111 protein-coding genes, 3 tRNA genes, 2 rRNA genes and 1 pseudogene (2 of these 117 cut by a window edge) are annotated in these 110,157 nt (G+C 69.1%); 53 read left to right on the top strand and 64 right to left on the bottom strand.

Annotated elements, in window-relative coordinates; genetic code table 11:
* Nucleotides 1-107, bottom strand: partial view of a Fic family protein gene (locus tag ACW14X_RS15600; RefSeq protein WP_160026298.1) — the beginning only. Its footprint begins 625 nt before the window's first position; the window shows 107 of its 732 coding nt (coding positions 1-107); the start codon lies at nt 105-107; the stop codon falls past the left edge of the window.
* A 34-nt stretch (nt 108-141) separates the two neighbouring features.
* On the opposite strand from ACW14X_RS15600, the gene ACW14X_RS15595 reads away from it, so the two are divergent.
* Complete coding sequence (locus ACW14X_RS15595) at nt 142-1,047, top strand: class I SAM-dependent methyltransferase (protein ID WP_457162584.1); 906 nt, start codon at nt 142-144, stop codon at nt 1,045-1,047.
* On the opposite strand, the gene ACW14X_RS15590 is transcribed toward ACW14X_RS15595, so the two are convergent.
* Entirely contained in the window at nt 1,031-1,873 is an 843-nt protein-coding gene (locus ACW14X_RS15590; protein ID WP_457162583.1) for a hypothetical protein, read from the bottom strand. The genes ACW14X_RS15595 and ACW14X_RS15590 overlap by 17 nt on opposite strands.
* A 348-nt stretch (nt 1,874-2,221) precedes the next feature.
* On the opposite strand from ACW14X_RS15590, the gene ACW14X_RS15585 reads away from it, so the two are divergent.
* Nucleotides 2,222-3,421: a glycosyltransferase gene (locus ACW14X_RS15585; RefSeq protein WP_457162582.1), complete on the top strand. Its 1,200-nt coding sequence runs from the start codon at nt 2,222-2,224 to the stop codon at nt 3,419-3,421.
* A 47-nt stretch (nt 3,422-3,468) separates the two neighbouring features.
* Here the strand turns inward: ACW14X_RS15585 and ACW14X_RS15580 are convergent, their stop codons facing one another.
* From ACW14X_RS15580 to ACW14X_RS15570, 3 genes are all read right to left on the bottom strand, one after another.
* A complete protein-coding gene (locus ACW14X_RS15580; RefSeq protein ID WP_457162581.1) occupies nt 3,469-4,329 on the bottom strand; it encodes a S1 family peptidase in 861 nt (286 codons plus the stop codon).
* Between the two features lie 209 nt (nt 4,330-4,538).
* On the bottom strand, nt 4,539-5,411 hold the full coding sequence (locus ACW14X_RS15575) for a S1 family peptidase (RefSeq protein ID WP_350838993.1): 873 nt from the start codon (nt 5,409-5,411) through the stop codon (nt 4,539-4,541).
* 214 nt (nt 5,412-5,625) lie between these two features.
* Nucleotides 5,626-6,498: a S1 family peptidase gene (locus tag ACW14X_RS15570; protein WP_160026293.1), complete on the bottom strand. Its 873-nt coding sequence runs from the start codon at nt 6,496-6,498 to the stop codon at nt 5,626-5,628.
* Between the two features lie 384 nt (nt 6,499-6,882).
* On the opposite strand from ACW14X_RS15570, the gene ACW14X_RS15565 reads away from it, so the two are divergent.
* Nucleotides 6,883-7,785 (top strand): hypothetical protein, encoded by a 903-nt coding sequence (locus tag ACW14X_RS15565; RefSeq protein WP_160026292.1) that lies wholly within the window; start codon nt 6,883-6,885, stop codon nt 7,783-7,785.
* Between the two features lie 7 nt (nt 7,786-7,792).
* Here the strand turns inward: ACW14X_RS15565 and ACW14X_RS15560 are convergent, their stop codons facing one another.
* Together ACW14X_RS15560 and ACW14X_RS15555 are read right to left on the bottom strand one after the other, a co-directional pair.
* Nucleotides 7,793-8,611 carry a hypothetical protein gene (locus tag ACW14X_RS15560; RefSeq protein ID WP_457162580.1) on the bottom strand — a complete coding sequence of 273 codons (819 nt, stop codon included), beginning with the start codon at nt 8,609-8,611 and terminating at the stop codon, nt 7,793-7,795.
* A 52-nt stretch (nt 8,612-8,663) separates the two neighbouring features.
* On the bottom strand, nt 8,664-9,437 hold the full coding sequence (locus tag ACW14X_RS15555) for an IclR family transcriptional regulator (RefSeq protein WP_160026290.1): 774 nt from the start codon (nt 9,435-9,437) through the stop codon (nt 8,664-8,666).
* A gap of 148 nt (nt 9,438-9,585) precedes the next feature.
* Between ACW14X_RS15555 and ACW14X_RS15550 the strand changes: the two genes are divergently transcribed.
* Nucleotides 9,586-10,245: a maleylpyruvate isomerase family mycothiol-dependent enzyme gene (locus ACW14X_RS15550; protein ID WP_457162579.1), complete on the top strand. Its 660-nt coding sequence runs from the start codon at nt 9,586-9,588 to the stop codon at nt 10,243-10,245.
* Nucleotides 10,246-10,257: 12 nt separating this feature from the next.
* On the opposite strand, the gene sigJ is transcribed toward ACW14X_RS15550, so the two are convergent.
* The gene (gene sigJ, locus ACW14X_RS15545; RefSeq protein WP_160026288.1) at nt 10,258-11,139 is read right to left on the bottom strand and encodes an RNA polymerase sigma factor SigJ; all 882 of its coding nucleotides are present in this window, start codon (nt 11,137-11,139) and stop codon (nt 10,258-10,260) included.
* Between the two features lie 139 nt (nt 11,140-11,278).
* Between sigJ and ACW14X_RS15540 the strand changes: the two genes are divergently transcribed.
* Complete coding sequence (locus ACW14X_RS15540; RefSeq protein WP_457162578.1) at nt 11,279-11,731, top strand: carboxymuconolactone decarboxylase family protein; 453 nt, start codon at nt 11,279-11,281, stop codon at nt 11,729-11,731.
* 79 nt (nt 11,732-11,810) lie between these two features.
* Here ACW14X_RS15540 and ACW14X_RS15535 read toward each other — a convergent pair whose 3' ends face one another.
* Entirely contained in the window at nt 11,811-11,993 is a 183-nt protein-coding gene (locus ACW14X_RS15535; protein ID WP_160026286.1) for a hypothetical protein, read from the bottom strand.
* 199 nt (nt 11,994-12,192) lie between these two features.
* Here ACW14X_RS15535 and ACW14X_RS15530 point away from each other — a divergent pair, with 199 nt between their 5' ends.
* The 3 genes from ACW14X_RS15530 (at nt 12,193) to ACW14X_RS15520 (ending at nt 15,029) form a co-directional block, all read left to right on the top strand.
* Nucleotides 12,193-12,951, top strand: a complete 759-nt coding sequence (locus ACW14X_RS15530) for a hypothetical protein (protein WP_457162577.1) — start codon at nt 12,193-12,195, stop codon at nt 12,949-12,951.
* A gap of 16 nt (nt 12,952-12,967) precedes the next feature.
* Nucleotides 12,968-14,053, top strand: a complete 1,086-nt coding sequence (locus ACW14X_RS15525) for a serine hydrolase domain-containing protein (RefSeq protein WP_457162576.1) — start codon at nt 12,968-12,970, stop codon at nt 14,051-14,053.
* A gap of 85 nt (nt 14,054-14,138) precedes the next feature.
* Nucleotides 14,139-15,029 carry an endonuclease/exonuclease/phosphatase family protein gene (locus ACW14X_RS15520; RefSeq protein ID WP_457162575.1) on the top strand — a complete coding sequence of 297 codons (891 nt, stop codon included), beginning with the start codon at nt 14,139-14,141 and terminating at the stop codon, nt 15,027-15,029.
* Nucleotides 15,030-15,033: 4 nt separating this feature from the next.
* Here the strand turns inward: ACW14X_RS15520 and ACW14X_RS15515 are convergent, their stop codons facing one another.
* Nucleotides 15,034-16,257 carry an alanine racemase gene (locus ACW14X_RS15515; protein ID WP_457162574.1) on the bottom strand — a complete coding sequence of 408 codons (1,224 nt, stop codon included), beginning with the start codon at nt 16,255-16,257 and terminating at the stop codon, nt 15,034-15,036.
* Between the two features lie 98 nt (nt 16,258-16,355).
* On the opposite strand from ACW14X_RS15515, the gene ACW14X_RS15510 reads away from it, so the two are divergent.
* Nucleotides 16,356-16,961: a TetR/AcrR family transcriptional regulator gene (locus ACW14X_RS15510; RefSeq protein WP_457162573.1), complete on the top strand. Its 606-nt coding sequence runs from the start codon at nt 16,356-16,358 to the stop codon at nt 16,959-16,961.
* 9 nt (nt 16,962-16,970) lie between these two features.
* Here the strand turns inward: ACW14X_RS15510 and ACW14X_RS15505 are convergent, their stop codons facing one another.
* Entirely contained in the window at nt 16,971-18,179 is a 1,209-nt protein-coding gene (locus ACW14X_RS15505; RefSeq protein ID WP_160026280.1) for an amino acid deaminase/aldolase, read from the bottom strand.
* Nucleotides 18,180-18,306: 127 nt separating this feature from the next.
* Here ACW14X_RS15505 and ACW14X_RS15500 point away from each other — a divergent pair, with 127 nt between their 5' ends.
* Together ACW14X_RS15500 and ACW14X_RS15495 are read left to right on the top strand one after the other, a co-directional pair.
* Entirely contained in the window at nt 18,307-19,614 is a 1,308-nt protein-coding gene (locus tag ACW14X_RS15500; RefSeq protein ID WP_457162572.1) for a D-arabinono-1,4-lactone oxidase, read from the top strand.
* A 45-nt stretch (nt 19,615-19,659) separates the two neighbouring features.
* A complete protein-coding gene (locus tag ACW14X_RS15495; RefSeq protein WP_457162571.1) occupies nt 19,660-21,705 on the top strand; it encodes an acyltransferase family protein in 2,046 nt (681 codons plus the stop codon).
* Between the two features lie 10 nt (nt 21,706-21,715).
* Here ACW14X_RS15495 and ACW14X_RS15490 read toward each other — a convergent pair whose 3' ends face one another.
* From ACW14X_RS15490 to ACW14X_RS15480, 3 genes are all read right to left on the bottom strand, one after another.
* Nucleotides 21,716-23,014 carry an MFS transporter gene (locus tag ACW14X_RS15490; protein WP_457162570.1) on the bottom strand — a complete coding sequence of 433 codons (1,299 nt, stop codon included), beginning with the start codon at nt 23,012-23,014 and terminating at the stop codon, nt 21,716-21,718.
* 181 nt (nt 23,015-23,195) lie between these two features.
* Nucleotides 23,196-24,119: a serine hydrolase gene (locus tag ACW14X_RS15485; protein WP_457162569.1), complete on the bottom strand. Its 924-nt coding sequence runs from the start codon at nt 24,117-24,119 to the stop codon at nt 23,196-23,198.
* Complete coding sequence (locus ACW14X_RS15480) at nt 24,116-24,985, bottom strand: LysR family transcriptional regulator (RefSeq protein ID WP_457162568.1); 870 nt, start codon at nt 24,983-24,985, stop codon at nt 24,116-24,118. Before ACW14X_RS15480 ends, ACW14X_RS15485 begins: the two co-directional genes overlap by 4 nt.
* Before the next feature lie 108 nt (nt 24,986-25,093).
* Between ACW14X_RS15480 and bla the strand changes: the two genes are divergently transcribed.
* Entirely contained in the window at nt 25,094-25,972 is an 879-nt protein-coding gene (gene bla, locus ACW14X_RS15475; RefSeq protein ID WP_457162567.1) for a class A beta-lactamase, read from the top strand.
* A 5-nt stretch (nt 25,973-25,977) separates the two neighbouring features.
* On the opposite strand, the gene ACW14X_RS15470 is transcribed toward bla, so the two are convergent.
* Nucleotides 25,978-26,400, bottom strand: a complete 423-nt coding sequence (locus tag ACW14X_RS15470; RefSeq protein ID WP_457162566.1) for a winged helix-turn-helix transcriptional regulator — start codon at nt 26,398-26,400, stop codon at nt 25,978-25,980.
* 88 nt (nt 26,401-26,488) lie between these two features.
* Between ACW14X_RS15470 and ACW14X_RS15465 the strand changes: the two genes are divergently transcribed.
* Nucleotides 26,489-26,878, top strand: a complete 390-nt coding sequence (locus ACW14X_RS15465) for a nuclear transport factor 2 family protein (RefSeq protein WP_457162565.1) — start codon at nt 26,489-26,491, stop codon at nt 26,876-26,878.
* Nucleotides 26,879-27,038: 160 nt separating this feature from the next.
* Here the strand turns inward: ACW14X_RS15465 and ACW14X_RS15460 are convergent, their stop codons facing one another.
* A complete protein-coding gene (locus tag ACW14X_RS15460) occupies nt 27,039-27,920 on the bottom strand; it encodes an SDR family oxidoreductase (RefSeq protein WP_457162564.1) in 882 nt (293 codons plus the stop codon).
* Between the two features lie 97 nt (nt 27,921-28,017).
* Between ACW14X_RS15460 and ACW14X_RS15455 the strand changes: the two genes are divergently transcribed.
* The 5 genes from ACW14X_RS15455 (at nt 28,018) to yidC (ending at nt 31,776) form a co-directional block, all read left to right on the top strand.
* On the top strand, nt 28,018-28,761 hold the full coding sequence (locus ACW14X_RS15455) for an enoyl-CoA hydratase family protein (protein WP_457162563.1): 744 nt from the start codon (nt 28,018-28,020) through the stop codon (nt 28,759-28,761).
* 144 nt (nt 28,762-28,905) lie between these two features.
* Nucleotides 28,906-29,976, top strand: coding sequence for an NAD(P)H-dependent flavin oxidoreductase (locus tag ACW14X_RS15450; protein ID WP_457162562.1), 1,071 nt, complete (start codon nt 28,906-28,908; stop codon nt 29,974-29,976).
* Nucleotides 29,977-29,992: 16 nt separating this feature from the next.
* Nucleotides 29,993-30,562 (top strand): GNAT family N-acetyltransferase, encoded by a 570-nt coding sequence (locus tag ACW14X_RS15445; RefSeq protein WP_457162561.1) that lies wholly within the window; start codon nt 29,993-29,995, stop codon nt 30,560-30,562.
* Nucleotides 30,563-30,597: 35 nt separating this feature from the next.
* On the top strand, nt 30,598-30,885 hold the full coding sequence (locus tag ACW14X_RS15440) for a hypothetical protein (protein WP_457162560.1): 288 nt from the start codon (nt 30,598-30,600) through the stop codon (nt 30,883-30,885).
* Nucleotides 30,886-30,942: 57 nt separating this feature from the next.
* Nucleotides 30,943-31,776, top strand: coding sequence for a membrane protein insertase YidC (yidC, locus tag ACW14X_RS15435; protein WP_457162559.1), 834 nt, complete (start codon nt 30,943-30,945; stop codon nt 31,774-31,776).
* Here yidC and ACW14X_RS15430 read toward each other — a convergent pair.
* From ACW14X_RS15430 to ACW14X_RS15420, 3 genes are all read right to left on the bottom strand, one after another.
* Complete coding sequence (locus ACW14X_RS15430) at nt 31,760-32,908, bottom strand: acetyl-CoA C-acetyltransferase (RefSeq protein WP_457162558.1); 1,149 nt, start codon at nt 32,906-32,908, stop codon at nt 31,760-31,762. The two genes, yidC and ACW14X_RS15430, sit on opposite strands and share 17 nt — an antisense overlap.
* 116 nt (nt 32,909-33,024) lie before the next feature.
* Nucleotides 33,025-33,819, bottom strand: a complete 795-nt coding sequence (locus ACW14X_RS15425; protein WP_457162557.1) for an SDR family oxidoreductase — start codon at nt 33,817-33,819, stop codon at nt 33,025-33,027.
* Nucleotides 33,816-34,994, bottom strand: a complete 1,179-nt coding sequence (locus tag ACW14X_RS15420; RefSeq protein ID WP_457162556.1) for an acyl-CoA dehydrogenase family protein — start codon at nt 34,992-34,994, stop codon at nt 33,816-33,818. The genes ACW14X_RS15425 and ACW14X_RS15420 overlap by 4 nt, the downstream gene beginning before the upstream one ends.
* A 47-nt stretch (nt 34,995-35,041) precedes the next feature.
* Between ACW14X_RS15420 and ACW14X_RS15415 the strand changes: the two genes are divergently transcribed.
* The 6 genes from ACW14X_RS15415 to ACW14X_RS15390 are packed head-to-tail and all read left to right on the top strand — an operon-like array spanning nt 35,042 to nt 40,550.
* Nucleotides 35,042-35,887 carry an enoyl-CoA hydratase gene (locus ACW14X_RS15415; protein ID WP_160026262.1) on the top strand — a complete coding sequence of 282 codons (846 nt, stop codon included), beginning with the start codon at nt 35,042-35,044 and terminating at the stop codon, nt 35,885-35,887.
* Nucleotides 35,884-37,014, top strand: coding sequence for an acyl-CoA dehydrogenase family protein (locus tag ACW14X_RS15410; protein ID WP_457162555.1), 1,131 nt, complete (start codon nt 35,884-35,886; stop codon nt 37,012-37,014). The genes ACW14X_RS15415 and ACW14X_RS15410 overlap by 4 nt, the downstream gene beginning before the upstream one ends.
* A complete protein-coding gene (locus ACW14X_RS15405) occupies nt 37,011-38,030 on the top strand; it encodes an acyl-CoA dehydrogenase family protein (RefSeq protein WP_457162554.1) in 1,020 nt (339 codons plus the stop codon). Before ACW14X_RS15410 ends, ACW14X_RS15405 begins: the two co-directional genes overlap by 4 nt.
* Nucleotides 38,027-38,983, top strand: a complete 957-nt coding sequence (locus ACW14X_RS15400) for an acyl-CoA dehydrogenase family protein (RefSeq protein WP_457162553.1) — start codon at nt 38,027-38,029, stop codon at nt 38,981-38,983. The genes ACW14X_RS15405 and ACW14X_RS15400 overlap by 4 nt, the downstream gene beginning before the upstream one ends.
* Nucleotides 38,980-39,804 (top strand): CoA transferase subunit A, encoded by an 825-nt coding sequence (locus tag ACW14X_RS15395; protein ID WP_457162552.1) that lies wholly within the window; start codon nt 38,980-38,982, stop codon nt 39,802-39,804. The genes ACW14X_RS15400 and ACW14X_RS15395 overlap by 4 nt, the downstream gene beginning before the upstream one ends.
* A complete protein-coding gene (locus ACW14X_RS15390; protein WP_457162551.1) occupies nt 39,801-40,550 on the top strand; it encodes a CoA-transferase subunit beta in 750 nt (249 codons plus the stop codon). Before ACW14X_RS15395 ends, ACW14X_RS15390 begins: the two co-directional genes overlap by 4 nt.
* Before the next feature lie 147 nt (nt 40,551-40,697).
* Here the strand turns inward: ACW14X_RS15390 and ACW14X_RS15385 are convergent, their stop codons facing one another.
* Nucleotides 40,698-41,315, bottom strand: a complete 618-nt coding sequence (locus ACW14X_RS15385) for a TetR/AcrR family transcriptional regulator (RefSeq protein WP_160026256.1) — start codon at nt 41,313-41,315, stop codon at nt 40,698-40,700.
* Between the two features lie 46 nt (nt 41,316-41,361).
* Between ACW14X_RS15385 and ACW14X_RS15380 the strand changes: the two genes are divergently transcribed.
* Nucleotides 41,362-42,897, top strand: coding sequence for a FadD3 family acyl-CoA ligase (locus ACW14X_RS15380; protein ID WP_457162550.1), 1,536 nt, complete (start codon nt 41,362-41,364; stop codon nt 42,895-42,897).
* Between the two features lie 70 nt (nt 42,898-42,967).
* Nucleotides 42,968-45,790 (top strand): FG-GAP-like repeat-containing protein, encoded by a 2,823-nt coding sequence (locus tag ACW14X_RS15375; protein ID WP_457162549.1) that lies wholly within the window; start codon nt 42,968-42,970, stop codon nt 45,788-45,790.
* A gap of 50 nt (nt 45,791-45,840) precedes the next feature.
* Here the strand turns inward: ACW14X_RS15375 and ACW14X_RS15370 are convergent, their stop codons facing one another.
* Nucleotides 45,841-47,433 (bottom strand): cation:proton antiporter domain-containing protein, encoded by a 1,593-nt coding sequence (locus ACW14X_RS15370; protein ID WP_457162548.1) that lies wholly within the window; start codon nt 47,431-47,433, stop codon nt 45,841-45,843.
* Between the two features lie 82 nt (nt 47,434-47,515).
* On the opposite strand from ACW14X_RS15370, the gene ACW14X_RS15365 reads away from it, so the two are divergent.
* Nucleotides 47,516-47,776, top strand: coding sequence for a ribbon-helix-helix protein, CopG family (locus ACW14X_RS15365; RefSeq protein ID WP_457162547.1), 261 nt, complete (start codon nt 47,516-47,518; stop codon nt 47,774-47,776).
* On the top strand, nt 47,773-48,024 hold the full coding sequence (locus tag ACW14X_RS15360; RefSeq protein ID WP_457162546.1) for a type II toxin-antitoxin system RelE family toxin: 252 nt from the start codon (nt 47,773-47,775) through the stop codon (nt 48,022-48,024). The genes ACW14X_RS15365 and ACW14X_RS15360 overlap by 4 nt, the downstream gene beginning before the upstream one ends.
* A gap of 90 nt (nt 48,025-48,114) precedes the next feature.
* Here the strand turns inward: ACW14X_RS15360 and ACW14X_RS15355 are convergent, their stop codons facing one another.
* The 3 genes from ACW14X_RS15355 to ACW14X_RS15345 form a co-directional block, all read right to left on the bottom strand.
* Entirely contained in the window at nt 48,115-49,332 is a 1,218-nt protein-coding gene (locus ACW14X_RS15355; RefSeq protein ID WP_457162545.1) for an acetyl-CoA C-acetyltransferase, read from the bottom strand.
* Between the two features lie 9 nt (nt 49,333-49,341).
* Nucleotides 49,342-50,109: an SDR family oxidoreductase gene (locus tag ACW14X_RS15350; protein WP_457162544.1), complete on the bottom strand. Its 768-nt coding sequence runs from the start codon at nt 50,107-50,109 to the stop codon at nt 49,342-49,344.
* A gap of 81 nt (nt 50,110-50,190) precedes the next feature.
* Complete coding sequence (locus ACW14X_RS15345; protein WP_457162543.1) at nt 50,191-51,078, bottom strand: hypothetical protein; 888 nt, start codon at nt 51,076-51,078, stop codon at nt 50,191-50,193.
* 213 nt (nt 51,079-51,291) lie between these two features.
* On the opposite strand from ACW14X_RS15345, the gene ACW14X_RS15340 reads away from it, so the two are divergent.
* Complete coding sequence (locus ACW14X_RS15340; RefSeq protein WP_457162542.1) at nt 51,292-51,984, top strand: nitroreductase; 693 nt, start codon at nt 51,292-51,294, stop codon at nt 51,982-51,984.
* Nucleotides 51,985-52,086: 102 nt separating this feature from the next.
* On the opposite strand, the gene ACW14X_RS15335 is transcribed toward ACW14X_RS15340, so the two are convergent.
* Together ACW14X_RS15335 and ACW14X_RS15330 are read right to left on the bottom strand one after the other, a co-directional pair.
* Complete coding sequence (locus ACW14X_RS15335; RefSeq protein WP_457162541.1) at nt 52,087-54,174, bottom strand: YhgE/Pip family protein; 2,088 nt, start codon at nt 54,172-54,174, stop codon at nt 52,087-52,089.
* Nucleotides 54,171-56,870 carry an MMPL family transporter gene (locus ACW14X_RS15330; protein ID WP_457162540.1) on the bottom strand — a complete coding sequence of 900 codons (2,700 nt, stop codon included), beginning with the start codon at nt 56,868-56,870 and terminating at the stop codon, nt 54,171-54,173. Before ACW14X_RS15330 ends, ACW14X_RS15335 begins: the two co-directional genes overlap by 4 nt.
* Nucleotides 56,871-56,931: 61 nt before the next feature.
* Here ACW14X_RS15330 and ACW14X_RS15325 point away from each other — a divergent pair, with 61 nt between their 5' ends.
* Both ACW14X_RS15325 and ACW14X_RS15320 read left to right on the top strand, forming a co-directional pair.
* The gene (locus tag ACW14X_RS15325) at nt 56,932-57,552 is read left to right on the top strand and encodes a TetR/AcrR family transcriptional regulator (RefSeq protein ID WP_160026244.1); all 621 of its coding nucleotides are present in this window, start codon (nt 56,932-56,934) and stop codon (nt 57,550-57,552) included.
* A 49-nt stretch (nt 57,553-57,601) separates the two neighbouring features.
* Entirely contained in the window at nt 57,602-58,828 is a 1,227-nt protein-coding gene (locus ACW14X_RS15320; RefSeq protein WP_160026243.1) for a TerC family protein, read from the top strand.
* 15 nt (nt 58,829-58,843) lie between these two features.
* On the opposite strand, the gene ACW14X_RS15315 is transcribed toward ACW14X_RS15320, so the two are convergent.
* From ACW14X_RS15315 to ACW14X_RS15290, 6 genes are all read right to left on the bottom strand, one after another.
* Nucleotides 58,844-60,172 carry a protein kinase domain-containing protein gene (locus ACW14X_RS15315; RefSeq protein WP_457162539.1) on the bottom strand — a complete coding sequence of 443 codons (1,329 nt, stop codon included), beginning with the start codon at nt 60,170-60,172 and terminating at the stop codon, nt 58,844-58,846.
* 20 nt (nt 60,173-60,192) lie between these two features.
* Complete coding sequence (locus ACW14X_RS15310; protein WP_457162538.1) at nt 60,193-60,747, bottom strand: NADPH-dependent F420 reductase; 555 nt, start codon at nt 60,745-60,747, stop codon at nt 60,193-60,195.
* Entirely contained in the window at nt 60,744-60,986 is a 243-nt protein-coding gene (locus ACW14X_RS15305) for a (4Fe-4S)-binding protein (protein WP_457162537.1), read from the bottom strand. Before ACW14X_RS15305 ends, ACW14X_RS15310 begins: the two co-directional genes overlap by 4 nt.
* Nucleotides 60,987-60,988: 2 nt before the next feature.
* On the bottom strand, nt 60,989-61,306 hold the full coding sequence (locus tag ACW14X_RS15300; RefSeq protein ID WP_160026239.1) for a GNAT family N-acetyltransferase: 318 nt from the start codon (nt 61,304-61,306) through the stop codon (nt 60,989-60,991).
* Between the two features lie 88 nt (nt 61,307-61,394).
* A complete protein-coding gene (locus tag ACW14X_RS15295) occupies nt 61,395-61,895 on the bottom strand; it encodes a MarR family winged helix-turn-helix transcriptional regulator (protein ID WP_160026238.1) in 501 nt (166 codons plus the stop codon).
* Nucleotides 61,896-61,961: 66 nt separating this feature from the next.
* Complete coding sequence (locus tag ACW14X_RS15290) at nt 61,962-62,873, bottom strand: AraC family transcriptional regulator (RefSeq protein WP_457162536.1); 912 nt, start codon at nt 62,871-62,873, stop codon at nt 61,962-61,964.
* 73 nt (nt 62,874-62,946) lie between these two features.
* Between ACW14X_RS15290 and ACW14X_RS15285 the strand changes: the two genes are divergently transcribed.
* Nucleotides 62,947-63,735: an NAD(P)H-binding protein gene (locus ACW14X_RS15285; protein ID WP_457162535.1), complete on the top strand. Its 789-nt coding sequence runs from the start codon at nt 62,947-62,949 to the stop codon at nt 63,733-63,735.
* On the top strand, nt 63,732-64,160 hold the full coding sequence (locus ACW14X_RS15280; RefSeq protein WP_160026235.1) for an anthrone oxygenase family protein: 429 nt from the start codon (nt 63,732-63,734) through the stop codon (nt 64,158-64,160). The genes ACW14X_RS15285 and ACW14X_RS15280 overlap by 4 nt, the downstream gene beginning before the upstream one ends.
* A gap of 12 nt (nt 64,161-64,172) precedes the next feature.
* Here ACW14X_RS15280 and ACW14X_RS15275 read toward each other — a convergent pair whose 3' ends face one another.
* A complete protein-coding gene (locus ACW14X_RS15275; RefSeq protein ID WP_457162534.1) occupies nt 64,173-64,964 on the bottom strand; it encodes an SDR family NAD(P)-dependent oxidoreductase in 792 nt (263 codons plus the stop codon).
* Nucleotides 64,965-65,092: 128 nt separating this feature from the next.
* Between ACW14X_RS15275 and ACW14X_RS15270 the strand changes: the two genes are divergently transcribed.
* Nucleotides 65,093-65,602 (top strand): MarR family winged helix-turn-helix transcriptional regulator, encoded by a 510-nt coding sequence (locus tag ACW14X_RS15270; RefSeq protein WP_350713807.1) that lies wholly within the window; start codon nt 65,093-65,095, stop codon nt 65,600-65,602.
* 135 nt (nt 65,603-65,737) lie between these two features.
* Here ACW14X_RS15270 and ACW14X_RS15265 read toward each other — a convergent pair whose 3' ends face one another.
* On the bottom strand, nt 65,738-65,881 hold the full coding sequence (locus tag ACW14X_RS15265) for a hypothetical protein (RefSeq protein ID WP_457162533.1): 144 nt from the start codon (nt 65,879-65,881) through the stop codon (nt 65,738-65,740).
* A 708-nt stretch (nt 65,882-66,589) separates the two neighbouring features.
* Complete coding sequence (locus ACW14X_RS15260) at nt 66,590-67,135, bottom strand: DUF6882 domain-containing protein (RefSeq protein ID WP_457162532.1); 546 nt, start codon at nt 67,133-67,135, stop codon at nt 66,590-66,592.
* A gap of 409 nt (nt 67,136-67,544) precedes the next feature.
* On the opposite strand from ACW14X_RS15260, the gene ACW14X_RS15255 reads away from it, so the two are divergent.
* A complete protein-coding gene (locus ACW14X_RS15255; RefSeq protein WP_457162531.1) occupies nt 67,545-67,847 on the top strand; it encodes a hypothetical protein in 303 nt (100 codons plus the stop codon).
* 6 nt (nt 67,848-67,853) lie between these two features.
* Nucleotides 67,854-68,090: a hypothetical protein gene (locus ACW14X_RS15250; protein ID WP_457166067.1), complete on the top strand. Its 237-nt coding sequence runs from the start codon at nt 67,854-67,856 to the stop codon at nt 68,088-68,090.
* Here the strand turns inward: ACW14X_RS15250 and ACW14X_RS15245 are convergent.
* The 3 genes from ACW14X_RS15245 to ACW14X_RS15235 form a co-directional block, all read right to left on the bottom strand.
* Nucleotides 68,087-68,518: a DUF4145 domain-containing protein gene (locus tag ACW14X_RS15245; RefSeq protein WP_457162530.1), complete on the bottom strand. Its 432-nt coding sequence runs from the start codon at nt 68,516-68,518 to the stop codon at nt 68,087-68,089. The genes ACW14X_RS15250 and ACW14X_RS15245 overlap by 4 nt on opposite strands.
* Nucleotides 68,519-68,810: 292 nt before the next feature.
* A complete protein-coding gene (locus ACW14X_RS15240; RefSeq protein ID WP_457162529.1) occupies nt 68,811-69,599 on the bottom strand; it encodes a hypothetical protein in 789 nt (262 codons plus the stop codon).
* A 6-nt stretch (nt 69,600-69,605) separates the two neighbouring features.
* Nucleotides 69,606-69,956 carry a hypothetical protein gene (locus ACW14X_RS15235; RefSeq protein WP_457162528.1) on the bottom strand — a complete coding sequence of 117 codons (351 nt, stop codon included), beginning with the start codon at nt 69,954-69,956 and terminating at the stop codon, nt 69,606-69,608.
* Nucleotides 69,957-70,026: 70 nt separating this feature from the next.
* On the opposite strand from ACW14X_RS15235, the pseudogene ACW14X_RS15230 reads away from it, so the two are divergent.
* From ACW14X_RS15230 to ACW14X_RS15220, 3 genes and pseudogenes are all read left to right on the top strand, one after another.
* Nucleotides 70,027-70,095, top strand: a pseudogene (locus tag ACW14X_RS15230) (hypothetical protein); the annotation flags it as partial.
* 29 nt (nt 70,096-70,124) lie between these two features.
* Nucleotides 70,125-71,024, top strand: coding sequence for a tyrosine-type recombinase/integrase (locus ACW14X_RS15225; RefSeq protein ID WP_457162527.1), 900 nt, complete (start codon nt 70,125-70,127; stop codon nt 71,022-71,024).
* Between the two features lie 21 nt (nt 71,025-71,045).
* Nucleotides 71,046-71,210 carry a hypothetical protein gene (locus tag ACW14X_RS15220; protein WP_457162526.1) on the top strand — a complete coding sequence of 55 codons (165 nt, stop codon included), beginning with the start codon at nt 71,046-71,048 and terminating at the stop codon, nt 71,208-71,210.
* 128 nt (nt 71,211-71,338) lie between these two features.
* Here the strand turns inward: ACW14X_RS15220 and ACW14X_RS15215 are convergent.
* A tRNA-Arg gene (locus ACW14X_RS15215) sits at nt 71,339-71,411 on the bottom strand.
* A 149-nt stretch (nt 71,412-71,560) separates the two neighbouring features.
* Here ACW14X_RS15215 and ACW14X_RS15210 point away from each other — a divergent pair.
* A complete protein-coding gene (locus ACW14X_RS15210; protein ID WP_160029323.1) occupies nt 71,561-72,565 on the top strand; it encodes a LuxR family transcriptional regulator in 1,005 nt (334 codons plus the stop codon).
* Nucleotides 72,566-72,580: 15 nt separating this feature from the next.
* Here ACW14X_RS15210 and ACW14X_RS15205 read toward each other — a convergent pair whose 3' ends face one another.
* From ACW14X_RS15205 to ACW14X_RS15195, 3 genes are all read right to left on the bottom strand, one after another.
* A complete protein-coding gene (locus tag ACW14X_RS15205; protein WP_160026229.1) occupies nt 72,581-72,790 on the bottom strand; it encodes a hypothetical protein in 210 nt (69 codons plus the stop codon).
* 180 nt (nt 72,791-72,970) lie between these two features.
* Nucleotides 72,971-73,064: transfer RNA gene (locus tag ACW14X_RS15200), tRNA-Ser, on the bottom strand.
* A gap of 43 nt (nt 73,065-73,107) precedes the next feature.
* Complete coding sequence (locus tag ACW14X_RS15195) at nt 73,108-73,602, bottom strand: hypothetical protein (protein WP_350713842.1); 495 nt, start codon at nt 73,600-73,602, stop codon at nt 73,108-73,110.
* A gap of 69 nt (nt 73,603-73,671) precedes the next feature.
* Between ACW14X_RS15195 and ACW14X_RS15190 the strand changes: the two genes are divergently transcribed.
* Nucleotides 73,672-73,998 carry a hypothetical protein gene (locus tag ACW14X_RS15190; RefSeq protein ID WP_350660380.1) on the top strand — a complete coding sequence of 109 codons (327 nt, stop codon included), beginning with the start codon at nt 73,672-73,674 and terminating at the stop codon, nt 73,996-73,998.
* A 19-nt stretch (nt 73,999-74,017) separates the two neighbouring features.
* On the opposite strand, the gene ACW14X_RS15185 is transcribed toward ACW14X_RS15190, so the two are convergent.
* The 4 genes from ACW14X_RS15185 to ACW14X_RS15170 form a co-directional block, all read right to left on the bottom strand.
* Nucleotides 74,018-74,105 (bottom strand) — tRNA-Ser (locus ACW14X_RS15185).
* Between the two features lie 42 nt (nt 74,106-74,147).
* The gene (locus tag ACW14X_RS15180; RefSeq protein WP_160026226.1) at nt 74,148-74,378 is read right to left on the bottom strand and encodes a biotin/lipoyl-binding carrier protein; all 231 of its coding nucleotides are present in this window, start codon (nt 74,376-74,378) and stop codon (nt 74,148-74,150) included.
* Between the two features lie 49 nt (nt 74,379-74,427).
* Nucleotides 74,428-76,137, bottom strand: a complete 1,710-nt coding sequence (locus tag ACW14X_RS15175) for a hypothetical protein (protein ID WP_457162525.1) — start codon at nt 76,135-76,137, stop codon at nt 74,428-74,430.
* Between the two features lie 85 nt (nt 76,138-76,222).
* The gene (locus ACW14X_RS15170) at nt 76,223-76,999 is read right to left on the bottom strand and encodes a carbon-nitrogen hydrolase family protein (protein ID WP_457162524.1); all 777 of its coding nucleotides are present in this window, start codon (nt 76,997-76,999) and stop codon (nt 76,223-76,225) included.
* A gap of 68 nt (nt 77,000-77,067) precedes the next feature.
* On the opposite strand from ACW14X_RS15170, the gene mobA reads away from it, so the two are divergent.
* Genes mobA through ACW14X_RS15155 form a run of 3 tightly spaced genes read left to right on the top strand, consistent with a single transcriptional unit; the run spans nt 77,068 to nt 79,231 of the window.
* Nucleotides 77,068-77,637, top strand: coding sequence for a molybdenum cofactor guanylyltransferase (mobA, locus tag ACW14X_RS15165; RefSeq protein ID WP_457162523.1), 570 nt, complete (start codon nt 77,068-77,070; stop codon nt 77,635-77,637).
* Between the two features lie 17 nt (nt 77,638-77,654).
* The gene (locus ACW14X_RS15160) at nt 77,655-78,629 is read left to right on the top strand and encodes an NAD(P)H-quinone oxidoreductase (protein WP_457162522.1); all 975 of its coding nucleotides are present in this window, start codon (nt 77,655-77,657) and stop codon (nt 78,627-78,629) included.
* A 14-nt stretch (nt 78,630-78,643) separates the two neighbouring features.
* The gene (locus tag ACW14X_RS15155; protein ID WP_160026222.1) at nt 78,644-79,231 is read left to right on the top strand and encodes a bacterial proteasome activator family protein; all 588 of its coding nucleotides are present in this window, start codon (nt 78,644-78,646) and stop codon (nt 79,229-79,231) included.
* Between the two features lie 102 nt (nt 79,232-79,333).
* Here ACW14X_RS15155 and chrA read toward each other — a convergent pair whose 3' ends face one another.
* Complete coding sequence (gene chrA / locus ACW14X_RS15150; RefSeq protein ID WP_457162521.1) at nt 79,334-80,467, bottom strand: chromate efflux transporter; 1,134 nt, start codon at nt 80,465-80,467, stop codon at nt 79,334-79,336.
* A 164-nt stretch (nt 80,468-80,631) separates the two neighbouring features.
* Between chrA and ACW14X_RS15145 the strand changes: the two genes are divergently transcribed.
* Nucleotides 80,632-80,847: a hypothetical protein gene (locus ACW14X_RS15145; protein WP_160026220.1), complete on the top strand. Its 216-nt coding sequence runs from the start codon at nt 80,632-80,634 to the stop codon at nt 80,845-80,847.
* A 267-nt stretch (nt 80,848-81,114) separates the two neighbouring features.
* Here ACW14X_RS15145 and ACW14X_RS15140 read toward each other — a convergent pair whose 3' ends face one another.
* The 3 genes from ACW14X_RS15140 to ACW14X_RS15130 are packed head-to-tail and all read right to left on the bottom strand — an operon-like array spanning nt 81,115 to nt 82,656.
* Complete coding sequence (locus ACW14X_RS15140; RefSeq protein ID WP_457162520.1) at nt 81,115-81,684, bottom strand: NUDIX hydrolase; 570 nt, start codon at nt 81,682-81,684, stop codon at nt 81,115-81,117.
* A gap of 10 nt (nt 81,685-81,694) precedes the next feature.
* Nucleotides 81,695-82,024: a YnfA family protein gene (locus ACW14X_RS15135; RefSeq protein ID WP_457162519.1), complete on the bottom strand. Its 330-nt coding sequence runs from the start codon at nt 82,022-82,024 to the stop codon at nt 81,695-81,697.
* Nucleotides 82,021-82,656 carry a histidine phosphatase family protein gene (locus ACW14X_RS15130; RefSeq protein ID WP_160026217.1) on the bottom strand — a complete coding sequence of 212 codons (636 nt, stop codon included), beginning with the start codon at nt 82,654-82,656 and terminating at the stop codon, nt 82,021-82,023. The genes ACW14X_RS15135 and ACW14X_RS15130 overlap by 4 nt, the downstream gene beginning before the upstream one ends.
* Before the next feature lie 84 nt (nt 82,657-82,740).
* Between ACW14X_RS15130 and ACW14X_RS15125 the strand changes: the two genes are divergently transcribed.
* Nucleotides 82,741-83,691, top strand: a complete 951-nt coding sequence (locus ACW14X_RS15125; protein WP_400467589.1) for a helix-turn-helix transcriptional regulator — start codon at nt 82,741-82,743, stop codon at nt 83,689-83,691.
* 94 nt (nt 83,692-83,785) lie between these two features.
* On the opposite strand, the gene ACW14X_RS15120 is transcribed toward ACW14X_RS15125, so the two are convergent.
* From ACW14X_RS15120 to ACW14X_RS15085, 8 genes are all read right to left on the bottom strand, one after another.
* Entirely contained in the window at nt 83,786-85,177 is a 1,392-nt protein-coding gene (locus tag ACW14X_RS15120) for a cytochrome P450 (RefSeq protein ID WP_457162518.1), read from the bottom strand.
* A 96-nt stretch (nt 85,178-85,273) separates the two neighbouring features.
* Nucleotides 85,274-86,554: a hypothetical protein gene (locus ACW14X_RS15115; RefSeq protein WP_457162517.1), complete on the bottom strand. Its 1,281-nt coding sequence runs from the start codon at nt 86,552-86,554 to the stop codon at nt 85,274-85,276.
* A 151-nt stretch (nt 86,555-86,705) separates the two neighbouring features.
* A complete protein-coding gene (locus ACW14X_RS15110) occupies nt 86,706-87,392 on the bottom strand; it encodes a TetR/AcrR family transcriptional regulator (RefSeq protein WP_350839115.1) in 687 nt (228 codons plus the stop codon).
* Between the two features lie 310 nt (nt 87,393-87,702).
* Nucleotides 87,703-89,400 carry an allophanate hydrolase gene (gene atzF, locus ACW14X_RS15105; RefSeq protein ID WP_457162516.1) on the bottom strand — a complete coding sequence of 566 codons (1,698 nt, stop codon included), beginning with the start codon at nt 89,398-89,400 and terminating at the stop codon, nt 87,703-87,705.
* Nucleotides 89,397-93,083, bottom strand: a complete 3,687-nt coding sequence (gene uca, locus ACW14X_RS15100) for an urea carboxylase (RefSeq protein ID WP_457162515.1) — start codon at nt 93,081-93,083, stop codon at nt 89,397-89,399. The genes atzF and uca overlap by 4 nt, the downstream gene beginning before the upstream one ends.
* Nucleotides 93,080-93,871: an urea amidolyase associated protein UAAP2 gene (locus ACW14X_RS15095; RefSeq protein ID WP_350713829.1), complete on the bottom strand. Its 792-nt coding sequence runs from the start codon at nt 93,869-93,871 to the stop codon at nt 93,080-93,082. The genes uca and ACW14X_RS15095 overlap by 4 nt, the downstream gene beginning before the upstream one ends.
* On the bottom strand, nt 93,868-94,722 hold the full coding sequence (locus ACW14X_RS15090) for an urea amidolyase associated protein UAAP1 (protein ID WP_350839121.1): 855 nt from the start codon (nt 94,720-94,722) through the stop codon (nt 93,868-93,870). The genes ACW14X_RS15095 and ACW14X_RS15090 overlap by 4 nt, the downstream gene beginning before the upstream one ends.
* A gap of 469 nt (nt 94,723-95,191) precedes the next feature.
* Nucleotides 95,192-95,977 (bottom strand): HAD family hydrolase, encoded by a 786-nt coding sequence (locus ACW14X_RS15085; protein ID WP_457162514.1) that lies wholly within the window; start codon nt 95,975-95,977, stop codon nt 95,192-95,194.
* A 246-nt stretch (nt 95,978-96,223) separates the two neighbouring features.
* Between ACW14X_RS15085 and ACW14X_RS15080 the strand changes: the two genes are divergently transcribed.
* Nucleotides 96,224-96,838 (top strand): TMEM165/GDT1 family protein, encoded by a 615-nt coding sequence (locus tag ACW14X_RS15080; RefSeq protein ID WP_457162513.1) that lies wholly within the window; start codon nt 96,224-96,226, stop codon nt 96,836-96,838.
* A gap of 18 nt (nt 96,839-96,856) precedes the next feature.
* On the opposite strand, the gene ACW14X_RS15075 is transcribed toward ACW14X_RS15080, so the two are convergent.
* Nucleotides 96,857-98,089, bottom strand: a complete 1,233-nt coding sequence (locus ACW14X_RS15075) for an RNA polymerase sigma factor (protein ID WP_457162512.1) — start codon at nt 98,087-98,089, stop codon at nt 96,857-96,859.
* A gap of 1 nt (nt 98,090) precedes the next feature.
* Entirely contained in the window at nt 98,091-98,468 is a 378-nt protein-coding gene (locus ACW14X_RS15070; protein WP_160026209.1) for a YciI family protein, read from the bottom strand.
* Nucleotides 98,469-98,664: 196 nt separating this feature from the next.
* On the opposite strand from ACW14X_RS15070, the gene ACW14X_RS15065 reads away from it, so the two are divergent.
* The gene (locus ACW14X_RS15065; RefSeq protein WP_457162511.1) at nt 98,665-99,489 is read left to right on the top strand and encodes a nicotianamine synthase family protein; all 825 of its coding nucleotides are present in this window, start codon (nt 98,665-98,667) and stop codon (nt 99,487-99,489) included.
* On the opposite strand, the gene ACW14X_RS15060 is transcribed toward ACW14X_RS15065, so the two are convergent.
* On the bottom strand, nt 99,486-100,370 hold the full coding sequence (locus ACW14X_RS15060) for an LLM class flavin-dependent oxidoreductase (protein WP_457162510.1): 885 nt from the start codon (nt 100,368-100,370) through the stop codon (nt 99,486-99,488). The two genes, ACW14X_RS15065 and ACW14X_RS15060, sit on opposite strands and share 4 nt — an antisense overlap.
* A gap of 134 nt (nt 100,371-100,504) precedes the next feature.
* Between ACW14X_RS15060 and ACW14X_RS15055 the strand changes: the two genes are divergently transcribed.
* Genes ACW14X_RS15055 through ACW14X_RS15045 form a run of 3 tightly spaced genes read left to right on the top strand, consistent with a single transcriptional unit; the run spans nt 100,505 to nt 103,477 of the window.
* A complete protein-coding gene (locus ACW14X_RS15055) occupies nt 100,505-100,933 on the top strand; it encodes a YciI family protein (protein ID WP_160026206.1) in 429 nt (142 codons plus the stop codon).
* A 27-nt stretch (nt 100,934-100,960) separates the two neighbouring features.
* On the top strand, nt 100,961-102,190 hold the full coding sequence (locus ACW14X_RS15050) for an RNA polymerase sigma factor (RefSeq protein WP_457162509.1): 1,230 nt from the start codon (nt 100,961-100,963) through the stop codon (nt 102,188-102,190).
* Between the two features lie 21 nt (nt 102,191-102,211).
* Nucleotides 102,212-103,477 carry an Nramp family divalent metal transporter gene (locus ACW14X_RS15045; RefSeq protein ID WP_457162508.1) on the top strand — a complete coding sequence of 422 codons (1,266 nt, stop codon included), beginning with the start codon at nt 102,212-102,214 and terminating at the stop codon, nt 103,475-103,477.
* A 39-nt stretch (nt 103,478-103,516) separates the two neighbouring features.
* Here the strand turns inward: ACW14X_RS15045 and ACW14X_RS15040 are convergent, their stop codons facing one another.
* The gene (locus ACW14X_RS15040; protein ID WP_160026203.1) at nt 103,517-104,317 is read right to left on the bottom strand and encodes a siderophore-interacting protein; all 801 of its coding nucleotides are present in this window, start codon (nt 104,315-104,317) and stop codon (nt 103,517-103,519) included.
* A 75-nt stretch (nt 104,318-104,392) separates the two neighbouring features.
* On the opposite strand from ACW14X_RS15040, the gene ACW14X_RS15035 reads away from it, so the two are divergent.
* Complete coding sequence (locus ACW14X_RS15035) at nt 104,393-105,415, top strand: DUF2332 domain-containing protein (protein ID WP_160026202.1); 1,023 nt, start codon at nt 104,393-104,395, stop codon at nt 105,413-105,415.
* A 56-nt stretch (nt 105,416-105,471) separates the two neighbouring features.
* Nucleotides 105,472-106,767 carry an MFS transporter gene (locus ACW14X_RS15030; protein WP_160026201.1) on the top strand — a complete coding sequence of 432 codons (1,296 nt, stop codon included), beginning with the start codon at nt 105,472-105,474 and terminating at the stop codon, nt 106,765-106,767.
* Nucleotides 106,768-107,064: 297 nt separating this feature from the next.
* On the opposite strand, the gene rrf is transcribed toward ACW14X_RS15030, so the two are convergent.
* Nucleotides 107,065-107,181: ribosomal RNA gene (gene rrf / locus ACW14X_RS15025) — 5S ribosomal RNA — on the bottom strand.
* A 115-nt stretch (nt 107,182-107,296) separates the two neighbouring features.
* A 23S ribosomal RNA gene (locus tag ACW14X_RS15020) occupies nt 107,297-110,157 on the bottom strand; it runs 232 nt beyond the window's last position.

Raw genomic sequence — 110,157 nt, 5'->3', positions numbered from 1 at the left:
CGCAGTCCCCGGTCACGCAGCATCACGTCGATGCCGTCACGAGCTGCGGCGAAGCCCGAGGCCACGCCTTCGAGCGACACCAACCGGGCAAGCGGATCGTCCTTCACGCGTCAACCTTAAGCGCGCGTTACCCTGACCGAGATGACGGACCCAGCCAACCCCGACCCGGCACGCTCCTTCGGAGGCGTGGCGGACAGCTATGACCGCGGGCGCCCGTCCTACCCGGTGGATGCGGTGAAGTGGCTGGTCGGCGAGGAGCCGTGCTCGGTCCTCGAGCTCGGCGCCGGCACCGGCAAGCTCACCGAGGTGCTCGTCGGCCTGGGCCACGACGTCTTCGCGACCGACCCGGACGACGCGATGCTCGACATCCTCTCCGGGAAGCTCCCGGACGTACGCGCCACCAGCGGCACCGCCGAGCAGATCCCGACCGGCGACAGCCTCTACGACGTGGTCGTCGTCGGCCAGGCGTTCCACTGGTTCGACCACGCCAAGGCGCTGGCCGAGATCGGGCGGGTGCTTCGTACGGACGGACGACTCGCCGTGGTCCAGAACGAGCGCGACGAGCGGATCCCCTGGGTGCGCAAGCTGGGCAAGCTGATCGGCAAGCAGGACGGTGGCTTCGACCCGACCTCGATCCTCGACGACTCCGGGGCCTTCTCCGCCGTCGAGGCGCAGACGTTCAGGCACTGGCAGGTCGTCGACCGGCACTCGATCCAGGACCTGGTCCAGTCGCGCTCCAACATCGCCACCCTCGAGCCGGAGGCTCAGGAGCAGAAGCGGCGCGAGGTGCTGGCCTTCTACGACGACTACGGCCGCGGTATGGACGGCATGCAGCTGCCCTACAACTGCCGCGCCTGGCGGACGCAGGTGCTCCCGCACGCCCAGATGGTCTCGACAGGCTCGACCACCGGCGCGCACATGGTGGTCGAGACGGACGAGGAGCCGAAGGTGCCGCTGGCCAAGCGCACCGACACCGCCGTACGCCTCCCCCGCGTCATCACCGACCCCGAGAACGGCGACGACGACCTGCTCATCGACTTCCGGTGAGGGGGTCGCGCGGACGCGTCGTGAGCGCGTCGCGCTCCGGGTCCATCAGGTCGAAGCTCTGGATGATCCAGAAGATCGCGAAGCAGACCAGCAGCGAGACCTCGGTCGCCAACAGCCAGTATTTCCAGCCGGTCAGGCCCAGCACGATGCCGCCCACCAGCAGCACCACCATGGCCACGACCAGCGCCCAGTAGGTCTTGTCCAGCCGCGTACGCGCCTTGTCGGCCTCCTGCGCGATCTTCCGCACGCCCCAGTCGGTGTTGAGCACGACCGCCAGCGCGAACGGCGTGAAGGTGAAGATCGCCGCGAGCCCGTGCGCCTTGGCCGCGAAGCTCTCCTGGTCGATCAGCAGCCAGCCCACGCCGACGACCCACGCCCCGGCGACCGAGACCAGACCGATCAGCCCCCAGCGTGAGGGCCAGGCACCGGCGGCGGCGCGCTTGCGGAGCCCGAAGATCAGCACGACCACCCAGCCGATCGCCATCACCGCCAGATAGCTCCAGGCGTTGTTGACGATGGCGGCCTTGTCGATCTGCTGCCCGATCTCCGGGGTCGGCACGAAACCGACCATCGGCGCCGAGAGCCCGGCGAGGTTGAGCGCGGTGTCCTCGGCGTCGGTATAGCCCCGCAGCACCACCAGACACACGCCCAGCGCACACAGCACCGCGGTGAAGACCGGACCCGCCGGGGTGTAGTAGTAGGACGAGATGGACGTCTGCCACTCCCCGCTCGTGATCGTCTCGGCAGCCACCGAGATCGCGAGCCCCGCGAGCAGACAGCACAGAGCGAACCGGACATAGCGGTACGTCGTCACCTCGGTCGTCATAGGCCTGAACGTAGCGGGATCCGGCCACCGTCGGGGGCCTATCCGGCAGCGCGTCCGAGACCCGCGCCAATCGTTCACCGAGCAATGTCGAGGAACGCATAGCGTGACGAAGGCCACATCAGATACCGTAAATCGAGCCCGGATCCCCGCCGGTTTCGAGAAATCCTCCGTCGCTCCTACGATGCGCGCGTGAAGATGACGATCAAGTGAAATCCTTCGCCCCGAGCCGATGATGTCTTGGGATGCGCCCACGGACGCGTTAGCGTCCGGACGAAGCCGCATATCTCTGCCGTAGCCCCACCACCATCACCGCTCGGGCGATGCCTCCTGCGGAAAAGTGAGGTCGACATGTCCACCGTGACATACCTCGAGGACGGCCCTTCCGTCCTCTCCCTGTACGAAGGTTTCTTCGCCGGTGGCGCCCGGATCCTGCACACCGCAGTCGTCCGCGCGCTCGACGCCACCACGCCTCAGCGGCACAGCGTGCTGAGCCTCAGCGACCGCGTGCAGCGCGAGTTCACCGCGCAGCGGATCTCTTCCGACAACTCCTACCGACGCTTGACCTCGGCCGGCGTCCCGGTGCGGGCATTGAGACGTACGCCGACGGGCCCCATCACCACCAGCCAGCTCAAGCGCGTGGCGCAGTCGGTGGCCAAGGCCGACGTGGTGCTCTCCCTCAAGGAACAGCCGCTCACGGTGCTGGGCAGGGTCGGTACGTCCGGGACTCCGCTGATCACCTGCCTGCACCGCTCCGACCCGGAGCACCAGGGGGCGGGGGTGCAGGAGCTCATCGACCTCGACCGGGCCGGGCTGCTGACCGCTGCCGTGTGCTGTGCGGAGTCGACCCAGCGGGCCTACCACGAGGCGACCGGGATCCCGCTGGAGCGGCTGCCGGTCCTCCCCAACGGGGTCGACCTCTACAAGTTCCGCACCGATGCCGAGCTGCGGGCCGGCAAGCGGGCCGAGCTCGGCGTGGACGGCGACGCACCCGTGGTGATGATCGCGGCGCGCTTCGACGAGATGAAGAACATCCCGCTCTTCGTCCGGGCTGCGCGCCGGTTCGTCCAGGAGCACCCCGACGCCCACCTCGTCATGTGCGGCGCCGGGATGACCGCGGACAACCCGGCCTTCGCGCAGCTCATCAACGAGGAGCTCGGCGCGTGGGCGGCACTGGAGACCAACCTGCACGCCCTCGGGATCCAGAGCCAGATGGCGCCGCTCTACAACGCCGCCGACCTGATCACGCTCACCTCGGCATTCGGCGAGGCCGCCCCGCTGTGTCTGCTCGAGGGGATGGCCTGCGGTGCGGTCCCGGTGACCACGCCGGTCGGCGACGCTCCGGCGATGGTCGGTGACCTCCGTCTGGTCTCGAGCTTCGACCCGGCCGAGATGGCCGAGTCCTGGAAGGCCGCCTTCGCCCAGCGCGAGGAGCACTTCGAGCGGATCTTCCGCAACCGGCAGCGCCTCTCCGAGCAGCGGCTCTTCGATGCGTACGCCCGGCTCATCAAGGACTCCGCCGACTCGGCGCTCATCCCGGTCGCGGTCTGAGACGGTCGCTGGTCGAGCCCCGGAGCGGGGCTCGACCAGCGGGTCGGTCAGTAGACGGTCACGCCATAGGCGTTGACCGCCTCACGAAGGGGCTGGAAGAAGGTCGTTCCGCCCGTGGTGCAGTTGCCGGAACCGCCCGAGGTGATGCCGAGGGCCTTGGTGCCGTCGTAGAGCGCGCCGCCGGAGTCACCGGGCTCGGCGCACACGTTGGTCTGGATCAGGCCGCTGACCCGGCCGGAGCCCTGGTAGCGGACGGTGACGTTGAGCGCCTGGACGGTGCCGCTGTGGACCCCGGTGGTGGAGCCGTCTCGGGTGACCCGCTCACCGACGTACGCATCGGCGACCGTGAAGCCGCCGGGGTGCGAGAGCGAGGGGTTGTCGTAGCGAACCAGGGCGTAGTCGTTGCCCGGGAAGCTCGACGAGACCGTCGGGCCGATCAGGGTGGACTGGCCCGAGTTGGCGTACCAGGTCGGAACCTCGTCACCGCAGTGACCGGCGGTGATGAAGTAGTAGCTGCTGCCGCTCTGGACGTTGAATCCCAACGAGCAGCGGTAGCCGGATCCGTAGATCGCATCGCCGGCGCCGAGCAGCGTGGTGAACGTGCCGGCGGTGCGCTTGATCGTGAGTGCCTCGGCGTCGGCGCCTGCGGCCTTGGCGACCTTGGCGAGCTCCGCCTTCGAGACGGTGGAGTCGGCGGTGACGACGACCTTGCCGGTCGCGGCGTCGGTGTACCAGGCGATGCCGGATACGGCCGACTTGTCGACAGCGGAGTTGACCGCGGCCAACGCCTTCGGACTGAACTCCTGGTGATCCGGTGCGGCGACAGCCGGCGTGGTGGCAGCGGTAGCTGCCAGACCAAGACCGGCGACGACTGCGGCCAGACGGGTGCGGGACGTGGTGAACCTCATGTGTTCCTCCTACGAACGACCAGGCACCCGCGTGGTTGCAGGCGCCAGGAATGCCCGACCACCGCGATGTGCCCGAGCACGCCTTCTCGGGAGTATGTCGACGGGTCGATCGGTCGGCTACGCCACGAAAGAAAATTTCACCGCCAGGCGGAAATCATTGCCAAATAGGGCGAAGTGGTCTGAACCACTTCGCCCATTTCAGCTGCGTATCAGTAGAGGTTGACGTCGTAGGCGTTCACGGCCTCGCGGACCGGCTGGTAGAAGGTGGTGCCGCCCGAGGAGCAGTCACCGGAGCCACCCGAGGTGATCCCCAGGGCGGTCGAGCCGGCGTAGAGCGGGCCGCCGGAGTCGCCCGACTCGGCGCAGATGTCGGTCTGGATCATGCCGCGGACGGTGCCGGACCCGCGGTAGCGGACCGAGACGTCGAGCGCCTCGACCCGGCCGGAGTGCGCGCCGGTGGACGAGCCGTCGCGGGTCACCCGCTGACCGACGCGCGCGTCACCGACGGAGTAGCCGCCCTGGTGGCTCAGCGAGTCGTTGGCGTAGCGCACCAGGGCGTAGTCGTTGCCCGGGAAGCTCGACTTCACGGTCGGCCCGATCCGAGTGGTCTGACCGGCGTTGGTGTACCACGTCCCCACGTCTTCGGCGCAGTGACCGGCGGTGAGGAAGTAGTGGGTGCCACCGCTGCGCACGTTGAACCCGAGGGAGCACCGGGTCCCCGCGCCGTGGATGGCGTCTCCAGGCCCGAGGAACGGCTTGAACTCACCCTTGGCGCGCTTGATCGTGATCGCGTCGGCGTCGGCGCCGACCGTCCGGGTCAACCTGCCCAGCGCGGAGGCGGGGACGGTGGAGTCCGCGGTCACGACCACCTTGCCGGTGGCCTCGTCGGTGTACCAGGCGATGCCGGACAGCGCGGACCTGCTGACCGCGGAGTCGACGGCGGCGTAGGCGGCCGCCAGCGCCTTGGCGCTGACCTCCGTCTCCGCGGGCGCAGCGACCGCCGGCGTGGCCATGGCGGTAGCCGCCAGCCCTAGACCGACCGCTGCCGCGAGCAGTCGGCTGCGTGACCTGGTGAACCTCATGCGTTCCTCCTGGGACGACCAGGCGCCCGCCCCGGTAGCGCGCGCCACGTGCACGACCACCGCGATGTGCCCGAACACGATCACTGTGAGTATGTCGTTGTAGACACCTCATCGGCCAGTCGTCGGCAAAAAACTTTCGCAGTTCGATCAAATTTCGTACGCCGCGGGGCAAAGTGGCTCAAACCACCTCACCCCGCGGCGTACCTCTGCTTGATCAGTAGATCGTGGCGCCGTACACGCTGAGCGCCTCGGTCACCGGCTGGAAGAAGGTGGTGCCGCCGGTGGAGCAGTTGCCGCTGCCGCCGGAGGTCAGACCCAGCGCGGTCGAACCGGAGTAGAGCGCGCCGCCGGAGTCACCGGGCTCCGCGCACACGTTGGTCTGGATCAGGCCGCTGACGGTTCCCTCGGCGTAGCGGACGCTGGCGTTGACCGCCGTCACGGTGCCGGTGTGGACACCGGTGGTCGAGCCGTCACGGGTGACGCTCTGGCCGACCCGAGCGGTGCCGGCCGTGAAGCCACCGGTCTTCGAGATCGTCGAGTTGTAGCGGACGATGCCGTAGTCGTTGCCCGGGAAGCTCGAGCCCGCGGTCGAGCCGAGGAGCGTGCTCTGCGAGGAGTTGGCGTACCAGGTCGAGACGGCGTCGGTGCAGTGGCCCGCGGTCAGGAAGTAGTCCGCGCCGCCGACCTTGACGTTGAAGCCGAGCGAGCAGCGGGAGCCGCCGCCGTAGATGGCGTCGCCGGGGCCGATGAGCGGGCTGAACTCGCCCTTGGTGTGCTTGACGGTCACGGCCTGGTCGCCCTGGCTCGTCTTCTCGGCGGCAGCCTCCTTGACCTCGGCGATCTCGGCCGCGGAGACGGTCTCGTCAACGGTGATGACGACCTTGTTGGTGGCCGGGTCGGTGTACCACGACGAGCCGACCGGGGCGGACTCGGCGACGGCCGACTTGACCGACGCGACCTCGGCCTTGCTGAACTCGGCATCCGCGGCGGCTGCCGGGACGGCGACGGCGGCGGAGGCCGCGAGACCCACACCCGCGGCAAGCGCGGCGATCGTGCGGGGACGGAAGGTGGTGCGTTGGAACCTCATACGTCTCCTCCTGGGGGAAAGGCCCACGTGTTGTGGGCTTCCGCACCCGGAACCACGGGTTTCGCGGCTTACCGGGGGCGGGTAACTGAGTTTCGTGTTCTTTTCCTTACCCCGCACCACATTCGATTCCCCAAGAATCTGCATTGCAAAGACTCGTTCATCGAATTCCTGCAATGCAGCAACACGCGATTCCGCAGCGTTTGCGGCTCAGCCCCGAAAGAAGAGGATTGGGTAAGCATTGCCAAGTTGTAGGTGCCCGGGTCCCGGGCCGCGTACGGTGGGTATCCGTGTTCATCTCGCTGCTCGAGCGAGGATTCGGGCGGGATTCCGTCCGGCTTCCAAACCTTCGGCGTGGCGACTGTTGATAGATGGTAGACAAACCCCATGCCGTATCCGCCGCCCCCAGGCTCCCCCGGTTCGGGCGCGCCTGACGAGGAGCCGCAGAAGCAGCCTGCCCCTTTCGACTACAACGAGCGGCTGATCGGGCTCTCCGACGAGAGCGGCAACCGACCGGCGTTCAACGCCCGCAAGGAGCGCGCCGGCCAGGGCGGGCCGCTGCGCCAGGTCCTGACCATCGCCGTCTCCCTCGGGCTCGTGGTCGTGTGCGGCGTGGTCGTCTACGCACTGTTCACCCGCGGCGACGACGCGGCCACGACCGCCGGAGCACCGACCGCGAGCGACACGGCCTCGGCCGACAGGACACCGAGCGGGTCGGCGAGCCAGGGCGGCGGAAGCTCCGACGTCGGCGGTGAGTCCAGCGGCAATCCCGACTGGCCCGGGACCTCCGCGGCCGACCCCAGCGACGGCGCCACCAGCTCGCGTTCGACCATCGGCCCCGAACACCTCTCCAAGGCCGACGTCCCCCGCCCGTGGGAGTTCACCTACGGCGACGTCAACCTCAAGGCCCGCTACCTGAGCGGCAAGGACTACTCCGGCTGCAAGGCGACGCTGAAGCCCGCGATCCGCAACCTCGGCTGCGACTATGCCGTTCGGGTCTCCTACAAGGCTCAGCGGGGCAACCTGCGGATGACCCATTTCATCTACGACTTCAGCACCGTCGAGGCCGCCGGCAAGGCCGCCACGAAGACCGAGCCGCGGCACGTGATCCCGCCGACGGAAGCCTTCCTGCCCGGCTACACCCAGGGCTGGTTCAAGGTGAAGGACTACGGCAAGTACGTCGTCTACACCATGGTCACGGCCAGCGACGGCATCACCGAGGCCCAGGGCAAGGAGTACACCTCCTACGGCAACACCGACCTCGGCGCGGAGATCCTCTTCCGGATGTGACCCGGTCTCAGGGGGTCGCCTGGTCCCCTGCTTCGGGTGACGCCCCTACCGTGGGCGAAGGCTCGGCCGAGGCGCTACCGCTCTCGCTCGGCTGCGCCGACGGCGTTGCGCTCGACCCGGTCGAGGTCGACGGCTCGGCGCTCGGCTCCTCCGTCGCGGCCGACTCGGACGGCTCGGCCGACTCCGAGGGCTCGGTGCTCGGGCTCGCAGACTCCTCGGGAGTCGCGGTCGCGCCCGGCGACGGATTCTCGCCCTGCTTCTCGTCGCCCTGCCCCGAGCCACCGCCGGTCACCCGGGAGATCGTCGTGCCGCCGTCCCCGCCGCGCGTGATCGAGCTGACGCTGCGTCCGGCCAGCAGCTCGAAGACGGTGATCACGGCGACGACGACCACGAACATCGCTAGCGAGGCCAGTGCGATCCGCTTCCAGGGCAGAGTCTTGAGGCGCTCCTGCCACGACGGCATCGGCTCGGCGTCGCCGTCCCCGTCGGCCATCTCCGCCGCCTCGGCCACGGAGTCCGAAGCCGGCTCGGTCGCGGGCTCCGAGCTGGTGCGTACGCCGGCGAGGCCGGCCGACCGCCACCGGGCCAGGGCCTGGGCGCTGGTCACCTTCTGGTGGCTCTTCGCGAGCCACTGCCCGTAGAGGTTGGTGCCGATCGTGGCCGCCACGCTGCCCATCGCCGCCCCGAGGAGGGTGCCGACGGCACCGAGCGTGGAGAGCAGCAGAGCGGAGGTGACCGCGGCGAGGGCGCCTGCGGTGGTCGCGATCCAGTCGATGCGTGCGGGTTTCGATGCTTGGGAATCACTGGAGGGCGGGGTGTTGCTCATTGGGCCCAGATTAACTCGCGACCTGACGCTACCGGGGCCAACTTGACGCAGATCACCCTTGACTCAGGTCACGTTCCAGAGCCGCTGCACCGGACATCAGAGTGGCGACGACGCTCGGCAGGGACTCCTTGTCGTAGCGGACGCTGGGCATGGAGATCGACATCCCGGCGACGACGTCGCCGCCGGCGCCACGGACGGGGACGCCGATCGCGACCACGCCACGCTCGGAGCGACCGTCGTTGAAGGCGAAGCCGTTGCGGCGTACGCGCTCGAGCTCGGTACGCAGCGCGTCGACGTCCGGGCGATCGGCCAGGTGGTCGGCGTACCTCTCCCGGGAGTAGATCGAGGCGACCTCGTCGTCGGAGATCTGGGCCAGGAGCAGGAGGCCGGCGGTGGTGCGGTGGGCGGGGAAGACCATGCCCTCACGGGAGCCGACCTTGAGCGACTGCGGCGACTCGACCGAGGCGATGAAGCGGCAGGTGTCACCGGTGCGTACGGCGACGTTGGCGGACTCGCCCAGCAGGTCGACCAGGCGCTGCAGATGGGGAAGCGCGACCTGACGGAGCCGGGATGCGGTCGAGCGGGAGTGAGCCGCCAGCTCCAGCACCGGTCCGGCCCGGTAGACCTTGTCCTCGTCCTGGACCGCGAAGTCGCGGTAGACCAGCATCGCCAGCAGCCGATGGGCGGTGGAGCGGGCGACGTCGAGCCGAGCCGCCGCCTCTGAGACGGTCAGGCGGCCTTCGAGCTGGAGGATCGTCGCCAGCTTGAGTGCGTGGTCGACGCTGGTGATCGCATACGGGGGCCGGGTCTTGAGCGGCTTGTCCATCCCACCTCTTCCTGATCACACCAAACCAAGCATCTATCGCTCGCCTCCGCAGGAGATTGACCCACCTGGGAAGGCCGCTGTGACAATGGCCACGTCGCCGAGGCGACGCCTCCCGACGCACCCGGTTCGACAAGTGAGGAACACTGCGATGTCTGTCCTGATCGGCACCAACCCGACGCGTACGTTCGAGGATGCCCGCCGCTGGGTGACGGAGGGAACCGCCCTGCTGACCGGTGCCATCGACGGCCTGGACCGCTCCGCCTTCGACGGCGACTCGCAGCTGCCGGGCTGGACCCGCAAGCATCTGGTCGGCCACATCGCCGCCAACGCCGATGCCCTCGGCAACCTGATCTCCTGGGCCGAGACCGGCGTGGAGAAGCGGATGTACGCCTCCACCGAGCAGCGCAATGCCGACATCGAGGCGGCCGCGACGCGCCCGGCCGAGGAGCTTCGCGCGTGGTATCTCCGCGGCGCCGCGGAGCTCGACGCGGCCATGGACCGGCTCACCGCCGAGCAGTGGGAGCACGAGGTGATCACCGCCCAGCTCGTCACCCGGAAGGCGAGCGACGTCCCGTGGATGCGGGCACGTGAGGTCTTCGTCCACGCCGTCGACCTCGGCGTCGGGATCACCTTCGCCGACCTGCCCGACGACTTCCTGCTCGCCCTCGCCGACGAGATCCGTACCAAGCGGGGACTCTCCGACGACGACCTGCTCGGTGTCGACGGCCCGCTTCCCGAGGTGGCCGCCTGGCTCGCCGGGCGACCGCACGACCTGGTGGACGCGCCGACGCTCGGGCCGTGGCTGTGAACCTTCCTGGGATCAGCTCCAGAGGGCGAGCTTGTCCGGGTTCAGGACGATCCAGACGTCGGTGACCCGGCCGCCGGCGACCCGCAGGTTGGCGACGCCGCGGTGAGCGCCGTCCTCGACGAACGTGAACCCGAGGCCGTCGGCGGTGGCCTCGGTCCGGACCTCCCAGCTCGGCCGCTTCGTGAGTACGCCGAGCAGGAACCGCGCCACCTTCTCAGGCCCGACGATCGGGTTGCGGGCCGCGCTGACCCGGCCGCCGCCGTCGGAGCGGAGCGTGACCGACGGGTCGAGCAGCGTCACCAGCCGGCCGAGGTCGCCGCCGGCGGTGGCCGAGACGAAGGCGCGTACGACGTCGTCGTGCTCCGGCAGCGGGGCGACGTCGTCACGCTGCTGGGCGACCCTGCGCCGTGCGGAGGCGGCGAGCTGCCGCACCGCGGCCGGTGAGCGGCCGACCACCCCGGCGATGTCTCCGAACGGGACGGCGAAGATGTCATGGAGCACGAACGCGACCCGCTCGGCCGGGGTCATCGCGTCGAGCACGACGAGCAGCGCGGTGCTCACGGTGTCGTCCAGGGTCGCCCGGTCGGCCGGATCCTCGGGGGCGGCGAGGAAACCCGGCCGGACCGGCTCGGGCAGCCAGGGGCCGACGTACCTCTCCCGGCGGCTGCGCGCCGACTTGAGCACGTCGAGGCAGACCCGGCTGGTCACGCGGCTCAGCCAGCCGGAGGGGTTGTCGATCGCCGCCCGCTCGTCGTCGGAGAGGCGATACCACCGCAGGTAGGTCTCCTGGACCGCGTCCTCGGCCTCCTCGACCGTGCCGAGCAGGCGGTAGGCGAGCGCGATAAGACGGCGGCGCTCGATCATCACCTCGCCCAGGTCGTCCATGTCAGGCATCGTGGCATCTCCTTCGGGGTTCACCCAGTGTGACGAGCCAGACAGCGCGATTGTGAGGTGGCGACCTCACATTCGCATCGGCCACCTCGTCAACCTGACGAGTGCCCGCGCTGTGGCGGGCCAGACCCGAAGGACACCGATGCTCGCCAACGTCAACGTGACCAAGATGTTCCCCGCTGCGTACAAGGCTCAGATGGCCGTCGAGGAGGCGGTCGAGGAGGCCATCAGCGTCGCCGGCCTCGACCGGCTCGCGGTCGACCTCGTCAAGATCCGCGCCTCCCAGATCAACGGCTGCGCCTTCTGCCTGCGGATGCACACCCAGGACGCCATCAAGAACGGCGAGACGACCGACCGTCTCGCCCTCGTCGCCGCGTGGTGGGAGTCGCAGTACTTCACCCCCGAGGAGCAGGCCGCGCTCACCATCGCCGAGCAGATCACCCGCATCGGCGACCTGCACACCTCCCCGGCCCCCAAGGTGGACGTCGAGAGCATCCTGGACGCCAAGCAGATCGCCGCGATCACCTGGGTCGCCATCTCCATCAACGCCTGGAACCGGATCGCGATCTCGAGCCACTACCCGGTCGCACCCTGATCCGAGCCGGGTAGTCCGGGGAGTTTCCGTCCGTTACTGGCTGGTAGATGGACGGGAACTCCCCGGACTACCGTCCGGCCTACCGAGTGCTGTCGCGGCCGAGCAGATAGCCGACCGCCAGCGCGACGACCGCCAGCGCAACCGGATAGCTCTGCAGGAATGCTCCGAAGATCACGTCGGCCATCAAGCCGAGCAGTTCCAGGATCACCCAGATCGCCAGGACCGTGCCGGCGACGATGAGGACCTTCCACTTCGTCGCCATCTACTGGCTCACGTGGAAGGAGGCGGACGTGGTCGAGCGAGGACGCATGGGGATCCTTTGTGGAGCGTGACGGCCGAGGCGGCGCCCACCCGTCGGCGCATCGCAGAAAGTAGCAGCGGGTGTGGGGGCGTACGAGAGAATCGTGGAACCGCGTGGGAACGTTTCTCCTACGTGAATCTTTACTCGGCCAGGGGGTCCGATGACTACGCCGACACCACCACCGCCGCCGGACGGGTACGGCGCGATGCCTCCTGCGCCGGACCTCCAGCCTGGCTGGCCGCCGAACGAGAATTCGTACGGCGCGGGAGGGCCACCTCCGCCCGAGAAGCCGCACAACCCGTGGCCCATCGTCATCGGGCTCGGGGCGATCGTGGTGGTGCTGGTGATCGGCGTCATCATCACGGCCGCCCTCGTCCTGCTCCGCGGTGAGGAGGACCCGACGGCGAAGCCGGGACCGTTGACGGTGACGGCCACGCCGAGCACGTCGGCGACCGCCCCTGCCCCGGGCGGGCTGGCCGCCGACCTGTTCGAGGGTGACTGGAGGTTCAAGCTCGGCGACGTGAGCATGAACGCGACGTACGTGGCCGCCCAGGACTACCCGGACTGCGGGCCGATCGCGTCGGCGGCGCTGGAGAAGAAGGGCTGCCGCTATGCGGCCATGGGGATCCACGACGCCGAGGGCGGCAAGCTGCGGATGCTCCGGGTGATCTACGTCTTCGACAGCGAGGCGGAGGCGACGGCGGCCGCGGAGTCGGTCAAGGAGACCGACTTCGACCTGCCCACCGGCAGTCTCATCGCGGACGACGTGATCGGGAAGTGGGTCGCCAAGGACTCCTCCAAGGCGGTCGTCGTCGGCTTCGTGACCGCGCAGAAGGGCGTCCCGGAGACGACCGTCGACGACTACCTCCACTACGGCACCGCCGACATCGCGGGCGCCCTGATCTTCATGGACCTGTAGGCCGGACGAGGCGGCGATGACCCTCCAGCGCCGGATCCAGTACGTCCTGGACGAGCTCGTCGCCAGCGGCGCAGAGACCGGCCTGCAGGTCGCCGTCGACCACCGCGGCCACCGGGTCGTGGACGCCGTCGCCGGTCTCGCCGACAGCGGGACCGGGCGGCCGGTCAGCCCGGAGACGCTGTTCTTCAGCTTCTCGACCGGCAAGGGGATGGCCGCGCTGATCGCCCACCTCCTGGTCGGCAACGGCCTCGTCGGCTATGACACCCGGGTCGCGGAGGTCTGGCCGGAGTTCGGGGTCCGCGGCAAGGAGTCGGCGACGCTACGTCACGTGCTGACGCACACGGTCGGCGTACCTGCGATGCCCGGCGGACTCGGCCCGGGCGACCTGGGCGACTGGTCCCGAGTCTGCGCGGCGATCGCCGGGGCGGACCCGCTGTGGCGGCCGGGCACCCGGACCGGCTACCACTCGTACACCTTCGGCTTCCTGGTCGGCGAGATCGCGCACCGGGTCACCGGGATGCCGATGGGGCGGCTGTTGAACGACTGGGTCGCCGCACCCCTCGGGATCACCGGCGAGCTTTGCTTCGGCGTCCCGCCGAGCGAGCTCACCCGGCTCGCCAGGCTCGAGGACACCGAGCCGCCGGCACCCGAGACACCGGAGCCGGACGGCATCCTGGCTCCCTGGGAGGGACGACCCCGGGCGTCGATGGGCAACGACCAGCAGTTTCTCCAGGCCGACATCCCGTCGGTGGGCACCTTCACCGCACGGGGGATCACGACCGCGTACGCCGCGATGCTGGACGGGCGGCTGATCGCCCCGGACCAGATCGAGGAGCTGTCGGCGGTCGCCTTCGAGGGCACCGACCAGGTCTTCGGCAACCCGGCCCGGCTTGCGCTCGGCTATCCGCTGGGCCGCATCGGCGCCCCGGCCGACGAGGCGCCGACCGCGCTCGGCTGGCCCGGCGGAGGAGGCAGCTATGCCTACGCCGACCCCGCCACCGGGATCTCGTTCGCGGTCACCAAGAGCCGACTCACTCCCGACTTCAGCACCGCACAGCGACTATCGGACCTGGTGAACGCCGAGATCAGGCGACCGGCCTGACCCGTCGCCGGAGTTCACCCGAGGTTTCCGAGTATTCGAAAGCGTTTGGTTCAGCGCACACGGCGGACTCATACCGTCGGTAGGCGTGTCCCCCAAGCTGTTCGCCTCGGGCAAGCTCCTGCGCGCCGTCGTGTCCGCAATCGCGCTGTGCGGCGTCCTCGCCGCCGCCTTGAGCTTCCTGGTCCCGACGACCGCCTCGGCCGGCCCGACCGTCAAGGTCGCCCAGGCCGGACCGGTACAGCCCGGCTTCCAGCGCTTCGCCTGGCTCAACGCCTGGGCGGACCACCACACCGCGCCCGGAGGCGCTGCCGCCGGCCGGCTCGACGGGGTGCCGCGGATGCGGATCGTGGTGGGTCACCTGCGGCGTACGGTCATCGACTTCGGCGTGCTCGCCGAGGTGGAGGCGCCGCAGCGGGAGGCCTTCGAGTCGTTCGGCCGTGAGTTCGGCCTCGTCTCCACGCCCGACGCCACCGACGACGCAGTCTTCTATCGGCGCTCGGTCTTCCGGCTGGTCAGCAAGGACACGGTCACCATGTACTACCGCCACGGCGCCCAGGTCAGCGCGCCGGTGGTCGTGCTGGAGGAGCGTTCCTCGGGGCAGCGCGTCGGGGTCCTGCCCGTGCACTTCCCAGCGAGCCTCCCCTCCGCCCCGGGGCAGAAGAAGTGGCGCGAGCTGAACGCCCGGATCGTCGAGGGCGTGGTCGCGCGTGCCGAGGTGCCGATGGTGGTGGCCGGTGACTTCAACCAGCGCAACGACATCCTGTGCGACCTGACCTCGCCGGAGACCGGTCTGGTGAGTCCGCTGGCGACGCACGAAACGTGCGCCACCGCCCGCCGGGCGCCGATCGACCAGGCCTTCCTCAGCCCGTCGCTGCGGCCCGACCGCTACCAGGTCTACTCCGGCCCGTCGGCCCGTCGCGCCACCGACCACGGCGCGTTCTACCAGGTCAGGCTGCGACTCTCCGACATCGCCTGAGCCCTCAGAAGTACGTCCGGACCAGGTCGGTCACGGTGTAGTCGAGGTCGACGACCGGGATCAGCCGCCACTTGTCGAACGCCGTGCACGGGTGCGAGATCCCGAAGCTGACCAGGTCGCCCGGCCGCAGCCCGGCGTCGGTGCGCAGGAAGGCGTGCTGGTCGGCCAGCTTCTCGACGGTGCCCTCGAGCGGCTCCGCACCGCCGTAGCCGTTGCGCCGCACCGCGAGCGGGACGGGCAGGCCGTGGTCGAAGGGCGCGTCCCGCCTGCCCATGCCGACGATCACCAACCCCTCCTCCGGGGCCGAGATCACCTGGGCCCACACCTCGATGGCCGGGTCCAGGGTGCCCTCGATGCGGTTGTAGGGCGTCTCCTCGGCGTAGAGACCGTGGTCGTGGGTGACGTACGTCCCGCTGCGCAGCACCTTGCGAGGGGTCATCCCGCCCGGCCAGCCCGTGGACCAGCGCTCGGCGAGGACGTCGAAGAAGGCGCTGCCACCTGCGGAGACGATGGCGTCGGCGGCGATCAGGCCGTTGGTGTAGAGACTCGAGGCGAGCTCCTTGAGACGGTCGAAGTAGTCGCCGACCTCTGCCGCGGTCCGCAGCCCACCCTCGTAGCCGGCCACCCCCGCCAGGAGTACGCCCGGCGTGGAGTCGACCACCCGCGCGAGCTCGACGGCCTCGTCGACGGACCGGCAGCCCGTGCGCCCGCTCGGGAAGCCCAGATCGATCAGCACGGCCATCGGCCGGTCCTCGACGCCGACCAGGGCCGAGGCCTCGGCCGCCGCCTCGACACCCTCGACCGAGTCGACCCAGTGCAGGTGGAGGAACTCCGGGTCGGCCGCACGTTCGGAGGCCACCCAGCTCAGCGCGCTGTGGTCGAGGATCTCGTTGGCGACGAGGACCCTGCGTACGCCGGCATGGCGGGCGACCAGGGCCTGGCTCGGTGAGGCGACGGTGATCGCCCACGCGCCGGCGTCGAGCTGTCGCTGGTAGAGCGAGGGCGCCATCGTGGTCTTGCCGTGCGGGGCGAGCAGCAGGCCGTGCTCCTCCGCGAAGCCGGCGAGGGTCGCGATGTTGTGCTCCAGCGCGCTCTGCTTGAGCACCATCACCGGCCAGGTGAACGAGCCGTCGAAGAGGTTGTGGCCGGAGGCTGCGTACGTGGTGAGATCGACGGCTTCTCCCGGCGCCCAGAAGCCCTTGTCCGCCCAGGTCACTTGATCATCCATCGGGACAGAACCTACCGACGGCCCAGCCACGAGACATCGGGTTTTCGAGAAACTGTGGAAATCCCCAGGGAGGTATCGGCGTCGCTTATCGTGACGCCATGGCCAACCGTGCAGCTCAGAGGGCGATGACTCGCCAGCTCCTGCTGGACGCGGCGATGGACCGGTTCGTCGCGAGCGGCTATGCGGCTACGACGATCGACGAGATCGCCTCGGCGGCAGGCACCACCCGGGTGACGTTCTACGCCTACTTCCCCTCGAAGTCCGACGTCATCAAGGCCCTGATCGCCGAGCGCCTCGAGGACGAGCTGGTCCAGCTCCGCTGCCCGCAGGGCAGCTCGCTCGGCGGCCTCGCCGACGCGGTGGCGGCCGGCACCCGCGAGCAGATCGGTGCCTGGATCCGGCAGGCGATGTCCCGATGGCCGGAGGTGCGTCCGATCGTGATGATCGCCCGCGCTGCCCAGGCCGTCGATCCCGATCTCAGCCGCATCGTCGACGGCTGGACGGACGAGACGATCGAGGACGTCAGTGCGGGCCTGGACAAGGCGGACCGGTTCGACGCCGACAGCCGGCGGCTGCGCGGCGCGCTGGCCGTCGGTCAGCTCGACTTTCTGTTCCAGCGCTGGGCGGACGGGTCGTGGGGTGTCGAGCACGACCACGTGTGCGAGCTGGTCACCGAGAGCTGGTTCCAGCTGTTGGGCGAGTGATCCAGCAGGTCACAGGAAGGTCTGGCCCTCGCCCCGGTAGGTCGGCGCGACGGTGATGATCGAGTCGCCCTCGATCAGCTGGAGCGTGTCGAGCCGCTCGCAGACCTCGCCCGCCTTCGCGTGCCGGAACCACACCTTGTCACCGATCGCGAGCTGGTCGGCGGCATGCCCACGCAGCGGCGTCTGGACCTCCCCGGCGCCTTCGGTGCCGACGTACTCCAAGCCGAAGGGGTAGGTCGGACTGGGCACGCGGTCGAGTCCGGGCGGGCCCGAGGCGATCCAGCCACCCCCGGCGACGGTGACGATGCCGGGCGCGGGGCGGCGGACCACGCTCAGCCCGAAGTACGCCGCGGGGTGGGGAGTGAAGCCGTCGTAGCGGTCGAAGAGGGTCGGGCCGTAGAGCCCGGACCCGGCCGCGATCTCGGTCACCGACGGATCGGCATGGGTGGACTCGATCGAGCCCGTGCCGCCGCCGTTGACGAACTCGAGGTCGGCCAGGGAGCGTACGGCCGCGACGATCTTCCCGCGACGCTCGGTGATCTCGGCGATGGAGGCCTTCTTCATCCGTCTGATGACGGCCGCGGGCGGGTTGCCGCTGAGCGGTCGGTCGACGGTGCCGGCGACCTGGCCCTCGTAGGCCATCAGCCCGACCAGCTGGAAGTCCGGGTCGTCGGCGACGATCCGGGCGAGGGCGACGGCGTCCTCGGGGGTGCGGACCGGGGAGCGGCGGGCACCGAGCCAGATGCGGCGCGCGATGACCAGCGCGGCGTCGAGGTCGATGGCCACGCGTACGGGGGCGGCCGGGGTGCCGATCGCGGCCTTGACCAGCGACAACCCCTCGGCACTGTCGACCATCAGGGTGACCCGGGCGAGCTTCTCCTCGTCCTTCGCGAGGGTGGCGAGCGCGGCCCGGTCGGCGGTCGGGTAGCCGACCACGACGTCGTAGTGCGTCTCGGCCAGCCACAGCGCCTCGAACAGCGTGAAGGCCAGGATCCCCTCGTATCCCTCGCGGGCGAGCACCCGGTCGATCAGCGCCCGGCAGCGTACGGACTTGCTGGCGACTCGGATCGGGGTGCCGGCGGCACGGCGTACGAGATCGTCGGCGTTGGCGTCGAACGCCGCGAGGTCCACCGCCCCGACGGGTCCGTCGAGACGGGCGGTCGCCCGGTCGAGCCGTTCGTGCTGCTGGGCGGAGAGATGGTGGGAAGTCGTGACCACGACGCAAGTGTCTATGCCCCGCGCGGCACTCGCGTCAACGGGAGGTGACCATCTGTGCCACCGCGCGGGCCGATCGATGTGGGCGCAGCCGTTGACCGTACGCCTCCGAGGCGACACCCTTTCCCGCGTGAGTCAGTGGCAGAACTGGGCAGGCAACCAGCACGCGGGCGCGGTCGAGGTCGTGGTGCCTCGCGACGAGGCAGAGCTCTCGGCGGTCGTCGTGGCCGCGGCGGAGGCCGGGCGGCGGATCAAGCCGATCGGGGCGGGGCACTCGTTCACCGCGATCGGGTCGCCCGTCGATGTCCAGGTCAGCCTAGATCGTCTCTCCGGGATCGTTCGGGCGGACTCGACGACCGGTCTGGTGACGGTACGCGGCGGCACCCGCCTCAAGGTCCTCAACCGGGCGCTCGAGGCGCTCGGTCTGTCGATGACCAACCTCGGTGACATCGAGGAGCAGTCGATCTCCGGGGCGATCTCGACCGGCACCCACGGCACGGGAGCGCGTTTCGGCGGCCTGGCGACCCAGGTACGCGGCCTGCGGCTGCTCCTCGCCGACGGCTCCGTGATCCCCTGCTCGGCGTCGGAGAATCCGGAGGTCTTCGAGCTCGCCCGCGTGGGACTCGGCGCGCTCGGGATCATCGTCGAGGTCACCCTCCAGACCGAGCCCCTCTTCGCGCTGCGCGCACGCGAGGGCAACGGTGAGCTCGCCGAGGTGATGGCCGCTTTCGACTCGCACGCGTCGGGCACCGACCACTTCGAGTTCTACTGGTTCCCGCACACGACCCGGGTCCTGACCAAGCACAACACCCGGCTGCCGCTGCCGGAGACTCCGCTGGCGCCGGTGGGCCGGCTCCGGGGCTGGTTCGACGACGAGCTCCTCTCGAACCAGGCCTTCGGCGCGACCGTCGGTCTCGGTCTTCGGGTCCCTGCTCTGGTGAAGCCGCTGGCCCGCTTCGCCGCCTCCGCCCTCTCGCCGCGCGAGTTCACCGACATCTCCTACCGCGTCTTCACCTCGCAGCGAAAGGTGAGGTTCGTGGAGAGCGAGTACGCCGTCCCGCGTGCCGTCGGCATGGAGGTCCTCGCCGAGCTCGAGCGTGCCGTGGAGGCGTCCTCGTGGAACATCTCCTTCCCGGTCGAGGTTCGGGTGGCCGGCGCCGACGACATCCCGCTGTCGACCGGGTTCGAGCGCGAGAACGTCTACATCGCGATCCACACCGCGCCCTCCTCGCCGTGGCGCGAGGAGTACTTCGCGACCTTCGAGCGCATCGCCGGCGAGGCCGGTGGCCGCCCGCACTGGGGCAAGATGCACACCCTCACCGCCACTGACCTGGCCGAACGCTATCCGCGGTTCGGCGACTTCGTGGCGCTGCGCGACAAGCTCGACCCGTCGCGTACGTTCGGCAACCCCTACCTCGAGCAGGTCCTCGGCTCTTAACCTGCACTTCTCCCGGGGGTCACCGGCGACCCTTAGCGTGACCCGATGCCGCAGCCTCCCCGACCGCCGCGCATCGCTGAGATCCACGGGCTACGGGGGCTGGCGCTGGCACTCGTGGTGGTCTTCCACCTCTTCGGCAACGGCCGGGTCTCGGGCGGCGTCGACGTCTTCCTCGTGCTGACCGGGTTCCTGGTGACCCGGTCGCTCGTCCGCCGGGTCGCGTCGTCCGAGCTGCGGCTGGGCGACCACTACGGGCGTACGTTCCTGCGGCTCTCGGCTCCGACGCTGGTCGTGCTCGCCGGGACGGCGGTGCTGATGGTGACGGTCATGCCGCGGTCGATGTGGGGCTCGACGTTGCGGGAGATCGCTGCGTCGGCGGCGTACGTCTTGAACTGGGAGATGATCCGGTCACAGCTCGCCTACGGGGCGGCCGGGCCGAGCGCGAGCCCGCTGCAGCACTTCTGGTCGCTGGCGGTGCAGGGACAGTTTCTGCTGGTCTGGCCGCTGGTGGTGCTGGTGATCTGGCGGGTGGCGCGGGCGCGGCTCCGGCTCGTGCTGGCGCTCGTCGTGGCGGTGGCGACGGTGGCCTCGTTCGTCTTCGCGTGGCGGCTGGGGATCGCCGACCAGCAGGTGGCGTACTTCCACACCGGGGCACGCTTCTGGGAGCTCGGCGTCGGCGCGCTGCTCGCGCTCGGGCTCGACGGTCTCCGTCCACCGGGGGTCGCGCGCCCGGTGCTCGCCTGGGCCGGGCTGCTGCTCGTCGCGAGCTCGGGGTTCGTGCTCGACGGTGCCGCGCTCTTCCCGGGGCCGTGGGCGCTGTGGCCGGTCGGCGGGGCGCTGCTGGTCGTGCTCGGCTCGGGATCGACGGCTCGCTGGGGGCCGCAGCGGCTCCTCGCGGTGCGGCCGCTGCGGTTCGTCGCGGACATCTCCTTCCCGCTCTATCTGTGGCACTGGCCGCTGCTGGTGGCGTGGCTGAGCTGGACGTACGCCACCCGGACCACGCTCCTCGCCGCAGTGATCGTGCTCTCGGCCTCGGTGGTCCTGGCCTGGCTCACCCACCGGTTCGTCGAGGTGCCGGTCACCCGCCTCGGACCGTCCTTCACGGGCCTCAGCCGGCTCGTGACCGTCCCGGTGGTGCTCGCGCTGGTCGCGGGCACGACGTTGGCCGGCGCCACCGCTGTCGAGCGCCAGGACGCTGCCGCGAGGGCGGCCGCCGTCGCCGCCGCGAAGAAGTACGCCGGCTGTATCGGCGCGGCTGCCATGGACCCCGCGACCGCCGGCTGCGAGGGTCCGGACCGGCTGCTCGACGCCAGTCTCGGCTACCAGGCGCCCGACGGGTCGGGCTGCTGGTCCAACAAGGAGCGGCCGGTGCGGTTCAAGGTGTGCACGCTCGGGCCGGCTCGCGGCTACACGCGGCGGCTGCTCGCGATCGGCGACTCGCACAACCACCAGCTCGTCCCCGCCTACCGCGAGATCGCCGAACGCCGCGGGTGGCGCATCGACGTCGCCAGCCGCGCCGGCTGCCACTGGAACGCGCGCGATCGTGTCGGCACCCCCCGGACGACCGTCGAGCTGTGCCGGCAGTGGAAGTCGCGGCTCGCGACCTATCTCTCCGAGGAGCGGGGGATCGATGCGTACGTCGTCATCCACTCCAGCCAGGTCGCGGTCGAGGCCGTCGGTGACGAGACGACCGGCGAGGCGCTCAGTCGTGGTCTCGCGGAGGCATGGGCGAGCCGGCCGGACCCGTCGGTGCCGGTCATCGCGATCCGGGACAGCCCGATCTTCGAGGGCAGCACCACCCGGTTCGCCCGCGTGGTCCAGCCGTGCATCGACGACGCCGGCCTCGCGGCGGGATCGACCTGCGCGCGCGACCGGGACCGGGCCGTACGCGACGACGGCACCGCCGGCGCGGTTCGGCTGACCCCGAACGCCCATCGTGTCGACCTCACCGACTACTTCTGCGAGGCCGACACCTGCTCGCCCGTCGTCGGCAACCTGCAGGTCTACCAGGACGGCTTCCACATCTCGCCGCTCTACGCCGCGACCCTCGCGCCCTACCTCGGCGACCGGATCGCCACGATCCTGCGCTGATCGTGCCGAGCTAGGCGGCCGCCGGCTCCGGCTCGGGCTCGTCCTCGTGCGGGAAGTGGGTCTGCTTGAAACGTACGGCCATCTTGGTCGACGGCCCCATGGCGGCGGCAGCGGCGACGATGATCGCGCCGATCACGATCCAGCCGGCGCCGCTGTAGAAGTCGGGGTGCCAGCCCATGGCGAGGAAGGTGAACAGGGCCGGGGCCCACGCGCCGCCGAGCTGGCGGCCGATGCCTGCGACACCTTCGTACTCGCCACGCCGCTCGGGGTCCATGAGCTCGGCCTGGAAGGCCCACGAGGCGGAGCCGATGGCCAGCTCGGCGCCGGTCACGGCGACGTGGCCGAGCCAGACCAGGAAGATGGTGAGGAACCCGCGGGTGTCGTGGGTGACCAGCGTGATCGCGCAGGCGGCGACGAAGAACGCGCTGCTCCACCACACCCGGCGCAACGCGTCGCGGACGTCGTGGACGCCCTTGGACGTGTAGGCCGGGAGGATGATGCACAGCACCGTGTTGGTGGCGAAGAGCCAGGCCAGCAGCCAGCGCGGCGAGTCGGTGAATTCGACCAGCCACAGCGGGATCACGGTGTGCAGCAGCACCTGGTTGGACCACAGCGTGCCGGTGAAGGTGGTCACCAGGAGCCAGCCGACGTTGCGCAGCGCGCCCGGGCCGGGCAGCTTCTCGGTGACCTCGCCGGCCGCGCGGCGCTCCTCGTGGGGCGCCCGCGGCAGCCGGGTGATCCAGACGGAGTTGGCGATCCCGATGGCCAGCGCGAAGAACGGCACGCCCCACTTGAGGACGGTGTCGGTGTCCAGCGCGAGCGCGATGCCGGCGATCAGAGCACCGATGGTGAAGCCGAGGTTGAGGCTGGAGTACATGAACGCCTGGGTCGCGACCCGCTCCTTGTCGGGCAGCACATCGAGGACGTACGCATTCCGGCCGGCACCGCCCGCGTTGTTGACCACCTCGAAGACGACGATGACGCACAGGTAGGCCCAGAAGCCGTGGATGAACGGCATCGTCGCGAACATCAGCGCGCTGATCAGCGCACTGATCGCCCAGATCCGCTTCGGGCCGATGAAGTCGGCCAGCCGGCCCATCGGGTAGGCGGTGAGGAAGCTCGCGATCCCGGCGACCGTCAGGCCGACACCGATCTGCGCCGGGCTCAGGCCGACGAACGCGACCAGGTAGAACGCGGCTGCGGTGTTGAACGTCCCGTCCCCCGCCGCGAAGAGCAGCGACTGCGTCGCCAACCGCCGCGACAACGGTGTCGGCGGGATGAGGTTGCTGATGAAACCGGGCAGGGGCACCGGCCAATTCCACCACCGCGACCGGGTCATTGCCGACTGGTTTTCTGCCGAGGCGTCACCCCGGTCGGCCGAGACGTCAGGCGCGTCGGCCGAGGTGGCATCGATGTGCCGGATCGGCCGACCGGCGTGACCTCTCGACCTGCGTACGTGACGTCTCGGCCGACGGGAGTGACGCCTCGGCTCAGGGGCGGTGGGAGGCGAGGGCCTCGACAGCGTCGCGGGCGGTGGCGGCGATGGCGAGGTCGACGTCGTTCTGGATCCGGGCGGTGCGGTCGGAGTCGGTGAGCACGGCGATGGCGACGCGGCCGGCAGGATGGGTGACCACGGCGATCTCATGTCGCAGGGTGAGGAACCCGCCGGTCTTGCCGGCGAGCTGGATGTCGTCGGCGAGCAGGTCGGCGGCGATGCGATGGGTGAAGACCTGCTTGCCCATCAGCCGCCGCACCAGCTCGGTCGCCTCGGGCTTGGCGACCTCGTCGCGCCAGATGCGCTCGAGCAGGTCGACGCAGGCGCGCGGAGAGCCGACGGTGGCGCGTTCGACGTCGAGCGAGTCGATGACGTGCCGCCCGCCGGGCCGGCGGCCCTCGACCGCGAGCTGGGTGGCGAGGGCGAAGTCGTGGCCGGCGACGCGGGTGGCGTAGTCGTACATCGGCTGCATCCGGTGCCGCACCCGCAACCCCTCCACGCCCCACTCGGCGAGCTGCTCGTCGACCTCGCGCGGCGAGACCTTGTCGAAGAGCGCGTCGGCGGCGGCGTTGTCGCTGAGGCCGAGCATCATCAGCATCAGGTCGGTGACCGAGCAGGTCGCATCGTGGGTGAACGCCGAGATGCCGTACGGCCCGTAGCTCCGCTCCGCCGCGGTCAGCGTCACCATCTCGCCGCCGTCGATCTCGCCGCGGGCGATCCGGTCGGCCACGACCAGCGCCAGCGGGACCTTCGCCACCGACGCCAGCGGCATCGGCCGGTCGACACCGACCCCGACCTCGTGGCCGGTGTCGAGGTCGCGGGCGAGGAACGCGATCCGTACCTGGAGCTCTCGGAAGCGCTCGGCCGTCGCCTCGGCGAGGTCGATCAGGTGGCGGTCGCTGCCGACGAGCGGACTCATGCGGGTCCTTCCTCGGCTGCACCGACGCAGGCACCGAGCAGGGCGAGCGCCTGCTCGCGCACGGGGCCGGCCGCCAGCGGTGCGGGCGGTGGTGGCTGCTCGACGAGCCGGTGGCCGCGCGCCACCGTCTCGACGAAGGGCGACCAGCTCAGTCCGTACGTCACCGCCTCGTGCCGAGCGCAGACCAGGCTCGCGCGCCCCGCCATGGTCTCGGCCACCGCGAGCTGGTGCGGGGCGCGGCGGAGGGCGGCCGGTCCGATGCCGGCCCGATCCGCGAGCCGCCGCAGCCGTCCGGCCGGATCGTCGAGGTCTCGTGGGAGGGCCAGCACATGCGTACGTTGCCCGCCTCGGCGCGGTCGCAGCGAGCTCAGCGACACCGGCCCTTCGGCGGTCCCGGGAGCGGTGGCCGCGCCCAGCCGGGTGAGCCACGTGGCCGCGTCGGGGTCGCACGTCTCGACCGTCCAGGCGGCCGACACCGGCGTCTCGTCGTGGTCGCTGTCGCTCGCGAGGCGTACGTCGACGCCTTCGGCCTCCAGCAGCGCGACCAGTCGCGCGAGCGGAGCGGGGTCGCAGCCGGACGGCACCGCGACCACGAAGCTCTCCCGGTCGTGCCGGCGGATGCTCCGCAGCAGATGGTCGGCCTGGTCGAGCAGGTGCCTGGCCCGTGGCAGCAGCGCCGTGCCGGCCGGGGTGAGCGCGATCTGCCGGCGGGTGCGGTCGAGCAGCTCCACCCCGAGCTCGCGCTCGAGAGCACGCAGGCGACGGCTGAGGAGCGGCTGGTCGACGCCGAGCTCGAGCGCGGCCTCGGAGACGCTCATCTCGTCCGCGACGGCGGCGAAGCCGCGCAGGTGAAGCAGTAGGTCCACGCGTACAGGATGGCTGATCGGCCCCACCTCGTCCCATGTCGGCGATGCATACGTCCATGCCGGATCGTCCTTGGACGTGGTCGCGGCGGCACCATCACGATGCTCGGCATGACCACACCGATCCTCAGCCGCCGCACCCTCCTGGGCGGAGCCGCCACCGCGGCCGCCGTCGCCGCGACCGGCGTCAGCAGCTCCGTGGCGTACGCCGCCGACAGCCCCGCGATCGCCGCACTCGAGCAGAAGCACCAGCGTCACCTCGGCGTCTGGGCCAAGAACATGCGGACCGGCCGCGTCATCGAGCACCGTGCCGACGAGCGCTTCCCGATGCTGTCGACCTTCAAGACCCTGCTCGGCGCTTCGATCCTGCGCGATCATCCCGCGCGTACGCTCCAGCAACGCCTGACTTGGGAGGCCGCCGACGTCGTCGTCAACTCGCCGATCACCTCGCTCACCGTCCGCAACGGCCTGACCGTCGCGCAGCTGGCCGAGGCGACGATCACCCGGTCCGACAACACCGCCGCCAACGAGCTGCTCCACCTCATCGGCGGCCCCGCCGGCATCACCCGCTTCGCCCGATCGCTCGGCGACTCGGTGACCCGGCTCGACCGCTGGGAGCCCGACCTCAACAGCGCGATCCCCGGCGACCCGCGCGACACCACCTCGCCGCGTGCGATCGCGCAGACCTACACCAAGCTGGTGCTCGGCGACGCCCTCGACCGCGCCGACCGGGACCAGCTGCTCACCTGGATGCTGGCCAACCAGTCGACCGTCACCAGGTTCGGCGCCGGGGTTCCGGCCGGCTGGCGGCTCGCCGACAAGACCGGCGGTGGTGACTACGCGTCACGGAACGACGTCGGCGTCACCTGGACCCCTGACGGCGCGCCGATCGTCATCGCCGCCCTCACCCGCTCCGACGACCCGACCGCAGCGCCCCTCGACACCCCGCTCGAAGACATCGCGAGGTGCGTCTGTGAGGAGCTCGCCTGACCCGATCAGGACCCTCGCGCCCACGGCTCGTCGCTCCCCGCGAGCACGTCGGCATCGTGGCGCTCGTCGTACGCCTGCTGCGCCAGCAGCACGTCGTCGACATGGGACTCCGCCCACAGCTGCAAGGCGATCAACGGCTCTCGGAGCGTACGCCCAAGCGGAGTTAGCCGGTATACCGGAGACTCGTCTCCCGGAGCGGGGCGGGAGATCATCCCGTCCCGCTCGAGCGCGCGAAGGGTGTCTACCAGCACCTTCTTCGAGATGCCGCCGACCTCCCGGTGAAGATCGCCGAACCGCCGCGGGCTCCGGTCCAGCAGGATCACGATCATCGCCGTCCACTTGTTGGCGATACGCGCCAGCGACTCGCGTGAAGGACACTTCGCGGAGAACACCGTCCATTCGACCTGCGACGCGTCTGTCTGCGACATGTTGACCTCCCGGTGGTCACGTTGAAGTAACCGGCGACTGCCGGGAACCATGGAAAACGCCCCCAGCCTACGAAGACAGGACAACGTGATGACCGTGAACGACGTGCTCCAGCGCTACGGCGCCGCTGTATCGGCCGGCGACATGGAAGGGCTCGCCGCGACCCTGCACGACGACGTCGTGTGGCATCAGCCGGGCCGCAACCAGCTCTCCGGCGACCACCGAGGCCCTGACGCCGTCGTCGCCCACCTCGGCCGTTTCATGGAGCTCAGTAGCGGGACGTTCGCTCTCGAGACGCTGTCGGCGACCGAAGCCGGCGACCTCGTCGCCACCACGGTGCGCTTCACCGCGACCCGCGCCGACGGCGCAACTCTCGACCAACACGGTGTGGACGTCTTCCGCGTCGACGGTGACAAGATCGCCGAGATCTGGCTCATCGGCGAGGACCAGGACGCCGAGGACAGGTTCTGGGGCGTCTGAGCCCAGGCGGTCCAGTCGACGACATCGCGGCGGCTGTCTGCGCCGAGCTCGGTTGAGTCGTTGGGATACCCAGTTAACCGGGGAAACCTGCACTTCTCTGGCGTTGCATTGCCTGAGAAGTGCAGGAATACCCTGTTAACCGGGTATTCCTGCAGCCGGCTCAGGCTCCGTACACCTTCTCCGGCACCGGCGCCTGGGCGAGCAGCTTGCGGAGGGCGGGCCCGACGTCGGCGGCGTCCCAGCGGGCTCCGGCGTCGGCGGAGGGGCCGTGGGCCCAGCCGTTCTCGACGGTCATCGTGGGCCCGTCGATCTCGATGACCCGGCCGGTGACGTCGCGCGCCTCCGAAGAGGCGAGCCAGGCGACGACCGGTGAGTTGTCCTCGGGCAGCGCCATCGCGGAGGTGTCGAAGGCGCCCTCGGTCATCCGGGTCTTGGCGACCGGCGCGATGGCGTTGACGGTGACGCCGTAGCGCGACATCTCGGCGGCGGCGACCAGGGTGAGCCCGGCGATCCCGGCCTTGGCGGCGGAGTAGGTGCCCTGTCCGATCGAGCCCTGCAGCCCCGCGCCGGACGAGGTGTTGATCACCCGCGCGTCCCGCTGCCGCCCGGCCTTGGACTCGGCCCGCCAGTACGCACCCGCGTGCCGCAGCGTCGCGAAGTGACCCTTCAGATGCACTCGGATGACCGCGTCCCACTCCTCCTCGGAAGTGTTGACGAGCATCCGGTCGCGTACGAATCCGGCGTTGTTGACGAGGATGTCCAGGCCCCCGTACGTCTCGATGGCCTGCCCCACCATCGCCTCGGCATCCGCGAAGTCGGCCACGTCGGCGGCATTGGCGATTGCCTCCCCACCTGCGGCGACGATCTCGTCAACGACCTGGGAAGCGGGCGACTCACCAGTGCCCTCGCCCGCCAGCGAGACGCCGAAGTCGTTGACGACCACCTTCGCCCCGTGACGGGCGAGCTCGAGCGCATGCGCCCGGCCGATGCCTCGCCCCGCTCCGGTGACGATCGCGATCCGGCCTTCGAGCAGTCGAGCCATGTGGCGTCCCTTTCCAGTCTTGCGTTCAGAAACCAAGCAACTGCTAGGCTACCAAGCAATCGCTAGGTTAGGCAGTGCTGAATCGAGGATGGGCACCATGGGCATCTCCACCGAGATCACCGACGAGCAGATCGCCGTCGTCACGATGAACCACCCTCCGGTGAACGCACTGCCGGTCAAGGGCTGGTTCGAGGTTGCCGACGCCGTCACCACCGCCGCCGAGAACAACGCACGAGTCGTGATCCTGCGTGCCGAGGGCAAGGGCTTCAACGCCGGCGTCGACATCAAGGAGATGCAGCAGATCGAGGGGTTCGAGGGCATCCTCGGCGCCAACCGCGGCTGCTACGCGGCATTCAAGGCGATCTACGAGTGCCCCGTCCCCGTCATCGCCGCGGTCAACGGCTTCTGCCTCGGCGGAGGCGTCGGCCTGGTCGGCAACGCCGACACCATCGTGGCCAGCGACGACGCCTTCTTCGGCGTACCCGAGGTCGACCGCGGCGCCCTCGGCGCCGCCACCCATCTGAGCCGGCTGGTGCCGCAGCACATGCTGCGTACGCTCTACTTCACCGCCCAGACCATCACCGCCCAGCGCCTCCACGAGCTCGGCTCGGTCCACCAGGTCGTTCCCCGGGAGAACCTCGATGAGGCCGCCCTCGATGTCGCCCGGCAGATCGCGAAGAAGGACCCGCAGGTCATCCGCGCTGCCAAGGCCGCGCTCAACGGCATCGACCCGGTCGACGTGAACGCCTCCTACCGCTTCGAGCAGGGCTTCACCTACGAGCTCAACCTCGCCGGCGTGGCCGACGAGCGCCGCGACGCCTTCGTGAAGGACGGCAAGTGATGCCGACCCGGCTCGTCCTGACGCAAGAACGTGCCGAGTCGGCTCGTTCTGACCGTTTTCCTCACCGAGTCGGCGCGTCATGACGAGCCGACTCGACCCGATTTCTTGTCAGTTTGCGCCGACTCGGCGCGATCAGGAGGCTCGATGAGCACCGAACAGACATTTCGTACGCCGCTGACCGAGCTGACCGGGGTCGACCACCCGATCGTGCAGACCGGGATGGGCTGGGTCGCGGGGCCGCGGCTCGTCTCGGCCACCGCCAACGCGGGCGCGCTCGGCATCCTGGCCTCGGCCACGATGACCCTCGACGAGCTGGAGAAGGCGATCGTCGAGGTCAAGGGCCGCACCGACAAGCCGTTCGGCGTGAACCTGCGCGCCGACGCCTCGGACGCCCCCGACCGCTGCCGGCTCCTGATCGATCACGGCGTCAAGGTCGCCAGCTTCGCGCTGGCGCCGAAACCCGAGCTGATCAGCACGCTCAAGGAGCACGACATCGTCGTGATGCCGTCGATCGGCGCGGCCAAGCACGCCAAGAAGGTGGCGGCCTGGGGCGCCGACATGGTGATGATCCAGGGCGGCGAGGGCGGCGGCCACACCGGCGCGGTCCCGACCACCCTGCTCCTCCCCAGCGTCCTGGACGCGGTCGACATCCCCGTCGTCGCCGCGGGCGGCTTCTTCGACGGCCGCGGGCTCGCGGCCGCGATGGCCTACGGCGCGGCCGGCATCGGCATGGGCACGCGGTTCCTGCTCACCGCCGACTCGGCCGTCCCGGAGGACGTACGACGGCGCTACCTGAGCTTCGGCCTCGACGGCACCGTCGTGACCACCAAGGCCGACGGCATGCCGCACCGCCTGCTCCGAACCGAGTTCATCGACACGCTCGAGAAGGAAGGCATCACGGCGAAGCTGCTGCGCACCCTCAAGCGCACCCGGCAGTTCAAGGAGATGTCCGGCCTCCCCTGGCGGACCCTGATCAAGGACGGCCGCGCGATGGTCCACGGCGGCGATCGCACCTGGGCCGAGGTCGTACTCGCCGCCAACACCCCCATGCTGCTCCGCGCCGGCCTGGTCGAGGGCGACACGAACGCCGGGATGCTCTCCAGCGGTCAGGTCGTCGGCCTCCTCGATGACCTCCCCACCTGCGAGGAGCTGGTCGACCGCATCGTCGCCCAGGCCGCCGACCGCCTCAAACACCTGGACGCGACCCGCGCCTGAGCCTCAGGGTGGACCCATGGCCATCGAGGTTCGCCCGGCGACGGTGTTCGAGGACGTACGCACTCTTGTCGGTCCCAAACGACCCGACGCCAGCGTGTGCTGGTGCCTGAGCTACCGGATCCCGTCGAAGCTCAACAACGAGCTGCACGGACCGGAGCGGGGCGACTACGTGCGCGGCCTGCTCGAACAGGGGCCGCTGGGCGTGCTCGCCTACGACGGCGACGAGCCCGTCGGCTGGACCGCGATCGCACCCCGCGCAGACACGTCCTTCGCCCGCAACCGGAAGATCCCCCACGTCGACGACCTGCCGGTCTGGTCCCTGTGGTGCATCCGCGTGCGGCCGGGCCATCGCGGCAAGGGCATCTCGCACACGCTCATCGAGGGTGCCGTCGACTTCGCGCGCGACCACGGCGCACCGGCCGTCGAGGCGTATCCGCTCGACAACCAGGGCGCCAAGGTCGACCTGACCATGGCGTACGCCGGGATCCGCAAGAACTTCGAGGCAGCCGGCTTCACGCACGCCGCCGACACCACCTCGGTCCTCGCCGGCCACCCGCGCGTGCTGATGCGGCGTGATCTGAGATGAGGCGCTGGTTGACCTCGATCGGTAGAGTGTGAGTCGTGAAGACCGAGACGAGCCGCGTACGCATCGCGCTCGTCGCACTTTTCACGCTGATGCTCCCGGCGCTGATGAGCGTCGATCCCGAGCAGGCGCTGCTCACCATCGCCGTCTCTACCGCGCTCGCGGCGGTCGCCGTCGGAGCGATCCACAACGTCGGTGCGTTCGCCCTGGTCAGGGCCCATTCGACGGCACCGCGTGACGCTTCCGAGGGACCTCACCATCTCGCTGCCCGGGTCACCGACCCGGTGTGCTCCCCGCGCCGCCCGCGCGCTCCTGAGCAGGTCTGACACTCGCCGAACCCGGCGAGCCCGTCAGCCCTACCCACTCATCTCAGGAGCACACCCATGTCCGTTCTCGCCCCGCTGTCGCACGCCCTCGCCGCCGTCCTCGCCGGCGCCCACCACGTCCTCTCCTTCGTCGGCCCCAACGTCAGCTGGCTGCTGGCCATCGCCGCGGTCGTGGTGCTGGTCAGACTCGCCCTCCTGCCGCTCACGATCCGCGGCGTACGCCACTCCCACGCCTCTGCCCGCGCCCGCCCGCAGCTCCAGGCGCTGACCAAGAAGTACTCGAAGAAGAGCTCGTCCGGGAGCCCGAGCCAGGCCGACGTGATGGCGATGATGGAGGAGCGGCGCAAGATCAACGAGGAGCACGGCGTACCCCGCTTCGCCATGCTCGCCGCCTTCGCCCAGCTGCCGATCTTCCTGGCGCTCTACCACCTGCTCTCCGACGTCAGCCGGAACAACGCGGTTGGCGCGATGAACGACTCGCTGGTCGCCTCGCTCGGGAACGCGACCTTCCTCGGCACGCCGCTGACCGGCCACGGCTACCTCTCCGGCGACACCACCCACCTGGTGATCACCCTCGGCCTCGCCGCCACCGCCGCGCTGGTCAGCTATCTCAGCCAGCGGCTGTGGGTCCTGCCCAACATGGTGCGCACCGACATGCCCGAGTCGATGATCCGGATCCAGGAGATGATGCCGGTCATCTCCGCCGGCGGCATGCTCCTCGCCGGCAGCACCGTCCCCCTCGCCCTGCTCGTCTACTGGGTCATCAGCGGCCTGTGGACCGCCGGTCAGGCCGCGGTCATCCACCGCTGGTTCCCCACCCCCGGCTCCCCCGCCGCAGCACGCGCCGAGAAGCGACACGAGAAGCGGGCCGTACTCACAGTCGCTCGATGATGGTGACGTTGGCCTGGCCGCCACCCTCGCACATGGTCTGCAGTCCGTAGCGGCCGCCGGTGCGCTCGAGCTCGTTGAGGAGGGTGGTCATCAGCCGGGTGCCGGTGGCGCCGATGGGGTGGCCGAGGGCGATGCCGCCACCGTTCACGTTGACCTTCGAGTGCGGGACGTCGAGCTCCTTCATCCACGCCAGGACGACACTCGCGAAGGCCTCGTTGCACTCGAACAGGTCGATGTCGTCGACCGACAGGCCGGTCTTGGCGAGGGCGTGACGGGTGGCCTCGATCGGGCCGGTGAGCATCCAGACCGGGTCGTCGCCGCGGACGGAGAGGTGATGGATCCGGGCGCGCGGGGTGAGGCCGAAGGTCCGTACAGCCGCGGCCGAGGCGACCAGCAGTGCTGAGGAGGCGTCGCAGATCTGGGAGGCGACGGCGGCGGTGATCCGTCCGCCGGGGGCGAGCGGCTCCAGCGAGGCCATCTTCTCGAGGGACGTGTCGCGCGGGCACTGATCGACGGCGAAGTCGCCGACCGGCACGATCTCCCGGTCGAACCGCCCCTCGGCGATCGCGGTCTTGGCGCGCTGGTGCGAGGCGAGTGCGTACGCCTCCATGTCCTCCCGCGAGATGTCCCACTTCTCCGCGATCATCTCGGCGGAGCGGAACTGGGAGATCTCCTGGTCGCCGTAGCGCTTCACCCAGCCGGGCGACTCGGCGAACGGGGTGGTGTAGCCGTATTGCGCCCCCACCAGCATCGCCGCGGAGATCGGGATCGCGGACATGTTCTGCAGCCCGCCCGCGACGACCAGGTCCTGGGTCCCGGACATGACACCCTGCGCAGCGAAGTGCACCGCCTGCTGCGAGGAGCCGCACTGCCGGTCGATGGTGACGCCGGGTACGTGGTCAGGCAGCCCGGCCACCAGCCACGCCGTCCGCGCGACGTCGCCGGCCTGCCCGCCGATGGTGTCGCAGCACCCCATGATCACGTCGTCGACGGCACCCGGGTCGATCCCGGTGCGGTCGACGAGCGCGGTGAGCGCGTGAGCACCGAGATCGGCCGGATGGACCCCGGCGAGCGCGCCTCCGCGCTTGCCCACGGGAGTGCGAACGGCGTCGACGATGAATGCCTCAGGCACGAGTTGCTCCTTCGATCGAAAGCACTTTCCCGCCATGGCGGGAAAGTGAACGGCTCTGACGGACTGCGGCGTCCCATTTCCCCGCCATGGCGGGGAAATGGCGCCCGCGGGCCGGGTCAGGCATGTTGGCTGCTCACCGAGAGGACCTCGCCGGTCATGTACGACGAGTAGTCGCTGGCCAGGAAGACCATGACGTTGGCGACCTCCCACGGCTCGGCGGCACGCCCGAACGCCTCGCGACCCTTGAGCTCGACGAGCAGCTCGGGCGAGGTGACCTTCTCCAGGAACGGGTGCATCGCGAGCGACGGCGAGACCGCGTTGACGCGGATCCCGTGCGGCGCCAGGTCCGCGGCGGCGGAGCGGGTCAGCGCCATCACCCCGGCCTTGGCGGCGGCGTAGTGCGCCTGCCCCTCCTGGGCCCGCCAGCCGATCACGGAGGCGTTGTTGACGATCACGCCACGCTTCCCGGCGGCCACGAACCGCTGCCCGACGGCCCGGATGCATCGGAACGTCCCGGTGAGGGTGATGTCGAGAACCTTCCCCCACTGCTCGTCGGTCATCTCCAGCACCGACGCGGTCCCGCCGAGGCCGGCGTTGTTGATCATCACGTCGACACCGCCGTACGGCTCCGCGGCGTCGAGCAGCGCTTGGACCTGGTCCTCCTGGGTGACATCGCAGGTCACGGCCGTGATCCGGTCCTCGCCGAACTCCTCGGCGAGGGCGTCGCGCGACTCCTTGAGCCGTCGCTCGTGGGTGTCCGAGACGACAACCCCCTTCGCGCCCTCCTCGAGCACCTTCCGCACCACCGCCGCCCCGATCCCCGCACCGGCAGCCGCGGTCACGACGACGACGCGGCCCTCCAGGAGCGAGTGGCCGGGGACGTACGCGGGGGTTGGCTGTTCCGGCTTCATGCACGGGCCTCTCGTGGCAGGCCGAGGACGCGCTCGGCGATGATGTTCCGTTGGATCTCGTCCGAGCCGCCGTAGATCGTGTCGGCCCGGGAGAAGAGGTAGAGGGACTGGAGTCGATCGAGCGCGTAGCCCTCGCCGGTGGTCAGCCCGGCGAGCCCGACGACGTCCATCGCCAGCTCGCCGAGCTCGCGGTGCCACCGCGCCCACAGCAGCTTGGAGACGCTCGCCTCGGGGCCGGAGGAGCCGGAGTCGTACGCCGAGAGGGTCCGCAGCGCGTGCAGCCGGAGCACCTCCAGCCCGACATGTGCCTGGGCGAGTCTCGACGAGATGTCAGGGTCGTCGATGGCGCCGTTGGCCCGGGCGGCCTCTTCGACCGTCTCCAGCTCGCGGGCGAAGCCGACCTGCTGGCCGATCGTGGAGACACCGCGCTCGAACCCGAGCGTCGCCATCGCGACCTTCCAGCCGTCGCCGGGCTCACCCACGACCAGGTCGGCCGAGGTGACGGCGCCGTCGAAGAAGACCTCGTTGAACTCGGAGGTGCCGGTGAGCTGCTCGATCGGCCGTACGTCGACACCGGGCTGCGCCATCGGCACCAGCAGATAGGAGAGCCCATGATGGCGGGACGACCCGGGCTCGGTCCGGCACACGACGAAGCACCAGTCGGAGAGGTGGGCGTTCGACGTCCAGACCTTCTGCCCGTCCACGACCCACTGGTCACCGTCCAGTCTGGCCCGCGTCCGCACCCCGGCCAGGTCGGAACCGGCGCCGGGCTCGGAGTAACCCTGGCACCACAGCTCCTCCACGGCCACGATCTTCGGCAGGAACCGCTCCTTCTGAGCAGACGTTCCGTGGGCGATCAAGGTAGGGCCGAGCAGCTCCTCGCCGAGATGGTTGATCCGGACCGGGGCGTCCGCTCGGGCGTACTCCTCGTGGAAGATCACCTGCTGGAACAGCGGCAGGCCGCGTCCGCCGTACTCCTCGGGCCAGCCCAGGCAGGTCCACCCGTGCGAGGCCAGGTAGCGGTTCCAGGCCAGCCGCCCCTCGTACGACTCGTGGTCGCGGCCGTTCCCGCCGGTGCCGCGCAGCGCGGCCCACTCGCCGACCAGGTGGTCGGCCAGCCACTCGCGCACCTCGGCACGGAACGCCTCGTCCTCGGCGGAGTAGGTCAGGTCCATGCCGGACAACCTACCAAACCAAGCACTTGTTTGGTAGCGTCTGCGGCATGAGCGCCACTCCAACCGAGACCAGTGTCGTGACGTACGAGACCCACGGACCCGTCGCGGTGGTGCGGCTGAACCGCCCCGAATACCGCAACGCCCAGAACTCGAAGGTGACCTACGCGCTCGACGAGGCGTTCACCCGAGCGACCAACGACGACGAGATCAAGGTGATCGTCCTCGGCGGCAACGGCAAGCACTTCTGCGCCGGCCACGACATCGGCACGCCGGGCCGCGACATCGACGAGAGCTTCGAGCGCAAGGCCGTGATGTGGTGGGACCACGTCGGCAAGGAGGGCGTCGACTCCCGCTTCGCGCGCGAGTCCGAGGTCTACCTCGGCATGTGCCGCCGTTGGCGCGAGCTGCCGAAGCCGACGATCGCGATGGTGCAGGGCGCCTGCATCGCCGGCGGCCTGATGCTGGCCTGGTCCTGCGACTTCATCGTCGCCTCCGACGACGCCTTCTTCTCCGACCCGGTGGTCAAGATGGGCATCCCCGGGGTCGAGTACTTCGCCCACCCGTGGGTCACCAACCCCCGCGCCGCCAAGGAGATGCTCTTCACCGGCGACCGCTTCTCCGCCGAGCAGGCCGAGCGCTGGGGCATGGTCAACCATGTCGTACGCCGCGACGACCTCGAGACCGAGACGCTCGCCCTCGCGGGGCGGATCGCCGAGATGCCGCGCCTGGGGCTGGCGCTGGCGAAGAAGGCGGTCAACCAGGCCGAGGATCTGATGGGCATGCGCGCCGGGATGGACTCGGTCTTCGGCCTCCACCACGCCGCCCACGCCCACAACGCCGAAGTCGGCAAGGACTCGCTCGCTGGGATGAACGCGAGGTCGATGAAGAAATGAGCACGCTGGAGTTCACCGAGGCCGAGGAGGCCTTCCGCCTCGAGGCCCGCGAGTGGCTTGCCGCCAACAACCCCGGCCGACTGCCGTCGATGGACACCGCCGAGGGAGCCGCCGCCCACCGGGAGTGGGAACGCACCCTAGCCTCCGGCCGCTGGTCGGTCGTCACCTGGCCCGACGTCTACGGCGGTCGGGACGCGTCGCTCACCGAGTGGGTCATCTTCGAGGAGGAGTACTACCTCGCCGGCGCCCCCACCCGGATCAGCCAGAACGGCATCTCGCTGCTCGCGCCGATCATCTTCGGTCACGGGACCGAGGCGCAGAAGGAGCGCTACCTGCGCGACATGACCGATGGGTCATTGGTCTGGGCGCAGGCGTGGTCCGAGCCCGAGGCAGGGTCCGATCTGGCGTCCTTGCGCGCCTCCGCGACCCGGGTCGACGGCGGCTGGAGGCTCAATGGCCAGAAGACCTGGAGCAGCCGGGCGCCCTTCGCCGACCGCGGCTTCGGGCTCTTCCGGAGCGACCCGTCCGCCGAGCGGCACCGAGGCCTGACGTACTTCCTCTTCCCGCTCGACGCCGACGGCGTCACGGTCCGTCCGATCGACCAGCTCGACGGAACGCCGGGCTTCGCGGAGATCTTCTTCGACGACGTCTTCGTGCCCGACGAGGACGTGCTCGGCGGGGTCGGCGACGGCTGGAAGGTCGCGATGTCGACCGCGGGCAACGAGCGGGGTCTCTCGCTGCGCTCGCCGGGACGGTTCTGCGCCGCCGCCGACCGCCTCCTCGACCTGTGGCAGACCGACCCGCAGCCGCATCTCCGCGACCAGGTCGTCGACGCCTGGATCGGGGCCGAGGCCTACCGTCTCTACACCTGGGGCACCGTCACCCACGTCGAGGCCGGCGGCTCGGTCGGCGCCGAGGGCTCGATCAACAAGCTGTGGTGGTCCGACCTCGACCTCGCGCTGCACGAGACCGCGCTCTCGCTGCTCGGTGCCGACGCCGAGCTCGACGGCCGCTGGCTCGACGACTACCTCTTCTCCCTGTCCGGCCCGATCTACGCCGGCACCAACCAGATCCAGCGCAACATCGTCGCCGAGCGGGTGCTCGGCCTGCCGAGGGGTGGCCGATGAGGTTCGGACGTACGCCGGAGCAGCACGCATTCTCCGAAGCACTCGACGATCTGCTTGGCACCGCTGGCGTGCCGTCGGTCGCCCGTGCCTGGGCGGCAGGTGACCACTCCTCCGGCCTGAAGCTGTGGCAGCGGCTCGCCGAGCTCGGTGTCACCGGGCTGCTGGTGCCGGAGGCGCACGGGGGCGTGGGAGCGACCCCGGTCGACCTGACCGTCGCCTTCGAGCGGCTCGGATACCACGGTGTCCCGGGACCGTGGATCGAATGCGTCGCTGTCACACCGACGCTCGTCGTAGGTACGCCCCGGGCAGATCTCCTCGCCCGTCTGGCTGCCGGAGAGACGGTGGTGTCCGTCGCACCACCGCTCGTCTTGCCGGAAGCAGCCCGGCCGGAAGCAGAGCAGGCCTCGGCCGTGAAAGAAAAATTTCCTTCACGGCCGGCGCGGGCTGTCGACGCGGACATCGCAGAGCGAACGTACGCGTTGAGCACCACCCTCCACGACGCTGTTGTCGGCACCGAGCGCAGGTCTGTCGACCCGACCCGACGACTCTTCGACGTGACCCCGGGAGAGGAGATCGCCATGGTCGACGCGGCGACCGCCCACGACCTCGGCACCCTCGCCTGCTCGGCCCAGCTCCTCGGGGCCGGGCTGAGACTGCTCGACGACTCGGTCACCTATGTGAAGCAGAGGACGCAGTTCGGGCGGCCGATCGGGGAGTTCCAGGCGGTGAAGCACCTGCTGGCGGACGTACGCGTCGCCCTGGACTTCGCTGCCCCGCTGGTCCACAACGCGAGCCTGACCCTCGAGCCGCGAGACGTATCAGCCGCGAAGGTCGCAGCCGGCGATGCGGCGTACCTCGCCTCGCGCACCGCGCTCCAGGTCCACGGCGCGATCGGCTACACCCGCGAGTTCGACCTGAGCCTGTGGATCCTGAAGGTGCGCGCGCTGGTCGGCGCCTGGGGAACCCCTGCGGAGCATCGGGCCAGGATCCTCGAGTCGCTGGTGGAGGGCCGATGAGGTTCGCGCTCACCGAGGAGCAGACCGACCTGGTCGCGACCGTTCATACGCTGATCGCCAAGCGGGCCGCGTCGATGGACCTGCGGGCGGCGATCAGCACGCCCGAGGGCTACGACACCACCCTGTGGCAGACGCTCAGCGAACAGATCGGGGTGACCGCGCTGGCGGTCCCCGAGGCGTACGGAGGGGTCGGCTGCTCCTACATCGAGGCGCATCTCGTCCTCGAGGAGCTCGGCGCCACGCTCACGCCCTCGCCGTTCGTCGGTACCCTGCTGGCGACCCAGGTCCTGACCGCCGCAGACACCCCACAGGCCGGTGAGCTGCTGGAGCGGATCGCCGGCGGGGCCACGGCCGCGGTCTCCACCCCGGGATCCGATCTCGTCATCGACGCGTCCGGCGCGGAGATCCTCCTCGTGCTGCGCGGCGACCAGGTCCACGCGGTGGACCCTTCGGCGGCCACGATCACCCCGGCCCCCGCCCTGGACCCGACCTGGAGGTTCGCGACGGTCACCGGCGAAGACCCGACAGACGACGCCGTCGGCACGGTCGACCCGGCGTACGTCACCACCGTCGGCGCCACCATGATGACCGCCCTTCAGGCCGGCGCCGCGCGCGAGGCGCTGGAGCGTACGGTCGCCTATCTCAAGGAGCGCCACCAGTTCGGTCGCCCGCTCGGCTCGTTCCAGGCGCTCAAACACCGCTGCGCCGACCTGCTGGTCCAGGTCGAGACCGCCCGGACGATGAGCTGGGCAGCGGCCTGGGAGCTCACCCAGCCGACTCCGGACGTACGTCTCGTCCACGCCGCGAAGACCTGGTGCTCCGATGCGTTCTCGCAGGTCGCGGCCGAGATGATCCAGCTCCACGGCGGAGTGGCGATCACCTGGGAGCACGACGCCCACCTCTACTTCAAGCGCGCCCATGCCACCGCTCAGCTCTTCCGAGGAGACACGTGAACAAGACTCCGCTCGACAAGACATTGCCCCTCACCGAGGTCAGCAGCAAGCTCGAGTCCGGGATGACCATCGGCATCGGCGGCTGGGGCTCGCGGCGCAAGCCGATGGCGCTGGTCAAGGAGATCCTCCGCAGCGACATCACCGACCTGACCGTGGTCGCGTTCGGTGGCCCCGACGTCGGCCTGCTCGCACGGGCCGGGAGGATCCGCAAGCTGGTCTACGGCTTCGTCAGTCTCGACTCGATCCCGCTCGACCCGAACTTCACCCGTGCCCGCGAGCGCGGCGAGATCCCGGAGACGAGCGAGTACGACGAGGGCATGTTCGTCGCCGGCCTTCGCGCCGGGGCGAACCGGCTCTCGTTCCAGCCCATCCGTGCCGGTCTCGGCAGCGACGTGATGGCGATGAACCCCGACCTGAAGACGGTGAGGTCGCCCTACGACGAGGAGGAGTACGTCGCCGTCCCTGGCCTCCGCCTCGACGTCTCGCTCATCCATCTCAACCGCGCCGACGCGGCCGGCAACGGGCAGTACCTCGGGCCCGACCCCTACTTCGACGACCTCTTCGCGATGGCCGCCGACACCACGATCATGTCCGTCGAGCAGATCGTCTCCACCGACGACCTGACCGCCAAGGCCCCGCCACAGTCGCTCCTGGTCCCGCGGATCTTCGTCAACCACGTCGTCGAGGCCCCCGGCGGCGCCCACTTCACCAGCTGCGAGCCGGACTACGGCCGCGACGAGGAGTTCCAGAAGACGTACGTCGCGGCGGCCAAGGCCGAGTCCGACGAGCAGTGGACCGAGTTCGAGGAGCGTTACCTGTGAGCCTGCAAACGATCAGCCGAGCAGACATCTGCGTGGCCGCCGTCTCGGACGCCTTCAAGGGCTCCGGCGAGGTGCTCGCCCACGCTGTCGGGATCGTCCCGGCCATCGGCGTACGCCTGGCCAAGGCCACCCACACCCCCGAGCTCGCGCTCAGCGACGGGGAGGCGTTCATGATGGCCGAGGCTCCGCCGCTGCTGAAGACGGCGGCGGCCGGCGGCACCCCGGAGGCCTGGGTGCCGTTCCGCAGCATCTTCGACATCGTCGCCAGCGGTCGCCGGCACTCGATGATGGGCGCCAGCCAGATCGACCGCCACGGCAACCAGAACATCTCCTCGATCGGCGACTGGCGGCAGCCGAAACGCCAGCTGATCGGCGTACGCGGCGCCCCCGGCAACACGGTCAACCACCGTGTCGACTACTGGGTCGCCAAGCACTCCGCCCGGATCTTCGTCGACCGCGTCGACGTCGCCAGCGGCGTCGGCAACGATCGAGCGGTCGGCACCGCCGGCCGCTTCCACGACCTCGGCGTCATCGTCACCAACCTCGCCGTCTTCGGCTACGACGAGTCCGGGCTCGTCAAGGTTGACTCGATCCACCCCGGCGTCACCCCCGAGGAGCTCCAGGAAGCGACCGGCTTCCCGATCGACGCCGCCAACGCGCCCCTCACCCGCGAGCCCACCCCCGAGGAGCTGAAGATCATCGAAGCCGAAGACCCCAAGGGCCTGCGCTTCAAAGAGGTCCCGTAAGCCCCGCCCGCCCCGCTGGTCGAGCCGCGAGGCCGCCTGCGGCCGAGCGTGTCGAGACCAACACAGTTCCTGGCGCGCTCGATGGGACCGTGTTGGTCTCGGCACGCCTCCGCCTAGCGGCTCCGGCGGCTCGACCGGCGGGAGGCGTTACGCCAGGATCCCGGCGTGGAGCAGCTTCAGATACTGCTCCGCGAGGGTCTCGGGGGTGTGGCGGCCGCCGGGGCGGTACCAGGAGACGGTGGACCAGACGCCGTCACGGATGAACCGGTAGGTCAGCGCAGGGTCGAGGGAGGCCTGGAAGGCGCCCGAGGCCTGACCGGCCTCGATGACCCGGATCCACAGCGCCTCGTTGTCGCGCGAGCGCTCGGCGACGAACTCGAAGCCCTCGACGGTGGCCAGGAAGGAGGCCTCGTTCTGGTAGAGCGCGACGGCGAGCCGCTCGTTGTGGATCGTCCGGAACGACTCGGTGATGAGTCCGTCCAGGTCGGCCTGCGGGTCGACCCCGCTCTCGACGATCTCGGTGAACCGCGCGTTGAGCCCGTCGAGGAACCCCGACAGCAGCTCGGTCAGCATCGCTTCCTTGGATCGGAAGTGGTGGTAGAGCGAGCCGGACAGGATCCCGGCAGCGTCTGCGATGTCGCGTACGGTCGTCTGGGCGAAGCCCTTGGTCGCGAACATCTCGGCAGCCAGCGTGAGCAGCTCGGCTCGCCGCGACGACCCCGACGCCGTCCCCCGCCTTCTCGGCGCAACCCCCGTGTCAGTCATGGACGAAGCCTACCAAACAAGCAGTTGCTCAACTACGCTTGCGAAGGTGACCCCGCGCACGATCCCCGCCCTGATCGAGAAGGCCAAGCAGACGTACGCCGACCACCCGGCGATCGTCGACGGCCCCACGACGCTCACCTACGCCGAGCTCGCCGACGCAGCGGACAGGACCGCGCGCGCCTTCCTGGCCAGCGGCGTACGCAGCGGCGACCGCGTCGCGATCTGGGCGCCCAACCGCTGGGAGTTCCCGGTCGCGGTTCTCGGCGCGCAGACGATCGGGGCGGCCGTGGTGCCGCTCAACACCCGTTACCGGGGCCATGAGGCACGCGAGATCCTGGAGCGCTCCCGCGCCACGGCGCTGGTCACCGTCAACGGCTTCCTCGGCACCGACTACGTCCAGATGCTCCATGACGCCGGCCCGCTCCCGGAGCACCTCCTCACCATCGTCGACCTCGCCAACGGCTGGGAGGAGTTCCTCGCCAAGGGCGCGGAGATCCCCGACCAGCGGCTCGAGGACGCCAAGGCGTCGGTCACCCCCGACACCCTCGCCGACCTGCTGTTCACCTCCGGCACCACCGGGAAGCCGAAGGGCGTGATGAGCGCCCAGCGGCAGACGATCGGCGTCGCCGACGTCTGGGCGCGCGGCGCCGAGCTCACCACGCGGGACCGGTACGCCATCGTCAACCCGTTCTTCCACGGCTTCGGCTACAAGGCGGGGTTCATCGCGGCGTTCACCTCGGGCGCGACGGTCTACCCGATCGCGACCTACGACCCGACCCAGGCGCTGCAGCTGATCCAGGACGAGCGGATCACGGTCCTCCCGGGCGCTCCCACGATCTTCACGACCCTCATCAACCACGAAGACCTGAAGGCGTACGACCTCTCCTCGCTGCGCTTCGCGATCGCCGGCGCCGCGAGCGTCCCGGAGAGCCTCTTCGCCGACATGCGCGACATCCTCGGGATCGACGAGGTCAAGGGTGCGTACGGGCTGACCGAGTGCATGGTCGCCACCACCACCCGCCCCGGCGAGGATCCCGAGCACGTGGCCAAGGTGGTCGGGCCGGCGGTCGAGGGCCTGGAGATCCGCACCGTCACCGCGGCCGGCGACGACGCGGAGCCGGGTGAGGACGGCGAGGTCTGGATCCGTGGCGACAACGTCATGCTCGGCTACTTCGAGAACCCCGAGGCCACCGCCGAGGCGATCGACGCGGACGGCTGGCTCCACACCGGCGACGTCGGCTTCCTCGACGAGCACGGCTGCCTGAAGATCACCGACCGGATCAAGGACATGTTCACCGTCGGCGGCTTCAACGTCTATCCCGCCGAGGTGGAGAACACCCTGGCCGCACACCCCGGCATCGTCGAGGCCGCGGTCATCGGCGTCCCCGACGCACGCCTCGGTCAGGTGGGCAAGGCCTTCGTCGTCGTACGCGACGACCTGAGCGCCGACGAGATCGCGGCCTGGCTCAAGGACCGCCTCGCCAACTACAAGCAGCCGAGGGCGTACGTCCTGGTCGACAGCCTGCCGCGCAACGCCAGCGGCAAGGTCCTGAAGACGGACCTGCGCGACACCTCGATATAGGCGCGACACCCCACCCCGCGGGGGTATAGGTTTCCTCAGCCCGTTCTTTACTTCCCCCACGGAGGCTTCGATGCCCCGACGCGCCACGATCGCGTCCCTCTCCGGCACCACCCTCATTCTCGGCGCGGCCGCAGTGGCGATCCCCCTGACGCTGAACTCCGCCACCGCCGAGCCGACCACGTCCGGCCCGCTGGCCGCGTTCGCCGCCGCGAACAGGGAGCCGTCCACCCTGCCCGCCGGTTCGGTGGAGTCTCGCGTCGAGGAGGTCGCACTGACCACCTCGGCCGGCAAGGCGACCGAGCACGCGACGAAGGTCGACAAGCCCCGCACCGACGTCATCAAGAGCGAGCCACAGGACGTCACCGGCTTCGGCATCGTCGGCGTGACCTGGTCCGGCGACCTCGCCGAGGACGTACGCCCCGAGATCCGCACCCTGAAGGACGACGTGTGGTCGTCGTGGAGCCCGATGGTGGTCGACACCGAGGACCACGGTCCGGACGCCGGCACGGCGGAGGCGAAGGGGGTCCGCCCGGGCACCGACGAGTTCTTGGCCGGGCACGTCGACCAGGTGCAGACCCGGATCATCGTCCCTGACGCTGCCAAGATCCCCGGCGACCTCGAGTTCGCTGTGATCGAACCGGGCAAGCCCGAGGACACGGTCGAGGAGCTCCCCGAGATCGAGACCGACAAGGACAAGCCCCGGGCGACCAACGTCCACAACGGCAGCAAGGACTCCGACCTCAACCTGGTCGCGTCGACCTACACCTCGAGCCCGACGATCTACAGCCGGGCGCAGTGGGGCGCCGACGAGACGATCCGCGAGCAGACGGCCCCGTCCTACCGCCAGATCCACGGCGGTTTCGTCCACCACACCGCGGGCACCAACGACTACACCGAGACTGACGTCCCCAGCATCATCCGGGGCATCTACGAGTTCCACGTGACCACCCGCGGCTACCGCGACGTCGGCTACAACTTCTTCGTCGACAAGTTCGGCCGCATCTGGGAGGGCCGCCACGGCGGCGTCGCGCTGCCGGTCGAGGGCGCCCACACCAGCGGCTACAACTACGACAGCTTCGGTGCTTCGGCGCTCGGCTGCTTCGACACGGTCGCGGCCGGCTGCCCCAACGACGCCGGCTCGACGCAGAACCAGCCCACGGACGCAATGATCCAGGCGTACGGCTCTCTCTACGCGTGGAAGCTCTCGCTCCACGGAGTCACCGCCAACGCCACCAATGTGTCGCTGACCAAGACCGACGGCACCAACACCGTCTTCCCGCACGCGATCAACGGCCACCGCGACGCGGGCAACACCATCTGCCCGGGCGCGAATCTCCAGGCCAAGCTCCCCAACATCCGTACGCTCGCCGCCAGCCTCCAGAAGAGCTGGAGCGGCCGCGACCTGGAGTCCCACATCGCCGGCACGAGCCACTCCGACTTCGTGGCACGACGGGCCTCCGACGGCCGGATCTTCACGCTGCGTACGGGCGGGTTCGCCGGGTTCAACTCGACCAAGACGTCCACGACGGTCGGCAGTACCGTGCGCGAGGCCGTGGTCACCCCGGACATCACCGGCGACGGCAAGGCCGACCTGATCCAGGTCCGCACCGACGGCTCGGCGGGCATCCGCAAGGGCCGCGGCGACGGCACCTTCGCGGCGGTCTACAAGAACCTCGGCAAGAGCACGTTCTACGGGGTCTCCAAGATCACCGCGACCGGCAACATCGGCGGCACCTCGGCCAGCGACCTGGTCGGCAAGAACGCGAAGGGCTACCTGGTCCGCTACACCGGCAACGGCGCCGGCGGGTTCACCCGGGTGGGTACGACGCGCTCGCTGAGCGGCTTCGACAAGCTCGCCGCGACCGGCGACGTCAACAAGGACGGCAAGCGCGACCTGATCGGCCGCAAGTCCGGGGCGCTCTACTACTTCAAGGGTTCCGGCAGCGGTACGTTCGGCTCGCCGATCAAGCTCGCGACCCAGAGCCCGTCGTGGTCCTCGCTGGTCCAGATCAGCGGCTACGGCGACTTCACCGGCGACGGCCGCGGTGACCTGATCGGCCGTGATTCGTCCAACCGCGGCTGGATCTACCCGGCCTCCGGCTCGGGCTTCGGCAAGCCGTTGGGGCCGTACGCGGACATCAACCGCACCCTCGTCGGCGCGGTAAACCTCGTCGGCAACAGCCTCCCGGACCTGGTGATGAAGTCGGGCTCGACGCTCTACGTCAAGCCGAACAGCGGCCGGGTCAGCCTGGCCGCGCCGGTCGACAGCGGCATCACCCTGACGAGCGCCACCGCACTGATGAACGCCGGCGACTGGAACCGCGACGGCAAGGGCGACTTCCTGGCGAAGATGTCCGACGGCTCCGTACGCCTCTACCGGGGCTACGGCACCGGCAAGTTCACCAGCCCCGTCACGATTGCGACCGGCCTCGGCACGGTCAGCGTCATCGACGCCGTCGGCGACGTCACCGGCGACGGCTATCCGGACCTGATGGGCCGCACCTCCGGCGGCACGATCAAGCTGTGGCAGGGCAAGGGCTCGGCCAAGGTCGGCGCGTCGATCACGATGAAGTCCTCGGCCTCGGGCACCCGCCTGGTCGGCGTCGGACGCTGGAACAGCAGCAACACCCCCGACGTACTCTTCGTCAACGGCACCAGCACCGTCGTCCACGAGAGCAACGGGCCTGGCGGCCTGGTCTCCACGCAGACCCTGTCGATCAACCTGTCCGGCTATGACGCGGTGCTCGGCGTCCGCGATCTGCGGGCCGGCTCGGGCGGCGACCTGATCGTGCGCTCGGGCAGCTACATCTATGCGCTGGAGCGCAACAGCACCGGCACCGGCGTGACCCGCACATACCTGGGTGCGCTGTCGGGCTACAACCTGCTGGGCTGACCCGGGCTGTGAAGCCGAGAGGGCCCTTGGGTCACTCTCGGCTTCACGGCTCACGCGGAGAGCTGGCGCTCCTGGTTGACCCGGATCGCCTTCTCGGCGAGGTCGGAGCCGGCGGAGGCGTACAGGTTCAGGACGGCGTGGGCGCCGCGCTTCTTGAGCTCGTCGCGCTCCTCGGGGCGCAGGGCGATGGCGGCGACGGTGCCGGTGAACCCGAGCTTCTGGAGCAGGTCCATGGCGAGCAGGTTGTCGCCGTGGAACGGCATGGTGAGGACGACCAGCTCCATGCCGGTGCCCTTCTTCACCCGCTCCCAGAAGTCCTGGTCGGTGGCGTCGGCCTCGACCACGTCGAAGCCCTCCTCCTTGAGCGAGTCGGCGCGCAGCGAGTCGTGCTCGACCGCCAGGACGTGGTAACCCTGGGTGTCGCGCAGCTCCTCGTAGGTCGTACGCCCCACCCGGCCCATCCCGACCACCAGCGCCTTGGCGTCACCGAGGTTGATCGGCCGGTCCGCCTCCTGGAGCCGCTCGGACCTCCGCTCCGGCAGCCGACGGTTGAGCAGATTGATGATCGCCGGGGCGTACGCGTTGAACACGGCGTCCACCAGGAACGAGAGCGCGGTCGCGACTGCGAGCACGGTCTGCCACTGGGCCGACGCGAGGCCGGAGGCCGACGCGATGACGATGACGATGAGACCGAACTCGGAGTAGTTGGCCAGGGTGAACGAGGCCAGCGTCGCGGTGCGGTAGCGCAGCCCCATGAACGCGAAGATCACCACGTACGCCGCGGCCTGGAGCGGCAGCAGGACCTGCAGCACGGCGGCCAGGGCGAAGTCCTCCAGCGAGGGCACCCCGGTCAGTCCGATGCTCAGGAAGAACGCGATGAGCAGGAGCTCCTTGGTGCTGAACAGCAGCTTGGTCAGCGCCGGCGCCTTGACGTGCGACCCAAGGAGTACGCCGACCACCAGGGCTCCGAGGTCGCCCTTGAGCCCCACGGCCTCGAAGAGCCAGTAGCCCGGCACGAGGGCGATCGTCAGCCCGAAGAGGGCGGTCAGCTCGGCGGAGGTGATCCGGTCCCAGACCCGGTGGGCGAGCCAGGCGCCCGGGAGGAGCAGCACCAGCGCGAAGACCCACGGCGAGGGCCAGTGGCCCTTGGAGATGGTCAGGAACGCCACCGCGACGATGTCCTGCATGACCAGCACACCGATCGCGATCCGGCCGTAGAGGGTGTTGTTGTCGTGGCGCTCGTCGAGGACCTTGATCGCGAAGACGGTCGAGGAGAACGAGAGCACGAAGGCGATCAGCGCCATCTCGCCGAGGTCGGCGTCGGCGAGGAGCGCGAACCCGAGCGGTGCGATCCCGGCGAGCATGCCGATCCCGATGACGACGCTGAACCCCAGGTGGGCGAAGGTGCTCAGCCACACGTCGGGCCGGAGCAGCGATCTCACGTCGAGCTTGAGACCGATGCCGAACAGGAGCAGCGTGACGCCGAGCTCGGACAGCGTGTGCAGCCCGTCCAGCTCGCCGACGCCCGCGGCGTGCAGCCCGAACCCGGCGGCGAGGAAGCCGACCATGGGCGGAAGTTTCAGGAACATCGCGACCAGCCCCGCTCCGAGTGCGACGAGCAGGTAGAGCGCGGTCAGCGACATATGGACGTCCCCCAAGGTAAAGCTCGACGGTTCGGACACACGTACGATACCGCGTGATACCACTCAGGGTTACAGTGGGTCCATGGCTATGACTCTGCGACTCAGCGAGGCCGACGACCGGCTGCTGACCGACCGTGCCCGGACGGAGAACCGGTCCAAGCAGGAGATCGCTCGCGAGGCCATCCGCGCCTACCTCAACGATCACGAGCGGCGCATCGAGGATCTCGAGGACGATCTCGCCCTCGCGCGCTACTCCCTGCGTCGCGAGCTCGGCGAGGTCAGCTACACCCCGCACGCCGAGGCCCGGCGTGCCCTCGGCCTCGACCGCCCCGTCAGCGAGTGACCTATCAAGTCGTCTGGGCCGACGAAGCGCTGCAGTCGGCCGAGGCGTACGTCGACGACGACCCCATCGGCCTGATCCAGGTCTTCGACACCGTCGACACCCTGACCGAGACCCCGCGCGACGTCGGCGCCTACGCCTGGGGCAAGGACCGCTACCGCCTCCGCGTCGGCCGCTACCGCATCGTCTACGTGGTCGAGGAGCGCCGCATCACCGTCGCCGTCATCCACCTGGGTCGCCGCAGCGCCTAACCGCCGAGTCCGCAGTTGTGGGCGACGAAAGTGGAGTTTCGTCGCCCACGACTACCTTCTCGGCACGCCATTTCTACCGATTCGGCGGGGTCAGCTCAGGCGCTCGATCACCAGCGCCATGCCCTGGCCGCCGGCGGCGCACATGGTCTCCAGGCCGTAGCGGCCGCCGGTCTCCTGCAGGCCGTGGAGAAGCGTGGTCGTGAGGCGGGCGCCGGTGGAGCCGAAGGGGTGGCCGAGGGCGATCGCGCCGCCGTTGACGTTGACCCGTTCGGGGTCGAGGCCGATCTGGGCGATGCTGGGGAGGACCTGGGCGGCGAAGGCCTCGTTCATCTCCACCAGGTCGATGTCGTCGGGAGTGAGCCCGGCGCGAGCGAGCGCCTGACGGGAGGCCTCGACCGGCCCGAGGCCCATGATCTCGGGCGAGAGCCCGGAGACTCCGGTCGACACGATCCGGGCCAGCGGCCTGATCCCGAGCGCCTCGGCGCGTACGTCGCTCATGATCACCAGCGCGGCCGCGCCGTCGTTCAGGGGGCAGCAGTTGCCGGCGGTGATGGTGCCGTTCTCGCGGAAGACCGGCTTGAGACCGGCGACCTTCTCGAGGGTGACCCCGGCTCGCGGCCCGTCGTCGGTGGCGACGACCTCGCCGGACGGCAGCGTCACCGGCGTGATGTCCCGCTCCCAGAACCCCCGGGCGGCGGCGGCCTCGGCGCGGTTCTGGGAACGTACGCCCCACTCGTCCTGTGCCTCGCGGGTGACGCCGCACATCTCGGCGACGTTCTCGGCGGTCTCGCCCATCGCGAGGTGGTAGTCGGGCAGGTCGCCGGACTCGCGAGGGTCGGTCCAGGCCTCGCCTGCGGCCACCCGTGCGGCGCCGCGTTCGCCCGCTTTGAGGAACTCCTCGGCCTTGGTGTCCGGCATCCCGTCGGCCTTGCCGCGCTCGTAGCGGGACACGCACTCCACCCCGGCGGAGACGAACGCGTGGCCTTCTCCCGCGCGGATCGCGTGGAAGGCCATCCGGGTGGTCTGCAGGGAGGATGCGCAGTAGCGGTGGACCGTGGTGCCAGGCACCGCGTCGAGCCCGAGCCGCACCCCCACGACACGGCCGATGTTGTAGCCCTGCTCCCCCGCAGGCTGGGCACAGCCCATCATCAGGTCGTCGATCTGCGTCGGGTCCAGCTCCGGGACCGACGCCAGAGCGCTGCGTACGATCTGCTCGGCCAGCACGTCGGGACGCAGGTCCTTCAGCGAGCCCTTGAAGGCGCGGCCGATGGGTGAGCGGGCTGCCGAGACGATGACGGCTTCGGGCATGGAGGCTCCTCAGGAGTTGGGGGTGTGCTGGAGGAAGGCGGGCCACTCGCCACCACCGTCGACGGCGAGGACAGCGCCGGTGATGTGCACGGCGAGCGGCGAGGCGAGCAGGAGGCAGGCGTCGCCGACCTCCTCGGGGGTCGCGAAGGCGCCGCGCGGGATGGTCGCGGCCACCGCAGCGCGCTGCTCCGGGCTGCCGTAGTGGTCCTCTGACCCCGGCGTGGCGACGAGCCCGCAGGAGATGGCGTTGACGCGTACGGCCGGGGCCCACTCGACGGCGATCGATCCGGTCAGGCTCTCGACGGCCGCCTTCGCGGCGCCATAGACCGCAGTCCCGGGACTGGGCCGCCGTGCCGAGATCGAGCTGATGTTGATGACGGAGCCGCGAGAGGCCTTCAACGCCTCGTACGCCGCCTGGCTGACGTAGGCGGTGGCCAGGAAGTTGAGCGCCGAGATCTTCTCGTGGAACCGCGGCGACGCGGTCGCGAAGTCGGCGTAGGGCGCGCCACCGGCGTTGTTGACCACCACGTCGAGCCGCCCGAGCCGCGAGGTGATCGCGGCGATCCACGCCGCGACCTGCTCCGGATCCCGCACGTCCACCTGGGAGAAGACCGGCTTGCGCCCGTCGATCACCGGAAGCTCAGCCGGAGCAGTCCGGCCGCAGATCTCGACCTCCGCGCCGGCCTCGAGGAACCGCGCGACGATCCCGGCGCCCACGCCGCGCGCGCCACCGGTCACCGCGACCACCTTGCCGCTGAAGTCGATCTCGACTGCCATGTGCGGCAGTCTAGAGCGGCTACCAAGCAAATGCTAGGTTGATGATCGCGGTGACCGGATCAGAGGGTCAGGCGCAGCGCCTCAGACGCAGTGCACGTCCACCCAGTAGGTGTGGTCTCCACTCATGTGCTTCTTGACCTGGATCGGGACGGTGACCGAGCCGTTCGCGTCAGGCAGGAAGGTCTGACCGGCGTAGTGCACGTCGTCGATCTCGCAGCCGACCTGGTCGGTCACGGTGATCTTGTGCAGACCCGCCTCAGCGGCCTCGACGTGCGCCTCGTGGAACGCGAGGACCGCCGGGTTGTACTCGGAGTACTTCACGTTGTGAGCACCCAGGGTGTCGGTCCACTCGGCAGCCAGACCGTCGATGAACGGTCCACCGTGGCGCGAGAACCGGGTGTCGATCTCGACGATCGCCCGTGCCTTGACCTTGAAGTTGTCGGTCTTGCTGTCGGACGGGACGAAACCGTGCCGGTTGCCCGGAGCGGTCGGGTCGAGAGCGTCGTACGGCGTCAGCCAGACCTTGTACTCGCCACCGTTGTTCGGGGTGTCGAGGTAGGGGAAGAGCTGCACGGTGATGCCGCCGTCCTCGGCGTCGGTGCCGGTCGCGTGAGCGCAGGCACCACTCGGGGCGACGCTGACGAAGCGCCCGCTTTCGTCGACCTCGACCAGACGGCACTCGACGGCGTCGGTGGAGAGCAGCGTCTTGCCGGAGGGATCGGTCACCTGGAAGGCGTAGATCCCGGCAGGCAGGCCGGCGGCGTCATCGGGAGCGTTGATGCCAGGACCGCCGTTGAGATAGACGTCCTGCTTGGCGGCGTAGTGGTTCAGGTTGACGGGCGCGCCGGTTACGTCGGTGGTGAAGATCGCGCCGGAGAGCTGCAGCAACGGTGCAGACGAGGCCGGCATCGACCAGAGCGCCGCCGCGGCGACCCCCGCCGCGACCGCACAGACGAGCTTTCGGATCATGGGTTCCCCCTCGGATAGATCGGACCTCGAGTCTTTGACGCGCCTCGGTAAAGGCCGCCGTCCAGCCCCCGGGTATCACCCGAACCGGGTAGGTGCCCGGACTGTGTGATGGGACACCTCGGCACCACCCCCGGGAATACCGGAGAGTCCCTCCGTCTTGCGTCAGGAGTGGATCGAGGCCACCGGCCTCGGCAGACCTGAGAGGACCTTCTTGTGACCACGACCGCCGTCGACACCTTCACGGACGTGATCCGCTCGCGCCGTTCCGCGCGAGCCTTCCTGCCCGACCCGGTGCCCGCCGACGACATCCGCGGTGTGCTCGAGGACGCCCAGCGCGCCCCGTCGCACAGCAACACCCAGCCGTGGGAGGTCCATGTCTTCTCCGGTGACGCCCGCGAGCGCCTCAGCGAGGCGATGCTCAAGGCGTTCGAGGCCGGCCAGATGAGCCCCGACTTCACCACGACCTACGGTGACGACGACAGCGTCCACGTCCAGCGGTCCCAGCAGACCGGGGCCGTCCTCTACGGCGCCCTGGGCATCGCCCGTGAGGACGCCGAGGGCCGCACCAAGGCCGTCGCCGAGAACCTCCGCTTCTACGGCGCTCCGCACGTGGCCCTGCTCTTCGTGCCTGAGCTCGGCGATGTCGTACGCGCTGCCAACGACGTCGGCATGTACGCCCAGAACTTCCTGCTCTCCCTCACCGCCCGCGGCTATCACGGCGTACCCCAGGGCATGCACGGCCTCTTCGCCGACACTGTCCGCGCCCACCTCGGCCTGCCCGCCGACCTCAAGCTGCTCTACGGCATCTCGTTCGGCACCGCCGACCCCGACGCCGCGGTCAACCGGCTCGACGTCGGCCGGGCCCCGCTCGACGAGCACATCGTGCTGCACGACACCTCGCTCTGAGCCGCCGCGACGAGCTGTAACACGTCGTTCGTAGCACTTCTCGCCCTGTTGCAACGACCGGATAGTGCTCCGAACGACGTGTTACACGTGTGGCGCGACCGCTTAGCCGGCAGCCGCTCCGCGGATCTCCGCCACAGACGTACGCTGCGCCCGACCCGCCGCGAAGAGGCTGAGCGCCACCGCGAGCAGGAGCCAGAGGACCAGGCCGCCGACCGGCGCGCCGACCGCGGCACCGCTCTGCGCGACGGCGACCCCGCGGAGCGCCTCGGCGGCGAGCGGGACCGGCAGGATGCCGGCGAGCGCACCGAACGGAGCGGACGCGGTGGCGACCGGCAGCAGCCCGCCGAGGGAGACCAGCTGCAGGGCGAGGAAGCCGAGCGAGATCAGCCAGCCACGGCGCTGGCCGGCGAGCGCGACGACGGCCTGGTGGACCGCGACGAACACCGACGCGGCGAGCACCGCGATCCCGACCGTAGCGAACGGCCGCGCGAGATCGGCGCCGAGAAGCGCAGCGGCAACGACGAGGAGCACCGCCTGCGCCAGCCCGACGAGAGCCGCCGGCCACAGCCCGGCGAAGGTGAGCCGCCGCGCCGTGAGCGCCTCCCGCAGCCGGCCGGCCGGGAAGGCCGGACGGAGCAGGTAGATCGCGAGCGCACCGAGCCACAGCGCCAGCGCGATCACCGCCGGCGCCAGCCGGGTCGCCCCCGAGGTGGAGGTCTCGGAAGCGACCGAGACCTCCACCGGGTCGGCCACGACCTCGGCCTGCTTCTCGCCGGGAACCGCGATCTGCGAGGCACCGTCGTCGAGCCCCGAGGCGAGCGAGTCGGCGCCCTCGGTCAGCGAGGACGTACCGGAGGCCAGCGAGTCGGCCCCAGAGGCCAGCGAGGCCGACCCGTTCTCGAGCTTCTTGGTCCCGGAGGCGAGCTGATCGGCTCCGGAGGCCAGCGCGGTGGCGCCGTCGTTGGTCTTGCCGAGGCCGGACTCGAGCTCACGCGCGCCCTTGGCGAGGCGGGCGTTCGCGTCGGCGACCTGGGACGCCCCGGACGCGACCTTCCCGGCGCCGTCCGCCGCCGACGAGATCCCTCCGCTCAGCTCAGGAGCCGCCTTCGACAGAGCAGAAGCCCCCGAGGCGACTTGCTCCGCGCCTGCGGCGAGCTGGTCGGCCTGCCCGCCACCGGAGCCGACCGCCGCGGCGGTGGCGCCGCACAGTTGCGGCTTGGAGGCCGCGAGCAGCGGGTCGCTCGCGCACGCCTGCGCCCATCCCTTGGCGAGCTGGGTGTAGCCGGCCACTCCCTCCGACACCTGTGAGGCACCGGCGGCGAGCGACGAGGTCTGCGAGGGGAGCCCTGCGGTCGACCTCTCGAGCCGGTTCAGCCCGCCACTGAGCTCATCGGCTCCGGCAGCCAGCGAGGAGGCGCCCTTCGACGCCTTGCCCGCTCCCCCGGCCAGCGATCCCGCACCCGACTCCAGCCGCGCCGTCCCGCCGGCGAGCGTGTCGAGCCCGCCCGCGACCTGCGAGGCGCCGTCGGCGGCCCCGGAGGCACCCGAGCTGAGCGACCGAGCGCCGTCGGCGACCTTCCCGGCCCCCGAGTCGGCGGCAGCGGTGCCGTCGGCGAGCTGGTCGGCACCATCGGCGGCGTCGGTCAGGCTGGTCTTGAGCTTCCCGGTCTCGTCCCGGACCCCGTCGAGGTAGGTCGTCGTGACCGTACGCCCCAGGGTCGACGCCGACTGCCGCGCGACCTGCCGGGCGATCTCGGCGGTCACCTCGCTGGAGGCGTCGGAGGCCTCCACGCTGACCCGGCCGGCGCTCGGGTCGCTCCCCTGCACGCCGGACAGCGTCTTGGACAGGTCCTTGGGGATCGTGATCACCGCCGCGTACGTCCCGTCCGCGTAACCCTCCCGTGCGTCCTCCGCATCGGTGAGCTCCCAGCCGAGCGTGGGGCTCGCGGACGAGCCCGAGGAGGAGACGAGGTCCGCGGCCAGCGCTCGGCCGGCATAGACCGTCTGCTTGTCCTTCCCGCTCCCCGTCGTCACCGGCTCGTCGAGGTTGACCACCGCGGCGGGCACCTTGTCGAGGTTCTCGGTGCGGTCGCTGAGCGCGACGAGCGCGAGCGCCGTCACGACGACCGGCAGCAGGATCGCGGCCGCCACCAGGCGGCGGCCCGACCACCATGATTTCGTACGTTTCATCGGACTGTCTCCAGGTCGGCGACCGAAGCCGCAGGGTCGGTGAGCTCAGGATCGGGTGAGGTCCGTGCGGGCGCGGCATGCGCGAGCGCGTCCGCGACCTGCGTCACCGCGGGCAACGACGGCATCCCGAGCAGGACCGTCGTGCCCCGCGAGGTCAGCGCGGAGAGTGCCGCGAGCTGCCCGCTGTCGAGCGAGGTCGGGCTGTCGATGGCGACCAGCGCAGGCACCCGCCGAGCGCCGACGAGCCGGAGCGCCTCCGCGACGTCGCTGACGAGAGCGGCCCGGGCGCGTACCGCCCCCGCCTCCTCCGGCAGCAGCCGGTCGAGCACCACCAGCTGTCCGGAGAAGCCCAGCCGCCCGGTGAGGGCAGCGAGCGCGGCGGATCGCGCGACCGGGTCGGTCCCATGGACGATCCCGAGCCCTCCCGGCCGCAGGTGTAGATCGAGCGGCGCGAGCGCCTCCGGCACCTCGACCTGCCGCGCCCGGACAGCGACCTCACCGTTCGAGGCGACGTAGTCGGCGTGCTCGAGATGGTGGATGAGCGCCTCCCCCTCGATGTCGAGAACCGGCATCCGCCGATCCAGCCAGCCCGGCAGCCACCAGGCACCCCGCCCGAGCAGGGCGAGCACCGCCGGCACCAGCGTCATCCGCACCAGGAACGCGTCCACGAGCACGCCCACGGTCAGCCCCAGCGCCATCGGCTTCACGATCGGGTCGCCGTTGGGCACGAAGGCGGCGAAGACCCCGATCATGATGAGAGCCGCAGCGGTGACCACGCGGGCGCTGGCAGCGAACCCGGTGTCGACCGACCGCCGCGCGTCGCCGGTGTGGACGAAGTCCTCCCGCATCCGGGAGACCAGGAACACCTCGTAGTCCATCGCCAGCCCGAAGAGCACGCCCATCAGGATGATCGGGAAGAACGCGATCACGGGACCGACCTTGGCGACGTTGAACAGGTCGGCGCCCCAGCCCCACTCGAAGACCGCGGCGACCACCCCGAACGAGGCGGCCACCGACAGCACGTAGCCCAGCGTCGCCTTCAGCGGGACCGCGATCGAGCGGAACACGATCGTCAACAGGATCAGCGACAGCCCGACCACGACGGCCCCGAACGGCAGGATCGCTCCGGAGAGACGAGCGCTGACGTCGATCGCGACCGCGGTCTGCCCGGTGACCATGACGTCCTCGATCCCGAACCGCTTCTCCAGGTCCGCCGAGTCCGCGCGGATCTCCTTGACCAGGGCCGCCGTCTCCGGCGAGCTCTTCTCGGTGGTCGGGTAGATCACCACGAGCCCGAGGTCGGCGGTCCGGTTCGGTGTCGCCAGCGCGACCTTCTGGATCCCGTCGTAGGCGCCCAGCGCCTTGCCCAGAGAGTCCATCACCCCGATCGGGTCGGTGGTGTCGATGATGTCCGCGGTCACGAACAGCGGCGCGTTGTAGCCCGGCCCGAAGTCGCGGCTGATCAGGTCGTACGTCTCCCGCGGAGCAGTCCCCGGATCGGCACTGCCGTTGTCGTTGAGCCCCAGCGCCAGGTCGCGCGCCGGGATCGCCAGGACGGCGATCACCAGCAGCGAGACCACGACGGTGAGGACCGGCACCTTGGTCACCAGCCGCACCCAGCGAGCTCCGAGGGTTGTGGCGTGAGGCCGCCCCTCCGCGACAGCCTCACGCCGGTGGGCCCGAGACCCAGGCTTGGGCCGGAGCCGCTCGCCCGCGAGAGCGAGGAGCGCCGGCACGGCGGTGAGCGCGACGAGCACCGCGACCAGGACGGCGGACGCCGCTGCGTACCCCATCACCGCCAGGAACGGGATGCCTGCGACGACGAGGCCGCACAGCGCGATGATGACCGTGACCCCCGCGAAGATGACCGCGCTACCGGCGGTGGCGACCGCCCGGGCGATCGACTCCTCCACCCCGAGACCGGTGGCGAGCTGGCTGCGGTGCCGGGCGATCACGAAGAGCGCGTAGTCGATCCCGACGGCGAGCCCGATCATCAGTGCGAGGGTCGGGGTGGTGGCCGAGATCGTGGTGGCCGCGGCGACCGAGAAGATCCCCGCCATCGCGATCGCCACCCCGAGCAGCGCGGTCAGGATCGGCAGGCCGGCGGCCAGCAGCGACCCGAACGTGATCGCCAGCACCAGCAGGGCGATGAGGATCCCGATCCCCTCGGTCGCGCTGACGTGCACCCCGGTGACGGAGTACGCATCCCCGCCCACGTGGAGCTCCAGCGAGGACCCCTCGGGCAGCTCCGCAGCGTCTTCGAGATCCGAGGTCACACCCTCGGGGAGCTCGTCGAGGCCGAGGTCGAACTGCACCGTCGCGAGCGCGTCCCGGCCGTTGTCGCTGACCGTCCTGCTGTCCTTCGCGAGCGGGTCGGTGACGGTCGCGACCTGGTCGACCTTCTCGACCGCGTCGAGCACCGCCCGGATCTCCTTGCCGTGGTCGTCGATCTTCTCCCCCTCGGGAGCGACGAAGACCAGCTGGGCGGAGGTCCCGGAGACCTCGGGGAAGCGCTGCGTGAGCGCGTCCAGGCCCTGCTGGGACTCGGTGCCGGGGATCGTGAAGTCGTTCTGCAGCTTGCCGCCGAGCGAGACGGTCAGCGCGCCCAGGAGCACCGCGAGCAGGAGCCAGAGCGCCAGCACGGTCTTGGCGTGGCGGGCGACCTGTCGGCCGAGTCGGTAGAGGTAGGAGGACACGTTCAATACATTAACGCATTCAATACAAAAGTGTATCGTCGGCGTATGTGAGGATTGCTACATGACCGAGGTGAAGGCCCCCAGGCGACGTACGAACACCCGCGCCCGGCTGCTGTCCGCGGCCGTCGACGTCTTCGTCGAGCGCGGGGCGCGCAGGGTCACCGTCGACGACCTGGTCAGCGCCGCCGGCTACACGCGCGGAGCGTTCTACTCCAACTTCGGCAGCGTCGAGGAGGTGCTGCTCGAGGCGTTCAAGGAAGAGTCGGAGAGGCTGATCGAGGCCGTACGCACCGCTGTCGGCGAGCACAGCGACGCCGACTCGAGCGGATCACTGATCGGCGCGGCCTTCGACGCGATCCGGCCCCTCCAGGACCGCTGGTTCGTCCTGCAGAGCGAGGTGGTGCTGCAGAGCCTGCGCGACGCCGACGCGCGAGAGATCAGCTCGGCGACGTTCACGGCGCTCAGCGAGCAGCTCGTCGAGGTCGTCGACCTCGCCCTGGACCGCCTCGACCGCACCTCCACGATGCCGACCGATCTCCTCGCCCAGACGCTGATGGGTGTGTTCCTCCACAGCGTCACGATGCGTACGATCCGCCACGACGACCCGCGGGCCGACCGACTCCTCGAAGACGCGCTGCCCCAGATCATCGATGGGCTGTCGATCCCGAGGCCCTCCGCCTAGGCTGAGGCCGATCCCACGTCTCGGGTCGACTCTCAGGGGGTTTGTCACTATGGGCGCACCGACATGGGTGTGGCTGGTCACCGTCGTCGCGATCATCGGGCTGCTCGGCTTCGACTACGTCTTCCACGTACGCAAGGCCCACACCCCCACGCTGAAGGAGTCGGCCATCTGGTCGGCGATCTACGTCGCGATCGCGCTGCTGTTCGGCGTCGGCGTGCTGATCTTCGGCGGCGGCACGATGGGCGGGGAGTACTTCGCCGGCTACATCACCGAGAAGGCGCTCTCGGTCGACAACCTGTTCGTCTTCCTGATCATCATGACCAGCTTCCGGGTGCCCCGTGAGGACCAGCAGAAGGTGCTCCTCTTCGGGATCACGTTCTCGCTGATCGCCCGCACCGCGTTCATCTTCGTGGGCGCCGCGCTGATCAACACCTTCGCCTGGGTGTTCTACCTGTTCGGGCTGATCCTGCTGATGACGGCCGGCAACATGCTGAAGCCCGACGGCCACTCCGACGGGGAGAACGTCGTCGTACGCCTGGCCCGGCGGCTGTTCCACGTCAGCGAGCACTACGACGGCGACAAGCTCTTCACGGTGGAGGACGGCAAGCGCATCCTGACGCCGATGCTGCTGGTGATGGTGGCCATCGGCGGCACCGACATCCTCTTCGCCCTCGACTCGATCCCGGCGATCTTCGGCCTCACCCAGAACGTCTACCTCGTCTTCACCGCGACCGCGTTCTCGCTGCTGGGTCTGCGCCAGCTCTACTTCCTGCTCGACGGGCTCCTCGACCGGCTCATCTTCCTGTCCTACGGCCTGGCCGCGATCCTCGCCTTCATCGGTGTGAAGCTGATCCTGCACGCGCTCCACGAGAACAACATCCCGTTCGTCAACGACGGCGAGCCCGTGCACGTGGCCGAGATCAGCACCGGCCTCTCCCTGAGCGTCATCCTCGGCGTACTCGTCGTCACCATCGTCGCCTCGCTCTTCAGCAAGCGCGGTCGCGCGAAGAACGCCATCGCCAACGCCCGCCGGCACGCCGCCGCCTACCTCGACTCCGAGTACACCGCCGACCCGGCCGAGCGCGAGCGCATCCACAACGCCCTCCTCGCCGAGCGCGACCTCATCGTCTCCCTCGGCCCGAAGTACCTGCAGATCGCCCGCGAGGAGACCCCGCTCATGGAGCTCCTCGAAGCCGCCCTCGCCAGCCACAACGCCGCTGTCGAGCGCGGCGAGGCCACCCCAGCAGGTCCGCCGAAGATCCTGCGCAGCGAATGAGCCCCGGTTCGACCTCTAGCAGCAGACGACCTGCTGCACCTTGAACAGGCTGTCTTCCTGGCGCTGCATGTTGACGTAGCCCTGATCCACCCAGACCACCCGGAAGAGCCCGTCCCCGAGGTCCTCGACCCGCCGCTCGCCGTCGGCGTCGAGGTCGTCGAGGATGTGGTAGTAGAAGCCGTCGCCGCCGTTGGCGTCATCGGTACAGTCCCAGCCAGCCGGGTCGTCGAGGTCGGGCATGTAGAGGCCGGCGGCTTCGCAGTCACCTGCCTGGAGCGCATCGACGAACCGGACGGCCGCGGTCTCCGCGCCGCTGACCGGCTGCCCCGCAGTCGTCTCTGCGCCGCTGGCCGGCTCTTCGGCCTGACCGCGCGCCACGAACCAGGTCGCGGCGCCGCCCAGCACCAAGGCGCTGACGACGGCGGCCCCGACGAGGACGGCGTTGCGCCGGCCGCGCGCGGGCGGCTGCGGCTGCGGCGTTGCGGACGGTGAACGGAGCACGGTCTGCGCGTCCGAAGGTGGAGGTACGGCGACCGCCCGTCCCTCAGCCGCGGCGGTGAGTGCTGCGGCGAAGCTCCCCGCGTCCGGCCAGCGGTCCTCGGCCCTCGGCTCCAGGGCCCGCATGATCACCGCCGACACCGTGGCCGGCACAGGCGCGACCGTGCCGAGCTCGGGAACGCGGGATACGACCGTCAGCGCCGGCGCGGGTGAGCGGCCCGCGAACATCGCCCAGGCGACCGCACCGAGGCTGCGTACGTCGGCACGATGGTCGATAGGCAGTGACTCGTCGAACTGCTCGGGCGCCATGTAGGCGGGCGTCCCGATCTGCCGCGTCACCTCCGAGTGCTGGTCGAGCGCGCGGGCCACGCCGAGGTCGGCGACCATCGCGCGCAGCCGACCGTCGGACCCGCCGGTGAGCAGGATGTTGGCCGGCTTCACGTCGCGGTGGATGACCGAGCGCACGTGCAGCGCGTCGAGGCCGGCCGCGGCCTGTGCCACCAGGTCGGCCACCAGCTGTGGCGGCATCCCCTGAGGGTGCTGGGTGATCAGCTCCGCGACGCTGCCCGCGTCGGCGTACGCCATCACGAAGTAGGGCGCTCCCTCCGGCGTCTCGCCGATGTCGTGGACCGAGACGACGTGGGGCGAGTCGACCGACCGGAGGAAGCGCGCCTCCTGCAGGAACCGCTCCCGGATGTCGGCCGCCTGCGTCCATTGGGCGCTGAGCACCTTCACAGCGACGGGCGAGTCGAGGTCCGGGTCGTGGTAGAGCCACACTTCGGCGAATCCGCCGGAGCCGAGCGGCTTGACCTGGCGCAGGCGCCCGAGGATCTGGGGAAGGGTCACCGGCACATTATGAGGCCGCGTCAGAGCTCTTCCGGCGGTGCCATGCGGTAGACGAACTCGCCGAGGCCCGACTGCGAGATCGCAAAGATGGTGCCGGCGAGGCCCTCTTGAGTCGCGGCCATGCTCAAGTCGCCCAGACGGACCGCCTCGAACCCGGCATCGTGGCTGAGCCGGCTGACGACGTCGCCGGCCTGGTCGTCGCCGGACCACAGGTTGCTCGGTCGTACGCGAGCGCTGGCGACCCGGCCGAAGAGCGACGCGAAGTTCGTGCTGAACGCCTTGGCCGTGGCACCGCCGGTGACCGACTTGACGTACTCGGCGTTGGAGGAGAACCCGGCCGGAGGCCGGGCGCCGCCGTAGAGGTTGGTGGCGTCGAGCACGGTCTTGCCCTCGAGCCCGGTCACCGATGACAGTGCTGCCTCTACCGCGGCTCCTGGGACCGCGAGCAGTACGGCTTCGGCCCCACTGGCGTCACCACCGTCTCGACCCAGCCTGAGCACGCGGTGGCCGGCGCGCTCCCACAGATCGGCCAGTCCACCGCCGATGTTGCCTCGCCCGATCACTGTGATGTTCATGCCGACCACGACCTCTCCTGGTGCTCGACGACGCGAAGGGCGCCGGAGGGGCAGCGCCCGATCACGTCTCGCAGGGTCTGAGCGGTCCCCTCCGAACCGGCGTGCGCGGGGTCGATCCACGGCCGAGCGGAAGGATCGAAGACGGCGGGCATCCCCCGTACGCACTCGGCCGCGTGCTGACACACATCACCGTCGAAGGAGACGTCGACCACGGGCCCGGTGTAGGTCTTGCGCGCCATGGTCAGTCCTTCGCCGTCGACGGGGGCACACGCTTGACGAGTGCGACGTACTCGCGGTGGTTCCCGATCCAGCCCTTGATGAAGGGGCACAGCGGCATCACCTTGCGCTCGCTGCTGTCGCGGACGTCGTCGAGCGCGAACCTGGCGATCGCGGAGCCGACGCCCTTCCCCTCGTACGCCGGGTCGACCTCGGTGTGGGTGAACACGATCAGGTCAGTGGCGAGGATGTACTCCGCGAACCCCACCACGGTTCCGTCCACACGCGCTTCGTAGCGCAGACGCTCCGGGGCGTGTGTCACCTCGATGTCGATGTCTGTCATCACTCGTCCTTGCTCGATCCAGCGTATTTGTTTGTGCGCACAAATAACCTACCTGAGCAGACAAGGATGTCCGGGCAGAATCCGATGATCAGCGACCGCGGCGGCGAACCGGCGGTCCGGCCTCAGCCTGAGCGATCGCCGCGAGAGCATCGGCGAACGCCACCAGATCGACGTTCTGGAGATGATCCATCACGTGGCGCCGGACGCTCTCCAGGTGCACCGGCCACGCCTTCTTCAGACACGTCAGTCCGGCCGGGGTCAACCGCGCCAGCTGGCCGCGACCGTCGGCCGCCGAACGGACCCGCTCGACCAGTCCCGTCCGCTCCAACCGCTCGACGACACGGGTCAGCCCGCTGACCGAGATCGCTACGTAGTTGGCGAGCTCGCTCATGCGCAACGAGCGCTCGGGCGCCTCGGACAGGTTCATCAGCACGGTGTACTCCGTGAGACTCAGACCCTCCGACTGCATGAGATCGGAGTCGAGCACCCGCGGAATCACCACGACTGCCCGCCCCAGCGCACGCCAGGCAGTCTCCTCCTCGGGCGAGAGTGGGCGTACCTCCCCAGCTGCTGTACGCCGACCGTCCATACCAACGAGGCTAGCGGGTAGTTGCTTGACGTAATAACGATCCGGGCGGCCGAATCCACCCGGGGATCAGGCGACGTGTCGGCTCCGGAAGTAGGTCGGCGAGGTCCCGTGGAGCCGCTTGAAGGCCGCGCTGAGGGCGAACGGGTTGGCGTACCCGACGCGGGCGGCGATCGCCGACAGGGTCAGATCCGTGCCGATCAGCAGGTCTGCGGCCAAGGCGAGACGCCACCGGGTCAGGTACGCCAACGGCGGCTCACCGACCTGCTCGGTGAAGCGTCGCGCCAGAGCGGCTCGCGAGAGACCGACCTGCTCACCGAGGCCGGCGACCGTCCAGGGCAGCTGCGGGTGCTGTTCCATCGCCCGCAGCACCGCGGCCACCGCGTCATCAGCCGGAAGCGCCGGGGAGGCCGCGAGCACCTCGCGCACGGCCTTGACCACGAGTACGTCCAGCAGTCGGTCGAGCAGGGCCGCCTGGCCCGCCTCCTCACGCACCAGCTCTGCGGCCAAGAGGTCGACAACGGCAGTGTCGAAACCGCGCAGCACCACGCTGGTCGGCAGCCGGGACAGCAGCAGCGAGCCCACCGACGTCTCGCGCTCATAGGTCCCGATGAGCATCACGGTCGCCTCCTGCGAACGACTGTTCCCCCAGGTGCGTACGCCCAGTGCCAGCTCCTCGGCCAGCAGGGCCCCGCTCGGGTCGACACAGACCTGACCGGGCAGGATCCGGATGTCGGCGGGGCGATCGGCCGAGTCGGCGATGACATAGGTCGCGGGCCCGCGGCACACGATCACGTCCCCTGCCGCCACGCCCTGCGGACCCTCGCAGCCGGTGAAGACCGCCTTGCCTCGTGCGATCGCAATGACCGTGAGCGGCACCTCGTCCTCGGCGGTGATCGACCACTCGCCGGCGAACACCGCCTTCAGCAGGAAGGCGGCCTGGGCGCGCGGGCCGTCCATGAGCAGATCCAGTGAGGACATGGTGAGACGATAGCGCATGCTTGCTGGAGCCAGGCGTATTCCATCGTCGCTCCCCGCAGGCCAGATTAGAGGCATGACAACTCTCATCACCGGCGCCACCGGCAAGACCGGCCAGCGCGTCGCCCGCCGCCTCCACACCCTCGACCACGACGTACGTGCCGTCACCCGCCACTCGGCACCCCGGTTCGACTGGCACGACCAGACCACCTGGGCCGAGGCTGTCGACGGCTGCGCGTCGGCCTACCTGACGTTCCAGCCCGATCTCGGCCTGCCGGGTGCCGACGAGATCATCGGTGCGTTCGCCGCCCAGGCGGTCGCCGCCGGCTGCGGCCGGCTCGTGCTGCTCTCCGGCCGCGGCGAGGAGGGTGCCCAGCGAGCCGAGCAGGCCATGATGGCCTCGGGCGCCGAGTGGACGATCCTGCGTTCGGCCTTCTTCCTGCAGAACTTCACCGAAGGTGCGTTCGCGGACGAGCTCGCGGCCGGTTCGCTCACGATGGTCGAGCACAACGTGGCCGAGCCCTTCGTCGACGCCGACGACATCGCCGACGTCGCCGTCGCAACCCTCCTCGACAAGAGCTACGTCGGCCGCGCCCTGGAGCTCACCGGGCCCCAGTTGCTCACCTTCGAGGAGGCCGCGCACGCCATCGGCGGACCGACCGTCGCCTACCGGCCCGTCCCAACCGAGGACTACATCGCGGTCCTGACCGCGGCGGGGTTGCCGGCCGCAGACGCGGCCGGACTGGCGTACCTCTTCGAGGAGGTTCTCGACGGACGCAACGCGTACGTGACCAGCGACGTCGAGACTGTCCTGGGCCGCGCGGCTCGGAGCATCGATGAGCTCGGCCGGGGTGAGCAGTCATGAGCGAGGTCGTACTCACCGGCGCAAGGCTGCTCAACGGCGTCACCGCCGGCATCTACATCGCCTTCCTGGTCGCCTTCATGCCGGCGCTGCACGGCCAACCGGACGAGGTCTACGCACGGGTCATGAACCGGCTCAACGTGGTCATCGTCAACCCGGTGTTCCTGGCCTTCTTCCTGGGCGCCCCGCTCCTGGCCCTGGTCCTCCTCGGCTGGCACCGGACCCCGATCTCCATCAGCGCCGCCGTCCTGGCCGTCGCCGCCGTCGTCATCACGTTCGCGGCGAACCTGCCGCTCAACGACGCCCTGGCCAACGGCGGCGCCGTGTCCTCGTTCGAGAAGCCGTGGCTGGTCTTCCACACCCTCCGAACCCTCACCGCGACAGGTGCCTTCGTCCTGCTCAGCCTGCCCGCGACGGTCATCCGGTAGAGGCCCGCGGCCTCACAGCATGCCGGTGAGAACGCCGCCGTCGGCGCGGACGGCGGCGCCGTTGGTGGCGGACGACAGCGGGCTCGCCAGGTAGACGGCAAGGTTCGCGATCTCGTCCGGCTCGATGAAGCGCTGCAGCAGCGACGTCGTGTTGCCCGAGGCGATGGCGCTCTTCAGCTGCTCTGCCGGCATCCCCTGGCCCTGGGCGATGCTCTCGATGGCCGCCGCGACGCCGTCGGAGTATGTCGGCCCACCGAGGATCGTGTTGACCGTGACATTCGTGCCACGAGTGAGCTTGGCCAGGCCGTTGCCCAGGGCCAGGGCCCCGGCCTTGGTCACTCCGTAGTGCGTCATGTCGGCAGGGACGTTCACCCCCGACTCGCTGCTGACGAAGATGATCCTTCCCCAACCCGCGGCCAGCATCGCGGGCAGCGTATGCCGCGACAAGCGGACCGCGCTCATGAGGTTGACCTCGAGGTAGCGCTGCCAGTCGTCGTCGGAGATGTCCTCGAAGGCCTTGACCTCGAAGATGCCGACGTTGTTCACCAGGACGTCGACCTCGCCGAGCCTGCCCATCAGCTCGCGCACCTGACCGGGATGAGCGAAGTCGGCGGCGATCCCCGACACGTCAGCGGTCGGGACGAAGGCACGGAGCCTTTCGACGGCATCGTCCACCCGATCGACGCTGCGTCCGTTCAGGACCACGGCCGCACCCTCCGCGGCGAGCGCCCGCACGACGGCGAAGCCGATGCCCTGCGTCGACCCGCTCACGAAGGCCCTCTTGCCATTCAGAGCCATGTCCATCTCGTCTCCTCCATCGGCCGACTCCGACCATTTTGACTTGCTCAGGAAAGTCAACTGTAGGCAGATTGACTTGCTTGAGCAAGTCAGTCGAGCAGCTTCGCCCCCTCCAGATGCCGTACGCTGCCGCCATGCCCGATCACAGTCCCGCCGACTCGACCGCCCCTCTCACGGGCGAGGACCTGGAGGCATGGGCCGCTCTGGCGACCGTGCTCGAGTGGCTGCCTCCGGCGCTGGACAGCCAGCTCCAGCGCGACGCGGAGCTCACCCACTTCGAGTACGGCATCCTGTACGCCCTCGCAGAGTCGCCCGAGCACACCCTCCGCATGAGCGTGCTGGCCGGGTACGCCAACAGCACGCTGTCGCGGCTCTCGCGAGCCGCTACGCGCTTGGAGTCGCGAGGGTGGCTGCGCCGCACCCCCGACCCCGCCGACGGCCGCTACACCCTGGCCATCCTCACCGAGTCCGGCGCGGAGAAGGTCCGCCAGGCCTCGCCTGGTCACGTACAGGTCGTCCGCAGGCTCGTGCTCGACCGACTGACGGCGTCACAGACGCGACAGCTGCGCGAGATCGGCCGCCGGATCATGCAGGGCATCCGCGAGGAGGAAGGGTGGGTGCCCGCGACCGACGCCGGACCGTGACGGGCGCCGCCCGGAGCGTTTCTCCATTCCGGGAACTGATCCCTTGGCGGCGGTCTGGGGCTTGTCCCACCAGCCAGCAGCGCCCCACCGCTCGTCTTCAGCGAAAGGACTGGTCTGGAATGGAGGTACGCCGGCCTACTTGGCTCGCCGCAGCTGGTGGCGGATGAGAAGCACGATCAGGACGAGGGCGACGGCCAGGCCGACAAGGAACGTGGCAACGACGGCGAGGCCGAGCAGCCGTTCGGGCACGGGCGGCGTCAAGGGCGAGACCTCGGTCATGGCGGGAACGGTAGCGGCTCGGTGGGCTCGAGGTTGCGGTAGCGGTTGATCGGCTTGGGGTAGGTGGTGTCGACCCACCCAGGCGCGCCACTGTCTTCGTCAACGGCCTCGACAAGCCGATCTATCCGACGTCGGCCTACGCCCTCTTGGTTCAGACAGTCGAGACGTACAACGCGACGAACAAGCGCCAGGTCTGAGGACGACCGCGGCGACGACTCTGCAGAGGGCCGCTGACGTGCCGCTGAAAGCAAAAGGGGCGGGCAAGCGCGCTCTCGTCGGCGCTCTTTGCGACATGAAGAAGGCCCCCGACCAGGCGTTCTACCTGGTCAGGGGCCTTCTTCATGTGCTGCGCGCCTGTAGGGATTCGAACCCCAAACCTTCTGATCCGCAGGCACTTGAGGACCATCCGCCGAGGTCCGATCCACGCTCAGCGCTCCCCTGCCATCCCTACGAAATTCCCGAACCGTCCGGGGTCATCCGGGGACTCTGTTAGCAAGTGCGTTAGCAAGGACGCGCCGGGAACAGACCTCGTAGAGGAAGCCCATTGGAGCGCCACCGAACCGATAGCCAGCCAAGATTGCTCGTCGTTGCCTGGTGTCAAGGGTGGGCGTAGCCCATTGCGTAGCAACGCATTTGCGCCCGTGATGCCAGGTGGCGGCGTGCAAACCCTGGGGATCGGGGCGGTGCCGGAGTGCAGTGCGTTGGGGCTCAGTCACCGATGTTGATGCTGAAGGTCGAAGGCTCGCCGTCGGTTGGAGTGATGGTCACTGGTCCAAAGGTGATGAAGACGCTGGAAGGGCCGCTGCTTCGATAGAAGCCCGTAGCGCGAGTAATCCGGACAGCGATGGCCGCGAGGGTTGCTGCCAGTTCGTCGTCGGCCTCGAACTTGGGGACGGTGAGGTTGGTGTTACCGGTGTCGTTTGCCCAGGAGCGAATCGCTTCAGCGTCGGTGCGCATGGCCGGCAGGATGCTGTCGTTGGCCCATGCCCACATCCAAGATCCGGCGCCGGCGTTGTAGTTGCCGAGGATCTGCGCGGGCGCGGTGGCCGTCTTATCGGGGAAGGTCCAGGTGATGGTGCCGGTCTGTTGGTCGAGGCCCCAGCGGTCGGCGGTACCGAGTCCCCAGGTGGAGGCGTGAGCGTTGGCGAGCTGCTCGATCATGGCTTCGCCTTCGAGGAGCAGCGTGCTGAGGTCGGTGTCGTGGGGGCTCGGGCTCGGCGGTGTCGAGGCTCGGGCTCGGCGGAAGAGTGCCATGCCGGGCAGTGTCGCAGATCGGCGAGGTCGGCGACGACGGGATGAGGCCGCCACTGGTCGAGAGCGCCTTGGTCTACGGACTGGGGCGCTCTCTTCATTTGCGCGGCACGTAGGGGGACCGGCCGCCAGGCCGCACGCCCCCGGAGGCCGCGCTCGCGGCCGAAGGCCGCCTTGAGTCAGTAGAGAAAGTTCTCACGAGAATTGGGGATAGCAGCGCGGACGCTTTCGGTTGTGCGCCGTGCGCTTCCGTTCTGTCGTACTGTCGGCACGCGTGAGCGAGGGTCGATCTGTAGAGGGAAGCGGCAGGAAGATCGCGTGGGGTTGCTCGACCTGTGGTGGCCCAAGGGCGATGGACGAGGTGGCGCGATGGGCCCGCGACGCAGGTCCCTGGGCAGGTCCTCCGCCTGACATGGTCGTCGTGGCTCGCTGCGCCGACTGTGACAGCCCATACCTGTTCGACGAGGAACCGCCGACCTTCTTCAGCGCCGGACAGCCGCGCCTTACCCAGCTTTTCCCCGCGCTGGATCAGCCGCTTCCTCCTTATGTACCTCACAGCATTCAATCCGCCCATGCCGAGGCCGTTGAATGTCGCAAGATTCGCGCTTATGTCGCGACGACCCTGATGGCCCGGCGTGGCGTCGAGGCGATATGCGCAGAGCAGGGTCAGATTTCGGGCACATTGGCGAAGAAATTGCAGAATCTTCACAATTAAGAAGTTATTGATCGACGTCTTCTCAACTGGTCGTCGGTTGTCAGAGACCTCGGTAACAGCGGCGCGCATGACGTGCACGAGACACTTTCGGAAGAAGACGCTGACGATGCAGTGGCCTTCCTCGAAGCGCTAGTGAACTACCTATATACGTTCCAGCAGCGGTACAGAGATCACGTGGATCGAAAGAGAGAGCCGGAAGAGGAGCCCGACGACAAGCCGGCAGACGACGGCCCGCCGTTCTAGTTTCCGTCACCTCCAGTTTGGTCGGGCGCAAACCGCTTTGCTAGGTGCTCCATCTCGTACACATTTCGAAGAAGCTGCTCAGTGAACGTCAAGGTGCCGACAGCCCGCTCCTTGTCGGAGTGCGGCAACTCGTGAACGGCCACGTTGCCGTGCTTCCGGATGACATCGACCCATGGCTTCATCGCGGGCGTGACGTGGTGGTTCGCCTCTAGAAAATCCACGAAACCCTTGAAGGAGTTGTCCTCATTGGCTCCCTTGTCCACGGCGATGTGCATCAGGATCTTTCGGCAGGTCATCTCACAGGCAGTGAAGGCGTTGATCTCGGCGCAGCGACGTGCTTCGTCGTATGCCTGCTCAACATTCGAGGGAAGACCTTCAACAGACCGGCCGACCTTCGGGCCGGGGTACACGATTCCTGTGCTGCTCATAAAACTTCCCTCGCCGCAGCCAGGACACCGTAGCCAGCGGCCATCCGGCTGGCCGCTCCCATCAGGAAGGAACGCAATGACAGCGGAAGATACCGTAGCCCCACAATGACCGCAGGCAATCGTGTGCCACGCGCGGTTGTCGTTGGCCGCGTAAAGCCTCCGTGCTTGCGGATCGCTGAAGTAGTACAGGTCACCGTGTGCTGCCATAGCCGCCATGTTGACACAGTGACCTCCACTGTGGGCATGGATTGCACGCATTCATGGGGCTGGAACTGAGAAGTCCGTGTCCCAGTTAGAACCTGACGGCCAAGAGGGTCTTGTCATCGTGGCGCTTCGCGCGCGGGAGTTGTTGTCCGCCCTCGTCGGTCGTCTCCCAGTCCTGGCAACGCCGGAGGAGGTCAGCGAGACCTTCGGAGGTTGCGGCCGCGACTGTTGACCAGTCGTCTAGGCCGAGGTACTCCATCGGCTTATACGCGCCGTCTGTGGTGAGCACGCACCATGGAACCTCGTCGGGCGACAGATGACGGGTGAGGGAATGCTCTGCGGCGGCCGGGTCCGCCTCCGCGATCCAGTATCCGCAGGGCTTGTTCCGGTGCCGGAGTTGCTCGGCCTGGAGCGCTGCGAGGATCTGCCTGTGCTCGTCGTCGTATCCGCGCCCGTCCGCGAGGCGCTCCCGGTAGGCGGTGCGCTCCTCAGTCGCGAGCGGCCCGAGTCGATCGTCTCGAAGGATCTCCCCTGGAACCACAACCTGGCTGTCCCCCAACACCAGCACATCGATCGAGGCATCCTCGCGCCTGCGGACAACCGCAAGCGTGCTCGACGGCGCCCGACCTCCGGGGGTCAGGTCGAGTGCGGCCGCCGTCGTCTTGATCGCCTCGGCCAGGAGCACCGTAAGCGCCTCATCGGTGCCGTCGACGAGTGCGGCCATGGTTGAACCCAGATGTTCCGCGTACGTCGACGCAGGCACATCTCGCGCTGCGAAGGCTGACGCTCCGTCGAGCACGATGACGGCGTTTGAGGTGATGAAGGCGCGGTCATCCCCGGCAGGTGGTTCGGGGTGTTGGGCAAGGGTGACGTGCATAGCCGGCTACCAGATGAACGGACCGGCAAGGAGGCTGCTGCCGGTAACCTCGACGTTTGCAAGGTCGTAGTCGCATCGGATGACACACGAGAACTCTTGATCCTTGGTCTTCGCGTAGAGGTCGCCAAGGTGGTTGGTCAGGTAGTCGACCGCGCCGAGAGATCCCATCGTGTGGATGCCGGCGATGTGCACGACGGTGCGGCTTCCGATCTGGTGGCGGGCGAGGTAGGCGATGTCTGAGTTGGTCGGCTGGTCGTCATCGCTGGGTGAGCCATGGCGTAGCTGACGCGCAGGCTCAGGAGGTCGACCGTGCCGCCGGGTGAAGGCGTCGGCTCTCCTGGCGTACGTCGAGGGCATCGGGGAGGCGGCCTAGATGGCCGGCATGAAGGGCGGCATCATCAAGCGCGGCAACCTCTGGTAGTTCGTCATCCGCGTCAGGGACCCGCTCACGGGCAAGAGCAAGCCCAAGTGGGTCGGTGGCTTCGCAACCAAGGATGAGGCCGAAGAACAACGGGATGAGGCCGTGTGGCTGCGCGGCGTGGTGAGTTCGTCGACCGCTCTGACATCTCGGTGGCGCTGTACCTGGCGGACTGGCTCGGTGCGCATGCCCTTGAGGTCCGGCCCGCGACTCTGTCGGGATATCGCCAGATGATCGAGAACTACGTCATCCCGAACATCGGCAACATGCGCCTGCAGCAGGTCCGGCCGATGACGCTGACGAAGTTATACGTCGACCTGCTCGACCACGGCGGCAAGGACGGCAAGCCGCTCTCACGCCGGACGGTGAACTACGTTCACGCCACCCTCCGGAAGACGCTCAACGACGCCGTCCAGGTCGAGGGCATCCTTCCGAGCAACCCGGCGCTGCGGGCTAAGAAGCCCAGGAGCAAGGGCCACGCACAGGCCCCCGACGTGTGGGATGCGGCGCAGCTCCGGCTGTTCCTCGGCCTGATCAAGGATCACCAGTGGTTCCCGCTCTACCGGCTGGCGGCGTACTCCGGCGCTCGACGAGGTGAGCTCCTGGCCCTGTGTTGGTCTGACGTCGACTGGACAGGCAAGTCCATCCGCATCCGGGCATCCGCTGGTCTGGTCGAGAACGAACGTCTCGAAGGGTCCACCAAGAGCGGCAGGGAACGGCGGGTATCCCTCGATGCGGAGACGCTCGACGCCCTCAAGGCTCACCGCAAGCGGCAGATGCATGACCAGTCGGTGGCCGGTGAGGCATGGGAAGGAACCTCGGGCCTGGTCTTCGTCAACGGGCTCGGACGGCCGACCTACCCGACCGCGCCGACCCAGAGACTGGCCAAGACCATCGAGGAGTACACCGAAGCCAACGAGGCCAAGTCGGAGGACGCCCGCGGGTTGCCACTCCCCCACATCCGGTTCCACGACCTGCGGCACGTTCACGCAACCCTGGTTCTCTAGCCCGGCGTACCGGTGCACGTGGTGGCTGCTCGCCTGGGTCACACTGACCCATCGGTCAGTCTGCGGGTCTATGCCCACGCGATTCCGGAGCGGGCTGCCGAGGTTGCGGACCGCTTCGCCAACCTCGTCGACCAGGACGACGACACCACCGAAGAGCGCGACGACGAGACCGGGGAAGGCCGCTGAAACCATGGCCCTGTTAGCAGAAGCGTTAGCGAGCGCCCGAACTCAGGACCCACTGCTGATATGAAGAAAGCCCCCGACCTGGGCGTTCTGCCTGGTCAGGGGCCTATCTCTCAAGTTGTCATGTTCTGCGCGCCTGTAGGGATTCGAACCCCAAACCTTCTGATCCGTAGTCAGATGCTCTATCCGTTGAGCTACAGGCGCAGTGTTACCGAAGCAACGTGTAGAAGATTAGCGGATGATGGTCCGTGACCAGAAATCGCCACGTGTGAGAAGATCTGGCGCTAGCCACAGCATCGGGGAGGTGGAGCGTGAGCAAGCGTCAACCCACGCCGTCCGGCGAGGAGAAGAACGTGACCGACGAGGGACGCACGCCGAGGACGCGTGCACTGCTCGAGGCGAAGGGCATCGAGCTCTTCGAGCTCATCGCGGAAAGAGGCGGGATCCCCGCAAGTGACGCGCGGATCATCCAAGGTGGGGAGTTCGCCGACGCGTTGGCGACGTTGGCTGAGCTCGGCCTCGTTCGCAGGTCCGGCGACGACGATGCCAGCTGGGTGCCCGTTGACCCCGCGACCGTGCAAGCTCAGATCGTCGCGCCCATGACCCAGGAGGGCATTCGCCTGCTCCAGGAGTCCGCCGAATGGGCGAACAACTTCACAGCCCTGCGCAACGCCTGGCGACGGTCAGCACCAGATGACGAACGGGGGCCGTTCACATATGTGCATCGCCCGGCAATCCAGCCATTCGTCGACTCGCTCGCCGCCGAGTGCGAGTTCGAGGCGCTCACCGCGCAACCTCAGAACAGGAGGGCCGGCGGGGACGCCCTTGCGGAAACGATCGCCAAGGAGCAGGCGATGATCAAGCGCGGTGTCACCATGCGAACCCTCTACCAGCACGCGGCAAGGCGCAGCAGCGAGACGCGGGAGTACGTCTCCGCCATCGCGGCAGCGGGCGGTGAGGTCCGGACTCTCGACGAGTTCTTCAATCGCATGCTGATCTTTGATCGCCGGATCGCCGTCATTCCCAGCCCGGACGGCGTCGATGTAGCAGTCGCCGTTCGCGAACCGTCCGTCGTTGCCTACCTGGTCGATGTATTCGAGCGAGCCTGGGAACGGGGGCGGCCCTTCGGCCACGGTGACCCGTCCACTCTGAAGGACATCGCCAGCGAGCAGCGGTCGATGACCCTTCGAATGCTCATCGAGGGCCACTCAGACCCAGCCGCGTCGAAGCGGCTGGGCGTCAGCCCCAGGACGTACGCCGGCTACGTCGCCGACCTCAAAGAAGAGTACGGCGTCGACACCCGCTTCCAGCTCGGCTACGAGATCGGACGTAGCGGGTCGAGCGCCCTCGATGACTGAATAGACTCGCGGCGATCAGCCCCAGGAGATGTCCTTCGCCTGAGCATTCGAGGCCGTTGGGCCAGCCACACCCCAGGAGATGTCTACGGACTGGACCGTCTTGTCCGGCTCAGCATCGAATCCCCAGGAGATGTCCGCCTGGGCCGGGCCCGCGGGAAACAGCGTGACCGCCACCGTCGCCGCCGAGGCCAGCGCGAGAGCCGCCGCGGTGCGTACGAGCTTCATGTTCTTGCCTTCCTGGTCTCGAGGCCGATTCTGGTGCCGAGAGGCCTACGGGATGATTATTGTGCAGGTTGGCGACTTTCGGGTAACCCAAGTTCCGGCGTACGGACTTTTGCACTGCTTAAAATTGCAGGTCAGAATGCAGTTTGGCCCCCTCATGAAGGGGGCCAAACGCATTGAAACTGGCGGAGGCGGAGGGATTTGAACCCTCGATGGGGTTTAAGCCCCAAACTCGATTAGCAGTCGAGCGCCATAGACCGGACTAGGCGACGCCTCCATACCGCTCGAACAGGCTACAAGACCCGCAGTCCTGGGACCAATCAGGGCGCGTCGGACGAACCCGCAGTGGTGTCGAGAGGCTTGATCGTGGCCTTCAGATAGACCTGCAGCTCGCGTACGAACTGCTCTCGGTCGATGCTGAGGATGGTCACCGGGATCGTGGTTGCGCCACCCTTCTTGAGCCGCAGCTCGAGGCACGGCGTGCCGCCGGGCATGGTGGTCACCGCCTCCTGGATGTCGACCCAGCGAGCCTCGCGGACACCGGCACCTCGCACGAACGCGACCCGGTAGCCCTGAGCGCTGGCGCGCAGGACGTACGCCTTGTTGCGAAGCCACCAACCGAACCCGATCACCGCGGCGACGCCGACGACGAGCGGAATGAAGATCCACGCGAAGTCGATCCGGGCCGCGATCACGACGGCCGTACCGGCGAAGACCAGGAGCGCCAGGCCGACCATGGCGGCGCCGACGAGGCGGGCCTGCACGGATGGAGCGAGGCGGTAGTAGGTGAGCTCAGCAGATGACACGCTCTCCATTGTGGCCGACACGGGAGCCGAGAGCCGCATCGGCTTGCTCCTTTACGTGACCTAGGTCACAATCTGGTCATGACAGGTGTGCTTCCCAATATGTCGGATGCTCTTCGGGCCCTGGATACCGCTATCGCCGCTCCCCGTCCGGGGGCCAACGTCGGTCTCTGGCGCTGGTCGGTGCGCCAGCGCCTCGGAGGCGTACGTGAGGCGTTGCTGGTCCTCGACACCGGCCAGGAGTGGCATGCCCTCACCGATGTCAGCGCGCTCCGCGACCGCGGAACTCTGCTGAGCAGGCTCGCCGTCCTCGCCGACGACGTGCTCGACCGCACCGACCTCGAGGATCTCCTCCTCGAGCTGCGGCGGCTGATGATCGACGTGGATCGGCACCTGCAAGAGGTCTGAGTCTCAAGACGTCCAGCTGTGGCAGAGAGGGCGGGATTCGAACCCGCGGTAGGTCTCCCTACGACCGCTTTCAAGGCGGTTCCGATCGGCCACTCCGGCACCTCTCCATGCGCCCGTGGGCGCGTGGCCGAGTCTAGTGCGCCTGAGCCTCAGGCGCTCAACTCGACGAGAACGTCGCCCTCCTGGACGACGTCTCCGGAGGCGACCTTGACCGCCACCACGGTGCCCGGGGCCTCGGCGAGGACCGGGATCTCCATCTTCATCGACTCCAGGAGCATGACGGTGTCTCCGGCGGCCACCTTGTCCCCGGGTTGCACTCCGACGCTCATGACGTTCGCGACCATCTCGGCAGCGATCGTGGTGGGGACTCTGCGGCTCATATCCCAGAACCTATGGGTTACCGCGTGGTAGCCCCAGCTGGAGAGCGCCTCAGAGGAGCGCGTGGGTGCGGCCGGGCTCGGGGCGTACAGCGCTGGCCTCGTCGGCCTCACGCGCCGCCCTGCGACCGCTGCCGGCGGCCGTCGAGCCGGTGAGCGCGAGGTCGATGCGGATGATGACGAATGCGATCACCAGGCCGATGAGGATGCTGTAGACGACCGAGAGAGCCGCCTCGGCGAGCCCGACGTCGGGGTTGAGGAACGTGCTGGCGACCGGCGCGGTGAGCGCGACGCCGAAGAGGCAGACCCACCAGCCCTGGCGGCGCCGGGAGCGCATGTGGGTGCCCCAGACCAGCGCCGGGACCCCGAAGAGCGCCTGGATCGGGTGCGGGTAGCCACCGATGTGGATGCGGCACCAGCGCTGCATGTCGTCGACCGAGTCCATCAGGCCGGTGCTGCCGTAGCGACGCAGCATCTCGGCGTAGATCAGGGTGAGCGCGAGCATCAGCCCACCGATGCCGACGATGATAGCGCCGCGCCGGCCGAGGCCGTGCAGGCCGGCACCGAGGCGGTAGACCGCGAAGAAGGCGATCGCGAGCGAGCAGGCCAGCGTCGCGTACTCGAATCGGGAGACCATCACCACCGGCTCGAAGCCGAGCGCGGCGAAGCTGCCGAGCGCGGCGATGCCGACAGCGATGAACGTCTCCCGGATGGTCTTCGGGAAGCGACGCGACGGGACGGTGGCCATCACCGCGAGGACCGCCGCCACCGATGCGACGAGAACCGCCGCACCCGTACGCAGCGCCTCGTTGTCCACGAGCACCACGACGATCCCGGCAACCCCTGCCAGGGAGCCGAAGATCAGCGGGCGGCCACCGGTGCGGTGAGCCAGCGCGAAGGTGTACGCGGTGCCGACCACGACGGCGCCGAGACCGCCGAAGATCTCCGGGCCCAGGTCGAAGGCGCTGACCACGAGGCCGAGCACGCCGACGGCCAGCGCTGCCAGCCAGATCGCCCGGACGGTGCCGGCGGTCAGGCTCTCGATGATGCCGAGGCCCGCACGGGCAGCACCGGCTCCGGGGACCCGCGGCTGTGCGAGGAACGAGGTCACCTTGGCGGCGGTCGTCGGCCGACCGGATGTCTCGGGGTCGTAGGGGCCGACAGGCTCGTGGACCGGCTCGAGATGGCCGGACTGGTAGGGGTCGGGCTGATACGCGGGCTGCTGGATGTGGGGTGGCGTCTGCGGCGCCTGGGTCAGGCCGGTCGTACCGAGGTAGGGGGCAGGCGTGGAGTAGGCCGGTGCCTGCCAGGCACTCGGCGGCGGCGCGGTCGGCCCGCTCAGGGCCGGCGCGGGCTCGGGCCGGTACTCCGGCGCCGGGTAGCCGCCGTAGGAGGGTTCCTCCGGGGCCGTCCGCGCGGCTCGCTTGCCCGTGTAGCCGTTCGGCTCGTCGAACTGCTCCGGCTCGGCACGGCCGGCGATCCGGCGACCACCGCCCGTGGAGGGAGGCTCCTGAGCCGACTGACGCTCGTCGTACCACGTCTCGTCGGCCCAGCCGTTCTCGCTCCAGCCCGGGCCGTTGCTCTGCCCGCCGAAGGTCTGACTGGTGTCCTGATAGCCGTTCCAGTCGTCCTCCGCCCACTGGTCGTACGCCAGCGCCTCGCTCGAGGTCGGCTCCACGTAGGCGGGTGTGGGCTCGCTGCGACCGGCTGCACGACGGCCACGCTTGCTCTTGTCAGCGCGACGGCGGGGGGCTCGGTCCATAACAGGCGAGGATACCGGGGAAGGGGTGAACCTAACGAGTCATCGATATCCGTTTACCGCTGTGACGGGGAGTTGTTGACCGAGGTCACATTCTGCGGTTGACCAGGGAGGGGTTGGTGCGACGCGCCTCCGCGAGCACCGCTCGATCGATCGTCGCGGAGACGATCTCGTCGCCGTCGTCGGCCTCGGCCAGAACGTCCCCGAGAGGGTCGACGATCATCGAATGACCGCAGTAACGAGGGGCCGACTGGGCGGCCGCCGCGATGAAGACGGTGTTCTCGATCGCGCGTGCTCGCACGAGGGTGCGCCAGTGGTCGACCTTGCGCGGACCGGCGACCCACGCGGCCGGCAGCACGATCAGCTCGGCTCCCTGGTCGATCAGACGCCGCGCGAACTCGGGGAAGCGCAGGTCGTAGCAGGTCATCAGCCCCGTCGGCACCCCGTCGATGTCGACCACGACCGGCTCGATCGCGCCCGCTACCAGCGCGTCCGACTCCTTGTAGCCGAAGGAGTCGTAGAGATGGATCTTCCGGTACGCCGCCTCCGCACCGCCCCGGACGAGCAGGGTGTTGAACGGCCGTCCGTCGGCATCGCCACTGGTCTCGAGCATCCCGGCCACCACCGTGGTGCCGCGCTTCTCGGCCACCCGGGACAGCTCGGTCCCGAACGGTCCGTCCTGGGCCTCGGCGTACGGACTCAGGTCGGAGCCCGGCTTGCCGAAGTCCCTGGCGAAGACCTCGGGGAAGACGACCAGGTCGCTGTCGGCGGGAGTCAGCTCGCTCAGGAGGGACCGGTTGGCGTCGGGTTCGAGGCCGGAGGCGTGCTGCACGAGACTGATCCGGAGGCTGTTCCAGGTGGTCACGTCTCCAGACTAGAGTCCCGCTGTGTGAGCGAGCGTCAGCGAGTGAGTCGAGCGACGGAGGTGGTCGCGTGACTGTCTGGGACGAATGGGAGCCGTACGCAGCCGTGCTGCTCGCCGGAGGACGCAGCTCCCGCCTCGACGGGATCGACAAGTCCGGCATCGAGCTCGGCGGTCGCACGATGCTGGCCTGGGCGCTGGATGCGGTCGTCGACGCGATGGAGGTCGTCGTCGTGGGCGACCCGGTGCACACCGAGCGTCCGGTGACCTTCGTCCGTGAGGACCCGCGCTTCGGCGGCCCGGTTGCCGCCCTGCTGACCGGCGTGGACGCGTTGCTGACCCCGCGGGCGTACGTCGGGGTGATCGCCGTCGACATGCCATTCTTGCGGCCGCGGACGCTGTCGCGGCTCAGGGAGGCGGCGTTCGGTCACGACGGCGCCGTGCTCGTCGGGCCCGACGAGCGCCGGCAGCTGGCCCTGGTCCTCTCCACCGAGCGGCTCGCCGAGGTCCGCCCTGACCACGAAGGGCAGCACGGGATGCCGTTGCGCAAGCTGCTGGCCGACCTCGATCTCGTCGAGGTCCCCTCGGAGGGCGACGAGCACCGCGACATCGACACCTGGACGGACCTGAAGTCGCTCTAGCCTCCTAGTGTTGAGGCATGCGAGCCGTCGTAGCCGAGCAGCCCGGAGGGCCCGAGGTCCTCACCGTCACCGACCGTCCCGACCCGGAGCCGGCAGCTGGTGAGGTCGTGATCGACGTCGCCGCCGCGGGGCTCAACCGGGCCGACCTGCTGCAGCGTCAGGGATTCTACCCGCCGCCGAAGGGCGCCAGCGACATCATCGGGATGGAGTGCAGCGGCGTGATCTCCGCGGTCGGCGAGGGCGTCGAGGAGTGGCAGGAGGGCGACGAGGTGTGCGCGCTCCTGGCCGGGGGCGGCTACGCGACGAAGGTCGCCGTACCGGCCGAACAGGTGATGCCGGTGCCCGATGGCGTCGACCTGGTCACCGCCGCAGCGCTTCCCGAGGTCACCACCACCGTGTGGTCCAACGTGTTCATGGTCGGCGGACTGACGCCCGACGAGACGTTCCTGGTCCACGGCGGTGCCGGCGGGATCGGCACGATGGCGATCCAGCTCGCCAGCCAGATCGGCGCCCGGGTGATCACCACGGTCGGCTCGGCGGAGAAGGCCGAGCTCGCCAAGTCGCTCGGGGCGGAGGCGGTCATCAACTACAAGGACCAGGACTTCGTCGAGGTCGCCAAGGTCTACGGCGGCGCCGACGTCATCCTCGACAACATGGGCGCGAAGTACCTCGCCCGCAACATCGACGCCCTCAACCCCGAGGGCCGTCTGGTCATCATCGGCATGCAGGGCGGCACCAAGGCCGAGCTCGACATCAACGCTCTGCTCCGCAAGCGGGCCGCGGTGATCGCCACCAACCTCCGCGGCCGCCCGGTCGAGCAGAAGGCGACGATCTGCGCCGAGGTCGTCGAGCGCATCTGGCCGATGGTCGAGGCCGGTGAGGTGAAGGCGGTCGTGCAGGACGTACTCCCGCTCGCGGAGGCCGCCGAGGCGCACCGGCTCATGGAGTCCGGCACGCACACCGGCAAGATCCTGCTGACCACCGCAGGCTAGGTAGGGTTGAGCCCATGACGCAGGAGCAGACCGGGGAAGTCGTGGTCATCGGACCCGACGGGCAGCCGATCGCGGTGCCCGCCGACGTACTCAAGGACGCCACCGCGCCCGAGGCGGACGGGGACGAAGAGCGCGATGTGACCGACCTCGTGGAGCAGCCAGCGAAGGTGATGCGGATCGGTTCGATGATCCGCCAGCTGCTCGAGGAGGTGAAGGCCGCCCCGCTCGACGAGGCCTCCCGCAACCGGCTCCGTGAGATCCACCAGGCCTCGATAAAGGAGCTCGAGTCCGGGCTCGCGCCCGAGCTGGTCGAGGAGCTGGAGCGGCTCTCGCTGCCGTTCGCCGAGCAGCAGACGCCGTCAGAGGGTGAGCTGCGGATCGCGCAGGCGCAGCTGGTCGGCTGGCTCGAGGGTCTCTTCCACGGCATCCAGACCGCCATCTACGCCCAGCAGGTCGCCGCGCGCGCCCAGTTCGAGCAGATCCGCAAGGGCCTGCCGCCGGGTGTGAGCCTCTCCCCCGAGGGTCAGCCGACCCCCGGCCAGGGCGGGCCCCAGCAGGACGGCCAGCACGACCACGGCTCCTCCGGCGGTCTCTACCTCTAGGCAAGGGGGCGGATGTTCACCGAGGTAACTCGGTGAACCCCAACCTCCTTCGTGGAACTCCGCGAGGGAAGCGCGCACCGGCCGAGTTACCTCGGTGAGCATTCACGGCAGCGGCCCGCCGGCGAGAGCCACGACGACCCCGACCCCTGCCGCGAGCAGCAGCGTGAGCACGACCCCACGCTTGAGCAGCAGCAGGAGTACGCCGGCGGCGGCCAGCACCACCCACTGCCACCATTCGCTCGTCGCCATCGCCAGCGGGACCGCAGACCCGAGGATGGCACCGATCGCAGCCGGCCCGGCGCCGTCGAGGAAGGCACGTGCGAGCGGCGAGGAGCGCAGCGCCTCGAAGTGCCGTCCGCCCGCGATGATCATCACGAACGACGGCCCGAACGCGATCACGGCGGCACCCAGTGCCCCGAGGAGTCCGGCGGCCGCGAACCCGACGACCGCGACGGTGTGGACGACCGGGCCCGGGGTGATCTGCCCGAGCGCGACCGCGTTGAGGAACTCGGCGTCGCTCATCCAGCCGTAGCGGTCGACCGCATCGGACTGCATCAGCGGGATGATCACGAACCCGCCGCCGTACGACAGCGCGCCGACCTTGAAGGCCGTCCACGCCAGCGGCGCGGCCACCGCGGTGGTGAGCGCTCCCTGGACCAGGACCGGCACGGTCAGGAGGGACTGGAAGGAGTTCGTACGCCACGGCCTCCGCATCGCCACCTCGACGAGCCCGGCGCCCACGAGCACGAGGACGACCCAGGCCCCGGTGGTCGCGGCGGCGACGGTGCCGACGACGGCGTAGAGGATCCATCGCGGACGCGACGGGGTCCGCTCGTAGGAGGACGGCACCAGCGCCCAGCCCGCCTGGACCGCGACGGCGGCGACCGCCGCACCGGCACCGGCGCCGGCGCCCAGCACCCATGCGGGCGGATCGCCCAGGAACAGCGCCGCCAGGGCGAGGATCAGCACCAGCCCCGGCAGGATGAACGCGAGCCCGCCGACCAGAGCGCCGAGCGCGCCGCGTACCCGCCAGGCGGTGAAGATGGCCAGCTGGGTCGAGGAGGGTCCGGGGAGCAGGTTGCAGGTCGCGATCGCGTCCTCGAACTCCTCCGGCTCCACCCAGCCACGCCGCTCGACGACGGTCTCGCGCAGCAGGCGGATGTGGGCGGGCGGACCACCGAACCCGATGACGCCGATCCGGCCCCACTCCCGAGTGATCTCCACCAACGTGGTCATGACGCGCAGCGTACGGGCTCGGCCTGATGTTTCTTAGTTGTGGATCTTCTGTGACCCCAAAGTGGCAAAAAGCTGCGTCATGACCTGGCCGCGACCCCGTTTCTCTCACGTGAAGGCCGCCGGACAACGGGCGGCCAGCGCCGTCCGCCGAGAAGAGGAACACCATGGCTACCACCACGATCACCGCACGTCACCGCAGTGACCTGACCGCCGTCGAGTCGCTCCGCAACAACGTGCTCGACGCCGTCCGCAGCCTCCGCAAGCCCGACCCGTCCGAGCACAAGCACCGCGGCGGGATGCCGCCGGCCGTCGGCACCACGATGTTCGGCGTCGCCGCCGTGGCAGCCACCGGCATCGTCGCGCTCGGCGTCTTCCGCTGATCATGCGCCTACATCTTCGGTCCGTCGTACACAGCCTGATGCTGTGGGTGGACGCCCTGGGCCTACTGAGGGGGAGGGCCAGGGCGCGGTCGGGGGGCCGCACCACGGACTGAGTGTCGTCGCACGAGCGGGATCGGGGGATTCACGCTCGAGCAGACGGCACGCGCGAGAGGTCTCGTCGCACCGAGGGATGTCGACCAGATCTCGCAAGACCGCAGCCGACCATCGAGGGGGATGGTCGGCTGCGGCGTTTCCAGAGCCCGGACGTCAGGCCGGGACCGACGACTCCTCCACCCATCCGCCATCGGCAGGGTCGGAGGCGGCCGCGTCGCGGCGTACGTCGGCGTCCTTCCACAGGTCGAGCAGCACCGCCGGCCAGATCTCCTCGTCGGTCGCCGCGAGCTCCTCGCGCGTCCACCAGCGGTGCTCGGCCATCGTGAGCAGCTCCTCCTCGGTGTGGCCGGCGGTGGAGACCTCGAAGGCCGGCACCCAGCACGCGTAGAAGACGTCGTCCTGGTCGATGACCACGTCGCTGTAGCCGTGCACCACGGTGCGCCGCATCGTCGGCCCGAGCAGGTCGGCCTCGGCGACCCGTAGGCCGGTCTCCTCCTCGAGCTCGCGGACCGCGGCGACTCGCTCGCTCTCGCCCGGGTCGATGCCGCCCCCGGGAGTGATCCACCAGCGCGCTCCGGGGATGCCCGGGTCGGAGTCGGCGAAGAGCAGGATCCGGTCGCGGTCGTCGATCAGGAGCACTCGGACGGTGCTCCGGGTGCGGCGTGGCCGCTCCTCCGGAGGTACCGGGACGAAGGTGCGTGGGGAGTCTTCCTCGGAGGCCATGGCGCCATCCTCACCCACGCGGCGCGTACATGATCACGCCCATCCCGGCCAGGCACAGCGCCGCACCGGCGATGTCCCAGCGGTCGGGCCGGTAGCCGTCCATCGCCATCCCCCACGCGATCGAGCCGACGACGAAGACACCACCGTACGCAGCCAGGATCCGCCCGAAGTGGGCATCGGGCTGCAGCGTGGCGACGACGCCGTAGAGGCCGAGCGCGATGAACCCGGCGCCCACCCAGAGCCAGCCGCGATGCTCCCGCAGCCCCTGCCAGACCAACCAGGCGCCACCGATCTCGGCGATCGCGGCCAGCGCGAACAGCAGGAGCGAGCGGAGGATCAAAAGCCGTCGCCGATCAGGTGCGCGCCGCCCAGCGGGTCGTTGTTCCAGGAGATCGTCGTCCAGCCCTCCTCCAGGCTGCCCTCGACGACCGCGAGGCCGGTGTTGCGGATCCGGTTGTCGTCGCCGAAGGCGGGCGACCGCGTCGTGCGCAGCCCGGTCCACATCCGGATCGCCGCACCGTGCGAGACGATCGCGACGGTGTCATCGGGATCGTGCTGCTTGACCACCGACTGCACCGCCGCGTCGAAGCGCGCCAGGAACTCGTGGCCGGCCTCGCCGCCGGGGACCGGGGTCTCGAGCGTGCCGCGGATCCAGTCGCCGAGCGCCTCGAGATAGGCCGTCACCGACTCCTTGTCGGTGGCCATCTCCAGGTGGCCGGCGCTGATCTCCTCGAACCCCTCCTGCACCACGACCGGCATCCCGAGCCGGTTGGCGAGCGGCTCGGCGGTCAGCTGCGTACGCACCAGCCGGGAGGCGTACAGACCCGCGATCCGCTCCCCCGCCAGCGCATCCGGCACCGCCGCGGCCTGGGAGAGTCCGAGCTCGGTCAACCCCGCCCCCGGGAAGGCAGTGTCGAGCGCCCCCGAGACGTTGCTCGGGGTCTGGCCGTGTCTGATCAGCAGAAGTCTCATATGCCGGTAAGGGTACGGGACCCACCGTGCTGGACGTGACGGACTAATCTGAATCCGGACGAACTACTTCCGGGAGCCGCCACGATGGGACATGACGAGAGCCCGACCGCTCGGGCGCTGCTCACCCTCGAGCTGCTGCAGTCCTCCCCCGGCATCACCGCCGAGCGCCTGGGCGAGAGGCTGCGAGTCACCGAGCGCGCCGCCCGGCGCTATGTCGCGATCCTGCGGGAGGCGGGAATCCCGGTCGAGTCCGAGCGCGGGCCCTATGGCGGCTATCGCCTCGGCCGAGGCATGCGTACGCCGCTCATCTTCACCACCGCGGAGGCGCTCGGCCTGGTGATGGCCCTGCTCGACGGTCACCACGACATCGCCGACGCGACCGGTCCGGTCGGGAGCGCGGTCGGCAAGATCGGCCGGGTGCTGCCCGAGTCGCTGTCCCAGACGGTGGCCGCGGTGCGGCGTACGATCTCGGCCGTTCCCGACCAGAGCGCCGTCTCGCCCGATCCCGACGTCACCACCAGCCTGGTCCAGGCCTGCGACTCCCGGCGGCGCACCACCATCGCCTACACGACCGAGAACGGCAACGAGCGCAAGATGGTCGTCGACCCGTGGGCGGTCGTCGTCCGCCACGCCCGCTGGTACCTGCTCTGCTGGTCGCACACCGCCGGCGCGCGCCGAGTGCTTCGCGTCGACCGGATGGGCGCCGTCGACATCGAGGAGACCAGCTTCGTACGTCCCGAGATCGATCCCGTCACCGAGGTCGAGGAACACCTCGGCGAGGGCTGGGCCTATGCGGTCGAGGTCGTCTTCGACGCGCCGTTCGCGGAGGTCGACCGCTACCTTCCGCGCGTCCTGGGCCGACTCGAGCCGATCGACGACGACCATTGCCGTCTCGTCGGGAGCACCAACAGCCCGGACTGGTACGCCCAGGAGCTCGCCCGCCGCGCCGTCCCCTTCCGGGTGGTCGAAGGCGACGAGGTACGCCGCTGCGTAGCCGTCCTCGGCCAGCGACTCCTCGACGCCGCCGCACGCTGACGTTCCCCGGCCGATTCGGGGTAGTCCGGGAGCGAACTGCCTATTACTGGCGAGTATTTGGGCAGTTCGCTCCCGGACTACCCCGGACGAATCGTCAGGAGAGCCGTGCGGGAAGGTGCGAGTACCCGCGGAGGATGCGGGTGGGGTGGCGCTCGCGGTCGCCGACGAGCTCGAGGCCGGGGAAGCGCTCGAAGAGGAGACGGAGGCCGATCTCGCCCTCCATCCGGGCCAGAGCGGCACCGAGACAGAAGTGGCGGCCGCTGGAGAAGGAGAGGTGGTCGCGGGCGTTCTCGCGGGTGACGTCGAAGGTGTGCGGGTCGGTGAAGACGGCGGGGTCGCGGTTGGCGGCGGCCAGCACGGTGTTGATGATCGTGCCGCGCGGGATCGCCTGGCCGGCGATGGTGGAGTCGCGTCGGGCGACGCGGCCGGTGAGCAGCACCGGCGGGTCGAGCCGCAGGATCTCGTCGGAGGCGTTCGACCACAGGTCGGGCTGCGCCTTGAGCACCTCGAGCTGGTCGGGGTTGTCGTGGAGCAGCGCGATGCCGTTGCCGATCAGGTTCACGGTGGTCTCGAAGCCGGCCGCGAAGACCAGTCCGGCGATCGCCCGCAGCTCCCGCTCGCTGAGCCGGTCGCCGTCGTCGCGGAGGGCGACGAGCTGGCTGAGCAGGTCGTCACCGGGATGCTCGGCGAGATACTCCAGATGGCCGCGGAGCCAGGTGTCGAACTCCTCCAGGGATGCCTCCATGTCGCGGAACGTGCGCCAGTCCAGCCCGATGTCGAGGCTCAGCGCCGCGCCCTTGCCGAGCTCGAGCATGCGTTCGCGCAGGTCGACGGGGACGCCGAGCACCTCGGAGATCACCGTGATCGGCAGCAGCCCGCAGTAGCGGGTGACCAGGTCGACGTCGGCACCGGACGCGGCCTCCTTCTCCAGGTCGTCGAGCAGCTCCCGGGCGATCTCCTCGGTGCGAGCGCGCAGCTTCTCGACCGCACGCACCGTGAAGACGCGGGTGACCAGCTTGCGGTAGCGGGTGTGCTCCGGCGGCTCGGTCGCCAGCAGCGACGGCGGCTGGAGCGGGGCGAAGACGTCGCTGGCCGACCAGCTCGCCGCCCTCGCCAGCAGGCCGGTGCCCGACTCGTCGGGCGCGAAGAACCCGGTGATGAAGTCGTTGCTGGTCAGCACCTCCTTGATGACCTCGTGGTCGACCGCGAGGTAGCTGAACCCGCCCTGGTAGAGCGGCCCGCGCGCACGGAACTCCTCGAACAGGTCGACCAGATCGAAGGTGTGCGACCCGGGCCCGCTCAGGATCAGGTCACCCTGGAGGTCACCCTTTCGCGCGGAACGAACGATCGCCGTACGCGGCAACCCGTGCCCCAGCGCCCAGCGCACGCCCTGCTTGGCGGTGCGCTCCACCGTGCCCAGCGTGCGGCCCAGCGTCCGGCCGGCAATCGTGCGGGTGCCGGCGGGCGGCGTGATCTTGAGCGGCATGCGAGACCTCCGAGGCGCAGGAACACGTTCTCATGCAGCGTACGCCGCACCGGAGGCCGCCACATCCGACCCTGGTAGCAATTCAGCCCAGGCAACTCAGCGCCGCACGAACTCGCGATCGCCCTTGGGCCAGGAGTGGGTGTAGCCGGTGACCTTCTTCGCGCCGTCGACCCGGACGCTCCACTCAGCGTGCCCGGAGGCCACCGGCTTGACGACGACGAGCTGGTCGGGCTCGGTGATCGTGACCGTACGCGTGAACCGCTCCGGCGCACCCCACGGATCCATCGCGATCGTGGCCGTCACCGGCAGCCTGCTGGCGTCGATCCGCAGCCCGATGGCCTCGGTCATCGCGATCGCTTCCACCGACAGCGTCCTGGTCGGCTCGGGCGCCGGCTTCTTGGTCGGCTTGGGCGTCGGAGTCGGCGTGGGAGTCGGCGTCGGCTCGACGCGGACCGAGGATGCCGACGCGCTCGGCGAGGGCGCCTCCGAGGGCGTCTCGTCGCTGGCCCCCGCGCTCGGCGCCGACTGTTGGTTCTGCGGCTCCTTCGTGTCCGAGGCGTCGGAACCGGTCACCACGCCGCGTACGACCTCGTAGATCAGGATCAGCAGCAGGATGGCGAGGACGACCAGCACCACCCGGCCGCGACGCGTCATCCGCGACCGCCGGTAGGGGGTCGATTCCAGGTGGTGCAGCGGCACCAACGGTCCGGCGACGGCCCTCCTGGCGGGGGCTCCGCGCGCTGGTTCGGGCTCTGGTTCGGGCTCAGGCTCCGCTTCCGGCTCTGGTTCCGGTTCAGGCACCGGCGCAGGTGCTGGAGGCGGGGCCGGTGCCGGGGGCGGCGCTGGCTCGGGTTCGGGCTCGGGTTCCGGCTCAGGCTCGGGTTCCGGCTCGGGCGCAGGCGGTGGCTCGGGCGCAGGCGGTGGCTCGGGCGCAGGCGGTGACTCGGGCGCAGGTGGCGGCTCGGGCGCAGGAGGTGGCTCGACAGCCGGCGCCGGAACAGCCAGGACCGGCGGCACGTACGGCTCAGGCTCGGGCTCAGGGTCCGGCTCGACGACGCCCTGGATGATCACGGGCCCAGAGCCGGCCGGCAGCCAGGCCGCGCCGGGTACGTCGTCGGGCGAGCCGTAGCTCCCGAAGACCTCGAGGGTCTCGACGTCGGTGACCCGCCCGTCGGGATGGACGACCATCCGGACGCGGGCCTCGTCATCGGTCGCGACGACCTGGACGGGTTTGCGGCTCGGGCCGGCGAGCTGTTCCCGCACGGCACGGATGCCTGCCTGGTGCGGGTCTTCGCCCCACGGGCGATCGACCACCAGGCCGTTGAGCGTCGTGACCCCGCGGGTGACGGAGAGGATGGCTGTCTGCTTCCGGGCCATCAGCGGCCTCCGGAAGGGTCAATGCACACGTGTGGGGTCCTCGCGGTGGGGAAGCGGGCAACGGGCTCGGAAAGTGTGTCGTTCAAGCCTCAACAGGGCAACTCACACGCGCAAGCCCTACCCACCAGTTACCGACTTGTCAGCCTGCCTTTCAGGCCGGCTCGCGAACCCTGTCTTCGAGGAAGTCGTCGAGCATCTCCACGGCAACCGCGTTCGCTGTTTGGATCTTGTCCTGGCTGACACCGCAGATCCGCAGGCACGAGGAGGCGATCGCCCACGCCTCCGGGCACGTGATCCTCCGGACCGTGTCCTTGGTGATCATCTCGGCGCGCATGCTGATGACGCCTTCGACCTGCTGGATGAGCATGTTGCCCAGCTGCTTCAGACTGACGCCCTCGAGCACCTTCTCCGAGGCCACTTTGCTGGCCAGATCGGCGTACGCAGCAGCGAGCTCTTCGTGCTCTTGGCGGAACTCGGTGTAGACCTCACCGTTGGTCACATCCGGCAGCATGTAGAGCATTCCGACGTTGTGATCCACATCGGCAAGCGTGCGTACGTCGACGAGAACCAGCAGATAAAGAGCGGTCTCATAATCGAGCGGCGGCACCTGGTTGAGGATCTTGTCGACCTTGTCCGTGGTCGGACGAACCGACTTACGGAGCAGCTCGACGAGGATCTCGTCCTTGCCTGCGAAGTGGTAGTAGAGAGAGGCCTGACGGATGCCGACCTGGTCGGCGATCTCGCGCGTGGACGTCGCCGCGAAGCCTTGGGACACGAAGAGTCGCGCAGCGGCATCGAGGATCTGGTCACGGGGTGAGGCGGTACCCGAATCGGGCACATGCCTGGGGCGGCCGGGCCGAGAACGCCTAGTTGTCATGTACGCCATCTAAGCGGCCTCCCGAGTTTCGGGGAAGACTCGAAAGAGTCTTCTTCCCCTAAAGAACAGAGTCGAAAGTCCCACAGGAGGGTTGAATTCCCTGTCAACAAAGTGTATGGCAGGAAGAACCGATAAGCGCGGCACAGCATCCTCCCGGGGCGATAATGCTGGCGGATTCTGCCCAGTGTGACGGGGGATCAGGCCCCTGAACAGAGTCGTGTGCCACCTGGAGGAATGACCCCGGTCCCGTAACCGATATCCACGCTGAACGTTAAAGGCCCTGCTCAGACCGGTAACGACGCCAACCACCGTGCGCCGAGATATCAGCAGCCTTATCGACGGCAATTGGCTCGACGAGAAATCCCGAAACCGACGAGCCGTCCGACAGCGTGACCTTTCCGATGACCATCGGAGCAGGTACGCCACCCACGAACGTCCCGAAGCCCGCGGCCGGGACGCGCCACAGCTCGCCCTCGATCGGCACCCCGTTCCCGGCTGCACCCACCCGGACCAGTCCGGGCTTGGGCGGCACCGTCTCGAGCGCGAACAGCCGGTAGTCGGCCGAGGTCGACACCGGGCGCAGCAGCGTTGCACCGGCCTCGACCAGTTGGTGGTTGAGCGGCTGTCCCGACAGGTGCGCGCCGACCACGAAGAGATCGACACAGGGACTGAGCAGCGTGTGGCCGAGCGCGGCCAGGGTGCGATCGCTGCCGGCAGCGCCGGTCAGCATCACACCGAAGGGCAGTCCGCCGACCTGGCCGGCCGGGATCGCGAGCGAGGCCATGTCGAGCAGGTTCGCGAAGTTCGTGTAGCGGCCCATGCGCGCGTTCGCGCCCACCGGATCCGCAGCCACCTCGGCCAGCGTCGGATGCCACGTCGTCGTCGGCGTCAGCAACGCCGAGCACCCCGCGAGGGCCTCCTTCCCTGCCGCCCCGAGGCGCGCCAGGTGAGCCACGTCGCGTGCCCAGTCGGCTGCGGTGGCCGACGCCCCGGCGAGCACGATCGCGGCGACGGTCGGGTCCAGGTCGGTCCCGATGAGGTCGCGGTTGGCGTCGAGATGGGAGCCCACTGCGGCGTACCTCTCGGCGACGAAGGCGCCGTCGTAGAGCAGTCTGGCGGCCTCGAGCAGCGGCGAGATGTCGGTCTCGACGATCTCGATCCCCGCGGCGGCAAGCTGCGCGACCACGGCCCGGAAGGCGGCTGCCCACCCCGGCGCGAGCCCGTCGAGATGCTCACCGGTCGGCACCGCCACCCGCGGCGCCGGCGGCAGACCGGCGTCCGCCGGCAACGTACGCGACAACGGGTCCGACGGGTCGGGTCCGGCCATCAGCTCCGCGGCCGCCCGGGCGGATCCGAGATCTCGGGCGAAGACGGTGACGCAGTCGAGCGTGTAGCAGGCAGGCACGACGCCGGTGACCGGCACCAGCCCGCGCGACGGCTTGACCCCGACGATGCCGTTGAGCGCCGCCGGCACCCGGCCGGAGCCGGCGGTGTCGGTCCCCAGCGCGAGGTCGACCAGACCGAGAGCGACCGCGACCGCCGAGCCCGAAGAGGATCCACCCGAGATCCGGCTCGGATCCCAGGCGTTGCGGACCGCGCCGTACGGGCTCCGGGTGCCGACCAGGCCGGTCGCGAACTGGTCGAGGTTGGTCTTCCCCACGACCAGCGCACCGGCTGCCCGCAACCGGGCGACCGCAGTGGCGTCAGCGGTGGGCGGGTAGGCGAACGAGGGCGCTCCGGCGGTGGTCGGCAGGCCGCGGACGTCGATGTTGTCCTTGACCGCCAGCAGGCGTCCGGCCAGCGGCAGGACCTCTCCGCTGGCCACCTTCGCGTCGATGGCGGCGGCCTCCTCGAGCAGGTCGTCACGCGTACGCAGCGAGATCCAGATCTCCGGCCGGTCCGAGGCCTCGATGCGGTCGAGGGCCGCGGTGGCGCGGGCGACCGCACCGCCTGGAAGTGAGTGGATCAAGACGCGTCCAGGGGCCGAACCGCGGCGATGACCTGCCCCGGGACGATCTGCTCGCCCGGCTTCACGTAGACCTCGACCACCTCGCCGGCGACCGGAACCGGGACGCTCGCCTCCATCTTCATCGCCTCGACCACCATCAGCGGGGCGTCCTGGGTCAACCGCGCACCACGACTCGCGACGACCTTCCAGACGGTCGAGGTGAACGGCGCGGTCACCTGCACGCACCCCTCCGGCACGTCGACCTCCGACGGTTCGCCCCGCGCGTCGATGCGGTCGCAGATGTCGAACTCCCCCGCCGCCATCCAGCGCTGCCGCTCCTCCTCGAAGGCGGCGGACTGCTGGTCACGGAAGGCGGCGATCGAGTCCGCGTTGGCGGTCAGGAAGCGGTCGTACTCCTTGATCGAGAAGGTGCCCTCCCTGGTCTCGAACTCGCCGCGTCCGGCGTCCACCTCGGCCCGCAGCTCCAGAAGCTCCTCGGCAGAGACCGGGTACCACTCGATCTGGTCGAAGAACCGCAGCGCCCACGGGTCGTCGTGGAAGAGCCCGCCGGCCGAGGTCGACCGCCGGAAGCGGTTGAACACCTGCGTCGTCCGCCCGACGAGCTGATACCCGCCCGGCCCCTCCATCCCGTAGATGCACATGTACGCCCCGCCGATGCCGACGGAGTTCTCCGCCGTCCAGGTGCGCGCCGGGTTGTACTTCGTCGTCACCAGCCGGTGCCGCGGGTCCAGCGGCGTCGCGACCGGCGCGCCCAGATAGACGTCGCCCAGCCCGAGCACCAGGTACGTCGCGTCGAAGACGGTCCGGTGGACCTCCTCGACCGAGCCGAGCCCGTTGATCCGGCGGATGAACTCGATGTTCCACGGTGCCCACGGCGCGTCGTCGCGTACGCCTGCGGTGTAGCGCTCGATCGCCTCCCGGGTCGCCGGGTCGTCCCAGGAGAGCGGCAGCCGCACCCGCCGCGAGGGCACGGTCAGCTCCGAGGTGGCGGGTAGGTCCTCCTCCAGCTCCCGCAGCAGCCCCGCGACCTGGCCGGCCCGGAGCACCGAGGAGTCGGTGTGCACCTGCAGCGACCGGATCCCCGGAGTGACGTCGATGATGCCGGCGGGCGCGTGCTCGGCCAGGGCCGACTGCAGCGCGTGCACCCGCATCCGGAGCCCCAGGTCGAGGGTCATCGGCCCGTACTCCACCAGCAGGGAGTTGTCCCCGCTGCGCCGGTAGGTGACCTCCGGGCGCGCCGATGTCTCGGGCAACCGGCCGAGCACACCGTCGTCGCCGTCGCCACCCGCACCGCCGGCCACCGTCAGGGAGGCCCGGTGGTTGACCAGGCCGGCGGCCTTGCCCTCCCGCACCGGCACGAACCGCACCGTGTCGCCGGGCCGCAGCTGCCCGATCTTCCACAGCTCGCCGCTGGCGACGACCGCCGGGCAGACGAAGCCGCCCAGCGACGGACCATCGGGACCGAGGATGATCGGGGTGTCGCCGGTGAAGTCGAGCGACCCCACCGTGTAGGGGGTGTCGTGGATGTTCGAGGGATGCAGCCCGGCCTCGCCACCGTCGGCACGGGCCCAGGTCGGCTTGGGCCCGATCAGACGTACGCCGGTGCGAGCCGAGTTGTGGTGCACCCGGTAGCTCGCCGAGTAGAGCTGGTCCAGGTCCGCGCGCGTGAAGAACTCCGGGGCACCGTGCGGGCCCTCGGTGACGCCGATCTCCCAGGTGTTGGTCAGTGCCGGCCGCCGTGACACCGGGGTCGCCGCGGGCTGCGCCTGCGGGTCGACCGCGGTTCCCGGACGGAGCACGTCACCGCGCTGGAGCGTACGCCCGGCGTGACCGCCGAACCCGCCGAGCGTGAAGGTCGAGGCGCTGCCGAGATAGTCCGGCACGTCCAGGCCGCCTCGGACCGCGATGTAGGTCCGCAGGCCCGGCCCGTCGGTGCGACCCAGCGTCAACGTCGCCCCCGCGGGGAGCTCGATCGGCTCCCACTGCGGGACGGGGGCGCCGTCGACGCTGACCGGCATGGGGGCACCGGTCACGCAGACGACGGCGGGATCGGAGAACACCAGCGTCGGCCCCACGGCCGTCGCCCGGCCGGTTGCCAGCGGCACCGTGACCTCGAGGCCCGGGGCACCCCGATGGTTACCGACGGCCAGGTTGGCCTCGGCGAAGGAGACCGGGTCGAACGGACCCGACGGAGGTACGCCGACCTGCCAGTAGCCCACCCGGCCGGGAAGGTCCTGGACGGTCGTGAGCACTCCCGGGTCGAGCACGTCGATGCGCGGATCGGGGTCCCCGCCGCGGCCCTGCTTGGCACGTTCGGGCAGGGTCGAGGTCGAGTGCGTGGCCGAGCGGAGCTCGGCGTACGTCGTCATCGCGCGCAGCGCCGAGACGTTGGTGACGATCCCGTCGATCCGGGTCTGCGCGAGCGCCGAGCCCAGCCTGTCCAGCGCCTCGTCGCGGGTCGACCCGGTGGCGATCACCTTGGCGAGCAGCGGGTCGTAGTGCGGCGAGACCTCGAGCCCGGTCTCGATCCAGGAGTCCACCCGCACACCAGGAGCCTCGGTCGGCAGCACCGCCCGCGTGACCAGCCCCGACGACGGCATCGAGTCCTTGGCCGGGTCCTCGGCGTAGACGCGTGCTTCGACGGCGTACGCCTTCGGTGCGGGGCACTTGCGGAACAGCTCGTCGGGCAGGGCGGTGACCCCGTCACGAGCGAGCCGCAGCATGAGCTCGACGATGTCGATGCCCATCACCTGCTCGGTGACCGCGTGCTCGACCTGGAGGCGCGTGTTCATCTCCAGGAAGGAGATCAGCTCGCGGCCCGGATCGTAGACGAACTCCACGGTCCCGGCCGAGCGGTAGGAGACCGACTTGGCGAGCTGGCGCGCGGAGTCGTGCAGGACGGTCCGCACGTGCTCAGGAAGAGAGGGCGCGGGCGCCTCCTCGATCACCTTCTGGTTGCGGCGCTGCAGCGAGCAGTCACGGTCGCCGAGCACGGCGACCTGGCCCTCCCCGTCACCGAAGATCTGCACCTCGACGTGGCGGGCGGGCCGCACCAGGTGCTCGAGGAAAACCCCGGCGGTGCCGAAGCTGGTCTGGGCGAGCCGGGCGACCCGCTCGAACGCGACCCGGACGTCCTCCTCCGAGCTGCACGCGGTCATCCCGATGCCGCCACCACCGCCGGTCGCCTTGACCATCACCGGCAGCCCGATCCGAGCAGCCTCCTCGGCCGCCTCGTCCGGCCCGGAGAGCAACCCCGTGCCGGCCAGCATCGGCACCCCGGCGTTCTCCGCGAGCCGCCGGGCCGAGTGCTTCTCGCCGAAGGCGCTGATCTGATCGGGTGTCGGGCCGACGAACCGAAGCCCCGCGGCCTCCACCTCCCGGGCGAAGGCGGCGCTCTCGGAGAGGAAGCCGTAGCCGGGATGGAGCAGCCCCGCGCCGGTGCGCAGGGCTGCTGCGATGATCAGGTCGCCACGGAGGTAGGAGTCCCGTGCGGGCGCCGAGCCCAGACACACGGCCTCGTCGGCCTCCCGCACGTGTGGTGCCGCTCGGTCGGCCTCGGAGAAGACCGCGACCGTACGCATCCCGAGCTCGCGCGCGGTGCGCATCACCCGGCGGGCGATCTCCCCTCGGTTGGCGACCAGGACGGTGTCGAAGGACAGTCCAGCTTCAGAACCAAAGGTCATGCGTCGGCCTCGTAGTCGACATCCGGCTCGGACACGATCATCCGCAGCGGCGTCGGGTTGAAGTCGTTGCAGGGGTTGTTCATCTGCGGGCAGTTGGAGATCAGCACGAGCGTGTCGATCTCCGCGCGCAGCGCGACCCGCTTCCCGGGTGCAGACATGCCGTCGACGATGCCGAGGGCACCGTCCTCCTCGACGGGCACGTTCATGAACCAGTTGATGTTGGAGACGATGTCGCGCATGCCGAGCCCGTGCTTGGCGCCCTCCGTCAGGAAGTTCTCGCGGCAGCCGTGGTGATACATCACGTGGTGGCCGTAGCGAAGCGTGTTCGACTCGCGCGAGCAGGCGCCGCCGATGGTGTCCTGACGGTCGATCTCGTTCTCGACGACGGTCATCAGGGCACGACCGAGATTGCTGCGCAGCACCGTCCCGGTGCGGATGTAGGCGTTGTCCTGCCACGCGAGCGTGTCCGGAGCGCTGTAGCGCTCGTCGGTGTGGTGCGCGTTGTAGAGCAGGCAGTCACCCGACTGGTTGCCGCCGACATCGACGATCGTCAACACCTGCCCGGCACGTACGACACCCGACCACGAGGCCCGCGGAGCCACCTGCTCGTCCAGCACGACGGCACCCGGCACCAGCGGGTCACCCCACTCCAGGTGAGTGTTGTCGGCGTACGACGCACCGACCGGGACGCTGGAGACCAGCTGCCCGTCGGGCGTCAGATAGGTGGTCACAGGGACGGGAATGGTCGTCACAGGCCTCATCACCGGGTTGTCGATCGTGGTAGTCACAGGCCCCGAGCCTCCGCATAGTCGAGTGTGTTCAGATACGCCCGCCGAACCTCCGGAGAGGCGTCGAAACGCTCGTCCGCCGGGGTGGTGGGCCTGGTCTCCGGCGTACGCCAGGCGTGCACGCGCAGCGGCCCGACGACGTACTCCGGACGCGGGTCGCGCGGGTGCGGGACGTTGGCGATCAGCACGATCAGGGGCAGCTCGGCCACGAGCTCGACCGACGTACCCGCCCCTGACGAGCCGATCCAGTCGAAGCTCCCGTCCGAGGCGACCCGGACTCCTTGGAAGAACGAGACCGACGGAGGTACGTCGGCCGGCCCGAGCCCGTGCTTGGCAGCCGCCTTCACGAAGAGGTCACGGCCGGCCGGCGCGGGCCCCTCGGGCAGTGCGGTGCCGTAGCGCAGCGCGTTCCAGGCAGCGGTGCTCGTCCCACAGAACGCGTCGTGCCGGCCCGAGGTGTCGGCGATGATCGTGGCGAGCACCCGGCCGTCACCGGAGAGCAGCGGGTGGCCGGTACCGAGGTACGCCTGCCACGGGATCTTCTGGGTGTCCGCGACGTTGAGCCGCTCGGTCGGCTCGAGCGCGTTGTAGACGAGGGTGTGCGCGCAGGCCTCACCGGTCGGATCCTCGAGCCGGAACCGCGTACCGCGGGCGAGGACCTTGTGGGTGTAGCTCCCGGGTGCGACCGTCTCGGCCCACGTCAGGGTGTCCGGGTCGACGTCGTCCGGACAGAACGGGCTCGACGAAGCCGGTAGGTACGGCATCCAGTCGCTGACCTGCCCCCCTTGCGCGCGAGCATCTGCCCGTGCGTTCAGCACCGTGTCCGTGCTGTGGTCTGCAGCTAGCGCCACCCGGGTCCTCCTTGAAGCATGATTAACCTGTCGACTGACAGGTAAGCATGTAGGTCAAGGGCGTCGGGGGCAAACCAAGACTGTTGGAGATCTGAGTCCGAAATGTGGGGTCGGAGTCGGAGAAATTCTTCCCTGTCGGTCGATCGATTCTTACCGTTTTCGGTCGGAACTCGCTAGGGGGGAAGGACCATTTGCTGCCGATTTCCCGCGTGCGGTGCCGCCTGATGGAGCGATCCCCGGGAAGACAGGGCCAGCCCGGCGGGCGCTCAACCTGTCAAAAGACAGGTAACAGGTTCGGTGTGATATCGGACACCGTTTCGATGGCACTCCGGCACCGTGCCGAGGAGCGGACCGAACGCCCGGCGAATCGCTGGTTCGGCTGACATCGGCCCTCAGAAGTGGGACCCTGACCCGACGACGGACGCCGCCTCGAGACGCCGTCCGGACGAGCGCCGAGCGCACCCGGAGATCAGCGGGACGATCTCTTGGAACCCCACGGCACCACATTGCCGGAGACGAACGTCCGCGATGCGGACCCTTCGCGCGGAATCGGGATCCCGATCATCCCGACCAGCTCGCCCAGGTCGCTGATCGTCGGCCCGCTCCAGTCGGGATCCAGGTCGGAGACAACAGCCTCGTCGGGCTCTTCGAGCGCCCGGGACCGGAACCGCACCGCCCGCATCCCGACCGCCTCGGCGCCGCTGAGCTCGTGGTCGGCGCCGTCACCGACGTAGACGCACTCGCCCGTGCGCACCTCCAGCGCCGCCGCGGCGACGAGGTAGGCGCCCGAGTCCGGCTTGCGTACGCCCGTCTGGCAGGAGAACGAGACGGCGTCCAGGTGGTCCGCGAGCGGGCTCTGCGGCCAGATCGCGACCGTCTCCGCCCCGCAGTCGGCGACGAGGCCGAGCTTGAACCCTCGTTTGCGCAGCGACTTGAGCGCCGGCAGCGCCCAGGTCGCGGCATGGAGGGAGAGCGAGAAGTCCAGCAGCCGCGTGATCGCGCTCTCCACCTGCGACTCGGTCGGCGAACCGCCGACCCGTCGGGCCAGGTAGCGCACGGTGTGGTGCACATCGGCCATCAGACCGCGTACGCGCTCGTCGAAGGTGTCCGCGACCGCGGCCGCGAAGGCATCGGGGTCGACGCCGAGATCCGCGCCCATCCCCCTGGCCACGGCGGCGTGCTCGGCGGGGTGGCCGCTCGGGACGAGCGTGTCGTCCAAGTCGAAGAGGACCGCGCGCACTCCGGCCTCGTCCATGAAGTCAGCCTAACCAGGATCGGATCTCGGATGACGGAATTCAGCGAACCGGCCGGCGACCGCCCGAATGCGACTGCGTCAGACCCGTCACCTAGACTGAAGGCGCGAAGGGGAGTAGTCCTCAACAGTCGCGTCGACACACTGGCCTCAGGGCCCGGCGCGATCGGCCACGAAGTGGCGGACGAGACCTTCGACCATGCATCCGTATCAACATGACGGTGCTGGTCGAAGGACGATCAACCCCTCATGGGACTCCTCCGGCCGGTGCCGGAGAGGAACCCCGTGTACGCCTTCCTGCTTTCGACCGCGGTCATCTTCGTCGCCGAGCTCGGTGACAAGAGCCAGCTCATGGCGATGACCTTCGCCACCCGTTACCGGGCTCGCGACGTGATCCTCGGGATCACCGCCGCCACCGCGATCGTCCATCTGGCCTCGGTCGCCATCGGCGCGCTCATCGGAGACGCCTTCGCCGAGCACCAGCACTACATCACCATCGTCGCGGGAGTCGCCTTCCTGATCTTCGCCGGATGGACGCTGCGCGGCGACGAGCTCACCGAGGACGAGGCCAAGAAGGCTCGCAACAGCAGGGGAATGGCGATCATCGCCGTCGGCATCGCGTTCTTCCTGGCCGAGCTCGGCGACAAGACGATGCTCGCGACGATCACCCTGGCCACTCAGGAGGGCTGGCTCGGCACCTGGATCGGCTCCACGGTCGGGATGGTCGCCGCCGACGCGCTCGCGATCGGTGTGGGCGCCCTCCTCGGCCGCAAGCTCCCCGAGAACGTGATCAAGTATGGCGCCGCCGCGCTGTTCGCGATCTTCGGGATCATCCTCGTCATCGATGGTGCCGTACAGATGTGATCCGTCAGCTGCGAGCCGTCACGCCTGGTCGAGTGACTCGACCCGGCGGTTCAGGTAGCGCTGCTCCGGCACGCTCTGGGTCAGCCGGGCCGCCAGCACGTAGTGCTCCCGAGCCGTCGCCACGTCACCGGACTGCTCGAGCAGGTGCGCCAGCACGGCGTGGGCGCGATGGTGGCGCTGCATCGCGGGGTGCTCCAGCAGGTCTCGTACGATCTCGATCCCGTGCTCGGGCCCGAGACTCATCGCCACGGCGACGGCCCGGTTGAGCGTGACCGCCGGCGAGGGCGCGACCTGCGCGAGCATCCCGTAGAGCAGGTTGATCTGGAGCCAGTCGGTGGCCTCGTACGACTCCGCCTCGGCATGGACCGCGGCGATCGCCGCCTGCAGCTGGTAGCGCCCCACCGGACCCTCGGGGAGTACGTCCTCCAGCAGTGTCACACCTTCGCGGATCAGCTCCTGGTCCCACTGCGAGCGGTCCTGGTCCTTGAGCGGGATCAGGTCGCCGAGGTGATCGACGCGACCGCGCGATCGGGCCTGGGTCAGCAGCATGAGAGCAAGCAGGCCGGTGGCCTCGTCGTGCTCCGGAAGCACTCCGCGCACGATCCGGGTCAGCCGGATCGCCTCGTCGGTGAGCTCGATGCCCTGCAGCTCCGGGCCGCTGGTGCGGGTGTGGCCCTCGTTGAAGATCAGGTGGCAGACGTCGAGCACGCAGGCGATCCGCTCGGGCAGCTCGTCAGGCGCCGGCGAGCAGAACTCCTCGTCCTTCAGCGACGCCCGCGCCCGGCTGAGCCGCTGCCCCATCGTCGCCTCCGGGACCAGGTACGCAGCCGCGATCTCCGACGTCGTCAGACCGCCCACGCACCGCAGCGTGATCGCCACCTGGGAGGGACGGCGCAACGCGGGATGGGCGCACATCATCATCAGCCGCAGCGAGTCGTCGTAGGCCGAGCCGATCTCCACCGCCTCCGGGTCCGGCTCGTCGAGCCGCCGGGCGATCCCGTCGGCGACCTCGCGCCGGGTCCGGGCCGTGTCCGCGCGCATCTGGTCGATCAGCCGCCGATGAGCCACCCGGATCAGCCACGCCCTCGGGTCTGCCGGCAGCCCGTCACAGGGCCACTTCTGGCTGGCGGCGATCAGCGCCTCCTGGGCGGCGTCCTCGCAGTCGGGGAGGTCGGGATGGACCCGCAGCAGGGCGCCGAGGACGTGGGCGGACTCCTGCCGCCACACGTCCTCGACTCCCGTCACCGTCATGTCAGTAGGTTGCCACCGGCCGCAGCTCGACCGTCTCACCGGGGCCGCTGAAGCTGCGTACGACCTCTTCGGCTCGCTCCTGGGACTCGACGTCGATCAGGAAGAAGCCGGCCAGATGCTCCTTCGCCTCGGAGTAGGGGCCGTCGGTGGCGATCGGCTCGCCGGCCTCCCAGCGGTAGAGCTTGGCCGAGGCCGGATCCGCGAGCGCCTGCCCGCCGATGAGCTCGCCGTTGGCCGAGAGCTCCTCCATGATCCCCTCGAAGGCCGCGTTGAGCTTCTCCCTGGAGGCCTGCGGCAGCGACTGGAACTCGGGGATGAAGTCACCCGTCGGGTGACCCCACGGCTGCGGGTTGGAGTGGATCAGGATGACGTACTTCATGGCTCTTCCCTTTCGTCGGCGCCTTCCGTAGGCGTGCTTACGGGGATACGTCGGAGCCGAGTGACGTGGTTCTACATCGTCCCAGAAGCGAGTCGCCGACGCGTGCGATACGGGTGAGGCGACTTCCGTGCCGCGGAGCGGGCGCCTGGCGGAACACCGTGCAGCGGCCGTCACCGATGTGGAAGGGTGACCGGTTGTGAATCCGGGAACGTTCGAAGCCATCGACGAACGTCTCGTCTCCACCCTCGACGACCTCCTCGACCAACCGTCGCTGGAGCCCGGGATCGTCGTCAACGCGCTCTTCAACCGGTTGGTGACCGCGGTGCTCAGCGTGCCCGAGCCGGACGCCGACGCGGTGCTGGCCGCGCTGCCGCCGTCGCGTTCACCGGCCCTCTTCCGATCGGTCGCGTCCGCCGGCGAGCACGCGCTCGAGCGGGTCTGGGCCGACCGGATCGCGCGCTCCCCCGACCCCGCGGCGGCGTTCGCCCGCTTCCCCTACCGCGAGAACTACCGGCTCCTCGTGGAGATGGAGCTGGAAGCCGTACGCCGCCAGGGCACCGTCCCACGGCACGTGCTGCTCCTCGGCTCGGGCCCGCTCCCCCTGACCGCGCTCTGTCTGGCCGACCAGGGCGTCGCGGTGCACTGCGTCGACCACGACGCCGAGGCGATCCGGCTCTCCTCCGCCGCGTTCGGACGTCTGGGCGCCGTCGGCGTGACGTTCGAGCACGCCGAGGCCTCCGCCGCCACGCCACCCCACCCCGTCGACGTCGTGCTCCTCGCCGGCCTGGTCGGGTCCGACGATGCCGCCAAGGCCGAGGTGCTCGGCAAGGCGGTCACCTCTCTGGCGCCGGGCGGCCTCGTCCTGGCGCGGAGCGCCCGGGGGCTGCGTACGCTGCTCTACCCGCAGGTCGGCCCGCCGGCTCTCGCCGGCCTGAACGTGGTCGCCGAGGCCAACCCCGAGGTCGACGCTCCGGGAACAGACGTGATCAACAGTGCGATCCTCGCGCGCCCGAGCAGCTAGAGCGCGGGGTCGAGCACCTCGGCCTTGAGCTGTGCCGCGCGCTCGATCCGCTCGGCACCGGTGTCGCCGAGGTTCCAGGTCGGCAGGATGAACTCGTCGAACCCGGCCTCGACGTAGCGGCCGATCAGGTCCTGCAGCTCACCGGCCGATCCGGTCTGCGTCCGGGCGAAGCCCGGGTTCGCACCGTCGAGGTCGAGCATGAGGTTGGTGGTCGTCTTCATCGTCGCGGGGTCGCGGCCGACCTGCTCGCACGCCTCCAGGAGCTTGGCCCGCACCGCGCCGGCGCTCTCGGGCGTGCCCCAGGTGTTCCACTCGTCGGCGTGCCGGGCGACGACGCGCAGCATCCGCGGACCCTTGGCGCCGACCAGGATCGGCAGCGGCGAGGACACCGGCTTCGGCTCGCAGGGAGCGTCGGTGAGCTGGAAGTGGGTCCCCTCGAAGGTCGTACGCGGCTTGTCGAGCAGCGATCGGGTGATCTCGATCGCCTCCTCGAACCGGTCGACCAGCACCTTCGCGCTCGGCAGGTCGATGCCGTACGCCTTGTGCTCGTTGATCTGCCAGCCGGCACCCATGCCGAGCACGAACCGCCCGCCGGCGATGTGGTCGATCGTCGCGGCCCGGTTCGCGAGCAGCGCCGGGTGATGGATCGTCGTCGGGGAGACCAGGGGCCCGATGCGTACGTTCTCGGTGGTCGCGGCCAGCGCCGGGAGGACCCCCCAGACCTCGTGCATCGGCCCGTCGTCGATGTCCTCGGAGCCGGTGTTGGGCATGTAGTGGTCGGCGAACCAGACGCCGTACCAACCTGCCTGGTCAGCCGCCTGTGCCTCGGCAAGGATGTCGGCAGTGGGAACGGCGGGACTGGGCCACAGCGAGATCTTCACAACCCCAACCTACCCACGAGCGAAACTCCCCTTCGAAAATATTCTTGGCAGCGTTGTCGATCCCGCGTAGACCTCGTTCGACCAAGGGGTGAACGGGCCGGCAAGACGGCCCGACCGACACAGGAGAAACCGAGATGCCGAAGTACATGCTGATCTGGCGCACCATCGACGAGGACAAGCAGAACGCCGCGATGGCCGCCATCCCCTTCGAGCAGATGCTCGAGAAGATGGGGAAGCTCAACGACGAGCTCATCAAGTCGGGCGTGCTGCTCGCGATGGAGGGGCTGGACCCGGAGGAGCACACCGTCGTCACCTACACCGACGCCGAGGAGGCACCGGTGGTCACCGACGGTCCCTACGGCGAGACCAAGGAGCTCTTCGGGGGCTTCTACCTGATCTCGGTGGGCTCGAAGGAGGAGGCGGTCGAGTGGGCCAAGCGGATCGGTGGCTTCCCCGGGTCCGCCGTCGAGATCCGCCGGGTGCCGACGATCGACGAGTTTCCGCAGGACAACCCCTGGATCCAGAAGGAGCTCGACTGGCGCACGAAGACCGGGCAGCTCTGAGAACCACGACCATCCGAGGAGACACCGATGAGTGACGCGACGCGCGCCGTCGAGGCGATCTGGCGCATCGAGTCCGCCCGCATCGTCGGCGCGCTCGCGCGCTACACCGGCGACTTCGCCCTCGCCGAGGACGCGGCCCAGGAGGCCCTCGCGGAGGCGCTGGTCTCCTGGCCACGCGACGGCCAGCCGGCCAACCCGGTCGGCTGGCTGATGACCACCGCCAAGCGGAGGGCGATCGACACGATCCGCCGCGCCGGGGTCCAGCGCGAGAAGTACGAGGCGATCGCCCACGACCAGGACGAGGCGTACGACGCCGACCTGGACATCGAGCGGATCGATGACGACGTTCTCGCGCTGATGTTCGTCTCCTGTCACCCGGTGCTGTCCAAGGAGGCCCGGGTGGCGCTCACCCTCAGGGTCGTCGGCGGCCTCAGCAGCGAGGAGATCGCCCGGGCGTTCCTGGTGCCAGTGCCGACGATCCAGGCCCGGATCACCCGCGCCAAGAAGACGATCGCGGCCGCGAAGGTCCCGTTCGAGGTGCCCTCGCCCGACGAGCGCCGGCAGCGTCTGGCCGGCGTGCTCAACGTCCTCTACCTGATCTTCACCGAGGGCTCCACCGCCACCTCCGGCGAGGATCTGATCCGCACCGACCTCGCCCGCGAGGCACGGAGACTGACCCGGGTGTTGATCGGCGTGCTGCCCGACGAGCCGGAGGCGTACGGACTGCTCGCGCTCATGGAGCTGACCGCCTCCCGCTTCCCGGCGCGCACCGATGCCGCCGGCGACCCGGTCCTCCTCGAGGACCAGGACCGCACCCGATGGGACCAAGGTGCCGTACGCCGCGGCGTGGCCGCCCTCGAGCAGGCGACCCCACGGGGCCTCGGTCCCTACGGGCTCCAGGCCGCGATCGCCGCCACCCACGCGGTCGCCGACTCGGTCGAGACGACCGACTGGGAGCGGATCATCGTCCTCTACGAGGCGCTGGGCCGTATCGCACCCAACCCGATCGTCGACCTCAACCGCGCCGTGGCGGTGGCGATGGCCCACGGACCGCTGCGAGCCCTGGAGATCGTCGACCGGATCGCCGAGGACAAGCGGCTCGACCACACCCATCTCCTCCCGACCGTACGCGGGGAGCTGCTGCGGCGGCTCGGCCGGACCGTCGAGGCACGCAAGGAGCTGGAGCGGGCGGCAGAAATGTGCATGAACGACCGCGAGCGTGCCGTCCTTCGGCAAAAAGTCGCTGATCTTCCCTAAAACGGGGTATACCTGTCGCTCATGTCACAAGCAGCGACGCCAGAGACCACTCAGACCCCACGGTGGCGGATCCTGGGTCCCGGCCTCGTCGTGGCCGCGACCGGTGTCGGCGCCGCCGACCTGGTCGCCACCCTGATCGCCGGCAGCAAGTACGGCTACGCCCTGCTGTGGGCCGTGGTGGTCGGATGTGTCCTGAAGGTGGTCCTGGTCGAGGGCGCCGGGCGCTACAGCCTGGCGACCGGCGAGACGATCTTCCAGGGCTGGCGGCGTCTGGGCATCTGGACGACGATCTACTTCGGCCCCTACATCGTGATCTGGGGCTTCATCTACGGTGCCGCCGCGATGGCCGGCACCGGCCTGGCCCTGACTGCGCTGTTCTCCTTCGCGTCGGTGAAGGTCTGGGGCATCCTGTCCGGCCTGATCGGTCTCGCCATCGTCTGGGCCGGCCGCTACGGCCTCTTCGAGAAGTTCCTCGCGGTTCTGGTCGGCATCATGTTCGTGACGATGGTCGGCGCGGCGCTCGTCACCCTGCCCAACCTCCCCGACCTCCTCGTCGGCCTGGTCCCGACGATCCCCGAAGGCTCCCTGGTCAACATCCTCTCGGTCGCCGGCGGCGTCGGCGGCACGATCACCCTGGCCGCCTACGGCTACTGGCTGCGGGAGAAGGGCTGGCACACGCCGCAGTTCATGCGCGTGATGCGGATCGACAACACCACGGCGTACGTCGTGACCGGCATCTTCGTCGTCGCCACCCTCATCGTCGGCGCTGAATTGCTCTACTCGGCCAACATCGCCATCGGCACCGGTGACCAGGGCATGCTCGACCTCTCCAGGGTGCTTGCCGATCGCTACGGCAACTGGTTCGGCAAGCTCTTCCTGATCGGCTTCTGGGCCGCGGCGATGTCCTCGCTCGTCGGCGTCTGGAACGGTGTCAGCCTGATGTTCGCGGACTTCATGGGGACCATTCGCGGAAAGGCGGACGAGCCCGAGGCCAAGAGCGGCGGCATCTGGTACCGCTCCTACATCCTCTGGCTCACCTTCCCCCCGATGATCTGGCTCCTGCTCGCCGACGAGCCCACCTGGCTGATCTTGATCTACGGAGTCCTGGGCGCCTTCTTCATGCCGTTCCTGGCCGTCACCCTGCTCTGGCTCCTCAACACCAGCCACACCCCTGCGGAGTGGCGCAACAAGTGGGTCTCCAACATCGGCCTCATCATCTGCGCCCTGCTCTTCGCCTGGCTCGCCTTCGACCAGATCCGCACCTCCATCCAGGATCTGCTCGTCTGAGGTCAACGCGGCACCCGGTGGATCGGCGAGCGCCAGGCTCTATGCCTGCGCCTTGCCGATCCGCCAGTACCCGACGAAGGTGATCCGCGACTTGGGCACCCCGAGCGACACCAGATGGCGACGCCCCTCGGCCGGGATCGTCCGCTCACCGACGAGGTACGCCGAGAGCGTGGCCGGCGCCTCGGGCTTGAACGCCTTCACCTCGGCGATCGCCAGCGCCCCGGGCTGTCCGTCAGAGTCACCTCGAGCCAGCCATCGCACCTCGACTCCCTCGGGCCCGGAGACGTCCTGGACGTCGGCCATGTCCGGGATCTCGATGATCGCCAGACCGCGCGCGTCGCGCGGCATGTCTCGAAGGATCCCGACGATCGCCGGGAGGGCCGACTCGTCCCCGACGAGCAGGTGGAACGACGCGTCCGGAGCGTAGTCGAAGCCCGTGCCCTGATCCATGAGCACGACCCGCTCGCCGGGCTGCGCGGTACGCGCCCACGGGCCGGCGATCCCGAGATCCCCGTGCACGACGAAGTCGACGTCGATCTCACCGAGGTCGGGCCGGTGCTCGCGCACGGTGTAGTTGCGCAGCGGCGGCCGGTCGCCATGCCTCAGGTACTTCAGGTAGTCGATCGTCCCGAGCTTCTCGGGCACCGCGTCGAAGTTGGTGGCTTCCCCGTTCGGTCGCGGCAGGAAGAGCCGGAACCACTGGTCGAAGCCGCGCTGCGGGAAGCGTCGCAGATCATCGCCTCCCAAGGTGAGCCGCACCATGTGCGGCGTGACCTGCTTGTTGTGCAGCACCTCGGCCGCGTACACGCCCTTCAGCTTCCGACCGTCGTCGAATCCCATGCCCTGCTCCATTCGCTGTAAGTAAGGGTTACCTTACCTATGCTGCCTAGCACGTGTCAGTGCTTGGATGTGCCCATGGCGACTCTCTCCGAGCTCTTCCGCGACCACTTCGGCCACGAGGAGCACCTCTACGGCTGGGTGCTCAACCGGTTCGCGGACGACCTCGATGCGGGTGGTCCCATCGCGGAGATCTGCCGGGATCACCTCGACGCCTCCCGCGCGGATGCCGTGCAGCTGCGCCTCCTGGCGGCTCTTCACCGCATCGTCCTTCGCGGCGACGCTCCCGAGCTCGAACGCTTCTATCCCAATCTCGGCGGCACCGACGCGTACGTCACCGCCTGGCCGGTGTTCGAGGAGGTGGTCGCAGCTCACGTCGACGAGCTCCGCGTAGGTCTGGAGGTGGCGCCCCAGACCAACGAGGTCGGCCGCTCCGCCTGCCTCCTCATCGGGATCTTCGAGGCCGTACGCCGCACCGGCCTGCACCGCATCCGGCTGCTCGAGCCGGGCGCTTCGGCGGGGCTCAACCTGCTCGTCGACCGCTACCACTTCCACGGCGAGGACTGGGCGTACGGGCCCACGGACAGCCCGCTGGCGATCGACACCCAGAGCGCCGGGGTGCGTCCGGTTCCGTTCGAGGTCGTGGCGCGCCGTGGCTGCGACCTCGCTCCTGTCGATGTCTCCACCGCGGCCGGCCGCGAGTACCTGACCTCGTTCGTATGGCCCCACCAGGTCGATCGTCACGCCCGGCTCGCCGGTGCCCTGCGGGCCGCGGCCGGCGACCCGCCCACTGTCGATGTCGGTTCGGCCGACACCTGGCTGAAGGAACAGCTCACCGACACGACCGACACCGATGTCCTCACGGTCGTCTGGCAGTCGATCACCGAGCAGTACTGGCCGATCGAGGTACGCACCGGCGTACGCGCTGCCGTCGCCGACGCGCGTGGGCGCCTGCCCATCGCCCACGTCACCATGGAAGGCGTCCCGCCGGCGCAGACGGCCTCGGGCTGGGACATCCGCACCGACGGTCCCGCGCTCAGCCTCGACGGCGACGTGCTCGCCCGTTCGAGCCACCACGGCCCGCCGCTGATCCTGGCGTAGCCGCGGGAGACCAAAGTCGGTTGACGCGTTCCGCGTCCGGGTAAAGGCTGGTCGGCATGCCCGCCGACGAGCTTCCCGGCTGGAGGCGCAACGCAGCGATCTTCCTCGCCGGCCAAACGGTCTCCCTGCTCGGCTCGATGCTGGTGATGTACGCCGTGATGTGGCACCTCACCATCGAGACCCGCTCCGGGTCGGTGCTGATGCTGAGCCTCGTCTTCGGCATGCTCCCGCAGGCGTTCATGTCGATCTTCGGCGGCGTCTGGGCCGACCGACATCACCGCAAGTTCCTGATCATGGGCTCCGACGCGACCATCGCGGTCGCCACCCTGATCCTGGCCGGACTGATGGTCAGCGGGATCGACGACCTCTGGATCATCTATCTCGCCCTGGCCATCCGCTCCGTCTTCGCCGGCATCCAGATGCCTGCCGTCACCGCGATGATCCCGCAGATCGCGCCGGAGTCCCAGCTGCTCCGGATCAACGGCGCCTTCCAGACCATCCAGTCCGCGATGACGCTCCTCGCGCCGGCACTCGCCGCGGTGATCTACGCCAGCATGGACATCGTCGCCGTCTTCTTCATCGACGCGATCACGGCCCTCATCGGTGTCGGCCTCCTGGCCCTCGTCCCGGTCGCCCGTCTCGTACGCCCCGACCAGGGGAAGGTCTCCTACTTCGGCGACCTCCGCGCCGGCCTCAAGTACGTCTCGACCCATGCGCACGTGCGTTGGATCCTCGTGCTCTTCACGCTGGTCATGGTGATGGTCGGAGCTCCCTCCTACCTCACCCCGCTCATGGTCACGCGTACCTTCGGCGACGAGGTCTGGAAGCTCACTGCGAACGAGTTGTTCTGGGGTTTCGGCATGCTGGCCGGCGGTGCCGCCATGGCCGCGTTCGGACCCAAGATCGTTCACCGCATGCGCTTGATGGTCGGCTCCGTCGTCCTCATCGGACTGTTTGTCGTCGGACTCGGAGTCTCCACGAACATGTGGGTCTTCTTCGTCTTCGGTCTGCTGATCGGAGTCGCCTTCTCGGCGTTGAGCGCACCCGCGTTCACGATCCTTCAGGAGCGCGTCGAACCAGAGATGCAGGGGCGGGTCTTCGGCATCGTCGGCATCGTCATGTCCGTTGCCATGCCGCTCTCCATGGTGGTCTTCGGCCCGCTCGCAGACCAGTTCTCGGTCGAGTCCCTGCTCGTCCTCGCCGGCGTGCTGCTCTTCCTCATGGTCGGCGGCATCCTCGCCATCCCCGGCGCTCGCCGGTCGCTGGCTGAGGTCGACGTCCCGAAGGAAGAGCCCATCGCTCCTGCTGCCACGGCCACTCCGGACGAGGAAGCGTCCCAGGGCACCAAATGACAGCTGCCCGGCACCTCGAGGGCACCGGGCAGCTGGAGAAGCTCTGGATCAGCGGCTGGTGACCAGCTTGATGGCCACGCCGAGACCCGCGGCAACGACGGCGGCGATGAGCAGCTTCTTGACCATGGGAACTCCTTGTTCGAGGTGTTGTTGGTACGGACTGCAACTATGACATTGGACCTCGCGCCGCTGCCCACGTCAACCGGGCGTGGCGCGAAGAGGCCTCATAATCACCTCGACAATGGGCACAAATGGCAGCAGGGCCACCTCCGAAGAGGTGGCCCTGCGCAAAGATATGTCCGGCGGCGTCCTACTCTCCCACAGCCTCTCGGTTGCAGTACCATCGGCGCTGAAGGGCTTGACTTCCGGGTTCGGGATGGGACCGGGTATTTCCCCTTCGCTATGGCCGCCGTAACTCTAGAGATCACGCTCCCTGCATCGCAGGGGGTGACCAAACCTGTGTTACAACAGTTGGTTGTGGACGCGAGACTTGACGGTCTTCGTTTGTTGTTTTTGTTGAGGGTTTATGAAAGATAAGCCCTCGGCCTATTAGTACCGGTCGGCTGGGCATCACTGCTGTACACCTCCGGCCTATCAACCCCATAGTCTGTAGGGGGCCTTAACCCATAAAGGGTGGGAAACCTCATCTTGAAACGTGCTTCCCGCTTAGATGCGTTCAGCGGTTATCACTTCCGAACGTAGCCAACCAGCCATGCACCTGGCGGTACAACTGGCACACCAGAGGTTCGTCCATCCCGGTCCTCTCGTACTAGGGACAGCCTTTCTCAAGTTTCCTACGCGCGCGGCGGATAGGGACCGAACTGTCTCACGACGTTCTAAACCCAGCTCGCGTGCCGCTTTAATGGGCGAACAGCCCAACCCTTGGGACCTACTCCAGCCCCAGGATGCGACGAGCCGACATCGAGGTGCCAAACCATCCCGTCGATATGGACTCTTGGGGAAGATCAGCCTGTTATCCCCGGGGTACCTTTTATCCGTTGAGTGACCACGCTTCCACATGCCGTGGCCAGATCACTAGTTCCGACTTTCGTCCCTGCTCGACATGTCTGTCTCACAGTCAAGCTCCCTTGTGCACTTACACTCGCCACCTGATTGCCAACCAGGCTGAGGGAACCTTTGAGCGCCTCCGTTACACTTTAGGAGGCAACCGCCCCAGTTAAACTACCCATCAGGCACTGTCCCTGAACCAGATCATGGTCCGAAGTTAGACATCTAGTACGACCAGAGTGGTATTTCAACGATGACTCCACACACACTGGCGTGTGCGCTTCACAGTCTCCCACCTATCCTACACAAGCCGAACCAAACACCAATACCAAACTATAGTAAAGGTCCCGGGGTCTTTCCGTCCTGCCGCGCGTAACGAGCATCTTTACTCGTAGTGCAATTTCGCCGAGTCCACGGTTGAGACAGCGCCCAAGTCGTTACTCCATTCGTGCAGGTCGGAACTTACCCGACAAGGAATTTCGCTACCTTAGGATGGTTATAGTTACCACCGCCGTTTACTGGGGCTTAAATTCTGAGCTTCGCCGTGAGGCTAACCCGTCCTCTTAACCTTCCAGCACCGGGCAGGAGTCAGTCCGTATACATCGTCTTACAACTTCGCACGGACCTGTGTTTTTAGTAAACAGTCGCTTGGGCCTGGTCTCTGCGGCCCTTCACGCTTCCCCCAGCTAGTGGGTTCACGATCCGGGCCCCCCTTCTCCCGAAGTTACGGGGGCATTTTGCCGAGTTCCTTAACCATGGTTCGCTCGATCGCCTCGGTATTCTCTACCTGATCACCTGAGTCGGTTTGGGGTACGGGCGGCTCATGACTCGCTAGAGGTTTTTCTCGACAGCATAGGATCATCGACTTCCCCAAACGGGTCCGTATCACGTCTCAGGCACACAGTGTGCGGATTTGCCTACACACAGCCCTACACGCTTACCCGTAGACAACCATCGCTACGGTTCGACTACCTTCCTGCGTCACCCCATCACTTGACTACTACACACTTGGGTCCCATGTTCCACACACACGCCTCACCCCGAAGGGATCGGTCACGCATGCTTCAGATGGTTAGCATCATGCGCCTCATCATGGGCGTCACTTCGCCGGTACGGGAATATCAACCCGTTGTCCATCGACTACGCCTGTCGGCCTCGCCTTAGGTCCCGACTTACCCAGGGCAGATTAGCTTGACCCTGGAACCCTTGATCAATCGGCGGATGTGTTTCTCACACATCATTCGCTACTCATGCCTGCATTCTCACTCGCGTACCGTCCACCGCTGGATCACTCCGCTGCTTCACTCGATACACGACGCTCCCCTACCCACCCCGGAAAACCGGAGTGCCATAGCTTCGGCGGATAACTTGAGCCCCGCTACATTGTCGGCGCGGAATCACTTGACCAGTGAGCTATTACGCACTCTTTCAAGGGTGGCTGCTTCCAAGCCAACCTCCTGGTTGTCACTGCGACTCCACATCCTTTTCCACTTAGTTATCGCTTAGGGGCCTTAGCTGATGGTCTGGGCTGTTTCCCTCTCGACAATGGAGCTTATCCCCCACTGTCTCACTGCTGCGCTCTCACTTACCGGCATTCGGAGTTTGGCTAACGTCAGTAACCTGGTCGGGCCCATCGGCTATCCAGTGCTCTACCTCCGGCAAGAAACACGCAACGCTGCACCTAAATGCATTTCGGGGAGAACCAGCTATCACGAAGTTTGATTGGCCTTTCACCCCTAACCACAGGTCATCCCCTCCATTTTCAACTGAAGTGGGTTCGGTCCTCCACGCCGTCTTACCGGCGCTTCAACCTGCCCATGGCTAGATCACTTCGCTTCGGGTCTAGAGCGCGCGACTCAATCGCCCTATTAGGACTCGCTTTCGCTACGGCTTCCCCACACGGGTTAACCTTGCCACACACCGCTAACTCGCAGGCTCATTCTTCAAAAGGCACGCCATCACCCCCACTGCCACAAGTGGCCGGCCGGGCTCTGACGGATTGTAGGCACACGGTTTCAGGTACTATTTCACTCCCCGCCAGGGGTACTTTTCACCTTTCCCTCACGGTACTGGTCCGCTATCGGTCATCAAGAAGTATTTAGGCTTAGCGGGTGGTCCCGCCAGATTCACACGACATTCCACGAGTGCCGTCCTACTTGGGAAGTACATCAACCCAGCCAAACACATACGATTACGGGGCTATCACCCGCTACGGCCCAGCTTCCCAACTGGTTCACCTTCATGCTTGGTTTCTTACTGAGCTCACCGCCGGCAGACGATGAAAGACATATCCCACAACCCCGACTACCCAACAACTGCCGTCTATCACAGGTAACCGGTTTGGCCTCATCCGATTTCGCTCGCCACTACTCTCGGAATCAC

It is taken from the genome of Nocardioides sp. YJ-D4, assembly GCF_054031495.1.
This window is presented reverse-complemented; position numbering and strand designations above follow the sequence as displayed.

Excerpts from the sequence above, each read along its gene's own strand:
- ACW14X_RS15125 (WP_400467589.1), top strand. The coding sequence starts at position 82,741 with ATGGGACATGACGAGAGCCCGACCGCTCGGGCGCTGCTCACCCTCGAG.
- ACW14X_RS15495 (WP_457162571.1), top strand. The coding sequence starts at position 19,660 with ATGCCGCAGCCTCCCCGACCGCCGCGCATCGCTGAGATCCACGGGCTA.
- ACW14X_RS15425 (WP_457162557.1), bottom strand. The coding sequence starts at position 33,819 with ATGAAGCCGGAACAGCCAACCCCCGCGTACGTCCCCGGCCACTCGCTC.
- ACW14X_RS15350 (WP_457162544.1), bottom strand. The coding sequence starts at position 50,109 with ATGGCAGTCGAGATCGACTTCAGCGGCAAGGTGGTCGCGGTGACCGGT.
- ACW14X_RS15410 (WP_457162555.1), top strand. The coding sequence starts at position 35,884 with ATGAGCACGCTGGAGTTCACCGAGGCCGAGGAGGCCTTCCGCCTCGAG.
- ACW14X_RS15035 (WP_160026202.1), top strand. The coding sequence starts at position 104,393 with ATGGCGACTCTCTCCGAGCTCTTCCGCGACCACTTCGGCCACGAGGAG.
- ACW14X_RS15325 (WP_160026244.1), top strand. The coding sequence starts at position 56,932 with ATGACCGAGGTGAAGGCCCCCAGGCGACGTACGAACACCCGCGCCCGG.
- ACW14X_RS15585 (WP_457162582.1), top strand. The coding sequence starts at position 2,222 with ATGTCCACCGTGACATACCTCGAGGACGGCCCTTCCGTCCTCTCCCTG.
- ACW14X_RS15085 (WP_457162514.1), bottom strand. The coding sequence starts at position 95,977 with ATGGACGAGGCCGGAGTGCGCGCGGTCCTCTTCGACTTGGACGACACG.
- yidC (WP_457162559.1), top strand. The coding sequence starts at position 30,943 with ATGTCCGTTCTCGCCCCGCTGTCGCACGCCCTCGCCGCCGTCCTCGCC.
- ACW14X_RS15260 (WP_457162532.1), bottom strand. The coding sequence starts at position 67,135 with ATGGCACTCTTCCGCCGAGCCCGAGCCTCGACACCGCCGAGCCCGAGC.
- ACW14X_RS15535 (WP_160026286.1), bottom strand. The coding sequence starts at position 11,993 with ATGGCGACGAAGTGGAAGGTCCTCATCGTCGCCGGCACGGTCCTGGCG.
- ACW14X_RS15245 (WP_457162530.1), bottom strand. The coding sequence starts at position 68,518 with ATGAGCAGCACAGGAATCGTGTACCCCGGCCCGAAGGTCGGCCGGTCT.
- ACW14X_RS15075 (WP_457162512.1), bottom strand. The coding sequence starts at position 98,089 with ATGACGGTGACGGGAGTCGAGGACGTGTGGCGGCAGGAGTCCGCCCAC.
- ACW14X_RS15140 (WP_457162520.1), bottom strand. The coding sequence starts at position 81,684 with ATGGCCTCCGAGGAAGACTCCCCACGCACCTTCGTCCCGGTACCTCCG.
- ACW14X_RS15130 (WP_160026217.1), bottom strand. The coding sequence starts at position 82,656 with ATGAGACTTCTGCTGATCAGACACGGCCAGACCCCGAGCAACGTCTCG.
- ACW14X_RS15240 (WP_457162529.1), bottom strand. The coding sequence starts at position 69,599 with ATGCACGTCACCCTTGCCCAACACCCCGAACCACCTGCCGGGGATGAC.
- ACW14X_RS15525 (WP_457162576.1), top strand. The coding sequence starts at position 12,968 with ATGACCCTCCAGCGCCGGATCCAGTACGTCCTGGACGAGCTCGTCGCC.
- ACW14X_RS15580 (WP_457162581.1), bottom strand. The coding sequence starts at position 4,329 with ATGAGGTTCACCACGTCCCGCACCCGTCTGGCCGCAGTCGTCGCCGGT.
- ACW14X_RS15485 (WP_457162569.1), bottom strand. The coding sequence starts at position 24,119 with ATGAGTCCGCTCGTCGGCAGCGACCGCCACCTGATCGACCTCGCCGAG.
- ACW14X_RS15265 (WP_457162533.1), bottom strand. The coding sequence starts at position 65,881 with ATGACCGAGGTCTCGCCCTTGACGCCGCCCGTGCCCGAACGGCTGCTC.
- ACW14X_RS15080 (WP_457162513.1), top strand. The coding sequence starts at position 96,224 with ATGGGACTCCTCCGGCCGGTGCCGGAGAGGAACCCCGTGTACGCCTTC.
- ACW14X_RS15205 (WP_160026229.1), bottom strand. The coding sequence starts at position 72,790 with ATGAAGCTCGTACGCACCGCGGCGGCTCTCGCGCTGGCCTCGGCGGCG.
- ACW14X_RS15565 (WP_160026292.1), top strand. The coding sequence starts at position 6,883 with ATGCCGTATCCGCCGCCCCCAGGCTCCCCCGGTTCGGGCGCGCCTGAC.
- ACW14X_RS15595 (WP_457162584.1), top strand. The coding sequence starts at position 142 with ATGACGGACCCAGCCAACCCCGACCCGGCACGCTCCTTCGGAGGCGTG.
- ACW14X_RS15555 (WP_160026290.1), bottom strand. The coding sequence starts at position 9,437 with ATGGACAAGCCGCTCAAGACCCGGCCCCCGTATGCGATCACCAGCGTC.
- ACW14X_RS15155 (WP_160026222.1), top strand. The coding sequence starts at position 78,644 with ATGACGCAGGAGCAGACCGGGGAAGTCGTGGTCATCGGACCCGACGGG.
- ACW14X_RS15180 (WP_160026226.1), bottom strand. The coding sequence starts at position 74,378 with ATGAGCCGCAGAGTCCCCACCACGATCGCTGCCGAGATGGTCGCGAAC.
- ACW14X_RS15320 (WP_160026243.1), top strand. The coding sequence starts at position 57,602 with ATGGGCGCACCGACATGGGTGTGGCTGGTCACCGTCGTCGCGATCATC.
- ACW14X_RS15345 (WP_457162543.1), bottom strand. The coding sequence starts at position 51,078 with ATGATCCGAAAGCTCGTCTGTGCGGTCGCGGCGGGGGTCGCCGCGGCG.
- ACW14X_RS15510 (WP_457162573.1), top strand. The coding sequence starts at position 16,356 with ATGGCCAACCGTGCAGCTCAGAGGGCGATGACTCGCCAGCTCCTGCTG.
- ACW14X_RS15300 (WP_160026239.1), bottom strand. The coding sequence starts at position 61,306 with ATGACAGACATCGACATCGAGGTGACACACGCCCCGGAGCGTCTGCGC.
- ACW14X_RS15385 (WP_160026256.1), bottom strand. The coding sequence starts at position 41,315 with ATGACTGACACGGGGGTTGCGCCGAGAAGGCGGGGGACGGCGTCGGGG.
- ACW14X_RS15290 (WP_457162536.1), bottom strand. The coding sequence starts at position 62,873 with ATGTCCTCACTGGATCTGCTCATGGACGGCCCGCGCGCCCAGGCCGCC.
- ACW14X_RS15450 (WP_457162562.1), top strand. The coding sequence starts at position 28,906 with ATGAGCACCGAACAGACATTTCGTACGCCGCTGACCGAGCTGACCGGG.
- ACW14X_RS15335 (WP_457162541.1), bottom strand. The coding sequence starts at position 54,174 with ATGAAACGTACGAAATCATGGTGGTCGGGCCGCCGCCTGGTGGCGGCC.
- ACW14X_RS15470 (WP_457162566.1), bottom strand. The coding sequence starts at position 26,400 with ATGTCGCAGACAGACGCGTCGCAGGTCGAATGGACGGTGTTCTCCGCG.
- ACW14X_RS15235 (WP_457162528.1), bottom strand. The coding sequence starts at position 69,956 with ATGCCCTCGACGTACGCCAGGAGAGCCGACGCCTTCACCCGGCGGCAC.
- ACW14X_RS15575 (WP_350838993.1), bottom strand. The coding sequence starts at position 5,411 with ATGAGGTTCACCAGGTCACGCAGCCGACTGCTCGCGGCAGCGGTCGGT.
- uca (WP_457162515.1), bottom strand. The coding sequence starts at position 93,083 with ATGACCTTTGGTTCTGAAGCTGGACTGTCCTTCGACACCGTCCTGGTC.
- ACW14X_RS15050 (WP_457162509.1), top strand. The coding sequence starts at position 100,961 with ATGAGTGACGCGACGCGCGCCGTCGAGGCGATCTGGCGCATCGAGTCC.
- ACW14X_RS15355 (WP_457162545.1), bottom strand. The coding sequence starts at position 49,332 with ATGCCCGAAGCCGTCATCGTCTCGGCAGCCCGCTCACCCATCGGCCGC.
- ACW14X_RS15420 (WP_457162556.1), bottom strand. The coding sequence starts at position 34,994 with ATGGACCTGACCTACTCCGCCGAGGACGAGGCGTTCCGTGCCGAGGTG.
- ACW14X_RS15040 (WP_160026203.1), bottom strand. The coding sequence starts at position 104,317 with ATGGGATTCGACGACGGTCGGAAGCTGAAGGGCGTGTACGCGGCCGAG.
- ACW14X_RS15400 (WP_457162553.1), top strand. The coding sequence starts at position 38,027 with ATGAGGTTCGCGCTCACCGAGGAGCAGACCGACCTGGTCGCGACCGTT.
- ACW14X_RS15175 (WP_457162525.1), bottom strand. The coding sequence starts at position 76,137 with ATGGACCGAGCCCCCCGCCGTCGCGCTGACAAGAGCAAGCGTGGCCGT.
- ACW14X_RS15270 (WP_350713807.1), top strand. The coding sequence starts at position 65,093 with ATGCCCGATCACAGTCCCGCCGACTCGACCGCCCCTCTCACGGGCGAG.
- ACW14X_RS15570 (WP_160026293.1), bottom strand. The coding sequence starts at position 6,498 with ATGAGGTTCCAACGCACCACCTTCCGTCCCCGCACGATCGCCGCGCTT.
- ACW14X_RS15550 (WP_457162579.1), top strand. The coding sequence starts at position 9,586 with ATGTCTGTCCTGATCGGCACCAACCCGACGCGTACGTTCGAGGATGCC.
- ACW14X_RS15460 (WP_457162564.1), bottom strand. The coding sequence starts at position 27,920 with ATGGCTCGACTGCTCGAAGGCCGGATCGCGATCGTCACCGGAGCGGGG.
- ACW14X_RS15120 (WP_457162518.1), bottom strand. The coding sequence starts at position 85,177 with ATGCCGCTCAAGATCACGCCGCCCGCCGGCACCCGCACGATTGCCGGC.
- ACW14X_RS15465 (WP_457162565.1), top strand. The coding sequence starts at position 26,489 with ATGACCGTGAACGACGTGCTCCAGCGCTACGGCGCCGCTGTATCGGCC.
- ACW14X_RS15515 (WP_457162574.1), bottom strand. The coding sequence starts at position 16,257 with ATGGATGATCAAGTGACCTGGGCGGACAAGGGCTTCTGGGCGCCGGGA.
- ACW14X_RS15045 (WP_457162508.1), top strand. The coding sequence starts at position 102,212 with ATGTCACAAGCAGCGACGCCAGAGACCACTCAGACCCCACGGTGGCGG.
- sigJ (WP_160026288.1), bottom strand. The coding sequence starts at position 11,139 with ATGCCTGACATGGACGACCTGGGCGAGGTGATGATCGAGCGCCGCCGT.
- ACW14X_RS15115 (WP_457162517.1), bottom strand. The coding sequence starts at position 86,554 with ATGGCCCGGAAGCAGACAGCCATCCTCTCCGTCACCCGCGGGGTCACG.
- bla (WP_457162567.1), top strand. The coding sequence starts at position 25,094 with ATGACCACACCGATCCTCAGCCGCCGCACCCTCCTGGGCGGAGCCGCC.
- ACW14X_RS15530 (WP_457162577.1), top strand. The coding sequence starts at position 12,193 with ATGACTACGCCGACACCACCACCGCCGCCGGACGGGTACGGCGCGATG.
- ACW14X_RS15455 (WP_457162563.1), top strand. The coding sequence starts at position 28,018 with ATGGGCATCTCCACCGAGATCACCGACGAGCAGATCGCCGTCGTCACG.
- ACW14X_RS15190 (WP_350660380.1), top strand. The coding sequence starts at position 73,672 with ATGACAGGTGTGCTTCCCAATATGTCGGATGCTCTTCGGGCCCTGGAT.
- ACW14X_RS15305 (WP_457162537.1), bottom strand. The coding sequence starts at position 60,986 with ATGGCGCGCAAGACCTACACCGGGCCCGTGGTCGACGTCTCCTTCGAC.
- ACW14X_RS15375 (WP_457162549.1), top strand. The coding sequence starts at position 42,968 with ATGCCCCGACGCGCCACGATCGCGTCCCTCTCCGGCACCACCCTCATT.
- chrA (WP_457162521.1), bottom strand. The coding sequence starts at position 80,467 with ATGACCACGTTGGTGGAGATCACTCGGGAGTGGGGCCGGATCGGCGTC.
- ACW14X_RS15070 (WP_160026209.1), bottom strand. The coding sequence starts at position 98,468 with ATGAAGTACGTCATCCTGATCCACTCCAACCCGCAGCCGTGGGGTCAC.
- ACW14X_RS15280 (WP_160026235.1), top strand. The coding sequence starts at position 63,732 with ATGAGCGAGGTCGTACTCACCGGCGCAAGGCTGCTCAACGGCGTCACC.
- ACW14X_RS15145 (WP_160026220.1), top strand. The coding sequence starts at position 80,632 with ATGGCTACCACCACGATCACCGCACGTCACCGCAGTGACCTGACCGCC.
- ACW14X_RS15195 (WP_350713842.1), bottom strand. The coding sequence starts at position 73,602 with ATGGAGAGCGTGTCATCTGCTGAGCTCACCTACTACCGCCTCGCTCCA.
- ACW14X_RS15310 (WP_457162538.1), bottom strand. The coding sequence starts at position 60,747 with ATGAACATCACAGTGATCGGGCGAGGCAACATCGGCGGTGGACTGGCC.
- ACW14X_RS15560 (WP_457162580.1), bottom strand. The coding sequence starts at position 8,611 with ATGAGCAACACCCCGCCCTCCAGTGATTCCCAAGCATCGAAACCCGCA.
- ACW14X_RS15540 (WP_457162578.1), top strand. The coding sequence starts at position 11,279 with ATGCTCGCCAACGTCAACGTGACCAAGATGTTCCCCGCTGCGTACAAG.
- ACW14X_RS15030 (WP_160026201.1), top strand. The coding sequence starts at position 105,472 with ATGCCCGCCGACGAGCTTCCCGGCTGGAGGCGCAACGCAGCGATCTTC.
- ACW14X_RS15405 (WP_457162554.1), top strand. The coding sequence starts at position 37,011 with ATGAGGTTCGGACGTACGCCGGAGCAGCACGCATTCTCCGAAGCACTC.
- ACW14X_RS15285 (WP_457162535.1), top strand. The coding sequence starts at position 62,947 with ATGACAACTCTCATCACCGGCGCCACCGGCAAGACCGGCCAGCGCGTC.
- ACW14X_RS15055 (WP_160026206.1), top strand. The coding sequence starts at position 100,505 with ATGCCGAAGTACATGCTGATCTGGCGCACCATCGACGAGGACAAGCAG.
- ACW14X_RS15275 (WP_457162534.1), bottom strand. The coding sequence starts at position 64,964 with ATGGACATGGCTCTGAATGGCAAGAGGGCCTTCGTGAGCGGGTCGACG.
- ACW14X_RS15590 (WP_457162583.1), bottom strand. The coding sequence starts at position 1,873 with ATGACGACCGAGGTGACGACGTACCGCTATGTCCGGTTCGCTCTGTGC.
- ACW14X_RS15295 (WP_160026238.1), bottom strand. The coding sequence starts at position 61,895 with ATGGACGGTCGGCGTACAGCAGCTGGGGAGGTACGCCCACTCTCGCCC.
- ACW14X_RS15255 (WP_457162531.1), top strand. The coding sequence starts at position 67,545 with ATGGTCGTCGTGGCTCGCTGCGCCGACTGTGACAGCCCATACCTGTTC.
- ACW14X_RS15160 (WP_457162522.1), top strand. The coding sequence starts at position 77,655 with ATGCGAGCCGTCGTAGCCGAGCAGCCCGGAGGGCCCGAGGTCCTCACC.
- ACW14X_RS15370 (WP_457162548.1), bottom strand. The coding sequence starts at position 47,433 with ATGTCGCTGACCGCGCTCTACCTGCTCGTCGCACTCGGAGCGGGGCTG.
- ACW14X_RS15415 (WP_160026262.1), top strand. The coding sequence starts at position 35,042 with ATGAGCGCCACTCCAACCGAGACCAGTGTCGTGACGTACGAGACCCAC.
- ACW14X_RS15365 (WP_457162547.1), top strand. The coding sequence starts at position 47,516 with ATGGCTATGACTCTGCGACTCAGCGAGGCCGACGACCGGCTGCTGACC.
- ACW14X_RS15445 (WP_457162561.1), top strand. The coding sequence starts at position 29,993 with ATGGCCATCGAGGTTCGCCCGGCGACGGTGTTCGAGGACGTACGCACT.